The following is a 109,774-nucleotide window of genomic DNA, read 5'->3' as shown; positions in this document are numbered from 1 at the left end:
ATGAGCAAACGCTTCCGCTTCTTCTTTACGCCCGGCCTGTCCGTGTATGTAGAGATATAATTTATTTGAGCGGGAACCCCAGAGAATTGCTGGAATCCCATGAATTTGAAAGCATTTCTTTTCCATAACTCCTCTTGTGTTTGCTCTTTGAATTAGTCTTCATGCCGATTTGATTCTCGTTAAGACTTGAAGTCAGCGACGGAGCAACACCTGCCTTTTCGAGGAGTTCCATGACTCATACCACGCCTCATTCCGTAGTGATCATAGCAAGTCCTTCTCATCTTCCGCATCTGCCCCGGTTCAACCGATCTCCCTCAGGTCCTTTCGTATCTGCCGCCGCGTGTACCATTCCGCGAGCGTGCCCAGGGCATGGTAGACCGGGTTGACCGGCACATCCACAAAGTAGCGCCGTCCCTTCTGGAGCCACCCCTGGTCGGTCCAGTAGGCGTGGTCCGCAGGAGACCGTTCGCCCAGTTCATCGCAAGGGGCCCTCCCGATATGGAACGCCATCACGTCGAGCAGCCCTGGTTTTGAGCGCGTTCCCCTCCGGAGTGCGGCGAGAAAGGCCCCTGCCGCCGCCTGCAACTTCTCTTCGTTCTCCCGCACCTGGTAGGCAGGGAGAGGGGCCATGGTCGCGTGGGAGGTGATCCCCACCCGGGCGACAACCTCAAAGCCCCAGATGCGGGCCACGGCGTTGAGGTACTCCAGCACATCCTTGTTTCCCATCACGCCGGCGCTGGTGAGGAGAAGCGCTTTCTGCCGGAAGAAGCGGGGGCGGTGGAAGATGTAGGAATGGCGGTCGATGAAGACCTTCATCAATCCCGAGACCTGGAAACCGTATACCGGAGTGGCAAAGATTACCCCGTCCGCGTCGTGCATCTTCTGCTCGAGAAGGGCTGCGTCGTCCTTGATGGGGCAGTGCTCCTCCCCCCGTTCAAAACAGGTGTAGCAGCCGCGGCACTGTTCCAGGTCGACGTCCCGCAGCATGACATATTCCCAATCCACCGGTGCGTTCTCCTGGAGGATCTCGCGGATCCGTTCGGCTGCGTGGTAGGTATTTGCCTTGCGAGGGCTGCCCATAATGACCAGGATCTTTTGAGGCCGGTTTGCCATGGAAGATGAAAGGGATATCTCATACATAGATGTTCTTCTCCCGGACCGGACGCGGAGAATGGGTGGTGCGTGAAAATTGGAGGAAATTAACCGGAGTGAGTACGACGAATATTTCTGGAAGGGAATTTATGCATCACCGCAGGCGGGCGTTATGCGGATGCTGGATGTTGCCGCAACACGGCAGGATGTCATCGACAATCTCCAGGACTCTCTTGAGGGAGAGCCCGATATTGTTGACTGGTAATTGGAAGAGAAGTCATCACAAATCTCCCGGCCGGGAGGGGTTTGTCACTCCCTCCCGCCTATCCTGACGCGGGGGGTTCGGGGGGCGGCCAGCCCCCCGCCAGAGAGAACCACCAAGAAAATTTCTACAAAACCATTTTTGGAATTATTTTCTGAGAATAAAATATTCGGTCCAATCGATTTCGGTCCACTTTCGATCAGGTTTTGATCGGTTTCGATCACGTTTCGATCAAAAAATGTTCAGGGTCTGAACAACACCGGCACCCCTCCCTGGATGATCCCGAAGAGATCGACGCCGGTGAACAACCTATAGAGTACGATGATCGGTGAGAGGGCAAGCACGCTCACCACAATTACCGGTGATATTTTGTTCTGTGTGACCTTGCCTTTCTTCACTTTCGCGCCGGGGGCGCTGCCTCCGTCGAAGAGAACCATCATAATGATTTCCAAAGCCCAAGAATTGTTCGTGAAAAAATACCGCAGAGATGAAGATTGGGACGGAAGGCGGAGAGATTACTCTGGGGAGGGGGTTGCAGTCCACCGCCTATCTTGGCGCGGGGGTTCGGGGGCGGCCAGCCCCCCGCAGAGATGGGTATCCAGAGCATTTACCATGAAAAACTTTTCACGTAGTATGCTTGAGGCGTGCTTTCACTTCATGGCGATTCTACAGAGCCGAATGATCTAAAATGCCTTGATTTGGATTTAACGCTTCTTTCTTTTTCTATTTTTTTTGATATCTTCCCCGGTAAATGGGTTTACGTCTCCATCCATTAGTTTTTCAAATCCGGTTTTTCTTCTCCCATCTCCTGTTTCCATCTTTCGGATCATTCCTGTGAGAGTTTTAGGTCCTCTTTTTTGTGACATGGTTATCTGATTCAGATTCAACGTGGGATATAATAACGTTTGTTATTTTTGTTGATATTTGTATCGACAATTCAAGTATATGGGGGCACTTTGCTTATTTTATCGTCATGCGGAGATCATTTCGATTCTAATATATATCGTATCGCCCTATGGTTGCACATGCTTTTTGATTCTATAATCTACGGCCTGAGAAATCTTATTGTGGTGATTCTTCTCATATTTGTCCTATATAAGGTTGTTATGACTTTATTGCCTCTGATATGATCAAGTGGGAGTGATTTGATGTTTGATGATCTGTTTGGTGATACGATTGGAGCTATAAACCGTTGGACTCCTGAAAAGAATTATAGGAAAGAGGATGGTTACAGGGATGATTTAATACAATATTTACGGGAACGATTAAACCAGGAATCTCCCTTCTCAAATCGGAAGGTAACGATTCAACCTGAAAGCGGGAGATCGTTGTGTGACATTGTGGTGGACCGATCAATAGGTATCGAGTTGAAAAAAGATTTGAAAGAAAAAGCCAAGGTTGATCGAGCGCTGGGGCAGCTTCACAGATATTGGGGTCAGTATCATGACATTATCATTGTTCTTGTGGGCAATACTGATCCCAACAAATATGATGACTTGAGAGAGCAGATTTCTGACTTTGTTGATAGGAATGGCGATTATTCATTCAATCCGAAAAAAATACGCGTAATTGACAAAACCCCTAAAAATCGAAAAAAACGCACTAAAACATCTCAGAATCGCACCCAGATGGGATCTTCAAAAAAGAGAAGTAAGAGATAAGTTTTGATGGCGGCTCACAACTGAAATCGGATCGTCACCACTCTTGAAAAACACCCTCAACTACACCAACAACATCACAAAAGAAAGATGGGCCCGCTGAGATTCGAACTCAGGACCTCCGCCGTGTGAAGGCGACGTCATAACCGGCTAGACCACGAGCCCATGTCCTCGTATAGATAGGTGCAGGGCGGTAATAAACTTTCTTCCCGCCGCCGGGCCGCCTGCTATTTCTCTTCGTGCATGAACCCCGAACCGCGCCGGGCGTGCGTTCCACTGCCCGGAAAAAACTTTTCAAAAGCGATGCATCGACCGGGAATTGAACCCGGGCTATTGGCTTGGAAGGCCAAAGTCATGCCACTAGACCATCGATGCGCTGCATTCCGTATGGGAATACCGTACAATATTCGCGCCGTGAAGATAAAATGGTATTGCCCGAGGGGTTACCTCGGCATATACCTGACTTCTTCTTCGAGCGCCTCGAGCGCCTCCACCCGCTTCTCAAGCGTCGGGTGGGTGGAGAAGAGCTCCATCAGGGTGTTGCCCGAGAGGGCCGGGAGGATGAAGAAGGCATTTGCCCCCTCGACCTCTTGCCGCTTCTCGGCCGGCACCATGTCCATCCGCCCGCTGATCTTGTAGAGCGCGGAGACCAGCGCCTTCGGGTTCCTGGTGATGTAGGCGCTGCCGCGGTCTGCCGCGAACTCCCGGTACCGGGAGAGCGACCTGACCAGCAGCGTGGAGACGATCCAGACGACGATGGAGACGACCCATGCCGCCATCCATGCGCCGCCTTCCCGGCGGTCCGCGATGGAGAAGAGCCAGGCATTCTGCATGATGATCGCCGCCACCATCGCAAGGAAACTCGCAATGGTGAGGGTCATCACGTCCCGGTTCTTCACATGGGCGATCTCGTGGGCGAGCACCGCCTCGAGTTCTTCGCGGGTGAGCAGACGGAGGATCGAATCGGTCGCCGCGACCACCGCATGGCTCGGGCTCCGCCCCGTCGCAAAGGCGTTCGGGACCGGGGTGGGCATCACCGCGACCCGCGGCTTGGGGATCCCGGCCTCGGCGGCCAGTTTCTCCACCACGTCGTGGAGCACGGGATACTCCTCGGGCGACACCTCGCGGGCCCCGGTGCTCATCAGCACCAGTTTGTCCGAGAAGAAATACTGGGCGAACGCTATCACGAAGGCGATAGCGACAAGCGTCCACGGCCCGACACCGAACAGAGTTCCGAGGATCGTGAGGAAGACCAGATAGACCAGGAGCAGAAGTGCCCAGGTCATGATCTGCCTCATCGTGAGCCCCAGATCACGTTTCCATTTCATAGAATGATCAAATATTCACTGTACCCTCTCGCCCCATAATACCTCCGACCGTACTGATAATGGAGAATGGCTATTTGTAGAGGGATATCCAATCTGTTCTGCGAAGTGGAAGCGATGGAACTCGATGAAGTGACAATCAGCAGGGCGATCCTGGCCACCCAGATGGAGACGATGACCGAGTACCTCGAACTCGACGTCGCGGTCGTCGGCGGCGGACCATCCGGGATCACCTGCGCCGCACTCCTTGCAGAGAACGGCCTCAAGGTCGGGCTCATTGAGAAGAAACTCTCCATCGGCGGAGGCATGTGGGGCGGCGGGATGATGTTCCCCAGGATCGTCGTCCAGGACGGCGCAAAACGCCTCCTCGATCACTTCGGGATCGCCTCGACCGAGTTCGAACCCGGCTACCATGTCGCGAAGTCGGTGGAGGCCGTCTCCAAACTCACCGCCGCCGCCTGCACCGCCGGTGCCGAGTTCTTCAACCTCATCGCCGTTGAAGACGTCGTCGTCAAAGGCGACGGCCGCGTCTCCGGCCTGGTCGTCAACTGGAGCCCGGTCGAGATGGCCGGCCTCCACGTCGACCCCCTCACCATCAGGTGCCGGGCCGTCGTCGACGCCACCGGCCACGACGCCACCATCTCCCACATGGTCGCCCGCAAGGGTGCCGACCTCACCATCAAAGGCGAGGGGTATATGTGGGCCGAGCGGGCCGAGAGCAGGATCGTCGACCACACCAGAGAAGTCTTCCCCGGCCTCTGGGTCTGCGGCATGGCCGCCAACGCCGTCGCGGGCGAGTGCCGGATGGGCCCGATCTTCGGCGGCATGCTCCTCTCCGGCGAGCGGGCCGCCGCACTCGTGGCCGCCGCCCTCAGGTCCTGAGCCTCCCCCGCGATCCCGGGTGCGGGATCCGGATGACAACCTTTTTTCATCCCCTCTCCAAGGAATTAATCATGGACGAGGTCGATTCCGATACCCTTGCCGATGCCGCCTACGGCATCTTTGAGATCATGCTGAGCAAAGGGCTCGAAGCACGCGGCGCCCCGCTCTTCTCCCGCGTCGAGGCAGGGATCGACTTTTTCGATGACTTCAATGCGGTCTTTGCCGACTTCGCCAGGGACTATCCCCCCCTCGCCGACGCCCTTCTCGCCCGCTTCGGGAGCGTCGAAGCGGTCTACCGGACGGTCGTGGCCGGCGAGGGCGTCGTCCCCACCATGACCACGCAGATGTACTGGATCACCGCCGACAACCCCGCGGCCCGCGGCCTCAGCCCCACCGACGAACAGGCCGGAAAATGGCTCATCTTCTGCGACACTGCGGAGGTCGACGCCCTCTGGAAAAACGTCCGCGACGCCACCGTCGCCGGTGACCTTGGCATCTCTGCAAAAGTGAGCACCGCCAGGCCCAACCCCGACTCACGGGACGACCGCAAGGTGGTCTATGTCTACACCCGCGACTGGAGCGACGAAGCGGACGTGATGCGGGTGCGCGAACACCTGCGTGCCCTCGGGGTCGTCGACCGGATCGGGTACAAACGCAACCTCGAGACCTTTGCCGGCGAATACTCGGAGAAAGGAAAGAAAGTCACCTATTACAGTGCGTAAGCCATGCCCATGGCTCGGCACAACGAGCACACAAAAGAATGGTGAGGGCCTGCCGGCCCCCCGGCCGGTATGAAACTCCCTCTGTTCTTCCCGAGATCAGGCCTTGCGGTCCTTGTTCTTGGGGCGCAGGTGCTTGTAGCCGCACTTGCGACACTGTGTTGCCCTCACCGCGTTCCGTGCGTTGCAGCGCATGCAGATCTTGACATTGAGCAGCCGTGCTTCAGCTTCGGGGAACCGTGCCATATTTTATCTCACCACGTAATCAGTTCTAAGTACAATGCTGTCCGCCGACTTAAGGTTTATTGATCCTCGAGCCATGCCCTGAAGGCCGCGAGCGCGCGTGCCCGATGGGAGGTTTTGCTCTTCTCTTCGAGGGGGATCTCGGCGAACGTCCGTTCTCCGACGGCGAAGATCGGGTCGTACCCGAAGCCCTCCTCGCCCCGCGCCTCGCCGGTGACCTCGCCCTCGACCACGCCCGAGAAGACGTGGACCTCGCCTTCGTCGTCGGCGTAGGCGATCGCCGTCTCGAAGTGCGCCTGCCGGTCGGCGACGCCCTCCATCAACTTCAGGATCCCGTCGTTCCCGATCCGGTCCTGCACATAGGCCGCATACGGGCCCGGGAACCCCTTCAGGGCATCGACGGAGAAGGCCGTATCGTCCACGATAAGCGCCCGGCCGAGGTGGGCATAGGCATACCGTGCCTTCTCCCGCGCGATGACCCGCACGTCGTCGTCCCGGTACTCCGGGATCTCCATCCTGACATGCTCGACCTCGGCCACCCCCGCGAAGAACCCGGCCACCTCCTCGACCTTGTGGGGGTTGGAGGTGACCACCGCGATCCGTCTCAGAGGTACCGCCCCCGCAGTTCGACCTCGTGCTCGCGCTTCGCGGCCGCCGCCGCGCCCGGGAAGGCCGCGGCGTACCCCCGCATGAAATGCTCCTTCAACTCTGTGGGGTTCTCGGTCGTGCTCTCCAGGATCTGGAAGAGCACATGGAGGTCCACCCCCTGGTCCTCGACCTCCGCCGAGGCATGAGCCAGACCGAAGTCGATGAGCACGCACCGCCCGTCGCGCTCGATCATGTTGGAGGTGGTCAGGTCGCCGTGCACGATCCCCGCGCCGTGGAGACGGCCGACCGCGACGCCCGCGAGTTCCAGGTGCTCGGGCGTCGGTGCGTCCCTGAGCAGGGTGCCCTCCACCCGCTCCATCGTGATCGTGTCCTCCGAGACATCGAAGACGATCGGGGTCGCCACCCCGGCCTTCCGTGCGGCGGCGATGAGCCGCGCCTCGGCCCGCGTCCGCTCGGCGATCAGTCTGGTGTCGAGGGCCTCCGCCCGGTACGACTTGGAGACCCGGCTCTTCGTCACCGTCTCCTCGCCGATGGTGACGAGCGCCTCGGCCCCGCGGCGGGGGCCAGCCTCCGGCACCTCCCGCTCGTCGCCGTGCCGCCAGACCACCTCGACCTCGTCGGTCCGGTAGTGGGAGTTCGCCCTGGAGGCCTCGACCGGCAGGGTCGCCCCGGCCTCCAGCATGATCTTGCCGGTGTAGGCGATCATCGCCCCGTTGTCGCCGCAGAACTGCGGTTCAGGTACAAACAGTCGGGCCCCCCGCTCCTCGCACATCGTCCTGAGCATCTCGCGCAGCCGGGTGTTGGCGGCGACCCCGCCGACGAGCAGCACCTCGTCCTTGCCCGCCTGGGCCAGGGCCCGCTCGGTCACCTCGACGCACATGGCGAAGGCCGTCTCCTGGAGCGAGTGGCAGACGTCCTCGATCGGGGCCGTGCTCTCCTGGGCGGCGGAGATCAGACCGGAAAAGGCGAGGTCCATCCCCTTCACCGTGTAGGGGAGATCAATATAGTTCCCGCCCCGTGCGAGCGCTTCGATCTTCGGCCCCCCCGGATGAGGAAGACCCTTGCTCCGTGCGAACTTGTCGAGCCCGTTACCGAGCCCGATATCCAGCGTCTCGCCGAAGATCCGGTACCGCCCGTTCAGGTACCCGAACACCTGGGTGTTCGCTCCCGAGGTGTACAGCGTAATGGGGTCCACGCACCCCGTGGCCCACCGCCCGATCTCCACATGGGCGACACAATGGTTCACGCCGACCAGGGGCACGTCCAGCGCGAGGGCGAGCGCTCTCGCTGCCGTCGCCACCGTCCGTAAGCACGGCCCGAGCCCCGGGCCCTGCGAGAAGGCCACAGCCTCGATCTCGTCGGGTGCGGTGAGCACCCTTGCGATGACCTCCCGCATCTCGGAGGCATGGTGCTGGGCCGCCTCCCGCGGGTGAATCCCCCCACTTGCCGGCTGGTACGGCTTAGAGTAGAGGGAGATGAGGCCGTCACCAAAAACAGCGGCACTGAGGTTCCAGGCTGTCCCTTCGATCCCCAGTACCTTATCGCCCTTCCGCATTCCGCTTATTTGGTGAACTCAGTATAGCCGCACTTCCCACAGGCAAGGCGGTCCTTGTGCTGGGCCAGGAAGACGCCGGGGCCGCACCGCGGACAGTACTTCCGCTGCGGCACAGCCGTCTCGCCCTCGACCTTGAAGAATGCGCTCCGCTTGACCGCTGCCGCGGGGGCCGCTCCCTTCTTTGCCGCCATGGTTACTCAGCCTCCTCGGCTTTCACTTCGGCGCTGCGCTTGACCAGGTATTCGCGCTCGGTCTTTGCAAGGTCGTCCGCGGTGTCATAGATCCTGGCGACACCCTCGAGCTCCATCTTGCCAAACTGCTTCTTCGTCGAGTCGAGCACCATCAGTTCTCTCTTGGCGTCGAACATTGCGCCCAGCTTCCCGAGGATCTCGGCCCGGGAGGGGGTGGCACCCTCATATGAGAGGGTGAAGTAGAGTTCCCTCCGGCTCAGGAGTTCGTTCCGGTAGTCACGGGTGATCTTGAATTCCATCGATATCCCTCAAATATTGTCGACATGGTTATTTAAAACATGGTGCCTGGCTCTCGGGCCCGACCTATGCGTGGACGAAAAGAGAAAGGAGGTCTTTTGCGGCCTTTTTCAGATCGCCGCTCACCCTGCAGACAACGACCCCCTCGCCGGGCTGGCCGTAGAGAATGACCGAACCCTCCGGGGCGATGAGCGCGAGCGGGATCACCGCAAGGTCTTCCTCGCCCTCGACCATGATCAGGGTCGGCGGGTTCCTGACCGCCTCCTCCAGCGCCGCGGTGAGTTCGTCGGTCAGGGCGCCGGCCGGGTTTTTGACCTGCACCCGGTTGAAAAGAAGGAGAGGCGTTCTCCCACAGGGCGACCGCATCGTATACCCGTCGATCACCGCAACCGCCGGCGTCCCCCCGGCCGCCAGGAAGTTGTGCGTCACCACGTCTCCGACGGTGTAGACGGTCTTCCCCTCGATCGTCGGGAGGGCATCTACCAGTTCGGAGAAGAGTTCTCCGAAGGGCTCTTTGAAACGTTTTCGGTGCTCGTCGGGCAGGAGCAGCATCAGCGGACCTTCAGGGCGTATCTTCCGGGCATATCGATATTCATCCGCTTCGCAATCTCGGAACGTTCCGGGTTGATGATGACCAGATACCCTGCCCAGTCCTCGGTCAGGTTGCTGGACCCGCAGGTCACGCAGACATCGCCCTCCACCACCTTGTGGCAGTCCCTGCAGACCTTCAGCAGTTTCTTCTTCCGCGCCGTCGCCATTACTGCTCCCTCTTCTCCTGTTCGCGTTCCTCCTCCAGCCACTTCTCGGTGCCCAGGCCGGCCTGCCGCATCGTCAGCCCGATCTTGCTCTCCCTGGGCTCACGCTCGTTGAGACTGAGGGTGACCACCCGGCAGCGGATCGCGTCGCCCACCTGGATCGAGCGCCCGGACTCCTGGCAGTTGAGGGTGTTGTTCTTCTCGTCGTAGGTGATGAAGTCGTCCGAGATCTGGCTCACATGGAGCATGGCGTCGATGGGGCCGAGCGAGATGAATGCGCCAAAACCGGTCGTCTCGACCACCTCACCCTCGACCACTTCCTGAAGGGCGAGCCTGAGCACCAGTGCCTCGAAGGCCACGTCATAGTAGACCGCCCCGTCGCCCGGGACGATCTCGCCCTCGCCGACCTCGTCGATCGTGGTCACGGCGATGAAGATCCCGATCTCTTTGTCGATGCTCCCTTCGAGCTGCTTCTGGAGCTCGTCCAGGATCACAATCTCCAGGTCCTCGCCAAGGCGGTGCGGGGGCACCCTGACCTTGTCCTGGAGCGTCACACGATAATACATGCTAACTCCTTAGTAGTTCCAACTTCTTCTGTTTTCTCAGGGAGATGACAGGGACACCCGCGGCAAGCAGGTCTTCCCGCAGACGGCGGTCATTTGTCACCACCATGCACCCTTCGGTCCGTGCATATGCAGCCACTCGTTCGTCGACCGACGGGGCTGTACTCGTACCCTCCACGGTTCTGCAGCGTTCTGCAAAGAGGAGGCCGGCCCGTGCCGCGGCGGCATCGTTCCCTCCTCCTCGTGCCAGGCCGTCCAGTTCTCCGACGACATCCCTGAGCACCAGCGGCTCATACTTCCCCAGCAGGGATCTCAGTTCGTCGAAGAGATCGATCCTGAACTGCACCGGCATCATGAGGGCGTTGGTGTCGAGGAGCACCTTCACTCGGTGAGGGTGCCCATCCCGATCAGCCGCCATCTCCCTTCGACCTGCCGGCTGATGGCGATCCGTGCCCCGACCTCGGCGCAGACCGGACGCTTCAGGACGACCTCGGCCTGGTCCTTTTTGGTGTTGGTCACCACGCCGACGGTGACGGCCGTGCCCACCGAGAGCATCAGCGGTTCGCGGTGCTTCAGCGGGGCGATCTCAAGGTCGCTGCCCGAACCGACGACCCGGTCCATCAGTTTCACCTCGAAGACGAGGTGGTCCCTGACCGGCGGGAGTTCGCCGATATGGCCGGCGACCTGCCCGACCAGGGTGTCGCTCTTGGTGATCGCCGGGTCGAGTTTGCTCCCGAGAGCCATCAGCCCGCCGGGCGTCGCTTCAGCGACCTTGGTCTTGCCGGTGTGGATCGAGACGACCTTGGTCTGGATCGGTTCCCAGACCGTCCGGTTCTCCACCTCGGTCCTGATGCCGGGCCTGACCTCGATCTCGTCGCCGTCCTTGATGACGCCGCTGACCAGCGACCCTCCGATGACGCCGCCCCTCATATCACGCCAGTGCGAACCCGGTTTGTTGATGTCAAAGGACCGTGCGATGAGCATCTGGGCCTTTGCCTCGGGATCGCGTTCGGGCGAGGGGATGTATTCGTTGAGCGCCTCGATGAGGGCACCGATATTGATCCCTTTCTGTGCTGAGATCGGGATGATGGGTGCGTCCTCGGCGATGGTCCCCTTCACGAACTTTTTGATCTGCTGGTAATGTTTGACGGCGTCAGCCTGTGAGACGACGTCGATCTTGTTCTGGACGATGACGATATTCTTGATCCCCACCAGTTCCAGAGCCATCAGGTGTTCCTTCGTCTGTGGCTGCGGGCAGGGCTCGTTGGCGGCGATGACCAGCATCGCTCCGTCCATCAGGGCGGAACCCGAGAGCATCGTTGCCATCAGGGTCTCGTGACCCGGGGCGTCGACGAATGAGACCGTCCTGAACGGCTCGCCTTTTTCGCCGCAGATCGGACAGACCTCCTGCGCCGAGAATGCCTCGCTGCCCTCGTGGTTCTTGCACCGGTAAAAGGTGGCGTCGGCATAGCCGAGCCTGATGGAGATGCCGCGTTTCATCTCTTCGCTGTGTCTATCGGTCCAGACCCCCGTCATCCCTGAGACGAGCGTCGTCTTGCCATGGTCCACGTGACCGACGAGCCCGATATTGACGTTTGGTACCGTTACGTCATGCAAACTGCTTCAAACCTCCCTTCCCATATATATCGCAGTCTTTATAGATAAATCGGTGCCGGTGACGGATCTAAGATTTCCGGTTCATTCCAGGATCGGGCACACACGACGTATGTCCGTCGTCAGATGCGTGTACTGATTTATTGTTACCACAATCGGTATTCTTTATATTATCGTGCGTACTATACCATATCATGCAGCACGACAGCGAACTCTCCAGGATCGGGATCTCTCTTCCAAAGAACCTCCTCGACAAGTTCGATGCGATCATCGGTGCCAGGGGGTACTCGTCCCGCTCGGAGGGTATACGGGACGCGATCAGGAGTTACATTACCTACTATCAGTGGATGTCAGACGTCAAGGGCGAGCGGCAGGGTGTGATCACGATGGTCTACGATCACGACCAGCGCGGGCTTCTCCAGACGATCACCGACATCCAGCACGAATATATCCAGACCATCCAGGCCTCGATGCATGCCCACCTCAGCCATGACCAGTGCCTTGAGGTGATCCTCCTGCGCGGCGACGGTGCCGAACTGAAAAAGATCGCCGAACGGCTCATGTCGCAGAAAGGCGTGGAGTCGGTAAAACTGACGACGATCCCGATCGGGGACGAAGAAAAAGAGGATTAACCTCCGCCTTCGCAGGCGTTGTCGATGTTCTGCCAGGCATCGCTGATGTCTTTGCCGAACTCGGCTTCCTTCCTGACAAGGCTCTCGAGGTCCTCTTCCTTCTCGACATGATGACGGAGCGGGCGGGCGGCAGGCTCGAGGGTGTCGACACGGTACAGGAGGCCGGTGGAATCGAGGGCGGCAAAGGTATCGCCCTCGATCACCTCGATCCTGGCCACCGTCCCGGCTGTCCCGGTCCTGGGATAGCGGACCGCCATCCCCACAGCGACCTCAGTGGCGTCCATGGAGGATGGTGGAGCGTGAAGGTATAAAATAGAACCCCACCCAATCCTCTGTAATGACCCTCACCTTCACCCATATCGAAAAGCAGTTTTTCGACGGCACACATCGTACGAGGTCTCCGGAAGAGACGTTGGAGGTTATCGAGCCCCTCATGCAGGAGATCGGGGTGGTCTCGGTCGAGGAGATGACCGAATCGGACCGGCTCAGGATCCCGTGTTTCTCGGCGTACCGTCCCGGCGCCGCGATGGGTGCGTCGAAGTATCACGCGGGCAAGGGGAAGGGCCCGCTCCAGGCAAAGGTCTCGGCGATGATGGAGGCGGTCGAACGGTATTCGGGTGAGTATCATGGCGACCGTATGGAGTATGCGAGCTTCGAGGAACTCGGCCACCGCCGCGCCCTCGACCCGGAGGAACTCATTCTCCCACGGCCCCTTGAGAAGAACGAGAAGCTCCACTGGACGCCGGGCTGGGACCTGCTCAACGAGGAGGATCTCCTGGTCCCGAGCAATGCCGTCTTCCATCCGTACGACTGTCTGGGGATGACCGTCCCGCTCTTCATCTCCGATACCAACGGACTTGCCTCGGGCAACGTGATGGAGGAGGCGGTGCTCCATGCGCTCCTCGAGGTGATCGAGCGCGACTGTCTCTCGAGCGCCGAACGAAATCACCATATGGGCACCAGGCTCTCGGTCGGTGCGTCCGGGCCGGTGCGCGATCTCCTCGAGGTCTTCGAGGAGAACGGCATCGCGATCCATCTCTGGCTTCTCGACGGGAAGACCGGGATCCCGACGGTCGCCGCGGCCGCCGACGACACGGTCACGAAGGACCCCTCCCTCCTGGTGATGGGGGCGGGCACGCATCTTGACCCGGAGATCGCCGCGCTCAGGGCGCTCACCGAGGTGGCGCAGAGCCGCGCCAGCCAGCTCCAGGGCGGCCGGGTCAACCAGGGCAGGCAGGAGTTCCTGGAGCGGATCGGGTACGACCGGATGAAGCGGATCAACCGGGTGTGGTTCAAAGAGGCAGAGGCCATTCCTATCGAGTCTATCCCGAACCTTGCCACCGAGTATTTTGACGAGGATATCGGGGTGGCCCTCGGCGAGGTCGGGAAGGTGGTCGAACGCGTCTTGGTCTGCGATCTCACCAGGACCTCAGTCCCGGTGGTGCGGGTGATCGTGCCGGGGTTCGAGGTCTCTCACATGAACAAGGACCGGATCCCGACGAAGCGTCTGCAGTAGTGGCTGGGTAAACTTTTTCGCCTTTTTTTCTTCCGGGGTTGCACACGGATCGCGTGTCTTCGTGTTTGTTCACGCCCCTCGTGATCTTCACTCCGGCCTTCCCGGTTCTATCCTCGGGATCGCGACGGGGGACGGCATGTCGCGTGTTCCCTCCGAAAATGGATCAACTTTCTTCCGTCCAGGTTCTATCTTCGGGGTCATGCTGACAGGAAAGCGTACGGATCAGAATGTGCCGTCCCTTATCACTGGATCTTTCCTGCCGTTTCGCGAGAGGATAGGGTGAGGGACGGCACGGGGCGGGGTCCATGTCTGCTGTTCAGTTGGGATGAAAGCGGTGGGGCGCTCCTATCCCCGGGGTCATGACGACGGGGAAAGTGTGGTGATCAAAATATGCCGTCCCCTCATCACCGGATCTGTCCTGCCATCTCGCGCGAAGATAGGACGGGGGACGGCACGAGTGGGCATGACGATCATCCCGGCCGCTCCCCATAACCGAATCGGTTCTGCCGTCTCGCGCGAAGATAAGGCGAGGACGGCATGTCGCGTGTTCCCTCCGAAAATGGATCAACTCTCTCCCGTCCGGGCTCTATCTTCGGGGTCATGACGACGAGAAAGGCGTGATGATCAGAATGTGCCGTCCCTTATCACTGGATCTGTTCTGCCGTCTCGTGAGAGGATAGGACGGGGGACGGCACGACGCGTGTTCCCTCCGAAAAAAGATCAACTCTCTGCTGTCCAGGTTCTATCTTCGGGGTCATGACGGGGGAACGGCGTGATGATCCAAACATGCCGTCCCTGATCACTGAATCTTTTCTGTTCTTTCGCGAGAAGATAGGGCGGGGGACGGCACGACGCGTGATTCCTCCGAAAATAAGATCAACTCTCTCCGATCCGGTTCTATCTTCGGGGTCATGACGAGGGGGAGTGTGATGATCGAAACATGCCGTCCCCTCATCACCGGATCTTTTCTGCCGTCTCGCGAGAAGATAGGACAGGGGACGGCACGACGCGTGTTCCCTCCGAAAAAAGATCAACTCTCTCCGATCCGGTTCTATTGATAGGACGGGGGACGGCATGTCTCGTGATGATCCGATGCGCTCCACTCTCCCGAACGATCTTTGCAGGCCGTCAATAATAGATCAATCGCTTCAACTTCTCTGCGAGAAGCGTCGTCGACCTTCTCGGCGCCCCCTCCTCTTCAAGAGCGGGCTCCCGCCCTTTCAGGGCGGCAAAGATCGAAGCGACGGCCTTCCCGTGCGACGGGCCGTACCCGCCTTCCAGCACGAGGGCCAGCGGGAGGTCGAGGGAGAGGAGCGACGCGGTCAGGTGCCCGTAATCGGCGGGTGCAAGCCGCATCGACCCGTGCGGGTCGTCGGCGAGCCCGTCCTGCCCGGCCGAGACGATGAGCACGTCGGGGCGGTGTGCCCGGATCGCCGGGAGAAAGACCTCTGAGAAGATATGGAGATAGTCGGCGAGTTTGCACCCCGGTGCGATCGGGGCGTTGAGCGAGCAGCCCTTTCCCCGGCCGGCCCCGATCTCCTCGGGCCACCCGGTCCCGGGAAAACTCTCCTGTTGATGGACCGAGCAGAAGAGCGCCTTCTCTGAGGAATAAAAGATCTTTTGCGTCCCGTTGCCGTGATGGAGGTCCCAGTCGAGGATCGCCACCCGGTCGACCTCCTCTTCCAGAGCCTGTGCTGCGGCCACGGCCACGTTGTTGAAGATGCAGAAGCCCATCTGCCGGTCGGGTTCGGCATGATGACCGGGTGGTCGGAGAAGGGCGAACGTGTTCTCGCCGTCCAGGGCCCGCTCGACGGCGATGCAGGCGGCGCCCGCCGCCATCATCGCGGTCTGGACGCCTTGAGGAGAGATATAGGTATTTGCGTCCAGAAACCGCCCGCCTCGGGCCATCTCGACGACCCATCTGACATAGGCGGGGTCATGGACGCGTTCGATCGCCGCCTGGTCGGCGGCCACGGGGGGGCGGACCGGGACATCGGGAGGGAGGCCGGTGAGCACCTCCCGCAGGCGCGCCCCGGTCTCGGCATGGGGAGTGCCTGGATAGGCCTCCATGTCGTGCCTGGCAAACACCTTCCCGGTGACCGCAGCACACCTCATGCCCCGACGACCAACCCCTGCATCACGGCGTTCTCGGGGACGTCGACGGTCGTGCCGGTCCCGACGATCCGGTACGGACCGGTCGCCTTCACGTCGTACGGTGTTCCCGAGGTGGAGTACGGCACCACGAATTCGCCGTTCTCGCTCTCCTGCCGGTAGGTGAAGGTGCGGCCGGTGTTGGTGACGAGGTCCACTTCGATCGTTCCCTCACCCTTGATCCGTGCACCCTTGACGTACTCGAAGACCTTGACCTGTTTGATGTCGGGGCCGTTGCCCGTGTACATGCTCCTGCTCGACTCGAAGACCAGTCTGAAGTGGCGGAGGGCGGGCACCTCCTGTGGTGGGAGGTCGAGGCGGCCCTCGGTCCCGTAGACTGCGGCCTTCGTCCCGGGTTTTGCGTTGGCGTTGAAGGTTTTGGCCTTCTCCTCGGCCGCGGCGGCATCCATCATCTGAGCGTTGGTGATCGCCGGCAGGGTGTAGCCGGACGCCCCTGCTTCGGCATATTCGATGTAGATTGCCTGCGAAGGTTCGGTCATCGAGCCGTCGAAGTTGTGGAGCCTGGAGGTCATGGACTCGAAGTAGGCCTGGGTGTACAGCGCGGTCGTCTGGAGTGTACCCGGGTTTCTGGGATCCTGGACAAGGAAAGCCGGGATGAAAGGCACAGATTTATTCACGGGATCGTCCCAGGTCGCCATGGCATGGAACTTCCCGGTGTCCATCTGGTAGTCGGTCATGATGTACCTCGTGCCGTCGGCCTCCATGATCCTGACCGCCTCGTCCTCGTCTCCGGTCACGAAGAAGGCCGCAGAGCCGTTCGGACCGACAACCCCATGCTGGAAGGGGTTGTTGTTCGGGATCCGGTGAGCGATGGTGGTGATGAAGTGCCCGTAGTCCCACCAGGACATCACGCCGTACGACTCAGGCGGGTACTGGAAACCTTCCTTCTCATAGATCTGGTAATAATCGACGCCCGTCTCCGGCGTGTGCCCTTCCATCCAGAAGAGCGCCTCCTGCCACTGCTGTTCGTCGGGGTGGTTCATCCCGCCGTACCGCCCGACGCTCTCTGAGAGGGCGATGTCTGTCTGGAACGAGGTGACGATGAAGGCGACGGCGAGGATCCCGACCACGACCATGCCGAGGATCCGCACGGGGTCAGGCCCGGGCGCTTTCTTCTCCGGCTTTTTCGTGGTGGTCTTCTTCTTTCCTTTGCCGGTATTCGTCTCTTCTTGTTGTGGTTGAGCCTTCTTTCCAGAGTTTGCAAGCCCTTTCCATCCCCAGTCGAAGACCGTGCCGGCACAGAGACCGGCGAGGAGGGCGACGTTGGCGGCGAGGTAATACTCGTACCTGAGGTGCTGCCACGTCGAGACGAGGAGCAGGGCCGACCAGACGAGAACGAAGAGGTGTTCGGGCCGCCGCTTCGCAATCGCTTCATAACCCAGGACCGCGAACCCGCCGGCCATCAGGACCAGGCCGTACCCGAAGGCACTCCAGGCCTGCTGGAAGCTCCATCCCATTGCCTCCTCAACGGTGTTGGCCTCCGCGCTCTGACCGAAGAAGGCGAAGAAGTTGCCGACGAGGATGTCGAAGAGCGCGGGCACGGCAACTTTGAGCACGACGGCGACGACCATCCCGATCGCAGCAAGGACGAGGGGGTAGAAGTACTTCGGCCGCTCCTTTGTGGCCTGCGCGAGGAGGTGAAGGGCCCAGGTGCCGGCGATGATCGCGAGATACGCGACCACATGCCCGAGGGAGTATCGTGAGAGCCCGAAACCGTCCACCTTGAACCCGAAGATGAGGAGCCCGACGGTCGCCACCGCGAAGAGCACGGTGTTGATCACCAGGAGGTCGGTGCTCTCCCGGCCCTGCCAGGTGTCGAGGAGGTACTGGAAGAGCGTGTAAAGTGCCACGATCAGGGCGAAGAGGATCATCGTCGGCATCACGAAGAGGCCGAGGAGATAGGCGACGCCTGCGACCGCGCCGAGGACAGCGGGCCGCTTCAGCGTCTCGACGATCTTGAGGTCCACGCTCTGCTCGCGTCCCATTGAGAGTGCGACGATATAGGCGAGGGCGAAGATCGTGGAGAAGAGGGTCTCTGCGATATGGTGGTCGAGAAAACCGAAGAGCGAGCGGTAATAATACGAGCCCGCGACAAAGGCCATGAACGCAGCGGCAAAGAGCCCGGTCTTCCAGTCGGCGAGTCTCCTGCCGATGAGGAAGACGACCGGGACCATCGCCGCGCCCATAAACGCCGGGACCATCGAGGCGGCAACCGCCATCTCGGGCGTGGTCGACGCCCCGCTGATGATTGCGAAGACCGCTGCGATGGTGGTGAAGAGCGGTCCCCAGTAGATGATATCCCCGGTGGGATAGAGGGTCATCGGATCGAACCAGGCATAGGCCAACCCGTTCGCGACGAGCAATTCGACCTGCCTGAAGTTGTACCACGCGTCGTTGCCGAGGAGGTTCACCTCCCCTGATGCGGTAAGACCGGCCATCGGGATGAGTCTGACCCAGAGTGCAAGCACGCTGAAGAGGGCGACCAGGCCGATGACGATGATCTTGTTTCTGGTGTTCTGGTCAAAAGGCGGCATGTACATTCCTTAGTTTTCTGTTTCCATTCCTGTGGATTTATATATTGGCTTGTTTCACCGGGCGGCCCCGCCGCCGGCGAACGATACTCCGGTCAGATAAGAGATTCAAGAACGGCCTCCATCTCGGCGGCGCGCTTTTTCCAGCTGAACTGTTCTGCGTCGATGGTGAGCGTCCCCCGCTCCTGGATCCGTGCCCCTACGTTCTCGATGAATTCGGCCTCGTCGCGGTAGATGGAGAGGTGTTCTCCTCCGATCGCCTCCATGTCCGGGATGGGCCTGGAGAGGATGGGTTTTCCACAGGCCGAGTACTCGAAGAACTTGTTCGGGAGGGCGATGTTCGCCCACTGGGGCGGGGAGAGGGGGATGGTGCAGAGGTCCATGGCGGCGATGAGTTCTGGCAGCGCCGCATGCTCCACCGTACCGGTGAAGGTGACATGCTCCTCCATGCCGAGTTTCTTGACGAGGGCTTTGATCTCCTCGAGATAGTCGGTGAAGAGCGAACCCCCCACGATGAGCAGGTGCACTCCGCCGTACCGCGCCCTGAGTTCGGGAAGAACGCGGACCAGGTTGTCCACGGCGTACCACCGTTCTACAGACCCGGCAAACCCGATCACGTAGTCGTCTTCGGGGATGCCGAGTCTCCGGCGCGTGCCCGACCCGTCCATCGGCCTGAAGATCTCGGTGTTGACGCCGTTGGTGATCACCTCCGCCTCGAAGCCGTACTGCCCGAGTTGTCTGGCAAGGGAAGGGGAGACGGTGGTGATATGGTCGCTGTTGCGCAGGTTGTGGCTGGTGACCGCCCAGACGGTGTCGTGGACGAGTTTTTTCAGATATGGGTTCTTGTAATACGCGGCTGCAGAGTCTGGGAACCAATCTTTGAGGTCGAAGAGAACCGGGATCTCTGCTCGTTTCGCCGCCCGGATCGCCGCGGTGCCGGCAAGGACATGGGCGGCGACCACCACGTCGATCTCGTTCTCCCTGATGATCCGCTTCATCACCGCCGCGTGGTAGGGCGCGTTTGCGGTGTAGTGGAGGACCGGGCTTTTGAAAGGGAAGAGGGTCGCCTCGTGGACGTGGAGGCGGGTCGCCCGCTCGGGCCCGTCGCTCACATGGAAGTGCGGGACATGGACCTCATGCCTGGTGGCGAGTTCCTCGAAGATGTAGTGGTGGCGGGAGGGGACCGGGTGGTGGATGTAGTCCTGGGTGGAAACGAGCAGAATTTTCATATGTGTCACCTGAGGGAGTGGGTGTTTCTGTCGCCTCGCCCGATACCGCGGTACGCGAAACCCGCCTCGATCCAGGGGTCGGGTGCGACGAGGTTCCTTCCGTCGATGACGGCCGGGTGGTCGCACCCGCAGAGGGCCTTCACCCTTGCGGGGTCGAGGCTGCGGTATTCACGGTGGGCGGTGAAGAGCGCGACGGCGTCGGCGCCGGAGAGCACGGTATCGAGATCGTGGGAGATCGCCACGCCCTCCGCGTGCCCGACCCAGGGATCGTGGACCCTGACCTCTGCGCCGGCGGCGGTCGCCGCCTCGTAATAGGTCTCCGAAGGGCTCTCGCGGGCGTCGTCGGAGTCGGCGAGGAAGGCCCAGCCGAGGAGGGCGATTGTCGCGCCCTCCAGACTCTTGCCGGTCTGGTCAAGTGCCGATCCGGTCAGGGTGAGCATGTGGCCGGGCATGAAGTCGTTGATCCCCCGTGCGAGGGTGTACAGGGACTCCCGGCCTTCGGGAAAGTCGAGGGCCTCTGCCCCGATGGCCCTTACCCCCCGCTCGAGGTGGAAGGTGTCTTTGGTGAGACAGTGGCCGCCGACCCCGGCGCCGGGCCAGAGGATCGCCCTGGTGATCCCCTCGCCCTTGAGCGAGGCGATCCCGGTGCGGACCTCGTAAAAGTTGACGCCTATCGCCTCGCAGTACAGGGCGAGCTGATTGGCGGCGGCGATCTGGAGGTCGCGGAAGGTGTTCTCCGCGGTCTTCGTCACCTCGGCGGCGGTGGCGGTCATCGGGATGACATGACCGGTGGTGAGGAGGGGGGCGTAGAGCTCGACGGCGCGGGCGGTGCTCGCCTCGTCGATCCCGCCGACGCAGCGGTCGTGCTCCCTGAGGTTTCTGAGCAACCGTCCGACCATCACCCGCTCGGGCGCGTGCGCCAGGGCAAAGTCCTCGCCGGCGACGAGACCGGAGGCCTCTTCCAGCACCTCCCCGGCCATCCCGGCGGTGGTGCCCGGCGTGACCGTCGACTCGACGACGACGAGCGTCCCTTCCGTGAGGTGCTCGCCGACCGACCTGAGTGCGCTCCTGAGAGGGGAGAAGTCGGGGATAAGGTCTTTTTTGTTCCTGAACGGCGTCTGGACGGCGACGGTCACGGCGTCCAGGTCGGCGACCGGGGCATAGTCCCCGGTGGCCCTGAACGTCCCGGCCTCGACGACCTTTGTGATCAGGTCGGCAAGCCCGGGCTCTTCCCCTTTCAGCGGGCATTCGCCGCGGTTGAGGGTGGCGACCTTCTCCTCCGAGACGGGAGAACCGCGTTCGAACCCGATGACTTCTGTGATCTCTGGCAGGTCTGCGAAGAGGGCGGCGGCCGGGGTGCCGACATAGCCCATCCCGACGACCCCGATCTTTTTGATCGGCCCTCGTGTCCTGATCCGTTCGCTGAGTGTGTCTGTCATGGTATGTCTTCTCTCTCAGGCAAGGAGCCCTTTCTTGATCTCCTCGCAGACCCTGAGGTTTGCCAGCCCCTGTTCGGGCGTGACCGGGAAGGGCGTTCCGTCCCGTGCCGCCCGGACAAAGGTCTGGAGCTCGGTCTTGAGGGGTTCGACCTTGTTGACGAGTACCTTCTCGATGATGTTCTCCTGCCGGTAGTGCCCGTCTTCCAGGCCGTAGGCCCCTGGTTTGCGGTAGACATAGACCTCCTGGGTCATGAAGTCGCCCTCGATCGTCGCCTCCTCTTCCTCGACATAGATCGTCCGTACCTTCTTGGAGGCCTTGCGGGATGCCGAGAGGTAGACCGGCGTGGTACCGAAGGTGAAGAGCGCCGAGGCGATGTCCTGGGTGCCGGTGCTGGTCAGGGTGTGCGGCCCGGAGAAGAGGGCGTTGAGCACGACGTCGATGTCGTGGATCATCAGGTCCTCGACGACCGAGGAACCGGTGACCCTGGCAGAGGTCGGGTTGTGCCTGGAGACCTGGACGTAGAGCGGATGGGTGACCAGGCCCCTGATCTCCTCGACGATCGGGTTGAAACGTTCGATGTGCCCGACGCCGACGGTGATGTCGTCCGGGATCTCGCCGAGGAGCCGCTCACCCTCCTCGACGGTGAGGCAGATCGGTTTCTCGATGAGGGTGTTGACCCCGGCGTCGATGACCTGGTGAGCGGTCGAGAAGTGATACGGGGTCGGGACTGCGACAGAGACGCACTCGGCCTTTCTGAGCAGTTCGTCCATCGAGCGGCAGACCTCCGCGCCGGTCGTCGCCGCGACCGCTTCTGCGGCCGCAGTGTCGAGGTCGTAGATATAGGTGGTCCCGACCTCTTTGAGTTCTGAGTAGACCCTGACGTGGTTCCGGCCCATCGCCCCGGTGCCGATGACGCCTGCGTCCATCTCAGGCCACCTCGTTGATCGTGCCGGCGATATATGACCGTTCCTCGTCGGTGACGGCCGGGTGGACCGGGATGGAGAAGACCGATGCGGCAAGCCGTTCGGCGACCGGGCAGGCCGAGGCCCCTCTCTCGTAGAGCGGCTGTCTGTTGATGGGGACGGGATAGTGGACGGCCGTCCCGATCCCCTTCTTCTGCAGCCGTGCCATCAGGTCGTCGCGGCTCAGCGGGCACGCCGGGGTGACCCGCAGTACGTACTGGTGCCAGACATGAGTCCGGTCAGGGGTGACGACCGGGGTCAGCACTCCCTTGAGGTGAAGATGTCTGGTATAATAGGTGGCCGTCTCCCGGCGGCGGCGGTTGAATGCAGGGAGTTTTCCGAGCTGCACCCGCCCGACGGCGGCGGCGATGTCGGTCATCCGATAGTTGTAGCCGAGTTCGGTGTGGAGATATTTCTCTGCCTGGCCGTGGTTGATGACCCTCCTGAGATGGTCGGCGTACTCGTCGTTTCCGGTCGTGACCATCCCGCCTTCCCCGGTGGTTATGTTCTTCGTGGCATAGAACGAGAAACAGGCGAGGTCGCCGAGCGATCCGGTCTTCTTCCCATGATACTCTGCGCCATGGGCCTGGGCGGCGTCCTCGATGAAGATGAGATCCTGATCGGCACAGAGGTCGTTGACGGCCCCGGCATCGCAGGGCTGGCCGTACAGGTGGACGCCGATGACTGCCTTCGTCCTGGAGGTCACCAGCGTCGCGGCCGACTCGGGGTCGATGGTCGCCGTCGCCTCTTCGACGTCGGCAAAGACCGGGGTCGCCCCGCACATCGAGACTGCCGTCGCCGTGGCGATGAAGGAGAAGGCCGGGACGATCACCTCGTCGCCCGGTCCCACGCCTGCGGCGAGCAGGGCGGCATGGAGGGCGGTGGTCCCCGAACTCGTTGCCACGGCATGAGAGACCCCGCAGAACCCGGCAAACTCTTCTTCAAACTTTGCGGTCTGTTCGCCCGCGGCCACCATCCCAGAGGCCAGGACGGCGGCGACCGCGTCCGCTTCTTCGGTCCCCAGGAGGGGACGAGCGATCGGGATACCCATCTCAGTCACGCATCCCTTCAGGGAGGTCGACGAAGCGTGCCGGCGAACCGATCGCCATCATGTACGCGGGGACGTCGTGGGTGACAATGGAACCTGCGGCGACGAGCGCCCCTTCGCCGACGGTGATCCCCGGGAGGAGCACCGCACCGGCTCCGATGGAGACTTTATCCTTGATCACCGGTCCCTGGAGAGGAGGTTGCCCCCTGGGGGGGTAGCGGTCGTTGGTGAGGACGGCGTTCGGCCCGATGAAGACGTGGTCACCGATGAGCGTGTTGGTCGGGATGTAGACCATGCTCTGGAGAGAGACGTGGCTGCCGATGACGCAGTCTCCCTCGATCACCGTCGCCGTCCCGACGGCCACCCGGTCCCCGATCTTGGTCCGCTCCCTGATCATCACGTTGTGCCCGGTCGAGAACCCGTCGCCGATCTCGACGTCGCAGTAGATCACCGTGCCCGACCTGAGGACGGCGTCCCGGCCGATGACGGTCCCGGGATACTCCTCCTCCCCCATCCGATCTCTGGAGGGGAACCCGAGGGTGACCGGATCAAAGATCTGTGCACCCTCTCCTACGCTGTTCCTGCCATATTCGATCATTCGACGGTCACACTCTTAGCTAGGTTTCTAGGTTTATCGATATCCCGGTTTAAGGCTCTGGCGGTATGGTACGCCAGGAGCTGGAGGACCACCGAGACGGTGAGCACCTGGACGATCTGGTGGTCGTCGGGCACCGGGATGAAGACGTCGACGATACTCTCGGCCTCGGTGTCGCCCTCGACCCCGATCCCGATGACCGGGGCGCCGCGGGCCTTCATCTCCTTGATGTTGGAAAGTATCACCCCGTAGGTCGGCGAGGGGGTGCAGATCGCGACCACCGGCGTCTCCTCTGAGAGGAGGGCGAAGGGTCCGTGTTTCAGTTCGCCGGCCGCGTAGCCCTCGGCGTGGACGTACGAGATCTCCTTCATCTTCAGCGCCCCTTCGAGCGCCACCGGGTAAAAGACCCCGCGGCCGACATAGAACATCTCCGAGGCGTTCTTGATGATCGCGACGGCGTCTTCGAGTTCGTACGAGAGCACCCGCTCGACCGAGCAGTGGACGCGGCCAAGCGTCTCGGTGAACTTCCCATCGCACATCTCGTTGAGAATCGCCATGAAGACTGCCAGTTGCGCGGTGAAGGACTTGGTGGCGGCGACCGAGATCTCGGGCCCCGCACACATGAAAAGAGTCCAGTCGGCACTTCTGGTGATCGAACTCCCGAGGACGTTGGTGATCGCAAGCGTCGGACAGTTCCTGGCTTTTGCACGTTGGATCGCGGCAAGCGTGTCCGCCGTCTCTCCTGACTGGGTCACCGCGATGACCATGTCCCGGATCGGCGGGGTGTAATACTTGAACTCTGAGGCGAGTTCCACACTCACCCGTTTGCGGCTGTACTCCTCTGCCAGGTACCGGAAGATCAGCGCCGCATGGTACGACGTCCCGCAGGCGACCACCGTCACCTCGGCCGGGATCCTGAGCATGGCCAGGCGGCTGTCGTTCTCGATCGATTTGACGGTGTCAAAGAAGACCTGGGGCTGTTCGTAGATCTCCTTGAGCATGTAGTGTTCGAACCCACCTTTGCGGGCGTCGTCGATGCTCCAGGTGATATGGTCGACCAAGCGTTCGACCGGAACCCCGTCATGGTAGACATCGATGCGGGCCGGGGTGAGGGCGGCGATGTCGCCGTCCTCCAGATACACCGCACGCTGGGTGTGTTCGAGAAGAGGAGTGATGTCTGAGGCGCAGAGCACTTCGCCGTCTCCGACCCCGAGGACCAGCGGACTGCTTTTGCGGGCGGCGATGATCCTGGGATCGTTCTCCGCGATGGCCAGGACGGCGTACGACCCTTCGAGGTGGCGGAGCGTTTCGCTGACGGCGGAGAGGAGGTCGCCCTCATAATATTCCTCGATGAGGTGGGCGATCACCTCGGTGTCGGTCTCGCTTTTGAACCGGTGTCCCCGCTCGATGAGTTTTCTCTTGAGAAGGGCATAGTTCTCGATGATCCCGTTGTGGACCACGGCGATCCTGCCCGTACAGTCGGTGTGGGGGTGGGCGTTGGTATCGTTGGGCACGCCGTGGGTCGCCCAGCGCGTGTGGCCGATCCCGATCTGTCCGGTAAGGGCGGTGAGATCTGCTTCGTTCTCTGAGATCCTTCCGCTCCGTTTCACTACCCTGATCTGGCCGTTTTCTGTTGCGACTCCGAAGGAGTCATACCCTCGATACTCAAGCCTTTTCAGGCCTTCGATAACGAGAGGGGCAGCGTCTCTCCATCCTATGTAACCCACGATCCCGCACAAACCGCATCACTCTCTCTAGTCCTTCAGCCTATTTTTCAAGATTTTATATAATTCTTGCTCCGTCAGGGACTTCGCCATAGATCGTTTTTCCATCTTCCACCCCTGCACCATTGCCGATGATGCAGTTTTTGAGCACGCAGAATGGGGCGGTTTTGACATTGTCCCCGACGATGGCCCCGAACTTCGCCCTGATCAACTCGCCCTCGATGGAGAAGATGGTCTTGTACGGGACGGTGGTCATGTGATCGCCGAGGTGCGATCCCATCCCGACGACGGCGTCGGTGATCCGGGCGTGCGACCCGACTCTGACATCGTCGAGGATGAGGGAGTGTCCGATCATGGTGAAGGGTTCGATCTCGGCCCTGGCACCGATGCTGGTGTCAGGGAGCACAACGCAGTTGGGACCGATCGCGCAGTCCTCGCCGATCACCACCGGTCCGAGGATGGTGGTGTTCGGGCCGATGGTGGTCCCACGGCCGATGGAGACCGGACCCCTGATCACCACGTTCGACCCGATCGTCCCGGCGCGTTCCTGGGTGACGTCCCGGAGGAGGGCGGCGTTCAGTCTCAGGAGGTCCCAGGGGTAGATGGCATCCTGCCAGTCGGCGGCCCTGACCGCCTTGAGCGGTGTGCCGGCGGCGATCATGGCGTTGACGGCGTCCGGGATCTCGGTGGTCTCGAGATAGGCGAAGAAGCCGGGGTCGAGGGAGAAGATCCCGGTCGAGACGGTGAACCCGGGGGCTTCGTCCGGTTTCTCGATGACCCGCGTGACAAGGCCGTCTTTGATCATGAGCACCCCGAAGTTGGAGGGGTAGGGGTGTTCCCAGGTCAGGACGGCGTTCTTCTCCTGCATGATCCGTGCGATGGACGCCGTGTCGATGTAGTTGTCTCCGGGCAGGAGGAGGAAGTCCTCCGTGATGAGCGGGGCGGCGCACTGCAGGGCATGGGCGGTGCCAAGTTGTCGTTCCTGGACGACGACCCGCACCGGGAGGTCGAGGCTGTTGAGGTGCCTGATCACCCGCTCTTTCTGGTAGCCGACGACGACGATGATGTCCCTGATCCCGTTCTTCTCCAGTGCCCGCACGATGTACTCGAGGATCGGGCGGTTGGCCACCGGCACCATCGCTTTGGGCACCGTGTGGGTGAGAGGGCGGAGCCGTTTGCCCTCTCCTGCCGCAAGAATAACTGCCTGCATCTTCTTCACCTACCTGATGACGGTCCTGTCCTGCAGGGTCCCTTCGACGAGACTGTGCGGGCCGATAAGGGAATAACTCCCGATGACGCTGCCGACGTTCACCGAGCAGTTGATCCCGAAGAGGACGTGGTCGCCGATGATGGCCCCGAATTTCTTTCTCCCGGTCGAACGCCCATTGACCTTCACGATCCCGTGGTCGTGCCTGAGGTTTGCCACCTTTGTCCCGGCACCGAAGTTGCAGTGACTGCCGACGACCGAGTCGCCGAGGTAGTTGAAGTGCGGGACTTTGGTCTCGGCAAAGATGATCGAGTTTTTCACCTCGACCGAGTGGCCGATGTGACAGGAGTCACCGATGGTGGTCGAGCCCCGGAGATAGGCGTGCGGTCCCACGGTGCAGCCCTCGCCGATGATGCAGTCCCCCTCGATGTAGGTCCCGGCCTTGACGACCGAGTTTTTGCCCAGCACGAGTTTGCCGTGAACGACGACGCCTTCCTCGACGACGCCCTCGCGTACCTCTCCCATGCCGGCGAGCAGGGTGGCGTTGGCGTCGAGGAGGTCCCAGGGGGACCCGACGTCCATCCAGGTGCCGAGAGGATGGGCCCGAAGCCGGCCTTCCCTGATGTATCCCTCGAGGGCGTCGGTGAGTTCGTACTCGCCGCGCCCCGAGAGGGAGATGCCCTCGGTCCTGGCATAGATCTCCTGGTCGAAGAGGTAGACGCCGGCATTGATCCAGGTGCTCCTGGGGTGCTTCGACTTCTCCTCGAGCCCGGTGATCAGGTCGCCGTCCAGGGTGACGACGCCGTAGTCCTGCGGGTGGTCTGACTCGTGCACGCCCATGCAGGGGGCGTCCGTCCGGCAGAGGGTGGCAAGGTCGTCACTCTCGACGATCATGTCTCCGTTGAGCATCAGGAACCGCCCGGTGGTCAGGCCCTTCGTGGCCATCAGGGCGTCGCCGGTGCCGAGCTGGTGGCGCTGGGTGACATAGCGGATCGAGACGCCGAACCGGCTTCCGTCGCCGAACCACGCCCGCACTTCCCGCTCCCCGTACCCGACGACGAGCACGATGGCGGTGATCCCGGCATCCCTCACGGCGCAGACGAGGTGTTCGAGCATCGGGCGGTTGACGAGGGGAAGCATCACCTTCGGACGGTCGGCGGTGAGCGGACGCATCCGGGTGCCCTCGCCGGCGGCGAGGATGACACACTCCATCAGGCGTCCCTCCCCTGGCGTGCGGCCCGCAGCCGTTCTTTCCCGGTCTCCATCATCCGTTTTGCCGCGGCCGTGTCCCTGCCCTGGGCGGTGAACCGCACCTTCGGCTCGGTCCCGCTCGCCCTGACCAGACACCACCCGTCCTCCTCCTCGATCCTGACGCCGTCGGTCGGGACGGCGGCGCCCATCGCGGTCATCACCGCACGGGCGTCCTCGAGCCTGACCGAGTCGCGCAGGATCGGGTAACTGGGCATGGCGGCGATGGTCTCGGCGAGGTCCCACTCGCCGGCGATCTCGCAGAGGAGTGCGGCCGCGTAGATCCCGTCCGGGCAGAAGGAATTTTTCGGGAAGATCCATGCTCCTGACGCTTCTCCGCCGAAATCTCCCCATTTCAGGAGTTCTTCGGAGACGTAACTGTCCCCGACCGGGGTCCGCCGCACCTCGGCGATCTCTTCGATGGCCATCGAGGCGTCGGCGGTGGTGACGACTCGTTTTGCGCCGAGGTAATCGGCGAAGAGCATCATCAGGTGGTCGCCGCTGATGTACTGTCCTGCGCCGTCGAAGGCCATCATCCGGTCGGCGTCGCCGTCATGGATGATCCCACAGGCGGCGTGCTGGTTTCGGACCATGGCGGGCATGTACGGGAGGTGCTCTTCCAGGGGTTCGGAGGGCCTGACAAACCGACCTTCAGGGTTGGCGTTGAGGGCCAGGACGTGGACGCCCTCGTCGGCGAGGAGGCCGGGGGTGATCACGCTGCCCGCCCCGTTGCCGCAGTCGACGACGGCGTTCAACCCGTCGGGGATCCGCACGCTCTCGAGGATCGCTTTCTTGTGGACCGAGACGGCGTCGAGGGGGCGGACGTGCCCCTGCTCCTCCCACCCGGCCGGCCGGGCGGCTTCGACCGCGGCCTCGGTCTCCTGCTGCTGGACCGAGGTGAAGGCCGAGCCGTCGGGGTTGAGGAGTTTGATCCCGTTGTACTCCTCCGGGTTGTGGGAGGCGGTGACCATCACCCCGAGGGCGTGGTCGCGGGCGGCGCAGGCGACGGTCGGGGTGGGGGCGATCCCGCAGGCGTAGACGTCGGCGCCGGTCGAGAGTATCCCGGCGGTGACGGCGTCGGCGATGAGCGGTCCGGTGGACCTGGCATCCCTGCCGACGACTGCACTCTGACCGTTCTTTCCGACGGCAATCCCGACCCTGACGGCCAGTCCGGCGAATGCTCCTGAGTATCTTCTTCTGATCCCTGAAGAGCCGAAAAGCATGGGTGGTAATGGTCTGTCACAGGATATGAGGTTTCGGATCGGGCGCGCTGTCCGGGAGGAAAGGGGCTTTTGAAGGCCGGGTGGTGTCTCCCCCGGGTGCGGGAGGGTGGGAGAGATCCGGTGATCAGGGGACGGCACACTCTGATCATGACGCTTTCAGTTTTCATGACCCCGAAGATAGAACCTGGACGGGAGAGAGTACACCAACCTGTGCCGTCCCCGTCCTATCTTCTCGCGAAGTACCAGAAAAGACCTGTGACTGCGGGACGGCATGTTTGGATCGTCACGCCGTCCCGTTTTCGTGACCCCGAAGATAGAACTGGACAGGAGAGAGTACACCAACCTGTGCCGTCCCCCGCTCCATCTTCTCACGAGGCGGCGGGAGAGATCCGGTGATCAGGGACGGCACACTCTGATCACCACATCTTTCCCGCTGTCATGACCCCGAAGATAGAACCTGGACGGGAGAGCACCGATCCATTTTCTGAGGGGACACACCCCGTGCCGTCCCCTGCCCCATCCTCTCGCGAGACGGCGGGAGAGATCCGGTGATCAGGGGACGGCACACTCTGATCATGACGCTTTCAGTTTTCATGACCCCGAAGATAGAACCTGGACGGGAGAGAGTACACCAACCTGTGCCGTCCCCGTCCTATCTTCTCGCGAAGTACCAGAAAAGACCTGTGACTGCGGGACGGCATGTTTGGATCATCACGCCGTCCCGTTTTCGTGACCCTGAGGATAGACGTCGGACGGGAGCGGGCTGATCATTATTCCAGGGGATCAAGCGCCCTGCCGTCCCCCGTCCTATCTTCTCGCGAAAGAACAGAAAAGATCCGGTGATCGGGGACGGCACATTCTGATCGTCACGCCGTCCCGTTTTCGTGACCCCGAAGATAGAGCTGGACAGGAGAGAGTACACCAACCTGTGCCGTCCCCCGCTCCATCTTCTCACGAGGCGGCGGGAGAGATCCGGTGATCAGGGACGGCACACTCTGATCACCACATCTTTCCCGCTGTCATGACCCCGAAGATAGAACCTGGACGGGAGAGCACCGATCCATTTTCTGAGGGGACACGCCCCGTGCCGTCCCCCGCCCTATCTTCTCGCGAGACGGCAGGAAAGATCTGGTGACGAGGGGACGGCATGATCTGATCATGACGCCGTCACGTTGTCATGACCCCGAAGATAGATGTCGGACGGGAGCGGGCTGATTATTATTCCAGGGGATCAAGCACCCTGCCGTCCCCCGCCCTATCCTCACGCGAGAAGACAGAATGGTAGAGAAGATTCTTGGTGCGGAATTTGTTTAGCCCTATCCTCACGCGAGAAGACAGAATAGATTCGGTGATGAGGGGATGGCATGTTGTGACCTCCACACCCGCTCCCTCGTCGTGACCCCGAGGATAGAAGTGGGACGGAAGATGGCTGATCTTTTTTCGGAGGAATCACACTCCATGCCGTCCCCCGTCCTATCTTCTCGCGAGACAACAGGAAAGATCGTGCGATGGGAGACGGCACATTCTGATCGTCACACTGTCCCGCTGTCATGACCCCGAAGATAGATCCCGCACGGGAGAGGTGAAGATCATGAGGGCCCGGTGCCGCCCCTCGGCCATCTTCGTCGTAGGGTTTACCCCCGGCGCAGGAGTGCGGAAAAGAAAAGGAAAAAGAAAAAGTTCAGTTCCCGTACGGGCACCAGTGTTCGATCCCGAGGACCGTGGCCACCCCTGCGGTCGACGGGCCAAGAAAGATCATCGCTTTTGTTCCACGGGCCGCCTCGACCGTCGCCAGCCCCTCGTCTGAGATGATGCCAGGCCCGGTGACCAGGAGGACGTCGGCGTCCTCCGGTGTGACGGTGAGCGACGCTCCGAGCACTTCGGCGACCCCCTCTGCTTCGCCGACGAGATAGGCCTGTTTGCCTTCGAGCGTTGCGGCGAGTTCGGCGAGACATGGGGCATGGTGCGCCTGGTCGCAGGCGTTCATCTTTCGGTTGATGCAGAAGAACCCGGTGACGGCGTTGATGATCGCACAGGCCGCGGTCCGTTCGACCGGGCGCTTGAGCGGGGCCCCGTACATGAAGGAGATGCGGGTCGAGATCTCGAGGGGTTCGGTGGTGACGACGTGCCCGGTTCGGTCGCCGAAACGGGCCTCCACGCAGACTCCCCGTGGGTACTGGCAGAGCGGCCTGGTTGTGTTCCGGGCAAGGGCGACGATGCCGTCCTCGCACCCGGAGTCTTTGATCTGTTCTTTGAGTTCGGTAACAGCAGATGCGATCAGATTCATGTTCACCTCATGAGATGGGTTGGTCGGAGAGGATCACCCGTGCCGGCGACCCGTCGAGTCCTTTGAGCCTGAGTGGGAGTGCCGCCATATAATAGTCGCCTTCGGGCACGCCCGAGAGGTCGAGGAGTTCGATGATTGCCACTTCATTGCGCAGGAGCGTGCGGTGGACCGAACCGTCCCCGTCATAGGCTTCGATGGAGGGGGAGTCGATCCCGACGCAGGAGATCCCCTGTTCGACGAGGAAAGATGCCGCGTCCAGGGTAAGGTGGGGAAATTCTGGGTCGAACGCGGTTTCCCCTGAGAACCATGTCCTGAAAAGGAGGCGGTCGGCCTCCTCGACCTGTCCCTCCAGGTCGGCCCGTGTGATGGCGGTCTGCTCGCCGAGGTCGAGGACGCGGCACCGCCCGATCAGGCTGGCCGGATCGACCAGATCGATCGACTGGTCGTTTTTCAGATAATGGGAAGGGGCGTCGATGTGGGTGCCGGTGTGTGTCGAGAGGGAGAGGAGAGAGAGGAGATACTCCCCGTGATCTTCCTGCCTGAAGACCGGCGTCGGGTCGCCGCCAGGGAAGATGAGGATATCTTCGGTGAGGGCGCGGGTGACGTCATAGAACAAGGTCTCGCTCCTCCCATCCGTGTCTCCCGATGAGCGGGACAAAACAGACCGCCCCCCAGGACCGGTGGATGATCTCGTCGCCCTGCCGCGTGTATACGACCAGGAACTGGAGCTCGCGCCCGCCGACCGGGGCGACGAGTCGCCCGCCGTCGGCGAGTTGATCAAAGAGCGGTTGCGGGACCGAAGGCGTGCCGGCGGTGATGATGATGGCGTCGAAGGGGGCGTGGTCGGGGAGGCCCAGCGTCCCGTTCGCCGCGACCACATGGACGTTCTCGGCGCCGACCTTTGCCAGGTTCTGCCGCGCCATGACGGCGATCTCGGGGAGGCGTTCGATGCTCCAGACCTCGCGTGCCAGTTTCCCCAGGATGGCCGCCTGGTACCCGCTCCCGCTCCCGATCTCGAGCACCCTGTCCTCAGGCCCAACCTCAAGGAGTTCGGTCATCACGGCGACGATGTATGGCTGGGAGATCGTCTGTCCGCTTCCGATCGGGAGGGGGTGGTCGCCGTAGGCCGCCGCCCTCAGGCCGGGGGGAACGAAGAGATGGCGGGGAAGATCGCGCATGGCAGAGAGGACTCGGGTGTCCGATACCCCCCGCGCCCGGATCTGGCGTTCCACCATCTGGTGGCGTTCATGCGTGAACTCCTCGCTCATTTCTTCAGAACCCCGATTCTGCGGCGTCGATCGCGGCGTCGATCTGTTGCTGGAGCACCGGCGGCAGTCCTTCGATCCTGACGTCGAGGAAGCCGCGGATGATCGTCGCTGTCGCCTCTTCTTCGGAGAGACCGCGGGCCATCAGGTACTCGATCTCGTCCTTGGCGATCTTGCCGACCGCCGCCTCGTGGGTGAGTTCGGTGCCGGTGACCTGCCCCTCGATCTCGGGGATCGCGTGGATGGTTCCATCTTCCAGGATCAGCCCGCGGCACTCGATGTGCCCTTTCGTCTCCTCGGTCGTGCCCTGCACATGCCCGCGGGAGATGACCGTCCCGCCCTTGGTGATCGCGCGGGTGAGCAGTTCGGCACTGCTCCCCTTGCCCTGGAGGACGGCGCGCGAACCGAGGTCGAGGTGCGAGCCCGGGTGGGCGACGACGATGGACGAGAACCTGGCCGTGGCGTTTTCTGCAAGCCGCGCCTCCGGGTACATCTGGACCCGTGACACTGGCTGCATGCAGATGTAGTTGGAGAGGAAGACCCCGTTCTCTTCGACGACGGCGGCGCTCCGCGGGTAGACCGAGATGTGGGGGTTCCAGTTGTGGATCATCGTCGAGGTGATCTGGGCGTCTTTCCCGACATAGAACTCGGTGATGCCGAGGTGCGAACCACTTTTGGCCCCGGCGGCACTCGCGCACCCGGAGATGACATGGAGCTCCGCGCCCTCCTCGGCGATCATGATGTTGTGCACCGTCTGGACCGGTTGGGCCGAGAGATACAGGCAGGCCTGAATCGGGTAGACGGTCCGAGTTCCCTTGTGGGCAATGACAACAACGCCCCGGGGTTTTTCCTGTTTTGCCACGTACTTTGTGTACTTGTCCTTGTCCTTCTTGACGGCGTTCCAGTACCGCTCTTCCATCCAGTCGTAACGTTCGAGGGCGTCCTGGAGGGCGATGACCTCGACTCCTTCGCTGGAGCAGGTGGTCTGGACGATCTCCTGGTCCATCTGGAAGAAACTCCCGCACCGGTTCTCGAGTCCGACCTCAAGACCGGTCTCGGTGAGCCGTTCTCGCTCGGATTCGGGCAGTCTGAAAAACTCGTTCATATCTGCTGGCATGCGAGGCACTCCTTGTAGCCTTTCACCTTGATAACATTCAGGATCTCGCGCGGGTTCCCGTGGCACCTGATCTGGCCGTCGATCATCACATGGCCGAAGTCGGCCTCGACATAGTTGAGGATGTGGCCGGTGTGCGTGATGATCAGGCCGCTCTTCTGGCGGTTGACGATGTGCTGGTCTTTCTGGAGGAGCTGGGCGATCGAGTGGCCCATCAGCGAGATGTTCTCCAGGTCGACCCCGCTCTCGGGCTCGTCGATCATCACGAAGTCAGGCCGTTGTACCATCAACTGCAGGGCTTCGCTCCGCTTGATCTCCCCGCCTGAAAACCCTTTATTGATATCGCGTTCAAGGAACCCTTCCATATTCACCGCACGGGCAAAGGCCGGGATGTCGCCGGTCTTCCCCCCGGATACGGCCTGGAGAAGTTTACCGAGTTTCAGGCCCGAGATGGTGGGAGGGCGCTGGAATAACATGCCGATACCCAGTTTCGCCCGTTCGTGAATGGGTGTGTGGGTGATGTCCTTGCCGTTGTAGACGATCCGCCCGTCGGTGATCTCGTAGTTGCCAAACCCCATGATGGTCATGAGGAGGGTGCTCTTCCCGGAACCGTTCGGTCCCATCAGGACATGAGTTTCCCCGTCATTGATCTGAAGGTCGATCCCATGAAGGACCTCACGGTCCCCGACTTTGACCTTCAGGTTCTCGATTTTGAGCATGGGTATCTCTCCAGAGTATGTCAGGCGGCGGGGATAAATACAGTTATCGTGTCCTGGCAACACTTTCACCCCGCGCCCGGTCCAGGGTCATATACTTCCCCGTCGCCAGCATGAATATGGAAGACACGACTTTCTCTGCACTTGCACAGCGGGCAAAGGCATACCCGACGGTCCAGCGCAGGAACCAGATCTCCAGGGTCATCTGGAGGGCCCGGTCACAGGGCCATGAACCGGTCTATGCCGGGAGTGGGTGGTCGAGGAGCCACTGATAGGTGCCGGGCCGATCGTGGCGGTGCTCGACGATGTAGTTGTAGACTCCGGCGATCAGGTCGTACCGCTCCACGTCGCTCTGGTAGGCACTGAGGTTCTGGTTGTACGCCTTCACGTCCCTGTTGAACGGCATCACCTCTGCGTTGTAGCCTGCAGTGTCTCCGGTCTCGAGCAGGGCGGTGATCGAGGTCTTCTCTTCATGCAGTCTCTCTTCGAGGTTTCTGAGTGCCTCGGAACGGCGGGCGATCTCCTCATTGAGTGCTCCGACGATTTCTTTTGCCTCCTGTTCTCGTACGATAATGTAGGCGGTCTCGGCACTGCTGCGATATCTGGCGGTCCCGTTCCCGATCCCGATCACCTGGGGTTCCCCGGTGAGGGTCACCCCGCCGGCGAGGGAGATAGGGACGGCTCCGACGAAACTCCGGTCGGTCGTCTCGATATAGGCGTATCCGGTCTGCCCGAAGGTGTTGCTGTCGCTCGCCACGCCGACCGCCATGTGGCCGTCGTCCACGAAGTTGAAGAGGACAACGTCGTAGCCCGCCCTGGAGAGAAGGGCCGCGAGCAGGAGACTCTTATCGTCGCAGTCCCCTTTCCGTTCGGCGACGGTCTCGATCGGGAACTTTGGCGGGGTGTCGGGAGGATGGACCTGGTACGGGATCGCCTGCACGAACGCGGTGATCATCTCAAGGTACCGGTCAGAGTCGAGTTTCTTCTCGTCTCGCACATTTTCGAAGGCTCTGAGGAGTCCGACGTACAGGTCTTCCTGATGGGGGTCTTCAAGAAAGGCCTGATAGTATTCGGCCATCCAGACCTCGTCTGCGAGGTCTTCGTAGAGAACGGCGTTTTTCGACCCTTCCCGTGCGCCGCCGTACACCGCGGCGTCGACCGGCATCTTCAGGTGGTATTGCTCTTTTTCGAACGAAAAAACGAATTCTGCGGGATCGAGGTTGTCGTTTCCGGCAACCGGCGTGATGGACGGGTATACTGCCGCCGGTCTGAGGAAAGGCACCACTCCCGAGACAATGAGGACACTTGAACAGAGCAGGGCGATCACCACGATGCCTGCCCACTGTGGTATGGTACGCATGCTTCACGTCTCCCCCGGTATATGTATGGCGTGGGAGTTCTTGAAAACCAATATATATATCTATCTCACTCGTCCGGCCGGGATGATCTGATTATCGAGAGAGAACGGGATTTGATGGACAGGAAGATCCTGATGAGGCCTCGAAGCGGGTTCAAGGGACTGTTCGGCTAGAGTCTATTTATTTTCTGGTAATATTTATATCCGGTGCGAGATGTCTCTGGTGCACCGTCGGAAGGTGACGGTGCTGAGGTGTGAGCGATGGTTGAGATAAACCAGATCCCGGCGGAGGTCCGCTGGAGCCTTGCGACGCGGGCGATGACGGCAGTTCCGATCGCATATAGCCGGGCGGTGCGGAGACGGTTTGGGAACGGCTTTGAGGACCTGGACGAGGAGGTCTGGGAGGAGATCGGAAAAAGTCAGGCAGGCCTGGCGCGTGCCTTCAATTTTCCGCTCAGGGATGCTGGAGATGTTGCCCGTGCATTTGGAGCTCTTTCGACACTTCTTCTTGGGCCGGAACTCCAGGGTGAGATGAAGGTCGCTGCGGACCGGGATTGTGCAGCGTTGTATACGACGGCATGCCCGATGGTCTCCAGGGCCCGCGAGATCGGTGAGGAGACACCGTCGCTCTGTCCGGCCTGCCGGACATACACCGCGACGGCGGTGGCCGCGCTGAATCCAGAGTATGAGGTAACCTACCGGAGCGGGATCTGCGTCGGCGACCGGAGGTGTGAGATGAGGATCGAGCCGCGGCGCTGATCCGCCGGATCTCGGAGATGGTCTCTGTGGGGCGCGACCTGATCGAGGAGATCCCGCCCATGGCGCGATGGCGGATTGCAGCGCGTGCGGCCTCTCTCCTGCCGGCCCTGTACGCCCGTGCGCTCAGGGATGAGAGAGGGACTCCTGAAGAGCGGGAACAGATGGTCTGGTACGCCCTGGGACAGGAGGTGAAAGCGATCGCCGCGACCTTCGGTTTTCCGACCGGTACCGCCGAAGAGGTCTGCGAGGCCTTCAAGGCGGGTACGAACATGATATTCGGGCCTGACTTCAGGATCTCGGTCCTGGAAACATCTGATGAGACGGCGACTCTCATCATGAAAGGTTGTCCTCACCAGGGGACGTTGCGTGAGGCCGGTGCCAGTGGGGAGACCGGGTTCTCATGGTGCCTGCCCTTCGCTCTTGCGGCGGTCGAAGCCCTGAACCCGGCTTATAGCCTGCGTTTTGTCCGTGCCAGGTGTATGGGGGACAGCCAGTGCGAGATGACGGTCCGGAGAGAAGAGGAGAAGTGATCGATGTATCCAGGAATGTTTAGAGGGCACAAGGAGGCAGTGTCATGAAAAATCTGCTGGTCACCGGCGCGCCGGCGGCGGGGAAGACGACCCTGGTGCGGCGGGCAGTCAAGGGTCTTCCGGGAGTTGTGGGATTCTATACCGAGGAGATGCGGGAGCGGGGCGAGCGAACCGGGTTTGAACTGGTCGGTTTTGACGGCCGCAGGGTACTTTTTGCCCATATCCACTCGATCAGCCACCACCGTGTCGGGCAGTATGGCGTCGATCTCGAGGCGTTCGATGTCTTCCTCAAGAGGACGCCCTTCGACCGGCCTGATACCGGTCTGGTGGTGATCGACGAGATCGGAAGGATGGAGTGTCTCTCGGAGCGTTTCAGGGACCTGGTGACCGATCTCCTCGACGGCCCCGTCCCGGTGGTGGCGACGGTGGCGCTGCGCGGCGATCCGTTCATCGAGGAGGTGAAGGCCCGGCGTGACGTGGAAGTGACGGTGGTGACCAGGGAGAACCGCGACGCCCTGCTTCCCCGGTTAAGACAGTCGGTCGCAGTTCTTATGGAAGGACAAAAGCCCTGATATGCTCTGCGGGGTAAGGTCTGGTGGATGGAAGGTACGTCCGTCATTGCGGTGGATCTCGGGGCGACTCACTACCGTGCGGCCCTTGTCACCGCCGATGGCTGTGTGAGTGGTTTTGTACAGGGGGATACCCCGCGAGAGGGGGTGTCGGGCGAGGTGGTGACCCGGGCGGTCGGGGACGCGGTCGCCTCGGTCCTTGGCCAGTCCCGCGCTGCGGCGATCGGGGTGGCCTCGGCCGGTCCCCTCGACCTGGTCGGCGGCCGGGTCGTCTGCTCGCCGAACATGGCTTTTGATGAGGTGCCGCTGGTCGGTCCGCTCTCCGAACGGTTCGGCCTGCCGGTCAGGCTTCTCAACGACTGCCGGGCCGGGGCCCTGGGCGAGCGGTGGCGCGGAGCCGCACAGGGCGTGGACGACCTGGTCTACCTGACCCTCTCGACCGGGATCGGTGGGGGTGCGGTGGTCGGTGGGCGCCTTCTGTTGGGCAGGGACGGGAATGCCGGCGAGGTCGGTCATCTCTTTGTGGACGCCGGGTACGCCCTCCCCTGCGGGTGCGGGCATCGTGGGCACTGGGAAGCCTATGCGTCGGGTACCGGCATGCCCCGGTTTTTCGCGGCCTGGCTGGCAAAAAAAAATCTTCAAAATCCTTCCTTTGACACCTCGTCCAGTCGGGGGATCCTGGGGGCGGCGGCGCGGGGCGACCCGCTGGCCGGTGCGTTCATGGACGCCCTCGGCGAGATCAACGCGCGGGCCCTCTCAGACATCATCATCGCCTATTCGCCCGAGATGATCGTCCTGGACGGCCCGATCGCACAGGCCCACGGCGATCTTTTGATCCGGCATATCGTTCCACATCTCGATCGCTACCTCCCGACCCCTGCGATCATGGTCAGTCCTCTCGGTGGCCGCGCCCCGCTCCTGGGTGCGGCGGCCTATGCTCTTGGGCTCAGGTGAAGGGGCTCCTTCGCGGCACCATTCTTTGCGAGGATCTGGAGGTCATCCGCTTCCCGCAGGTCGGGCAGAGGGGCACGTCACCTCGTGCCGTCCCCCGCCCTATCTTCTCGCGAGACGGCAGAACAGATGCGGTGATGGGGGGACGGATGTTCTGATCATCACGCTGTCTCCTTTTCATGGCCCCGAAGATTGGAGCGGGACGGGAGAGGGTCGATAAATTCTCAGCGGGATCATCCTGCTCCGTGCCGTCCCCCCTCTCCTCTTGCGAAAAGGCAGAGCAGATCATCTGAAGGGGGACGGCATGTCTGGATCATCACGCTGTTCCATCGTCCCGACCCCGAAGATAGAACCCGGACAGGAAAGGCCTGATGATCTCAACGGGTTTTCTTCCCGAGATCCCGGTTGACGCGGGGCTCTCTCCGTATTCCTCACTCGAGATCCTCTTTCCCGAAGACGAAGACCTCTTCGATCGGCGCCTCGAGTTCGCGGGCGACCCGCCAGGCAAGGCGGAGAGAGGGGTTGTACTTCCCCTTCTCCAGGAAGACGATCGTCTCCCGCCGCACCCCGACCCTTCGAGCCAGTTCTTCCTGGGTGAGACTGAGGCGGGCCCGATATTCACGCATCCGTGTCTGCATCCGGCATCACGGGATGGTGGTCACGATCCGCTCTTTGTTCAGGAACCTCGTTGCCCAGGCGATAAAGGCAAGGAGGGCCGCGGCGACGGCGGTCAGGACACCGACCGTCCTCCACCCGACCCCCATGGACAGGTCCATGAGCCCGTTCACGAGTGAAAAGGAGAAGATCACCAGGAAGATGATGATGACATTGATGATCTGGTTCTCCTTCATCCCGAGAAGGAACTGGACAAAACCCAGGCCGCCCACCGCGGCGGCGATGAACGCCGGCACCACCACCAGGAGATGGACGACGATCGGGAGAGAGGGGAGAAGGGTCTTCCCGCCGAGGACGGAGGTCGCTCCCGTGATCAGCGCAGCACCGACAAGCGTGAGGGCGTAGGCCGGGACGACCGTCCCGATGACCTTCCCGGCCCAGAGGTTCCTGAGCGAGAGCGGGGTGCAGAGGAGGGTCTCGATGGTGCCTTCGGTCTTCTCGCGCAGGAAGACCAGGCCGGTGAAGATGTAACCCAGGAAGACCCCGACGATCACCGGGAGCGTAAAGAGCGCCTGGTCGATCGAGGCATTCCCGGCGGCGCCGAGGGTCAGGACCGCCGGGGCCATCGTCAACGAGAAGATGACGACGACCACGATCCCGGAGATGACTGTCTGTTTCGACGTGAGGATCGACCTCATCTCTTTCCTGGCCACGGTCATGACGCCGCTCATGCCGATCCCTCCGCCTGGTGCACGGCCGCAAGATAGATCTCTTCCAGGGACTGCTGTTCTTTTCTGACTTCTTCCACGGCACAGTCTGCCATGACCAGTGCCCTGACCGCCGCTGCCGCGCTCTCGCCGGTGAGAACGGCGGTGACGCTCTCACCCTCTTCTTCGACTTCTTTGATGCCCGGCATGCCCCGCAGGACCCCGGCGGCCCGTCCGACTGAGTCCGGGTCGCCGAGGACGACTTCGATATGGGTGCCTTCTTCTCCTTCTCGAAGTCTCTGGACGGTGTCGAATGCCCGGATACGCCCCTGGTGAAGGATGGCGACCGATGTGCAGACCCGCTGGACTTCGTCGAGGTTGTGCGAGTTGAGGAAGACGGTCATCCCCTCTTTCTTCGAGAGGTCGAGGATGAGATCGCGGACCATCCGTTGCGCTTCGGGGTCGAGGCCCGAAGAGGGTTCGTCCAGGAAGAGGACCTCGGGGTCGTGGAGGACAGCCCGCGCGATCCCGAGTTTCCGTTTCATGCCGGTCGAGAAGGTGCCGACCAGACCGTCCTTGCGCTCTTCGAGGCCGACGAACCCGAGCATCTCCGCAACTCTCTCGTCGGGGTTCTCCAGGTCGTAGAGCCTGGCAAAGTAGTCGAGGTTCTCCTGTGCGGTGAGTCGGTCCGAGAGTCCGTTGTTCTCGAGGAGCACGCCGATCCGCCGCCGCAGGGGATCGTCGGCCCCCAGGTCCCCGCCGAGGACCTGTGCGCTTCCTGCATCCGGACGGAGAAGTCCCAGGACGCAGCGGACCGTCGTGGTCTTCCCGGCACCGTTCGGCCCGAGGAATCCGAAGACCTCACCTTTTTCGACGGAGAATGAGATCCCCTGCAGGACCTCTCTCCCGTTGAAGAGCTTTTTCAGATTTTTGACTTCAATGATGCTCATAGAGTGCTCCTTTTCTGGTGGTGTGTTCTGATGGAAGAGAGGGCGATGGTCGCGAGGGATCTGGAGTTCTCAGTCATCGCTTCCGCCTCTCTGCCGGGATGAGATCCTGATCACGCCTTTTTCTGTCACCATAAAGATGAGAACCCCGGCGATCGCCGCGACCGGGAGGGAAAAGAGGGCATGCAGCTTTGGGTCGCCTGCCGTTGCCGCCCAGAGGACGATGAAGACGGCGATCGTCGCCGATCCCGCGGCAAACCCAACAGACCATGCTCTCCTGACGATGTCTGCCGGGAAAATGGCCATCTCGTCCAGGTATGTCTGTCGCAGGGCCGGGAGAAAGATCCCGATCATGCCGCCGAGGACCAGGGCCAGGGTGACCGGACTCATCTCGTCGACGACGTCGAGCCAGACGAGGGTGAGGCCGAGCCATGTCACAAGGAGGCCGGCGGCGCTGACGATGAACCTGCTTCGCGTGAGGGTCATTCCACATCGCCCTTCTCACTGTGCTTCCATCTGAAGAATGTCGCACTGATACCCATAGTATACAATATGGCCACAAGCACAGCTGTGGCCTGTAGTTCAATGATACCGGTGAAGTCAATGCAGAGGAGGATCAATGCGAGCCAGAATGTGATGATCCACGAGTCGGAAAACGTCGCCCTCTGGATTTTTCTGTCGCGCTCGTCCGGATCCTCTGCATCTTCTTTCCGCGATCTGAGATAGATCCCGGTCATACTCGTGACGATCAGGGCCACCCCCGCCACGATAATGAAGAGGGCAATCCGCGGCTGATCCGTAAAGACGGTCCCGGCGGGTATCGCCGCGGTGATGAGGAGAAGTCCTGCGACAAGGCCGATCCAGGGGTTTACTCTTCTTTTTTGCTTCATTCCATATCACCCCGTCTGGAGAGCCTCCAGTGGAAGGCGAGGGCCGTGCACCCCATGACGATGATGGCGCTCTGCAGGTCGAGAACCGGCGTAGTCGACGATGTCGACGGCCACGAGGAAGACGAAGGCGGCAAACCACGACCCGGTGATCCGCCGGGCCGGGATCGATCTGTTCCTCTCGTCGGGAGGTTCCTCCTCCTTGAAGATGACCCTGAGGGGGTGAGGAAGAGGATGAATATCCCGACGGTCAGGGTGATCCAGTCAAGGATCCCTGCATGCGGCCCTCTCTGTCACTGCCCTAGTGATGTTATGGATCTCTAACATCCTCTATTTGAGGATTGTGGTGGATTTCTAACAAAGGTGTTGAATCGGGCATGAACCCCGGGCTCAAGCATACGCGATTGACCATGATCGTGGGTCTCTGGAGTAGGCATGGATCCGTGCTCCCTCTTCGAAGCAAGAGATCAAAGAGGACCACTATCGAATTGCCGCCCCTGTCTATCCTCGTCGTATTCACACAATGGCCCTAATATGTCTCCTCTTCCTCCCAGACCGGTCTGCGCCGCCGCTTCTCCTTCTTCGGCGGTTTCAGGTACTCGGAGACCGGTGGACTTGCCATTATGCGCAGCCCGCCCGCGGTGGAGAGGTTGCGCATCTCCCGGCGCACCTCGGTGAGAAGTTCGTGGACGACGATCCGTTTCTTCTCCTCCCCCTCCTCCCTGACAAAGGAGAGGCGGTGGAGGGAGTAGAGGCCGATGAGGAAGGCGAAGAAGAAGAAAAAGTCCCAGTGCTGGAAGTCGAGGGGCCGGAGGATGAGGACGCCCGAGGGATCGCTGAAGGTGATGGTGAGGGCGACCTCACGTGAGGCGAAGAAGTCGACGAAGATCCCGCCGAGGGCCGGGGCGATCCCGGCGGCAAGATAGGTGGTGATGCTCGAGGCCATCAGGTATGCGGTGGCCTTCCCCTTGGGTGCGAGTTTGAGCCCGATGTAGTTGGTCGAGAGGGTGACGCCGGCGGTCGAGAGACCGGTGAGGATGTGGATGGCGATGAGGATGGGTACGGTGAGGATGTAGGGGTCGGGGAGGGTGGTGAAGGTCCAGCCGATGATGGCCAGGATGAAGATCGGGCCGCTGATCTGCAGGACCGACTTGTGGCTGAAGACATCGGCGACTTCCCCCCAGACCCTGAAGAAGATGATGGAGACGATCTGGCTCATCACGGCGAGGGCGATCACCCAGGAGATGTCGAGACCGATCCGCTGGAGCATGTAGACGGTGAAGAAGGGGGCGGCGAGGTTGATGGCGAAGTTCCAGGAGCCCAGGAATATGAGGAGGTTCTTGAAGTTTCTGTCCGCGAAGGGTTCCTTGAGCACCTCGCTGAAGTCGGGCTTCTGGTCTTCGCCAAGTTCCGGTTCCGGCGTTCTGGCAAGGAAGATGACGCCGATCAGTCCGGCGATGCATCCGCCGAAGAAGAGCAGGGCATAGGCCGTGACTTCGCCTCCCGGTTCGACCTTCCAGGCGTCGACGAAGAGAGCGGCGACAATTGAGAGCGGGACCGCGAGGGCGGTCGAGATCCCCATCCGGCGCGAGAAGAAGGCCCCGATCTTCTGCTGCGGGATGAGGTCGTGCATCCAGGAGTTCCAGGAGCAGTGGGAGATCGAGGAGATGGTCGAGTAAAGGAGCATTGCCCCGACAAGCACCCAGACGCCTGAGCCGGTGCCGAAGAGGAAGGGGATGGCGGCGATGAGCAGCCAGACCAGTCTGGCGGCGGTCGAGGCGGTGACGGTGATGAGTCGTCGGTTCCGCACTTTCCTGATAATATAGACCGCCGGGACCTGGAGGAGTTCGGCGAGTGGGGGGATGGCGGCGAGGAGACCGATGACGGTGTTGGAGGCGCCGAGCTCCAGGGCGAAGGCGACGAGAAACACCCCGCCGGTGAGGGTGACCATCGCCTGCGTGGCGAGGCCGTCCCAGATGACCATCGAGAGCCCCTGCTTCTTCTCGCTCTTGCTCAACGATGGTTTTGGTTTGAGGTCCGGGAACATCGGTGCCGCCCCCCGCGGCTTCCCGGTGAATAGGTGTGGTGCTATGAAAAGGTTGTGAATGGATCGATTCGTCCGTGTTCGCGGTGATCCGGGGTTCTGGGTTGGGGTCCGGTGACCGCGCCCCGGGCGCGAGGATCAGACGTGCCGCCCTCCATCATACGATCTTTCCTGCCGTCTCGCGAGAAGATAGCCGAGGGGCGGCGATTGAACAAGGTCTCCATCGACTCTCCAGTCTTGAAAAAGAGCGATCAAGCGACGATAAATTTTCATCTGGTGTGCTTGAGGTTTGCTTTAACTTTAGGGGAGATTTTAATATGGCCCTTTCTTGGCAGGCCGGATCAGAGGGGGTTTTGGTGATGCCGACACCCTGATATGTTGGGAATATCTAACTTGATGTTAGATATTTCAAACTTCAGAGGATCCGTATCATGGACAACAAACAGTTCAAGATTGTGAAATTCTTCATCGTCATCGCCATGGGCGCCGGGATCGGGGCGGCGGTGGCGGAAACGTCGCCGCTCATTGCGATCGCCGCCTGGTTTGCCGGTCTCTTTGCCATCCTCCTCCTTCGAAAACGGTATGTCCGCGGCGAGGTGGAGAAGGACGAGATGACCGGGATGATCGCGGGGAAGGCGGCGTACCTGACCGTCATGATCGCGGCGCCCGCGCTTGCGGTCGGTGGGATGGCGCTCATCGCGGCCCGTGAGGTCCTGCCCGCGTACGAGATGGCCGGATATGCGATGGCCTACACCTCGGTCGGGCTTCTCCTCCTCCAGGTCATCTTCGTGACGGTTTTTTACCGGAAGATGGCGGACTGAACCAGGGATGCTTCCCCTGGTTTCGGCCCTGTAGAATTTTTCATGAGGCGAACGCACGTCTCAGGCATACGGGATGAAAATATCATCTCAGAACGGGATCGATTCTTGACCCTCGTCCTTACGAACGAGGAGTGAATCGAAGTCGAGCATCATGCCGCCCCCCGGCTATCTTCGTCGTGGGGGTTCCGGGGGGCACGGCCCCCCGGCGCGAGATGGCAGGAAAATCTCGACGATTGGGGGCGGCTGATCCATCAGAAGAATTTTCTCTCCTCTGCGTATCAGCTTCAACGGGATCGAGTGAGTTCAAACTCTCATGAAAACCGAAAGAGAGGATCGTCTGGATCATTTTCATGGTAATTCAGCACGGGGCGAGAGAACGCCTCAAGCATGCGGGATGAAAATTTCTCGTCGCTTGATCTCTTTTTTCAAGACAGGAGAATTGGTGGAGGCACGTCTGAACGACGTGCCTTCCCCACCATATGCACCGGGAGCAGCGCCTCCGAACCCCCAGGATGTAGATTGGGCCGGGAAGGCAGAGAAAAAGATCCTGAAGGCGGTGTTGCCGCCCTTGACAGAACCGTCGATCCAGAACTCTTCTCCAGAGCCACGGTTTCATCGTTTCTTCGGATCTGAACGCCCTTTTTCCCCTGGGTTCAATGATTGTAGTTAACAATCCCGGCACGATCAGATGATATTTCGAAAACTATATGGGATGGTTCATGCATTGATCTGACAATATTCAGGGCTCTGATATTTCATTTATTGTTTTTTGATCCCTCGATCCGGATCAATCGTCCATATGCGATGATTTCGAGCCCGGTATGCCCCAAAATTCGTACTCCCGGATAAAATGTGACGTGAAAGACTATGATGTCGAACAGATTGAAATGCATCGCTGCGCTCCTGGCGGCCTTCATGCTCCTCGCACTCCCCGCGGGGGCATCGGATCTCGTTGAGAGCGGCGAAAATATCTCTTGTGATGACGGTGCCGGGAACGACACCCTCGCTCTGAGTGCCGAAGAAGACCCCGCCCCTGCCGGCGAGGTCGCCGCCGCACCGACCGATGTCAGCATCGAGGCGAACTTGGAGAAGGTTGTCAGGAGCAATGACTTCTGTGTGACCATCGGCGGTGCGTCCAAGAAGCAGTATTACCTCTTTGTCGAGGACGTTGGCATCAGTGACGCAGGGTATCCGCTGATCAGGATGGGCTGGCCTGGCGTTGACATCATTGGCGACGCCCCCTTCCCGGACGCGCCTGCTGCTGCCATTGCGAACGAGAGACGTGCCGGGGACGGTACCCACTTCCCCGACCGGACCGCTGCAATCGTGCAGACCGGTGACAGCGGCGCGATCTATGTCGGTTTCTCGACCACCCCCGACACCACGCCCCGTTCCTTCACCATCAGCGTCGTCGACCCTGAGGATGAGAACAAAAATGACGCCGTCGGGGTGACGATCGAGAAGGGAGAGGTCACCATCACCGCAGAGGGGGCGGGTACCTACTACCTCGGTGAGGAGATCAGACTCACGGGTACCAACACCGAAAACGACGAAGTCTTCCTCTTCATGACCGGGTGGGACCTCTGGAACCGCAACGGCGTCTCGCTTGAAGACATCGGGCTCAAGACCGATCTCGACATCGACGGTGCGGTCAGGTGCGATGTCGAGTCCGACGACACTTGGGAGTACCGCTGGGACACCGCTCCCCTCGGTGCCCTCCTGGACCAGGACACCTACACCATCTACGCGGCCAGCAAGAGAGAGAACGCCGACGGCCTCGTCAGCCAGACAAACCTGAAGGACGTGAAGTACCAGACCATCGGTGTCTACCTGAAAGAACCGAAGGTGACGCTTGATGACGGTGCGTCCATGGTTGCCGGCGGCGACGAATTCACCGTGAGCGGGTATGCCGATGGCGATCCTGACGAGGTTTTGATCTGGATCGTCGGGAGAGAGTGCCCGGCGTTCGGCGTGGTCGCACCGGTTCAGAGCGATGGTTCCTTCGAGTACACTCTCGGGGGCGACGTGACCAGGAACCTCCCTGACGGGCAGTACTTCGTCGTCGTCCAGCACCCGATGTATGACAGCGTCTTCAATGTGTGTCCCGAGCCAGCGAATGGGAAACCGTACCAGATCCGGGACGGAGAGGGAAAGCAGATCGACCTCGGCGGTTATCTTCCCTCTGAAGCCGTCGCCACCCTCCTTTCCGCCATCGAGGGACCGGGGTCTGACGACATCCATGCGGAGACCTCTTTCACCGTCGACGACGACGGGATGACGGTTGCCGTGGAGGGGACGGGCGTCTTCGTCCTGGGCGACGAAGTGACGATCTCGGGCATCAACACCGGGAGCGAGAAGGTGTATCTCTTTCTGACCGGCGGGGACCTCAGCGACGGTGTCGCGCCCGACGATCTCGGTGCCGCGGCGTCGGAGGGGAACTATGTCGTCTGTGAGGTGGCGGCCGACGACACCTGGGAGTATCGGTGGGACACCGCCGCCCTCCGCGGCGCTCTTGCTGCCGGCACCTACACTCTCTATGCCGCGGACCGCGACCATGACCTCGGCGGGCACGCGGTGGACCGCAGCCACCTCGACGGGGTACGGAATTCCACGGCGGCCCTGACTCTGAAGCCGCCCACTCTCTCCGCTTCCTTCAATAGGAGCACATATATCCTGAAGGGAGAGGGCCTCGAGGTCTCGGGGACGGCGACCGGCCACCCGGCAACCGTCCGCCTCTGGGCCCTCGGGGACGGCTCCAAGGTTCCGGGCGTCTCGGTGCCGGTCGCCGACGACGGCACCTACGAGTATGTGCTGGGGACCGGGGAGTCCGCCGCCCTTTCCGGGGATGTCAGGGTCCTTGTCCAGCACCCGATGATGGATGGCGTCTTCAACGTCTGCCCGGCTCCGGCGGATGGGAAGCCGTACCAGATCGAGGACGCCGCTGGGAACCTCATCGACCTCGGCCCTCTCTCCGCCTCTGAGGCAGAGGACATTCTTGTCGATGCGATGACGGCGTCGGGGTCTGACGATCTTTATAACGCTCTCTCCATCATGATCGGAGAGCACGGCGTCACCTCCGCCTTCGAAGGAGATGGGAACTACGCGATTGGCGACACGATCACCTTCTCCGGCACCGCCGCAGACACCGACACACTCTACCTCTTCGTGCACGGCCCGAACCTCGGTGATGGGTGCCCGCCCGACAATCTTGGTACCCCTGTGTCAGATGGAAACTACGTTGTCTGTGAGGTGGCGACCGACGGCACCTGGGAATATCAATGGGACACTTCCTCCACGGTCTGGCCGCCCGACCCCGGCACCTACACGTTCTATGCTGCAGCCATGGACCATGATCTCTACGGACATGCTATCGATGCCGCCCACCTGCACCGGGTGAGGCATGCCGCGGTAGACGTGTCCTTACACAGGCCCACTCTCACCGCCGCCCTTGACCACTCGAGTCTCAAGCAGGGCGACGTCCTGCTGATCTCGGGGGCGGCCACCGGGAGTCCCGAGACGCTCCAGTTCTGGATCTTCGGCGCGAACCGTCGGGTCGTCGGGGCACCGGTGCCGGTCGCCGACGACGGAACCTTCGCCTACACCCTCAAGGCCGACGAGACGAAGAAACTCTCAGGATCGTATTCGGTCATCGTCCAGCACCCGATGTCCGACGGCGTCTTCAATGTCAGGCCCTCCGCAGAAACGGGGAAGCAGTCCTGGCTGGTGACGGCAGAGGGGGAGACGATCGATCTCGGCGAACTCTCGGCCGAAGACGCCGTGGCCGCCCTGACCGATGCGCTGCACTCGCCCAACAGCGATGACAGCTACGAGAACCTCAGCTTCGTCGTCACAAAGGCCACCGCACCCTCGGGCGGCGGTGGAGGAGGCGGAGGCGGAGGCGGCGGTGCCGCACCCCGTCCCCCTGCTCAGCCTATCCCTCAGGTGGTCGAGCAGATCGGGAGCGCCTACCTTGAGGCCAGCGCGAACGGCACGGTCGAGACCGGAACCGTCGTCCTGACCGCTGAGAAGCGCGGCTCCCTCTCCCTCGACGCCGGCGTCACGGCACGGGACCTCTTCGGCAGGCCCCTGGAGAGGGTCAGCGTCAAACAGGTCTCTGCCGGGAGCCTCCCCGACACCGGCGACGACAACACCCTCAGGCAGGTCGGTCCCGGCCTGAAGTGCGGGCCCGACGGGGCGACATTCGAGCCCGCGGCGGAGATCGTTTTCACCCTCACCGAGGACGAGTGGGAGAGCCTCGGCACCGGCGAGGAGTTCGTGGTCAGGTGGTACAACGCGAAGACCGACGCCTGGGAACGGCTCAGCACGAAGATGAACCCGGCGAAGCGTCAGGTCATCGCCAGGGCGCCCCACTTCACCACCTTTGCCGTCTTCGCCGAACCGGCATCGGCACCGGTGGCCCCCGCTGAAACCACGTCTGTCGGGGCGACGAAGACGCTCTCTGCCGGTGCCCAGGTGGAGACATCGGACGGCGTACCGACAACCGAGGAACCGGTTTCGTCGGGTGGCGCCCCCTGGATGACGGTGGCCGGGGTCGGTGCGGCCCTGGTCCTTGCCGGCGTGATCTGCGCCTTCTGGAAGAGGAGATAAAAACAATCTTTTTTCCGGGGGGGTTCACACCCCTTCCATCTGCTCTGCCGGGCAGACATTGCAGATCGAGAAGGGGACGTCCTCCTCTTTGTCCCGGATCGGGCAGAGGTATTTCCCGCCCCGGCGCTCGACCGTGAACCCGCCCGGAAACGGGGTGCCGACCGGGTGGCCGGGGCCGTCCTCGACGAACATCGCATACCCGGTGACAAGATAGTAGAAGAAGGTGTTGAGCGGCCCGCCAAGACCGAACTCGGTCTCTCCCTGGTTCCGGAGGCAGCCGTCGGGGACGAGGGCGACGAACCGCTCGAAGCGCTCGCGGTCGGTGATCGCCCCGTCCATCTGCCTGAACTCCCCGCTCCGGTACGCCTTCATCGCCCGGTGGTAGGCGCCGAAGAGTTGCTCCTCGAAGTACGGGCGGGCGCGGCTCCGGTAGGGTTCGGGGAGGGGGTCGACCTCCTTCTTCATCCCGCCGCCGATGACCTGGAGGTCGAAGAGAGCGTATCGTTTCAGTTCCTCCGCGATCGCCTCGCCGAGTTCGCCTCTGGTCCGGCAGGCGGCGAGGCGGCGGACGGCGGTACGGATGCGGTCGGCGGCGTCTGGCATCATGGGTACGTTTGGTCCGGGAGGATATGAGGGGTGCGGGTCACGCCCTCTCTGCTCGCCGGTAGGTGCCCCTCACCCGTTCTGGGATGGTGACCGCCTGGAAGGTCTCGGCAAAGTAACGGTCGGTCATCCCGGCGATGAAGTCACGCACCTTCTCGCCGTCGCTTGCGTGGTCCAGATATGGCCGGGAGACCCAGGGGGCGTCGAGAAAGTCGGTGCAGATGGGGGAGTCCGCCTTCCCCCCCGCCAGGTCGGCGGCAAAGTGGTCGAAGAGAGTGACGAACATCGTTCTGATCTTCTCCTGCTGGGCGGTGAGTCTGGGATTCTGGTAGATGTGGTCGATGCTGAACTGCTGCATCCGCGTCACCGCCTCCGCCGCCTCGCGGGAGAAGGCGATCTCCGCTTCTTCGAAACTCTCGTTGACGAGGTCTTTGATGAGGGTGTCGATGACCGTCCAGTTGATCGTCTGGTAATTCTCGATGCCGAGGCTTTCACGGCAGATCGCCGCGAGGTCGTCGTCGTCCTCCTCGATCAGCCCGACCTCGATCGCGTCCTGGAGGTCGCGGCCCAGGTAGGCGATGACGTCCGCGGCCCTGACGACGCACCCCTCCATCGTGGACGGGAGGACCGGCGGGTCGTCTGCCCCCCGCCGGATCCGATCGCATTTGGCCGCGAGCGTCGCCGCGTCGAGGGGGCCGGTCGGGCGGAGGCGGCGGACGAACCGTTCGCCGTCATGGCAGAGGATGCCGTCCAGGGTCTGGAGGGTGAGGTCCAGGTCTTCGATGACGTCGAGGGACTGGATGCTCTGGAGGTTGTGTCTGAAGACGCCGATCCCCTCCCGCACGCAGATCTCGTTGAGAAACTCCTCGCCCTTGTGCCCGAAGGGCACATGCCCGATGTCGTGGCCGAGGGCGATCGCCTCGATCAGGTCTTCGTTGAGCCCGAGGGCCCGGCCGATGGTGCGGGCGATCTTGGAGACGAGCTGGACGTGGAGGACGCGGTGGGTGATGTGGTCGTTGTCGATGAGAAAGAAGACCTGGGTCTTGTCGATGTAGCGGGTGTAGGCCTTGGAGTGGAGGATCCGGTCGGCGTCGCGGTAGAAGGGCGGGCGGATGACGGGCTCTTCGGGTCTGAAGGGGTCGGTTTTTCTCCGGACGGCGTCGGCGTTCCGGGTCGCCCGGGGTGAGGCGAGTTCATCGATAGACGCCTGCCGCGCTCTGATTTTTTCAAGTATCCCGGGTTTTATGTTCATCTGAATGGCAGGATCTCATCGTCGGTACTATATAGTGGGTGCGGCCGGGTTGAAGAGAGCCGTGCGGTCTTTCGCGTCTGGATCTCTTTTTTAAGAATCATTTGCCGTTGAAAGAAGTTTCGGACTCTTCCAGATCTTCCATTCCCCGTGAACGTCATTTCATAATCTTTAAACCCTCTCCCGCCTCACCCCCCGCCATCCCATGATCTCCCCGTCGCCCCGGAACGGCGTCGTTTTCCTCGGTCTCTCGAACGGCCTTCTTCTCGGCGCCGCCGCCACCGCCTTCCTCTGGCTCGCGACAGCCTCGCTCCTCCTCGTGATCCTGAACGGGCTGGTGATCCTTCTCGGGGCCGGGACGCTCCTGATCTGGCGGTTTCTCGGCGGCCTTTCCGACGCGCTCGTCTTCCTGGAGATCGGGGGCATCACCGTCCTCGAGTTCGCGATCTGTATGGGGTGCGTGCTGGCGAGCGGGTGAGACGGGAGCGTTCTCGCCCCCAGACCCGTTCGAAATCGATGTAGCCGTTGTACGGGTCGGTGCGTATCAGGCGGACGCGGACATTTTTCCCGACGTAAAGCCCGAGTTCGCCCTGCATCACCCGCCCTTCGACCGGGGGTGCGAGGAGCCTGACGTACGTCCCTTTCTCCGAGGCGCCGGTGACGATGGCGTCGAAGACCTCGCCGGTCCGGTCCTGCAAGAGCACCGCGGCCGCGGCCTTTCGCATGAACCGCTCCACCTTCTCGGAGGCGATCTCGCGGTTGGTCAACCATGCGGCGAGGTCTTCGAGTTCATCGCGGGTGTACGGGCACCTCTCCCCGCGGAGGGCCGCCTTGATCAATCGCTGGATGACGACATCGACGTAGCGCCGGTTCGGGGCGGTGCCGTGGGTGTAGTCGGTGACCGCGAGGCCGAAGTGGCCGTACGGGGGTTCGCCATGTTCGAGGGGCAGATAGATCCCGTGCCCGATCAGTTTCACGATCGTCAGGGAGAGGTCGGGGAAGCGTTCGGGGTCGGCCTTCTTCCGCCTGGCAAGAAACTTCGAGAGGGCCTTCGCGCTGGGTCTCGCCGGGAGGTGCCAGCCATATCCGGCGGCGGTCTTCACGATCCCCTCCCAGTTCTTCGGCCGCAGCACGACCCGCTGGATCATCGGGACACCGGCCCCGTCCAGGAATGCCGTCATCGCCCGGTTGGCCCCGATCATGAACTCCTCGATGAGGCGGCGGGCTGCGTTCTGCCGCGGGACGACGAGGTCGGTCACCGTCTCCTCCTCCATCACGGCCCTGGCCTCGATGGTCTCGAGGTCAAGTGCCCCGTGCTCGGTTCGGTATCTTCGCAGGCGGCGGGCCGCTTCGTCCTGGAGGAGGAGTTGCTCTTTCAGGCCGGGGACATCGGCGAGAGCCGCGGGCGGGCCGCCGACGCCGTCCAGCCAGTCGCCGACCTCCTCGTAGACGAGTTTCGCCCGGTTGGAGACGACCGCCCGGTAGACCCGGCCCGGCCTGGTGCTCCCGTCCCTGCGGACGGTGTACTCCACGACGACCGCGAGGCGGCCCGGCCCGCCCGGGAGCAGCGAGGTGATCCCGTGCGAGAGGCGTTCGGGGAGCATGGAGAAGGTCTCGACGCCGGTGTAGACGGCGGTGCCGTTGTGGGCGGCGTGCCGGTCGGTCGCCGAGGCTTTCGGGACGGCGGCGTCCACGTCGGTGATCGCCACCCTGACCAGGATCCCGCCGCGGCGGGCGCGTTCGCAGTGCTCGATCTGGTCGAGGTCAAGGGAGTCGATGTTGTCGATGGACGACCAGAGGAGGGACCGGAGGTCGGCGACGTCCTCGGGTACGGCCGGCGCCTCGATCGCACCGACCTCCCGCTCGACGGCCCGGGAAAATCCGGGATAGAACCCGTAGGTCTGCATGGTGCTCCGTGCGATCGCCTTCAGGTCGATGGGTGCGTGCTCGTTCATCGCCGGTCGAGGGGAGATCCGTCCCGGAGCATAATTATCTTCTGGCATGCGGCGGTCGGAGTCGCCGGAAAATAGGTGGTTGGAGGGAGCGAGGCGTCGGCGATCTGAATGTCGCGGGGAATGCCGGGCCCCCTTTTTTGTCGTTTCACCCGGTCGAAATGATCGGCGTGCCGCTCCTCTTCAGGCGGTGATTTGCACTTTTGCAATGGTTTTCACTCTTTTGCTCCCGGTTTGCGCCGCGAACGCCACAGCCTGTGTCGGCAGATCCGGGAATGGCGGGGCGAACGCCTGAATCTTCCCCGCCGTTTGCACCCGTCACGGTTTCACGGCCGGAGACACCCGGCCACCGTGATCAGGTATGCCGTGTGCTCCCGGAAACGTGTGCAAATTTACCGGGGTACCTGTACACACTTCTCTCTCTGTACTCTGTACGTAGATCCGGGTCATGAACGGCTTTCCTCTGCGGCCGTTACGTTTTCACCCGGCGGGTGGAAACCGGGTGCAAAAGTGGAAACGTCGGGATCGTCGTCGATCCAGACGTCCGCCTTCGCCGTCCACTCGCGGTAGATCCGATAATCGAATGAGAAATAATGTTCCCGGCGTCTCATCTCGACCCCGTACCGCTCCTCGGCCACCGTGGCGTCGATGGGGCTTACCGCCGGGCACTTGTCCAGGATGCCGGTGTAGGTCGCCTTGCTGTTGCAGTAGCCGTGGAGCAGACGGTAGGTCTTGTTATAGGAAAGCCCGAGGGCATCCTGGAGTTGCCTGATCGTGAAGATCTCCAGGCCCATCGCCGCGATCGTCTCCAGCGCCGCCGCCTCGTTCCTGGTCTGTTTCGTTTCCTGTCCGCCGGCGTCGCGGTTGATCGCAAGGAACACCCGGCGGGCGGTGTCGAAGTCTTCGCGGGTGGCGATGAGGCTCCCGTCCTCGTCCTGCTCGCGCTGGTAGGACTTGAGGAGGGCGGAGGCCTTGATGAGGTCGAAGAGCATGGCCGGGTTGCGGCGGTTCCTGGCCGACTGGAAAGAGATCCGCGTCGCGAAGGGGATGCGGACGTAGACGGTCCGCTCCTTGAGGATCTCCCAGATGGCCCGGCAGACGTGCACGTCCTCGTCCTGCTCCCGGTCGCGCCGGCGCTGTGCCTCGGCCTCTTTCATGTGGCCGAGCACCTCCAGATCCTGATGATTCGAGTCGTCGATCCAGACGGTGAGCATGCGGTTCATCACCTGGTCGTCGCCGACGCTCTTGACCTTCGCAAGCCACCAGACGCACCGCTCCGGGATGGTGCAGATCCGGAGGCGGCGGTCGGAGGTGAGGGTCCGGTGCTCGATGGGTTCTCTGAACCGGGTGGTGGCGTTTTTCAGGAGTTCCTGCATATCGTCGGAGAGGGAGACGTCGTCGAAGAGAAAGACGCTGCCCGGCCTGAGGTCGTCGTGGTAGTAGAGCGCTTTGTCCGAGACCGTGCCCGTGATCTGGAAGGCTTTTGGGATGAGGTCGAGCATGGTCTCGCAGGTGTGGGTCTTGCCTTTCCCTGAGATGCCGGAGATGGCGACGTGGAGGCCGTGCGTGTTCTCGACCGACTGGGAGGCGATGGAAAGGACGAGGCACTCCGCGACGGTGTGGTCGCCGACGTGCTCCCGGTGGAAGGTGTCGAGGATGAAGGCGAGAGGGTCGCCGCGGGTGAGGACCTCCATCGCCCGCTCCCTGAACGCGTCGGGTTCGGGTGCAGGCGCGGGGGGTGTCCTCTTCTGTGGTTTATTTCCGATCTTCTGCTCGTGCATGCCTCGCAACTCAGGCCACCGCTGCGCCCCGCCGCCGCAGCTTGTGTGGTGGCACCCGGCATAGATGGCGCCGCTCGGGAACTGGATCGCAAACGCCCCGTCGCGGTGGGCGTCGCTGAACGGGCAGTCCTCCAGGACGTAGAGCGTCCCGCCCTGCCAGGGCCTGGTGCTCCGCACGCCGATCCCGTGCGCTGAGAGCCATGCCCCGAGGTCGACGGGCGCCTTCTTCCCCTTCGGCGGGGCCGGTGCATCGACGGGGAGGGGGGTGGCGATCGCCCTGAGCAGGTCGGCGGTGACGATCTCCGCGTGCTCGGGCACCGCGAGGATCTTCGCTCTTCGGTGCGGGCGGTCCGGGGTGTGATCGCCTTTGCGCGAGAGCGTGCCATAGAGTTCCCAGATGCGGGCGGCGTTGAAGTTCGCCGTATCGACGACGACGGAGTCGTTGGAGAAGACAAGGTCCAGGGTGGCGAGCACGCCCTTCACCAGGGCGGTCGCCTCGTCGTCGTTGGGCAGGTCGATTGCATAGAGCAGATGGGCGCCGTTCCCGGAGTCGGCCTTTACGGGATCGGGGAAGCCCTGCTCGGAGAGCCAGCGGGCGATCGCGTCGGCCCGCTCGATCGCCGCGGCGTGCTCCTCATCCGTCGACGACACCCCGCTCGGCCGCACCGGGTCGAGGTCGATGGGCAACCACCGGCGTCTGTTGATGTCGGCGTCGGCGGTGGTGGGATCGGAGCGGGTCAACCGCATCTTCACGCGGTTCGCCCGCCTCGCGAGGAGCGCCGGGTCGACGACGTTGAGCGTGACATAGATCCCTTTCACCTCGGGATCGGCGTCGAGCGCCTCGGCGGCGGCCGTGAGTTTTGCAAAGTCGTCGAAGTACCCGGAGTGGGTGAAGCGGTCGGCAAGTGCCCTGAGTTCCACGACGCCGCCCTTGGGGAAGAGGGCGTCGAGGGCGTCGGCGATCGGGTTCATCGTCCGGCGGGTCGACGGGTTGTCGGCAGTCCTCCTTGAACCGGTGTTGGCGCACGTTTCAATCCGGGGGCTGCCGGTTGTTTTTTTCTTTCGGTGCATGGGGGAGAATGGGTGAGCGGGGTCTTAAGGTTGCCTTATGGGAGGGTCGGGGGCTCGCCGGGATGGTTGGTGGGAAGGCATGAGATCGATGGGTGCAAGGACAAGGGTCACTGATGATCATACATGCCACCCTCATTGCAGGATCTTCACCTCCATCTCACGCGGGGGTGGCGATTGAGCGGTGTTCGTGCGGTATGCTCGAAGCGTGCTTTCGCTTCATGCCTGATTCTTAAGAGCCTGAAATTATCGTCTTGAAGAGTGCGGGTGGTGAGGAGAGCGGGGGTGCTGGCGGGGCAGGGGACGGATCATGTGAGGTCTTTGAGTTCTTCTCTTTTGATCCCTGCCTGTCGGAGAATTTCAAGAAGAGTACCCGTGGGTAGATCCTTTGCATGGGCCGGGACCGTCACGCGCCGTCCTGTCTCTGGGTGACGGTAAAGGTGGTGGCTGCCCCGTGTTCGTACCAGGACAAACCCTTTCCTCTCAAGGATTTTGATGACTTTTTGCGGGGAGAGGACAGGGATTTTAGGCATGTGCTTCGACGGTCAGCGTATATTCAAGGGTATCTTCCTCGGTCGGGATCTCTTCTCCTCTTTCGGTCAGGTCTTCCAGGTACAGTTCGATCGCTTCTTTTGCCATGGCGATCGCCTCCTCGATCGTGCCACCGAAGGTGACGCAGCCCGGGAGTGTCGGTACCGTGACGGTGTAGCCTCCTTCCGGTTCTTTCCGCAGAAGAATGCGATAATTGACGCGGCGCATGTCTCTTTCCTCTCGTGTTGGATCGATCTGTTGTGGAGGGGTTATGGCTGAAATAGATTTTGTGATGAGTGAAACCTCTCTCTTCTCATGATTATTCTCTAAGGATCGACTCGATCCGGCTCCGGAAAACCGGGAGGTCGGTGCGTGCCGTCTCCCAGACGATCCTCATGTCGACGCCGAAGTAATGATGGATGAGTTTGTCCCGCATCCCGGCGACGGCACGCCACTCCACCTCGGGGTGCGCCTCCTTGAAATCGGTCGGGAGATTTTTCACCGCTTCCCCGATGATTTCGAGGTTTCTGATCACGGCGTCCTGTGTTTTCGTATCCTGGAAAAAGTTCTCAAAAGTAAGGGTGGCCGTATAGCGTTCGATACGGTCGATGGCTTCGAGGATGTCGTGACAGGAGAGAACTGGGTCGGGCTCAGACATAGGCCGTTTCCGCCGCGATCCTCTCCTTCATGATCGGTTTGATGGCGTCGGGGGTCACCAGGTCGACCGGCGCTGCAAGCCGTTCCGAGAGGAATTGCTCCAGTTCCATGAAGGTGAAAAAACCGACCGGCCGGGAGAACTCGACCAGGATGTCGATGTCGCTCTCCGGCGTCTGTTCGCCGCGGGAGACCGACCCGAAGACTCCGATTCTCGCGACATGGAATCGGGTCGAGAGTTCGTCTTTGAGGCTTGCAAGGGTGGCAAGCACCTCCTCCCGGGACTGCATGAGGGGAGATCTGGAGGGGATGGGGATAAAGGTTGTGACGGGTGGGATTTGTGAAGGGTTTGAGGTGGTAGGACGATTTTTTCTTTCATCGGTGGGGAGATCTGACATCTCTGACCGTATAGAGATCAGGCTCTTCGTTCAGGAACGTGGAGAGCGACTGCTCTGAGAGTTTCATCATCGCCGCCGCCTCTCTTTCATGAAGGAGTTTGTCGATCGTTTCAGTAAGCATCCTGACGCTCTCCTTGATCTCTTTAACGTCTGCTTCGATGCCGGTCATGGTCTGTCCTCCTCGATTATGCACTCCATCGAGGGAGTGGCCAATCAATCTTTGCGTCCGGCATATCATTGCCGTTGCGGCGTGAGGTCTGCCGGCGTTCCGGGCAGAAAGATGTCGCTCGGCAGAATAAAATATATAGTATTTTCATCTGAATTTTCTTCTCATGAAGCAATCTGCTCTGGTGATTCTCATATCACTCCTGATCGCGGCGGTCCTCCTCGCGTCGGGCTGCACCGGGGTGCAGCAATCCGAAACGCCCCCGACCCCCACCCCGACGGAGACGATCGTTCCCGCGACCACGACCGCACCCGCAACACCGGCGGTGACGCCGTCGCACACCGAAGACGAGATGGTGGCCTTTGTCAAAGAGGCGGTGGCCTTCGCGAACGAAGAGGGGAAGGCCGCGGCTCTTGCGGAGTTCTCCGACCCCAACGGCTCGTTCACGCGGGGCGACCTCTACATCTATGCCTACGACTTCAACGGGACGACCATTGCCCACCCGATTAACCCTGAGATGATCGGCGTGAACCGCCTGGACGAGGCCGACGTCAGCGGCGACCTGTATATCAAGGAACTTCGGGACGTTGCCCTGAACGGCAGCGGGTTTGTGTATTTCCATTATGTCGACCCGGCGCAGAACATGACCGTCCGGCCGAAACTGGGTTATGTCGAGAAGGTGGACGAAACGTGGTGGCTGGGATCGGGGATCTATGGGGTCGAAGAGGCGGGGAGGGACTGAACTTTTTTTTTTGTTTTTTTTTTTTGGTGTGGAGGGGTGGCGACACGCGTGAATGTTCCGGGTTCGATACTCTTATGTTCCACTGCTGGTGATCATTCTCCTTGATGACTGCCGCGGCACAGATCACCATCTCGGAGGAGACGCTGGCCCTGCTGAGGGAGATGGGATGTGAAGGTGAGAGCGACGATCAGATTATCAGGCGGTTGATCGAGGAGCGGGCGATCGTCTCGCTGGACCGGCGCTGGAATCACATCCTGGAGGAGGATGAATTTTACCCGGTGGAAGAACTCTGATGTACAAGATCCTGATCTCCCGGACGTTTCAGAAGCAGTTTCGTAGACTGCCGGCCGGGACGCAGGAGAGGATACGGCTCTCTCTTTCTGGACTGGAGGAAGATCCCTTCAACCCTCGTCCGGGTACCGATGTCAAACCTCTTCGCCACACCTCGCCGCAGAAATATCGCCTCAGGGTCGGGGGTTATCGTGTCATCTATACTGTTGAGGGCGATACGGTCCGAGTCGTTGATGTGATGACGCGGGGGCGGGAGTATTCGGGGGTTTGTGAAGAGTTTGTGCCGTTAGCGTGGATAGGTTCGATCCAGTGATGGATCTTTTATCAGGGCTGTGTTGAGATCTTGATCGTGCTTCTCACAAGAGGGGGGTGGGCAGAAATCGAGCATCTTGCCGCCCCTCGGCTATCTTCATACGTGGGGGGTCCGGGGGGTCTCCCCCCGGTGTAAGAAGGCAGTGAAGATTCTATGATGTGGGCGGTCGGTCTGATCAACGTTTCTTCCCAAACGCTTGCGCCGGGAGCACGGCCCCCGGAACCCCTGGATTGCGATTGAACCGGGAAGGCGGATGAGAAGATCATGAAGAGATAATTTCCCCCGCTGATCCCATCGGTGCGTCAACGACCCGGAGATTCCTCTCCGCCATTCGCACGCCGAACAAAAATACTCCAGATCAGAAAAAAAAGAAAGTTATCCCAAAATCTCCGCCCGCACCGTCACAAACACCGGCCCGCGAAGATCGATCTTCTTATTATTATCAGTCAGGTACCGCATCGCGTGCCCCGCGATCCTGAGATTCACATCGGACGGCACCTTCGCCATCTTCACCTGCACGCTCGTCTCCTCGCCGCAGCGGACGGCCTCCTCGATCCTCGCCGCCGCCAGCGCCGCGATCGTCTGGATGTACGAGAGATGCGCCGGGGTGCCCTTCTTCCTCACCTTCCCGAACTGCGGGGTGTCGGGGACGCCGAGCACCTTGCCGTCCTGGACATAGATCTCGTTGAAGGTCGCCGGACCGCAGAGCTTCGAGTCTTCTTCGTCCTCGACGACCGAGACTTTGACCTGGCGGCCGAAGAGGTCGCCCTCCCACGCGACGAAGGCGCAGGGCGACGGTTCGGCCGCGTGTTCGGTCGCCGTCGCGACGACGGCCTCGGCGATCTCCCGTCCGAGTGCGGTCTGCGGTTCCTCACGCGGTCTGACCGCCCGTGCGATGTCCAGGTCGGTGAGGTGCTGCGGGAAGAACTGCGGGTACGTGAGCGCCCTGATGTCGTCGGCCTGATACTCGATCATCGCCAGACGCTCGACGCCCAGGCCCAGGTTCATCACCGGCACGCCGACGCCGTACTGCGCCAGGGCCGCCGGTGAGTACATCCCGAAGGTGGCGACCTCGACCCACCCGAGCTCCGGGTGCTTCGCGTAGACCTCGGTCTGGGTGTCCGGGATATAATATTTGGAGCGCTTCTCGTCGGGACGGAACTCGAAGTCGGTAAAGCCGAAGGCCGAGAGGAGCGCTTCGGAGACCGCCTTGCCGTCCTCGATCGTCACGTCCTCCCCGGCCACGATGCAGGAGGCCGAGTGATAGGTCATCAGCCTGGTCGGCCCCTCCTCCTGCTCGCGGCGGAAACAGCGGTCAATCGAGAACATCCTGACCGGCAGGGCCGCCTTCTCCCACATCGCCCCCAGGGTGAGGAACCATCCTGAGGTCATGTGCGAGCGCAGCGTCGTCCTCGAGGACTCGGGCGCGAGTTCCCTGAACTCGGGGAAGACCTCGTCCATGATCCTGACCACCAGGGCGTCGTCGCAGGAGAGGACCGCCGCGAGTTCGTGGGTCAGTTCGTCCCCGTCGACCGTTCCCTTCTTGTAGCCGTGGAGCGTCTCGCGGAGTTTTTCTTCCTCCTCGTCCGTGACCTCGCGGCCCAGGATCGTTCCGATCTCCTCCAGGCGCTTCTTGCCGATCCCCACGTTCGGACGCGGCAGACCGCCCAGGTAGAAGACCCGGTCCAGGACGGCGCTGGCCTCAGGCCCGAACTGCTTGTACACGTCCTGCTCCTCGATGAAGAGCGGGACCCGCGCCTCCGCAAAGCCCATCTCCAGGTACACCTCACGGAGCCGCTGGATCGTCTCCGCGATCGGGTGTGGGCGCGCCCGCGGGTAAAACTTCCGCGGGTACGTCCCGGCTATCCCTGGCTGGTCCAGGACCTGCGGTCCCTCGTGCCACGCCGCCTCGAAATCTTTGCGTGCACGTTCCTTCCATTCTTCCGGATCAAACCTCATTCTCCTCTCTCCATCAAGACGACCCGCGAAATCGGGGACTCGTCGGTGATCTCGTATTCGCAATGTTCGGCGACCGCCTCGGCAAACCGGCGGACCTCGGCGTGCTCGGGCATGTTCTCCCGTGACAGACGGTTACGACTGTATCCAAGATACATATATCCCTTGATCTCGATATACTTCGGCCTCGCCGCGTCGTACATCGCCGCATACCCGGCCGGGTCGAAATCGTTCATCCCCTTGACGATCGTCGTGCGGACCGCCGACCGCCTGGACGCAAGCAGCCCCAGGCTCTCCTGGATTTTGTCCCAGAAGTCCTCGATGGGGTTGCAGAGCTCGAGATAGGTCTCGCGGTCGGGAGCGTCCAGGGAGATATAGGTCTGGTACGGGTGGCACCGTTCGATCATCTCCGGGTGCGTGCCGTTCGAGACCAGGAAGGTGGTGTAGCCGTCGTCGTTGAGGAGGTCGATCAGTTCGGGCAGACGCGAGTAGCAGGTCGGCTCGCCCGAGAGTGAGATCGCCACCATGTCGGGCTCGAGCGCCTCCTTGAACCGCTCCTGCGTCACGTACGGCGAGACCTTGTAGCCCGAGAGCGCCCGCTTCTGGAGCCTCCTGAGGTTCGCAAAGATCTCTTCGGGCGGACACTCCTCCGCCTTCTCCACCTCGTACTCGAACGACCGCCAGCAGAAAAGACAGCGCTGGTTGCACGTGAGCGTCGGGGTCATCTGCACGCACCGGTGGCTGGTGATCCCGTAGAACTGGTGCTTGTAACACATCTCGCCCCCCTTCAGGGAGCGCTTGTTCCACATGCACGGCTTGACCGCCGCCGTGGACTCGGGGGAAAAAAACTGATAGCCCTGCTTTTGCAGGGCCCCTCGTGGGCTTTCGTCCTCACATCGTCGTGATCGCATCGATACCAAGCGTCTCCAGGGCTTCCTTGAGGGTGTTCTGCGCCGCCTTCACAAGGGTAAGCCTGCTCTGCCTGGTCACCCCCTCGCTCTTCAGCACCGGGACGTACCGGTAGAAGGAGTTGAAAAGGTCGGCGAGGTCGCGGGCGTACGCCGCCAGCAGGTGCGGGCGGAGATCGCGGACCACCTGGTCGATGACCGCCGGGAACCGGGCGATCTCTTTGGCCAGGGCCACCTCGTGCTCCTCGGTGAAGACATAGGCCGGTTCAAACTCCCCGGCCTTCTCCAGGATCGAACAGGCGCGTGCATGCGAGTACTGGACGTACGGGCCGCTCTGCCGCTCGAAGTCGAGGGCCTGCTCCCAGTCGAAGACCGTGGACTTCTCAGGCGAGATCTTGACGATATCGTACCTGACCGCCGCGAGGGCGACCGACCGCGCGATCCGCTCGCGGTCGCACTCGGGAAGTTCGGGCCGGCGTTCCGAGACCTCGAGGAAGGCCTTGTTCGTCACCTCGGCGATGAGTTCGTCGGCCGAGATGAACTTCCCGGCCCGCGTCGACATCGAACCCTCGGGCAGGGAGACGAACTCGAAGTTGACGATCTCGGGCGCCTTCTCGCCGAGGAGCTTCAGGGTGCACTGGAGCTGCGCCCCGATGAGCTTGTGGTCCGCGCCCAGCACGTCGATGATCCGGTCGAAGTTCCGACCCTTCCAGGTATGGTAGGCAAGGTCGCGGGCCGCGTAGACCGACGTCCCGTCCGACCGCCTGATCACGTAGTCCTTCTCGAACCCACACTCGGTCAGGTCGAGGGCAAGCGTGTCCTCGTGCTTCGCCTGGGGCATCCGGTCGATCCGCTCGATGATCCGGTCCATGTCGCCATTGCGGACAAAGTCGGACTCCCAGACAAACCGGTCGTGCACGACATTGAGCCTCCTCATCGTCGTCTTGAACCCGTCGAGACAGTGGGAGACGACCTCCCTGAACATCCTCTCGGTCTCGGGGTCGCCCTCTTCGATGAGTTTCATCCGGCGGTCGATCTCCGCCTTGATCTCGGGCTTCGCCTCGATCGCCCGGTTGGCGGCCACATAGACCCTGGCGATGTGGTGGTCTTCCTTCTCCTCCTCGTCAGCCGGGATATCGAGGTTGTCGAACCCCCACGAGACGATGGCGATCTGGCGACCCATGTCGTTCACATAATACTGGACCTCAAGGGGGTAGCCCGCCTTCCTGAAGACCCGCGCCAGGGTGTCGCCCAGGATCGAGTTCCTGATATGCCCGACATGGAGCGGACCGTTGGGGTTGGCGCTCGTGTGTTCGAGGAGCACCCGCTCGGGGTGTGCCGGGAGTTTCCCGAACCCGGGCTCCAGCGCGGCCTTCAACGCCTCCTGGACGTACGTCCCACCCACCGTGAAGTTGATGTACGGTCCCTTCGACTCGACATCGACCCCGGCCGGCGCAAGCCGCTCTTTCAGTTCGGCAGCCAGTTCGCCTGCAATGACCACCGGCGACTTGCGCCGCGTCTTTGCCAGGGCAAAAGCGATCGTCGTTGCAAAGTCGGCGTGTTCCCCCCCATCGACGACGTCGACCTCTTCTTCTCCGGTGCATGCCCGGAGCGCTTCCTCAATCTGCTTGCGTGTTTCGAGGAACATCAGTATCCCGTCCTGTATCTGAGAATCGCTGCGATCCCGCCGAAGGCGGAGAAGAGCATCGACCCCTCTTCAAATTCGTCTGATATGATCTCGACGTTCGTCCCGCTCTGGTCGGCCAGAGCCGTCAGTTCGTCGATGATGTCGGTCTCCTCCTCGATCTGGAGCGGTGCGCTGCACTTCGGGCAGATCCCGAGGTCGAGGTTCCTGACCGTCTTGCCTGGCTCGTTCCTGATCGTCTCTTCTCTCGAGTGGCCGCAGTTGCCGCAGGTGATCTTCAGGCGGGTCTCCCGCAGGCGTTCGGAAAGAATGAGGGTATCGACCGACCCCATCTCCAGGTTGCGCCGCACGCTCTCCTCGCCGTAGGCGGCGGCCCCGTCGTCCTTGACGAGTTCTTTCAGGAAGCGGTCCATCACCTGCTTCTCCTGCACGACCTCCATGCCCTTGAGGGCGTCCTGGGCGCTGTCGACCAGTTCGGAGAGGCCGCTCTCGTTGGTGTAGGCCACATCGAAGAGCCCGAGCACCCGTTTCTGGACCTCGTGGTGAAGGTACCCCCCCTCGTTGAACTCCTCCTTCGTCGGGGACGGACCGCCGATGAGCAGGCCCTTGAACCGCTCGAAGAAGTCCTTCTCGGCCATGAAAATCTCGCTCGAATGGTCGCCGACCTTCTTGTAGAACTCGTTGATGGCGATGAGCCGCAGTCGCTGGAAACGAGCCGAAGACTGACCGCCCTTTCGCTGCTTGCCCGGGACCGTCGAGGTCGCTCCGCCGATCGGTTCGATCCGGTTGCCCCGCAGGAAGCCCCAGTAGGCCTCTCGCCGGTCGATGACCAGGAGCCCGTAGACATACTTCTCCTCGAGCATCTCCTTGAGAGGCTCGAGTTCGAAGGAGGACGAGCACCGGTACATATAGAGGTTCAGCGGCTCGGGCGGTTGGACGATATCGCACTGGAGATCGGTCCGGTCGCCGACCGTGCTGACCGTCCCGCAGAAGATGGCCATGCCGTTTTCCGGCGGGGTCTTGAAGTACTTGAGCCTGGAGAGGATGGAAGAGATGGCGCTCTGAACGTTGGTTCTGGTCTGCTTGCTCTTGATGTTCGAGCACTGCCCGAACTCGTCTCGCAGCTGGGCCGTCACGTCATAGATCTGTTTGTCGGGCGGGATATAGAGCGAGATCAGTTCGGTCCCGCTTCCCTGCTTTGCTTCCAGTCGCTCGAGCATCTTTTTGAACTCGTAGCGCTGCCTCGCACTGTCCATCTCCACATTCTCGGTCATCTCTTCGCTCACCAATCTTCAAAGCTACTATGTATTCTCTTCAATGTCAGATAAATTACGCGCGTTTCCGGCGTCCGGGCCCTCATCTGAGGCACCGGCAGATGATCGCGATCGTCTTGGCGTCGGCGATCCGGCCGTCCCGGCACATCGCCTTCACCTCGGCGAGCGGCACCCGGACCACCTCGATCATCTCGTCGTCGTCGGGCTCGTACTCGTGCGACGGCGTCAGCCCCCGAGCCTCGAAGAGGTAGATCTGCTCGTCCGAGAACCCCGGCGTGGTATAGATGAACCCGTGGGGGATCATCTCCGCCGCCGCAAGTCCGCACTCCTCGATCAACTCCCGGTGCGCTGTCTCGACCGGTTCTTCGCCGGGATCGAGGGTGCCGGCCGGGGCCTCGTAGATGTATTCCCCGATCGCAAACCGGTACTGCCGGATCAGATAGCAGTGGTCATCCTCGATCGGGAGCATCACCGCGGCGTTCCCCGGCCTCACCACGACCCGCTCCTTCTCCCGTCCGTCCGGTAGGGTGAACCGGTTCAACTCGACTTTCAGACGTTTTCCTGAATAGATCTCTGTCATGCTCTCTCCCTGTATGGTATCGGGTCCTCGATCCCCAGGGCCCTGAAGGCTTCGAGCCTGAAGTGACAGGACTCGCAGACCCCGCAGGCGGCGTCCGAACTCTGGTAGCAGGACCAGGTGTGCTCGTACGGCACGCCGAGGGCCACGCCCTTCCTCAGGATCTCGGTCTTGTTCATCCTGACGAAGGGCGTCATCAGGGTGATCGGCTTTTCCCGGGCGGTCCCCAGGTCCACCGCACGCTGGAACGCCTCGATGAACTCGGGCCTGCAGTCCGGGTACCCGGAGTAGTCGGAGGACTGGACCCCGATAAAGACGGCGTCGGCGTCCCGCGACTCGGCATAACTGACCGCCATCGCGAGAAGGTTCCCGTTCCTGAACGGGACATAGGTCCTGGGGACACCCTCTTCCTCCTCGTCCCTGAAGTCCTTGACAGGGATCGAGGGGTCAACCAGGGCGCTCGCCCCGAACTGGCTGAAGTATCCCACGTCCACCTCGCAGAACTCCTCGGCACCGAGAAGCCCGGCGATCTTTTTTGCACAGGCCCGTTCCTTCTCCTCGGTCAACTGGCCGTAGGTGAGGTGGAGGGCCAGGATCTCGTAGCCCATATCGGCTGCGACATAGCTGAGGGTGGTCGAGTCCATCCCGCCTGACAGCAGGCATACCGCTCGCATTGTTATCTCATCTCCAGGTGTTTGTGGAGCTGGATCTGGAACCGCACCGGCAGGCCCGACTCGAGCACCCAGGCGGCGATCCCCCGCTCGTCCGACCCGTAGACCGGCGAGACGAAGATCTCGCCGCGGACCGGGCAGCGGGTGATGACCTGCTCGGCATACTCCAGGTCGCGGGCATCGCCGACGACGAACTTCACCGAGTCGGACGGCCTGATATGCTGGAGAAGAGCGATGTCGCTCTTCTCCCCTGACGACGGACACTTCACGTCCATGCAGACCGACGCAAACGGCTGCACCGGCCTGAAGTCGACGGTCCCGTTCGTCTCGATCTCGACGGTGTAGTCCATCCGGTGAAGGCGGCGGCACATCTCGGCCACCTCCTCGACCTGGAGCAGGGGTTCGCCGCCCGTGATGCAGACGTGCCGCCGACGCATCCGCCAGACCTGGTCGAGGACGACGTCGACACTCGCCTCCTCACCGTGGCGCGGGTCCTGTGCCCCCGGCGTGTCGCACCACCGGCACCGCAGGTTGCACCCGGCAAGACGGACGAAGGTGGTGGGACGGCCCTGGTGCCTCCCCTCCCCCTGGAGAGAACCGAAGATCTCACAGACCCGCATACTCGATCTCCGCGTAACAGGTCTCGGCCTCCCAGACCCTGATCTTGGTCACCTTCGCATCGCTCCCCTCGTCGGCACACGCCTCGTTGATGAGGGCGGCGATGACCTCCGCGAGCACCTCGCTCGTCGGGTCGCCTCTCGTGGTCACGACCTCCTGGAAATGCCCCAGGCACTCGACCATGGGGTCGTCCTCATTGAGGACGACCTGGTGGTCGAAGCGGTCCACCACATCCTTCATGGTATTGAAGTCGATGAGGATCCCGGTCTGCGGGTCGGGCGTCCCCTTCACCCAGACCTCCACCTGCCAGCGGTGGCCGTGGAGCCGGTTGCATTTGCCCTGATAATGGAGCAAACGGTGGCTCGCGTCAAAGTGCGTGACCTTGTAGATACAGGTGACCATTACGTATCATTCGACGGGTAGGGATATAAGATTATTATAGAGTACGTCCCATGAATACTACCAGATTTCAGGATGATGGACAATACATAAATTCAATCCGCGCTTTGGTATATACCACAGTGAGGAGTATCCACATCCAGGAATTCGACTCCAGAGAGGGTATTCAATGGGAAAGGGAAAATTTGCAGCCAGAAAGCTGAAGCGTGAGGCCAACAAGACTCGTTGGAACGACGTGAACTACGCACGTCGTGAATTAATGCTCGACATCAAGTCCGACCCGCTCGAGGGCGCCCCGCAGGCCCGCGGCATCGTGCTCGAGAAGATCGGTGTCGAAGCAAAACAGCCGAACTCCGCGATCAGGAAGTGCGTGCGCGTACAACTGATCAAGAACGGTCGTCAGGTCACGGCATTCGCCGTCGGCGACGGTGCGATCAACTTCATCGACGAGCACGACGAAGTGACGATCGAGGGTATCGGCGGCCGTCTCGGCCGTTCCAAGGGTGATATCCCTGGTGTCCGTTTTGCAGTGACCAAGGTCAACGACGTCTCGCTCCCTGAGATGGTTCTTGGCCGTAAGGAGAAGCCGCGCAGGTGATTGTGATGACTGATGTAGAAGTTCCTGTCCAGGCAGAAGAGCAGCCGCAGGAAAGCGGCGTGAAGAGGCTCCTCTTCAACAAGTGGGACCTCTCTGAGGTGCAGATCAACGACCCCGGTCTTGTCAGGTACGTCAACCTCACCTCCATGATCGTGCCGCACTCCTGCGGGAAGCTCTCGCAGCAGCAGTTCGCAAAGAGCGAGATGCTCATCGTCGAGCGGCTGATCAACAAGATCATGCAGACCGAACACAACACCGGCAAGAAGCAGCTGGCCATCGGGATCGTCGAGCAGGCCTTCGAGCGGATCTACCAGAAGACGAAGAAGAACCCGGTCCAGGTGCTCGTCGATGCCGTCGGCAATGCGGGCCCCCGCGAGGAGACCGTCCGGCTGAAATACGGTGGTATCAACGTCCCCAAGTCGGTCGACACCGCCCCGCAGCGCCGGGTGGACGCCGCGATCGGGTTCATCGCCACCGCGACCTACAACGGCTCGCACAAGAGCAAGCGCTCGGCCTCCGACGTCCTTGCCGACGAGTTGATTGCCGCGGCCAAGGCCGACGCCAAGTGTTTCTCGGTCTCCAAGAAAGAGGAACGCGAGCGTGTTGCCAAGGCTGCACGGTAAATACTTTTTTTTGAGTTCTGAGGCACTCCCATGACTAGAAGAAAAAAGATGGTAGAGCGGGTCACCGAGCTGATGGACAAGCCGGAGCGGATCCGTAACATTGGTATCGTAGCACACATCGACCACGGAAAGACCACCCTCTCTGACAACCTGCTTGCAGGTGCCGGCATGATCTCCGAGGAACTCGCCGGTCGTCAGCTCTTCATGGACTCCGACGAGGAGGAGCAGGCCCGTGGGATCACCATCGACTCCTCCAACGTCTCGATGGTCCACGAGTACTCCGGCGACGAGTATCTCATCAACATGATCGACACCCCCGGTCACGTCGACTTCGGCGGCGACGTCACCCGTGCGATGCGTGCGGTGGACGGTGCGGTCGTCGTCGTGGACGCCGTCGAGGGTACCATGCCCCAGACCGAGACGGTGCTGCGGCAGGCCCTCAAGGAGGGTGTCAAGCCGGTTCTCTTCATCAACAAGGTCGACCGCCTGATCAACGAGCTCCAGGTCGATGCCACTGAGATGCAGATCCGTCTCGGCCGCGTCATCGACAAGGTGAACAAGCTCATCAAGGGCATGAACGAGAAGATGTACAACGACGGCTGGAAGCTCGACGCTGCACTCGGCACCGTCGCCTTCGGTTCGGCGCTGTACAACTGGGCCGTCTCGGTCCCGTTCATGAAGAAGTCGGGCGTGAACTTCGGCGAGGTCTTTGACCGCTGCCGCGCCGAGGACATGAAGACCCTCGCGAAGAAGAGCCCGCTCGCGGAAGTCCTTCTCGATATGGTGGTCAAGCACCTGCCCAACCCGATCGAGGCACAGGACCGCCGTGTCCATATCATCTGGCACGGCGACTACGAATCCCCGGTCGGCAAGGCCATGATCGACTGCGACCCGAAGGGCCCGATCGCCATGATGGTCACCGACATCTCCTTCGACCCCCACGCGGGCGAGGTCGCGACCGGTCGTCTCTTCTCCGGCACCCTCAAGCGCGGTGACGAGGTCTTCATCTCAGGCACCGCCGGCAAGGCGAACCGTCTCCAGCAGGTCGGTATCTTCATGGGCCCCGAGAGGATCGAGGTCGAGACCCTCTGTGCCGGCAACATCGCCGCCGTCACCGGTCTCAAGGACGCCATCGTCGGTTCCACCGTCACCTCGATGATGGACATGACCCCGTTCGAGTCTCTCCAGCACTACTCCGAGCCGGTCATGACCGTCGCCGTCGAGGCGAAGAACATGAAGGACCTCCCGAAGCTCGTCACCGTGCTCAGGCAGGTCGCCAAGGAAGACCCGACCGTCAAGGTCACCATCAACGAGGAGACCGGCGAGCACCTCATCTCAGGGATGGGCGAGCTCCACCTCGAGATCATCACCGGGAGGATCGCGAGGGACAAGGGTGTCGAGATCGTCACCTCCCCGCCGATCGTCGTCTACCGTGAGACCGCTTCCCAGAAGGCCGGTCCGGTGGAGGGCAAGTCCCCGAACCGCCACAACAGGTTCTACATCGAACTCGAACCGATGGCCCCTGAGGTCGTCGAGCTGATCAAGAGCGGCGATCTCTCGATGAACCTGCCCGAACTGGAGCGGCGTGAGCTCCTGATGAACGCAGGCATCGACAAGGACGAGGCCAAGAACATCAAGGCCATCCAGGGCACGAACGCCTTCTTCGACATGACCAAGGGTATCCAGTACCTCAACGAGACGATGGAACTGGTGCTCGAGGGCTGGCGCGAGGCACTCGCCGGCGGTCCGCTCGCCGAGGAAGAGGTTCAGAACCTCAAGATCCGCCTCATGGATGTGAAACTCCACGAGGACGCCATCCACCGTGGTCCGGCCCAGGTCATCCCTGCGGTCAGGTCGGCGGTCAAGGCCGGTATCCTCATGGCAGGCGACACGCTCCTTGAGCCGATGCAGAAGATCCAGGTCACCGTTCCGATGGAACAGATGGGTGCCGCAACGGGCCAGATCCAGGGCCGGCGCGGGCAGGTCTTCGACATGCAGAGCATCGGCGACACGATCACCGTCGTCGGTAAGGCGCCGGTGGCCGAACTCTTCGGGTTCGCGGGCGACATCAGGTCGGCGACCGAGGGTCGTGCGATGTGGTCCACCGAGTTCGCCGGGTTCGAGACGGTGCCTGCCGGCCTCCTCAACGAGGTCGTGATGAGCATCAGGAAGCGTAAGGGTCTGAAGGAACAGATCCCGAAGCCTGACGACTATCTGGCGTGAATTCCCTCTCTCCAGAATAATTTTTTTCGATGTGGACAGTGGCGGAGTCCCTTCTGTCTCTCCTGGCTGCAGGCAGGAGGGGCGTCGCTGACTCTGTGCCGTGCTGTTTTTGAAGAGGATGCCGGGCGACGGCGTGTATTTTCCGGGTGGTTTTTTTCTTCGGTGTGAGCAGGCACGAGGCGTGATCTGATCAGGTGTGCCGTCCCTGATCGTGGAATCGTTCCGCCGTCTCGCGTGAGGGGCGGTGCGGGTGCGCGTTCCCTCTGAAAATAGTTCTGACTCTCTTCTGTCTGTGTTCTATCTTCGTGGTCGCGAGGGCGGGACAGCGTGACGATCGGGCCGGCCGTCCCCATCAGGAGAGATTTTTCTGCCGTGCCCCCCGGACCCCCCGCGATGAGGTAAGGTGGGTGCGGCGTCGTGCGTCTCCTCGTTTGACGTCGATCGGTTTTGTCTTGAGTCCTGTTCTCGGATCATGATTTTTCTGTTCTGATGGGGGGACAAGCAACGCTCAAAATTTCGAACCCCTCCCGTCTTCATCCCCGCCCCGAGGAGCCGCCGGGGGTACCCCCGGCGCGGATGACGGGAACGGGTGAAGCGAGGTCTGAGATCTGCTCGTACTCGACCCGCAGATCCCATCCGATCCCGAGGTCACGATACCGACGATCATACCACGGGGACGTGGGATCGACGAATCTTCCCTGAGCCCAGAGGCGTGTTAGAGAGCATATCCCAAAAGTGATCCCATAGTCACATTGCTGAATTATAAATCACATGTGATTAAAACTCCATATCGTGGCATTCAGCGAGATCGATGATAACCTCTGGTCAATCATCAGCGATTACCTTCCCCCTCAGAAGCCTCACACTGGACGACCGCGTTCTGATCTTCGTCTTTTAATGAATGGAATTCTCTTTGTTCTTACTACTGGATGTACATGGAGCGATGTTCCCGAAAAATATGGAACAAAATCGACGGTACATCGATTTCATCAATATCTCTGCGAGAACAGGGCCTATCAGGGCATATTTTTTGATCTTCTTCAGCGAGGATACGATCTCAAAATCGTTGATCTTTCCCATTGTTCGATTGATACGAAGTCTATTCCCGCAAAAAAAGGGGTATCATCGGATTTGATGGCCATAAGAGAATAAAAGGGAATAAACTAAGCGTATTGGTCGATCGAAACGGTAGACCACTTTCTTGTGTTATATCCCCTGCAAATATCCACGATTCAACACTTTATATGCAAACCCTTGAAGGATTCACGTCTTTTGGGAATAAATTCAAACCAACATTCATATCCGCAGATCCAGCGTACGATTCAATAAAAATAAGAGCATACAATGACCAAAACAGAATAAAGAGCAATATTCCAATAAATACAAGAAACACGAAAGATCCAAAGAAAAAAAGAACCGTAACCTTTGATCCAGAACTTTACAAGAAAAGAGGGGCCATCGAACGATTTTTTAGTTGGATTGAAGCATTTAAGAAGATTGCTCCAAGGCATGAAAGAAAAGAAGAATCATTCCTCGGATTGATCACGTTCGCATGTGGAATCATGATCTGGAGAGTTTTGGGATGACCTCAGACAGTATTCGCCGGCGGCATCAGAGATGTGTGTCACCATCGAGCTTCTGAAATTCCATCTCTGTTCTGTTTTTTTCGCTTCAGGGGAGGTGATGGACAGATCCCATCGTGCCGTTCTGGTGACCGGATCGCTGTTGTCCTCGATGTAGACGGACAGGAGATTTTCCAGTCCGACCCGCGTTCCGAGAGGTTCGTGGTCATGTAACGAGGGATGAAGGGTGGGGGCGGCATATGACCAGTTGTTCCAGCATCGGCCTGATTCACCTGCCCATTTGCTCCAGGAATCCTCTCTCCATCTATGGAATCCTGGGTCCATCGAGAATGTTTGTTGTACGGCGTACCATTCGTGATCGGGATCGGCTTCGACGGTATGGTAATAGAGTTCGAAATTGTTCTCGACAGCCCCGTACGGCCTGGCTTCATAATAATAGTCGCCTTCAGAGAGGGTGATCCACCCGTCCGGGACATCCGGGAATGAAAGAGGGTCGGGCTCGTTTCTGATCTCTTCGAGCCATTGACCGGCTTTCTCGTGGACGGCCTCGATGTCGCTCTCGTCATCGACGACGCCCATCATCTGGTGGGTCGTACCCTCTTCATCGATGGAAAACCCGTAGGCCACGATCGTCCCGTTCTCCGGGATCATCGGATATGCGGAGGCGAAGATCGGTTGGTTCCCGGTGCCCGGACCGATGTGGCGGCTCAGGTTTGCGGTGAGGTTCTCTTGGAGATCCATGATCTCGGCTTCTGTCATCGGGTTGTCCAGGTCACGGAGTTCATAGACGTACGGCCGATCCGTCTGCATCGCATCGACACCCATTACTCCCGTGATGCTCAGAAGCACGAGTGAGAAGAGTATGAGATGATTATTTCCTCTCAAATTCCTGAATTTCATATGGCCTCGCCTTTCCGGTTCGAGAACATCGACACCGTCGCCACGGATTGCGACGGCGCGTCTGACCAGGAGATTCGTCCGTCGATATATAAAGTTATTAATCCGGGTCTATGCATCTCCCGATGGAACAGCGTGTCTCTCGGACCCCCGCGCGATCGATGGGCGTGGGACGGCAATATCCTCTTCATGTTCATTGACTTCGCCTTCCCGGCCCTATCTTCATCCCGGGGGTCCGGGGGCAGCGCCCCCGGTACGGTGGTGCGGGAAGGCGTATGATCGAAATGTGCCGTCCCTTTCTTGTCGAATCTATTCTGTCGTCTCCCACCGGGGGGTTGCACCCCCCCGGACCCCCCACGACGAAGATTGGCGGGGGACAGCATGAAGTGGTGTGCTCCTCCGCTATTCTGTCATGAGAGGAAGGATCGGTTTTTCTGTCCTGGCCGTCCTGCTCCTCTCTTCAGGGTTTTGGATCGGGGACGGCGTGACGATCAGGAACGCACCGTCTTCCTTCACCTGGTCTATTCTGCTGTCTTGCGTGAGGATCGTCGGTGTGTCCTGCCCCTCTCAGAGGACGAGCGTCCCTCCGCCGATGATCGTCTCAAACTCCTCCTCGGCGAGCACGACCGGCACGTACTCGATCCCCGATTGTCCGAGGTTTCTCACGAATGCCCGGAGATGGTTCTCCGAACCCTGCATCAGCGAGGTGTACACCTGCGTGATATCGGCGTTGTCCGTGCGACCCAGCGCCTCCTGCAGGTCGACGATGTCGGTCTCCTCGATCGTTGCGGCGATCCTGAGGGCCGCGGTCTCCGAGGCCGCCCCCTCGGTCGTCAGTGTATCGTACATCTCCTGGAGGCTCTCGTTGGTGAATCGTCCCGCCTCCGCCTGTGCCGGATCGTCGAGGCCATAGCGGTCGATGAGGGTTTTGAAGGCGTCCATATGCGTCTGTTCGGATTGTGCGATGTTTTCAAAGATCTGCATGCCGAAGAGGTCGTAGAAAGAGGTGTAGGCATCGCGGGCCAGTTTTTCTTCTTCCCTGAGATAGAGGATGTCGGCCTCTTCGGTGGCGTTCAGGCCGCCGGAGATCCCCGCGGTGATCTGCGGGCCGTCTCCCGGACCGTTCCCCTGCCGCTCGCCTCCTCCTCCGGTGCACCCGGCTGAAAAGAGGGCTGCTATGATGAGGAGCGCGATGAGGATCGTCTTCCTGTCCATGGCGGGGGGATCGTCGGAGGTATGATAGTTGTATGGGTGCCGGGGAGGTGAACGGCGCCGCTGTCTCTACCTCAGCAGCACCTTCACGTACGGCCTGGGGCAGAGGACGCAGGCGCAGAAGGCTTTGCGTTCGCCGACGGCGACGACTTCAGTCTTCAGGTTCTTGATAGTTGCCGTGAACCCCGGTTCCCTGCTCTCCATGTACTGGAGGAAACGGCGGAGTTCGAGGAAGGGGCGGGCCGGTTCGGCGACGAACTCGAAGGCCTCCAGGTCTGCCTCGATGGAGGAGGAGCGGGCGAGGTCTTCGTCGAAGTAGACCCAGACCTCGATATCGTCGGTCTCTTTCATCGCCCTGAGGGCGGCGAGGTCGACGGTGTCGCCCGGTGTGAGGTCGGGTTCTGCGATTTGTGCGGTTGAATTCCGTCGAAGAGACATGAGATGAGATCGTTTTGATCCGTGATGAACGATCCGGTGCTCGGTGATCCCCACCGGCGGTATCATGTCAGCACCACATGCTTCACCGCATGCCAGGCCAGCGTGAAGGTGACCAGCGTGAAGAGGCAGAGCGCACCGAAGGCGAGGAGGATGTCGCCCGAGGTGTAGCAGTACTCGTGCCCGAATGCAAAGAAGTGGTCGCCGATGGCGAAGGACCGGATCCCGGTGACGAGGTAGGTGAGGGGGTTGACGACCGCGATGGCCTTGAGCACGGTCGGGAAGTTCTCGACCGGATAGAGGGCATTGGACGTGAAGAAGAGCGGCATCGAGAGCAGCGTGATGATCCCCTGCATCCCCTCGTGGCTCTCCTGCTTGAGCGCGATGGCCGAGGAGAGGAAGAGGAAACCCAGCGAGAAGACGCCGACGAAGACGAGGATGCCCATGACTGAGACGAGCGCCTCGGGGAGCGACTGATCCTGAAAGAAACTGACCCCGATGAGGAGGCCGAACGCCATGATGATCACCGACTGGATGCAGGCCTTCGTGACGCCGGAGAGGCCGATCCCTGCAAGCAGGTGACTCCGCGGCATCGGACTCGCGAGCATCTCCCGCATGAGCCCGAAGGTCTTGTCGAAGATCAGACTCATCCCGCCGGAGAGACTGGTGAACATCGAGGTCATGGCGATCACTCCGGCCGCCATGAAGGTCAGGTACCCGACCGCGGTGACCCCCGGGGGAGGAGGGGCGAACGAGCCGAACCGGTTGAAGTTGCTCGACATCGCGATCCCGAAGAGCGCCATCCAGATCGCGGGCTGGAGGAGGGATGAGATGAGGAGCGACCTGAAGCGGACGAACCTGAGCATGTCGCGCCAGAAGACGGTTGAAAACTCCCATGCCATCCGCCTCACCTCCGTCTCCTCTGGTGAGGATGGACTTTGCCGGTGTCCTCCTCGCGGATCGCCCTGCCGGTGTAGTGGATGAAGACGTCGTCCATCGAGGGTTTCTTGAGGTTGACCGCGGCGAGTCCGATCCCGTCGGTCGAGAGGGTGTCGAAGATCTTCGGGAGACACCTGGTCCCGTCCTCGTTCGTGACGGCGGTGATGCCGTTCCCGACCGTCCGGATCGAATGAATGTTCTCGACACCGCCGAGCAGAGCGGCGGCACGGTCATTGTTGTCGGTCTCCATGTAGATCATATCGTTTCCGAGGGTGTTCTTCAGCTCGTCGGGCGTCCCGCCGGCGATGATCCGGCCGTGGTCGATGATGCCGATCCGGTCGCTCAGGCGGTCGGCTTCGTCCATGTAGTGGGTCGTGAGAAAGATGGTCGTCCCCTCTTCGTTCACGCGCCTGATATACTCCCAGATCCGGATCCTGGTCTGGGGATCGAGCCCGATGGTGGGTTCGTCCAGGAAGAGGACATCCGGCCGTGTCATGAGGCCCCTGGCGATCTCAAGCCGCCGGCGCATGCCGCCGGAGAGATATTTCGTCCTGACGTCGCGTTTCTCGGTCAGATCGACGACGTCCATCAGTTCCTCGATTCTGGCTGTCCTCTCTTCACGGGGCATGGCGTACAGACGTCCGTGAAACTCGAGGGTTTCCCGGACGGTGAGGTCGCGGTCGAGCACCTCGTTCTGGAAGACGATGCCGATCGATCGCCTGACGGCCGCCTGGTCGGAGGCGACGTTATGTCCGGCAACCCTGACCCTCCCATCCTGGAGGGGGAGGAGGGTGGTGAGGACGTTGATCGTGGTGCTCTTGCCCGCGCCGTTCGGGCCGAGGAGGGAGAAGATCTCGCCGCGCCTGACCGAGAAGGTGATCCTGTCGACGGCCGTGAAGGTGTTGAACCGATGGGAAAAGGCTTCCACTTCGATGATGTCCGGGATTGTTGCCTCCATTGTAATATGAATTCATAATATCTTGTACAAGATACATATTCTGATTTTGATCGTGGTTTCTGTATCGTGAAGGTATGATAATCGTATGTCGCTATTATTGGCCATTATATGGATCTCAGACGGAATTAATCTGATTATTCCAGGCCTCTCCCCGGTGCCCGCCGCGAAACTCCTCGGGGTATGCGGGCCGACGGTCTCATAGTGGGTCGATACATGATATTATTAAAAAAAATTGGGTTCTTTTTTCATAACACCAATTATGAAAAGTTTATTACGATGCGGACAAGACGTTTCTCCGAATGAGTTGCCATGCACGGAGGAACATCCTCCCCTTCACTGCGATCATCGGCCAGGAAGAGATGAAAAAGGCCCTTCTTCTCAATGCGATCAATCCCAGGATCGGAGGGGTTCTGATCCGAGGAGAGAAAGGGACCGCAAAGTCCACTGCCGTCAGGGCGCTTGCAGAACTCCTTCCTCAAATCGAGGTCTCGGAGGGGTGCCCGTTCAATTGCAACCCGGCCTCTCTGCAGGAGATGTGCGAGGCCTGTGCGGAAAAAATGCAGAACGGCGGGATCACTGCAGAGAAGAGACAGGTCAGGGTCGTCGACCTCCCGCTGGGGGTGACCGAAGACCGGCTCTGTGGGACGATCGATATCGAGCGGGCGATCAAGGAGGGGGTCAAGGCGATCGAACCGGGGATCCTCGCGGGGGTGAACCGCGGGGTCCTGTACATCGACGAGGTCAATCTCCTCGACGATCATGTAGCCGACGTCCTCCTCGACGCCGCCGCGATGGGAGTGAATGTCGTCGAACGCGAGGGGATCTCCCTCTCGCACCCGGCGCGCTTCATCCTCATCGGGACGATGAACCCCGAGGAAGGGGAGCTCCGCCCCCAACTCCTCGACCGCTTCGGGCTTCAGGTGAGCGTCGAGGGGATCGAGGACGTTGCGGAGCGGATGACAATCGTGAAGGTCGCCGAGGCATTCGAGGCAGACCCCCGGGAGTTTCGTAGATCCTGCGAGCGTGATCTGGAGGATCTCAGGGAGCGGGTTCTCGAAGCGCAGCGGCTGCTGCCTTCGGTCACAATCTCGGACGATATCCTCGAGCTCGTGGTGGGCACCTGCGTCCAGATGGGGGTGAGGACACACCGCGCCGAGATCACCGTCGTCAGGACGGCCAGGACGATCGCCGCCTTCGACGGACGCACCGAGGTCGATGCCGAAGATGTCAGGGAAGCGATGGAACTGGCCCTCCCCCACAGGATGCGGAGAAAACCCTTCGAAGAACCGAAACTTGACCAGGACCGTCTCGACGAGGCGATGGAGCACGCCGAGCAGCAGCGCGAGGAGCGGTCCCAGGACCGGGGGGAGGCGGACGAGAGGCCGCCCGAGCAGGAGGAGGACGGCGACGGTGAGAGGGGGGAGATGCCCGACACCCCTCCTCCGCAGGGCGGCGAGGTCGAAGAGCAGGTCTATGATATCGGTACTCCGATCGATCCGTCCAGGGTGGAGATGTCGAGGCGGCGCGACCGGGTGAGGCGGCGGAACCTGAGGGGGAGACGGGTGGAGACCCTCTCCGCGACCCGCGCGGGCACGGTGCTCTCCTCGCGGTACCCGACCGGCACGAGGGACATCGCCCTCGACGCCACCCTCAGGGCGGCGGCCCCCTACCAGCGCCGCCGGGACCGCAACGGGCTTGCCGTCGCGATCCGGGAGGACGATCTCAGAGAGCGGGTCAGGGTCGGCCGGGTATCCACGTCGTGTCTTTTCGTCGTCGATGCGAGCGGTTCCATGGGTGCCGAGAAGAGGATGGAAGCGGCGAAAGGGGCGGTCCTCTCGATGCTCCTCGATTCATACCAGCACCGGGACCGGATCGGGCTGGTGGCCTTCAGGGGGACGGAGGCCGACCTCCTCCTCCCTCTCTGCTCGAGCGTCGACCTCGCACGCAAACGGCTCGAAGACCTGCCGACCGGGGGCAGAACCCCGCTCCAGGCCGGGCTCTCCAGGGGGCTTGAGGCCCTCCTCAACGAACGGAGAAAGAACGGGGAGATGATCCCGATGATGGTGCTCATCTCGGACGGTCGGGCAAACAGTCCGGCGGGAAGCGAGGTTCGGGAGGAGGTTCTCGGTCTCGCCGGGGAGATCAGGGCGAACGGGATCCACACCGTCGTCATCGACACCGAGACGACTGGAAAGACGCCCTTCGGGATCAGGCTCGGTTACTGCCGGGAGATCGCCGAGCAGGCGGGGGGACGGTACTACCGCATCGGCGACCTCACCCCCGAGGGCCTCAGGGAGATCGCCGCCCGTGAGCAGACGGCGGTGTCTTCGGTGTCAAGGATGGGGTGAAAGAAGAGAGGTGAATTTCTTCACTGCCGCCCTCGCGCCCGGGGAGCGTGATCCCGCTGAATAGGATCGCCTCTCCCCCCTCCCGGTTCTATCTTCGGGGTCATGACGATGGGGTGTGTGTGGTGATCGGGTGTGCCGTCCCGCAGTCACAGGACTTTTCTGGTACTTCGCGAGAAGATAGGACGGGGGACGGCACAGGTTGGTGTACTCTCTCCTGTCCAGTTCCATCTTCGGGGTCATGACGACAGGAAAAGTGTGATGATCGGATGTGCCGTCCCCCATCATTGGATCTGTTCTGCCGTCTCGCGAGAAGATGGGACGAGGGACGGCACGGAGCGTGTGCTCCCGCTGAAAATTGATCGCCCTCTTCCGTTCCGGGTTCTATCTTCGGGGTCATGACGACGGGACGGCGTGACGATCAGAACTCGCCGTCCCGCCATCACCGAACCTGTTCCGCCGTCTCGCGAGAAGATAGGGCGGGGGACGGCAAGGGGCGGTGTGCCCCCGCTGAAGAAAGATCAATTATCTCCCGTCCCGCTTCAATCGTCGGGGTCATGCCGACAGGAAGGCGTGATGATCAGACCATGCCGTCCCCGATCCCTGAGTCTTTTCTGTTCTTTCGCGAGAAGATAGAGCGGGGGACGGCAAGGGGTGGTGTGCCCCCGCTGAAAACAGATCGACCTTATCTCGTCCCGCCTTAATCCTCGGGGTCACGGCGACAGGAAAGGGATGATGATCAACCGCGCCGTCCCCTCATCATCGAATTATTTTCTGCCATCTCGCGAAAAGATAGGACGGGGGACGGCACGTCGCGAGATCCCTCCGAAATACAGATCAGCCCCGTCCTTCCTGGTTCAATCCTCGGAGTCGCGACGACGGGGGAGGTGTGGTGATCAGTCCGGCCCCCCCCCTTCATCACCGAATCTTTCCCCCCGCCTCGAGCCGGGAGGGAGATCCCCCTGCTGTTTTGGGATCCTCTCACGACGTGGCGACGGTCACGCACTCTGCGAGGGTGCCGATCCTTGCCACCGCCCCGCACATCGTCGGGACATACGCGAGGGCCTTGCCGGAGTTGACCATGATCCGGTCGTAGCGGTCGAGGGCCGGGGAGACGACGACGCAGGTGTCGGCATAGACCTTCGCCCCGCTCCGCTCGATCGCGGTGACCGCCTGCGGGTGGTCGGCGATGACGCCGCGGGCCGCGAAGACGAAGAAGGGTTTTGTCACCGTCTTGCCGGTGAGGAGCGTGGCGAGCGTTTCGAGTTCCTCGGGGGAGAGGTGCGGGCACCCGACGGCGACGGCGTCGACGTCCATCGCGGAGAAGACCTCGCGCACCTCGGCCATGCTCACCTCGATCGTCTCGGGGACGTCCTTTTTGAAGGTCGGGAAGCGGGTCTCGGGCGTGATGGTGTCCACATGGAAGAGGGCCACCGCGCCGCTTGCCGCCATCGCTGCGCCCATCGCCTTGAGCTGGTCGCGGTTGGGCCTGATACCGGTGAAGAACGGGATCCTGTTCCCGATGCTCTTCCCGGCCACGTACCCGAGCGCCCCGAAATCCGCGGCGTCCTTCAGTTCAGAAGGCTCGTCGATGACGACCCCGACGTCGGGCAGACGGTTTTTGAAGATGTGCAGCCCGTAGAAGGGGGTCTTCCCGATGATCGCCGCGGCCAGGGCCGCCGGTCCGCCCTCGCGGTTGGTCCGCGCCCCGATGACCGAGTTGGCATAACAGACCGCCGAAGACTCGGCCCATGCCAGGTGCTCGCCGAACTGCGTGATGGAGAGATAGTACGGCGTGCAGGTGCACTCGAGTTCGATCCCGAGTCGTTCGTAGGCCTCGACCACCTCTTTCTGCTTTGCCGCAAAGTCCTCAGGGATCCCCATTTCCTTCCAGCGCAGACGGTCCATTCCGATCGGGTTGAGGACCGTCGGGACCACGACCTTTGCGTCCATCTTGCGCAGCCACTCGAGCCCCCACTTCCCGATGGTCTTGTATGAGGCCCCGCTCACCTGGGCGCTCGTGATCGGGATGAGTTCGTCGGCCCCGAAGACCTTCCCGAGGCCGACCAGGAGCTCCATCATCTTCTGACGGGTCTCGCCATATTCACCATTCAGAATCTGTTCATCTTCTGGTTCCAGTTGCATCATTCATCCCATCCGGCACGTACAAATTTCTCTTCTTCTCCCAGGGTCATCGTGGCGTCGACCCCGATCTTCACGTTCGTCCCGTCGCCCTCGCGGCAGGGGTCGAGGGAGGAGCCCCGCACCCCGGTGACCACCATCAGGTCGCGGTCGCCCCGCACCCTGGTGGCGATGGCGTACTCCACGTCCTCGGGATCGAAGGGGTCGATGTCCTCGTCCACGACCACCACATGCTTGAGGGAGGTGTGCGCCGCGAAGGCCGCCATGATCGCGTTCTTCCCGTCGCCCTGCGTGTTCTTGCGGACCTGCACGATCCCGTGGAGGTAGCCGCACCCGCCGGTGGTGAGGACGACGTTCCTCACCGTCGTCACTCCCGCCACCGCCCGGTAGATCTTGGGCTCGTACGGGACTCCCATCAGGAGACGGTGCTCGCTCCCGCCGGGAAGGATGGAGTGGTAGACCGGGTTCTCCTTCGTCCACATCCCGGTGAACTCGATGACCGGCTGAATCCGTTCGAAGTCGTAGGTGCCGGTGATGTCGACGAATGGGCCTTCCTCGGCGGTCTCGTTCCCGATATAGCCTTCGAGGACGATCTCCGCCTCAGGGACCAGGACGCCGTTGGGGCACTCCCAGACCGGGAGCTCGCCGCCGAGGAGTTCTGCGGCAAACTGGAGTTCCCGGCCTTCGGGCACGCGGGTGCAGCTCGCAAACGTCACCGCCGGGTGCGCCCCGATCACCATCGCGATCGGCAGGCGCTCGCCCCGCGCCAGGGCCTCCCGGTGCATCACGTAGGTGTGCCGGCCTTCCACCAGGCGTGCGGCCACCCGGTCCTTGCCGGTGACCATCATCCGGTGGATGGAGGCGTTCTCCACGCCGTCGAGGCGGGAGAAGACGATCCCCGCGGTGATGTACGGGCCGCCGTCCTTCGGGTAAAAGGTCATCACCGGGAGCTCAGAGAAGTCGGCCGGGCGCATCTCGAGTTTGCCCATCGGTTTGAGGTTTCCGTCGTAGTTCGCCGCGGCCAGCCGCCGGATCAGCCCCTTCTCGTCGGCGCCGAGGGCCGCGGCCAGGGCCCTGCGGTCGGCGGTGAGGTTCATCACCGCCTCTTTCCCGTCGCAGTCGTGGAAGTAGAGGACCCGGTCGGTCTTCACCGCCATCTGCGCCGCCTCGAACCTGGTCGAGACCGGCCGCTCGATCTCGTCGACCAGTCCCTGCTCTCGCATCTCGTCGATAAACTTACGCATCATCATACCCGCTCCATCGTGTTCCGATATCGTGTTCGACGCCCAGGTGGTCGAGGATCCGCGCCACCACCATGTCCACCAGGTCGTCGATCGTCTCTGGTCTCCCATAGAATGGGGGGCTTGCCACCATCACCGTTGCGCCGGCCTCGTCGACGGCGAGCATGTTCTTGAGGTGGACCCTGGAGAGCGGCATCTCGCGCATGACCAGGATGCACCGTCGCCGCTCCTTGAGACAGACGTCGGCGGCCCGGGCGATGAGGGTGCTCGAGAGCCCGGCGCTGACCGAGGCCAGGGTCTTCATCGAGCACGGGACGACGACCATCCCGTCGTACCTGAACGACCCACTGGCGATCTCGGCGGCGAGGTTGTGGTTGTCCTCCCTGATCACCGGGAGGTCGGTGAGGTCGATCCCTTCGTGGCGTGCGATCTCCTCGGCGATCTCGGAGACCACCAGGTAGACCGTCGCCTGCTCGCTGAGCACTTCGAGGAGGCGGCGGGCATAGACGATCCCGCTTGCCCCGGTCACCCCGACAACATATTTCTTCTTCATTGCTCTTCTTCTCCTCAGATCGGCAGCCGGTCCTGCTGGGTCGGCCGCTTGATATGGAGCACCTCGGTCGCCGCCTGCTCCACCGCCTCCCGCTGGTCCGGCACGGTGTAGACCCCGAGCCGCCACTGCTGCCGGCGCGTCTCGTTGAGGGTGGTGAGCAGGGGCGAGACCTCCTCGAGTCCAACCAGGGCGTGGTGGTCGCGCACCCGCACCCCCATCGACATGTCGGTCGGGAAGGAGGGGATGTCGACGAGCACCGTCCAGGGCTCGACCCCGGCGCTCTCCGCGATCGCCCTCGCGATCTGCCGGCTGTCTCTCATCGAGGTCCGGCCCTGCACGGCCGCGGCGTTCACCCGGTCCCGTCCCACATAGGCCGCCCGCTTATAGAGCCTCCTCGTATACAGTCGCGCCGCAAGGTCGGCGGCGACGGCGTCCGGCGAACCGAGGAGACGGGTGAAGAGAGCGGCGTCGTCCATCCGCATCAGGGCGCCCACGTCCTCGCCGGTCCCCTCCAGGTGGGAGAGGAGGGCGAGGTGGAACATGCTGGTGGCGATCCTGGAGACATGGTGATAGTAGACGACCGGGCGCATCAGGGTCCTGGCGATGAGCAGCGACTCGGCGGCGTTGATCCCGCTGAAGTCGAGGCCCACGCCGTTCTCGGTGAGCACCGTCGAGCGGACGAGCCGTCCCGCGTCGACGAGCCCGTATGGGACGCCGGTATAGTGGGCGTCCCGCAGCAGATAGTCCATCCGGTCCACGTCCAGGTCGCCGTGGATCAGTCCCGCGTACCGGTGACGGCCGTTGATGACCGCCGCCACCTCGGCCGGGTCGAGCCCGCAGGTGTCGAGGAGCGCGGCGGTCGCCCCGGTTGCCAGGAGCCGCTCCACCTCCTCGTGGCCCCACCCGAGCAGTTCGACCATGAAGGCCTCGCTCACATGGGAGAAGGGACCGTGCCCGATATCGTGCAGGAGTGCGGCGGCGGTGACGAGATCGGTCTCGTCAGGCGCGAGGTCGAGGTGGCGCGAGAGGGTGGCCGCCAGGTGCATCGTCCCGAGCGAGTGCTCGAAGCGCGTGTGGTTGGCGCCGGGATAGACGAGGTGGGCGAAGCCGAGTTGCCTGATGTGGCGGAGACGCTGGAGCACCGGCGAGTCCAGGAGGGTGAGCGCGGTCTCTCCCACTTCCACGTCTCCATGCACCGGGTCTTTGACGATCTTCATCAGGCGTTCTGTTAAAAATCTTCATGTATGGACAATTAAACTATTCTCTATGATTACCTTCCTTTCAGGCGGGACCGGCACCCCGAAACTCCTGCGCGGGATGCGCAATCTCGTCAACGACGATCAGATTGCGGTCATCGTCAACACGGCGGAGGACATGTGGGTCTCTGGCAACCACATGTCCCCTGACATCGACACCGTGCTCTACCTCTTTGCCGGACTCCTGAACACCGATACCTGGTGGGGGATCAGGGGCGACACTTTCTCGACCCACAAGTTCCTGGAGCAGTTCACCGATGCCGAGTTCATCGGGATCGGCGACAAAGACCGGGCGGTCCATATAGCGAGGGCCCGGATGCTCTGGGACGGCGCCACGCTCACCGAGGCGACGGAGGGCCTGGCCCGGGCCCTGGGGGTGCAGGCCCGCGTCCTTCCGATGACCGATGCCGAGGTGACGACCTATGTGGAGACACCCGAGGGGCCGATGCATTTCCAGCAGTACTGGGTGGGGCACCGCGGCGAGGTGCCGATCCAGGGCGTGGTCAGGAAGGGAGAAGCCGCGCCAAAGGCGACGCCCGAGGCCCTGACCGCGATCCGCGAGGCCGACGCCGTGATCCTCGGACCGTCCAACCCGGTGACGAGCATCTCGCCGATCCTGGAGTGTGCGGGGATCAGGGAGGTGCTCAGGGACCAGTTCGTCATCGCGGTCTCCCCGTTCATCGGGGACCGCCCGGTCTCGGGCCCGGCCGCCGCCCTGATGGAGGCATGGGGGATGGAACCCTCGTCGGCAGGGACGTACGAACTCTACAAAGACTTCGTGGACGTCTTTGTCCAGGATAGGCGGGACGAGACCGAGGTGCCGGGTGCGATGCGTCTCGACACTCTGATGTCCAACGAGGGGAAGGCCGAGGCCCTTGCCTGGGAACTGATGGCGGTGGTCAGGAGCGCCGCTCAAAAGAGAGCCTGAGCCCGACGCCGGTCTCGCGGACCTTCGCCACCCCGGCGAGGGCGAGGGTCGCGGCGAGGCCGGTGCAGTGGCAGGGATGGATCCGGTCGGCGCCGAGGTTTTTGAAAAACCGGCAGGTTCCCTCGATCTGATCGGGCGGTGCGTCGAGGAGGTGGAATCCCCCGATGACGTCCGCCACCTTTTTTTCGCCTGAGACCTCTTTTGCGTACTCGACCGTCGAGCAGATTCCGGCATGGGCGCACCCCGTAACGATCACCAGTCCTTCATCGGTCCGGCAGGCGAGGGCGGTGTCGTCGGGAACCAGGTCGGGCGCGCCCTCCGACGTCCCGATGGCGGTCTTCCCTTCGAAGTCGAAGCACCGCGGAATCTCGCCGAGGAAGATGATGTCCTCGGTGATCTCGACGGGTGCCTGCGAGAGGCGCACCTCCCCGTACCGGGCAAGCCCCTCTGCGGTGGTGTTCATCCCGATCTCGGCGCCGTCGAACCGCACGCTCCTGAAGAGTGCGGGGTGGCCGAGGAACTCAGGGCTCTTTTTGTTCCCTCCGGTGACATGGTGGCGGAGGAGGGGGCCAAGCCCCCAGGTGTGGTCGAGGTGGCAGTGGGAGAAGACGACATGGTCGGCGTCGCAGGGGGCGATCCCCATCGCCAGGGCGTTCCTGAGGAAGACGTCGGAATACCCGAGGTCGAAGAGCACCTCGGTGTCCCGGTCCCTGATGTGGATGGAGAGGCCGGGCTCGCCGAGGTAATAATGGTCGGTGAGGACGGTGTTGTCGCAGAGGGGGGTGATGTCCATGGGGATGGTGGGGAAGGCGGTTTGATAAAGGTGTGGTGATCAGGGGTGCCGTCCCCCATAGCGAGGTCTTTCCTGCCGTCTCGCGTGAGGATAGGACGTGGGACGGCATGAACCGGAGATCCCACTGAGAATTGATCAGCACTCTCCCGTCTGAGTTCTATCTTTGGGGTCATGTCGGTGGGATGGCGTGATGATCCAAACGTGCCGTCCCCTCATCACTGAATTTGTTCTGGTATTTCGCGAGAAGATGAGGGCGGGGGCGGCGAGCAGGCGTGCCCTTCCCCCGTTCTGGTTTTATCTTCGGGGTCATGACAACGGGGCTGGTGTGGCGGGCAGAACATGCCGTCCCTTCATCGCAGGACTTTTCCGCCGTCTCGCGAGAAGATAGTGCGGGGGACGGCACGTGGTGGTGTGCTCCTGCTGAATAATGGCCGTCCTCTTCCCGTCCGGATTCTCTCTCTGGGGTCATGAAGGGGGGGCGGTGTGAGACCACCCGGACCCCCCGGGATGAAGATAGGGGTGGGGCGGCACTCACCTCTTCATCAATATCGCTCTGCCTTCCCGGCCCTATCGCCATCCCGGGGGTCCGGGGGCAGAGCCCCCGGCTTGAGAGCATGGGGGAAGGCGTGATGATCAACTCCCCCCTCTTCGCAGAACCTTCACCGTCGTCTCGCACCGGGGACAGGTTCATACCCCCGGCGGCCCACACACCCCACATGCCACTCAGGAAGGGCGGCGAGCGGGCGGCCCTGAAGGTCGCCGTCGTCCTCACCCTGGTGTATATGGTGGTCGAGGCGGTGGCCGGGGTGCTCTCGGGATCGCTTGCCCTCATCGGGGATGCGGGGCATATGTTCAGGGACGTCCTCGCCCTCCTCCTCTCCCTGGGTGCAGTGGTCATCGCCGAGCGCCTTCCCACCAGGACGCGGACCTGGGGGTATCACCGGGTGGAGGTCTTCGTCGCCTTCGTCAACGGACTGCTCCTCATCGTCCTTGCGGGCACGGTCGTCTGGGAGGCGTTCAGGCGTCTCGCCGATCCGGTGCCGGTCGCCGGGCCCCTGATGGCCGCGGTGGGGGTGATCGGGCTTGTCGTGAACCTCTATGTCGCCTGGAGACTGCACGGGAGCGAAGACCTCAATGTCCGTAGCGCCTATCTCCACGTCGTCGGCGACACCCTCTCCTCGGTGGCGGTCGTCGTCGCCGCGGCCTGGATCGCCGTCACCGGCCAGACCGTCGTCGACCCTCTCCTCAGCATCGGGATCGCCCTCCTGATCCTCGTCGGGTCGGTCTCGCTTCTCCGGGAGACGGTCGGGATCCTCCTCCAGTTCGTGCCCTCAGGGATTGATTTCGACGAGGTGGTGACCGCAATGGAGGCCGTCGAAGGGGTGGAGGAGGTGCATAACATCCACCTCTGGGCCCTCTGCTCGCATATCAACGTCCTCGACGCCCATGTCGTCGCCTGCACCGATGACATCGTGAAAATCGAGGAGATAAAGAGGGAGATCAGAAGAAGACTCAGGCGGTATGATGTCCAGTACAGCATCCTCGAGTTCGAACCCGAGCCCTGTCCCGAGTCCGCGCTGCTCAGGAGGTTGAAGGGGAAGGGGGAGTGAGGAGTGGTGATGGAGGCGGGAAGACGCGGGATCAGAGTGCCGCCCCCATTGCAGGATCTTTACTGTCGTCTCCCGCCGGGGGGTTGCACCCCCCAGACCCCCGCGCGAAGAGAGGCGGTGGACGGCAACATGTTCTTCAGGATTGTTTGTTCTGGGATCCGCGTGCCGCCACCTCTGCCGGCGCACCAGTTCACCCAAACCGGCCGTCGATCCATTTGATGATGTCGTCTCTCACCCGCCTGAACCCCTGGAGCACCTCCCCCTCGCTCCCGGAGATGGCCCGCGGGTCGGGGAACTCCTCGTGGATGACGGTCTTTGCCCAGGGGAACATCGGGCAGATCCCGCCCTCGCAGACAGTCACGACGGTGTCCATCTCCTGCTGAAAATAGACCGAGAGGGCCTTCGTCTCCTGACCGGCGAGGTCCACCCCGATCTCGGCCATCACCGCCACTGCCCTCGGGTCGATCTCGACGGCGGGGGCGGTGCCGGCAGAATAGACCTCGTACCGCTCGCCGTAGCGCGCCCTCATATACCCCTCGGCCATCTGGGAACGGGCGGCATTGTGGGTGCAGATGAAGAGCACTTTCTCTTTCATGCACCCTCCTTGTCGCGGTCTGTTATAATGGTCGCGCTCTCCTGCGAGAAAAGAGAGATGAACGGCTGCGGCCCTTCTCAGACCGCCTCTCGCAGCGCTGCAACGACCCGTGCGATCTCGTCGTACCGCACCTCTGCCATGCTGTTCTTGACGACCCCGAGATCGGTCGCCACGATATGGACGTCAGGCACGGTCCCGAGACCTTCGAGTTTCTTTCGTCCGCAGGCGTCGGTGCAACCGTCGAGGACGATCACCTGACCGCCCGCAGGGACCGCACCCGGTGCCAGGTCTCTGGCCTGGACGACATCGTCGAGGGCCGAAGGGTGGCGCTGTCTGAAGGTCGCCGCTGCCTGCGTCGTCAACGTCCCGGTGTTTGAGACGCCCGAACAGGTCACCAGCACCACGCCGTCCATGGAGGTTCACTCATCGTTACAGCCGCATCCGCATCCGCCGCCACAGCCACAGTTTTCCTGCTGCCCTGGCTTTCCTTTCCCTTCCCAGGCCGCGGAGACGACGCACTCGATCTCCTCGTCCGAGATGGTGAGGTCAGAGGACTTGGCGACCCCCTGTTCGGTGACGACGATCACTTGGTCAGGTGCGATCCCCTGGGCCGCCGCGATCTTCGAGGCACAGGCGGTCGGGCACCCGTCGAGGACGACGACCTCGTCGGCCTCGCCGCACTTTTTCATCACCGGCCCCACGCCGGTGGCGAGCTGCGCCGTGCAGGCCGGACTGCCGAAGCCCTCCACCCTGAGCTGGATCGCGGCGAGGTTGGTGATCTGCCCGACATTGGCGGCACCGGCGCAGGGGAAGATGATCCGCTTCGGCCCCTCGCCCTCGCCGCCGCCGCACCCACAGCCACACTCCGCCATCAGGCCACCTCCGAGAGGATCTCCTTGACCTCGTCGACGGTCGGGACGCGGCCCTCGACCTTCATCTCGCCGTCGACCGCGAGGGCCGGGGTGAGGAAGACGCCGCGGTCGGTGATCGCATTGATCTCCTCGACCTTGACGACCTCTGCCTCGATCCCCATCTCGGCCACCGCTTTCTCAACATTCTTTGCCGTCCGCTTGCACTTTGCACAGCCTGTGCCAAACACTTCAATTGTGACCATGGTTGTTCACCTCTTTTTGATAGATTTTGAGGAGCGCTTCGCCGTATATCGTCTCCGCGCTCTTCGGGATATAGTTGTAGATCTTTGTTCGCTTCACCAGTTCTTCGGTCAGTCCAGACTCCGAGGTGATCTCGAGCGCTTCGACGTCTGCGATCACCTTATCGAGCATCGAAAGCCCGACGACGATGCCCCCGACGTCCACCTGTCTGATACGTCTGAGGGCCTCTGCTGCACAGCATGGCTTGTCTTCTTTCATGGTCTGTTCACCCCATGATGGTCCCGTACACCAACCCGGCCAGCGCCGAGAAGAGGATGACGAGCACGGCGTACACCGCCGTCTTCTTCGCTCCCATCACCCGGTAGATGACCATCAGCGAGGGCAGGCTCACGCTCGGGCCGGCAAGGAGGAGCGCGAGCGCGGGACCGCCGGCCATCACGCCCGAGGTGTAGCCGAAGGTCGTGCCGATGATCGGCACCTCCAGGAGGGTGGGCATGTACAGGATCCCGCCGACCACTGCCGCCAGCAGGGTCGACTCGATCGAAGTCTCCCCGAAGTACGGGGCAAAGGTCTCGGGCGGGAGGAAGGAGGCGAGCATCCCCAGGGCAAAGGTGCCGATCAGCAGGATGGGAAAGATCTTCTTTGCCAGGTCCCAGGTCTCGTAGCCCCAGTCGGTCACCTCATCCCGCTCGAAGAAGTAGATGAGCAGGACGGCGACGGCGAGGGTGAGGATATACACGACCGGGAACTTGATCGTCCAGGGGAGTTGCGAGGCCCCGACGATGAGGATGCCGACGAGTGCGGCGAAGAACCCGAGGGTCGCCCAGCGCGGCCGCTCGTCCTCGCCGTTCCCGTAGGTCCGTGCCGGTGCGGTTGCCCGGAGAGCCTCGTCGTGCTTCCTGAAGACCGCCGCCATGATGAGGCCGATGACGATGGCAAGGAGCACGGCCGAGACGGCCCTGGCAAGGCCGAGATCGAAGCCGAGCACTTTTGCGGTGTAGATGATCGCCAGCACGTTGATCGCCGGGCCGGCGTACAGGAAGGTGACCGCCGGGCCGATGCCGCTCCCTTTCTTATAGATCCCGGCGAACATCGGGAGGATCGTACACGAGCAGACGGCGAGCACCGTCCCCGAGATGGATGCGATCCCGTAACTGACGCTTTTCTTCGCGTCAGGGCTGAAATACTTCAGGATCGCGTCCTTCTTGACGAAGGCGGCGATCGCCCCCGCGATGAAGAAGGCCGGGACCAGACAGGTGAGGACGTGCTCTGCAAGATAACTGATGAGTGTGTCGGCGCCGGCAAGGAGGGCGCCGGTGATGGGATCTGTCATGATGGCTCACCGAGTGTTTCAAGATTTGTTGAAATAATGTCCTGGCCCGAACCTATATAGAGTTACCCATTTCATATCGTTTTGAAATAGATCATGGCAATTCCCGGACCTCTTGAAGATGACCTTGCAAAGATCGGTGGTATCGAGGGACTCAAAGATCTGATCCCGGACGATGGCGCGCTCGAAACACTCTCCGCTCGGTTCAAGGCCCTTGCAGATCCGATGCGCCTGAAGATCCTCCTCCTCCTCGCTCCCGGACCGTTCTGTGTCTGCGTGATCAGGGAAGTGCTCGGGATCGCCGACTCGCGCCTCTCCTATCACCTCAACGTCCTCAAAAAAGCCGGCCTGATCGCCGGCGAACAGCAGGGCACCTGGATCATCTACTCGCTCACCGATGAGGGGGAGGAGTTCGCCGCCCGCCTCGCCGGTGCCGGTCATGGCAGGGCATAGGCCGCCGCAAACCCGAGAACGACGTACTCGATAAAGATCGCTCGTGATACCGGGAGCAGGGGGACACTGCCGGTATGCATGCGGCGCGCGGTGACGAAGGCATCAGCGGCGCTGCAGAGCCAGGCCCCGCCGGCGATGAGGCCACCGATAACCGTTGCTTCCTTCAGCCCGAAGGCACAGAGGACACAGACGAGAAACCCTTTTCCCAGCTGACCGTTTGTGACCTGACCGAATCCCGGGAGTCCCGCCGAACAGAGAGCGGCGACGAACGGATTCAACTCTTCTTCTCCGGCAATCAGGCGCGTGCCGACGGCCGGGACGATCAGGAGGGCAAGGATCCCGGCGGCAGTCCAGAGCAGGGTCTGCTCCTGGGGAGTGCGGGAGGCCGCGATGGCGATGAAAGGTGCAAGGACCAGAAGAGCAAGGGGGAGAAGAAGGGCGCGTGTCGAGACCGGGGTCTTTGCCATAATATCTTCTTATTATATCAGTTATGCGAATTAGTGTTTTCATCTAAATTGACATAATTTAAGTATTTTATTGGAATATATCTGTGTATTCGATACTCGAAGAACAATTCGGGGATAATTGCATATGGATCGCCAGGACATGCTCTCGGTACTTATTGGGGTCGTCATCGTTCTCGTCGTCGCCCTTGTCGTGAAACCCGCTCTTTACGGTGGGTCAGGGGGCGGTGCCGATACGCCCTGCGCTATTCAGACGCCGATCCCTGCCCCGGAGATCTCACGTCCCACCCTGGCGCCTGCCCCCTCCCATGACGGAGGGGAAGACCTCGTCAGAGAGTTCAGGTGGACCGCCATCGACGGCGGCGTCCATACCGCCACCCTGAAAATACCCTTGTCGCTCTTTGAGAGGGAACGGCAGACCCCGCGGATCCAGGATCCCTCCGCCTGGGGACGATACGCTCTCTCGGAGGACGATAGTCCATATGTCAGGGAACTTGCCGAAAAAATCGCCTCCTCTCCCTTCAACGTCCCGGAAAACGACTATTATCAGGTGATGGACATCATCTTCTTTGTCCAGCAACTCCCCTACGCCCTCGACAACGCCACCGAGAGTTACACCGAGGGCAGGGTTCCACCCACCGGCACATATGCCGGGGAGGAGGTTGAGTACCCGAAGTACCCGGTGGAGACGCTCGTCGACGGGAAAGGAGACTGCGAAGACTCGTCCATCCTCACCGCCGCCCTCCTCAACCAGATGGACTATGATGTGGTCCTGCTCCACTACTCAGATCACCTGGCGGTGGGGGTGCAGATACAAAACTTCGATCCGTACTATGTCAACTACACCCCGAAATATTATGATTACCGGGGGAAACGCTACTACTACGTCGAGACGACGGGTTATAAGCCGATCCCGAATCCAATATCCGGTCAATATGACGGCGGACGCTGGGGAAAACCGTTCCCCGTCGGCGACGCGCAAGAAACCGGAATCGGGAGCGTGGGATCAGAGAAACCCCGGATCATCCCGCTCCACTATCTCGTCGTCCCCGCGCACCATACGATCCGTCCGGCACACCCGGTCCCCGGGGGTGAGGGATGATGGTGGACCTGAAACTGCCTGACCTGGACCTCTCGAAACTGAACCTCTCCGACCTGAAGGTTCCCTCACTCTCGGGGAACCTGAAAAAGATCTTGATGGCTCTCTGTGTCGTCATCGGGTTGCTCGGCCTTGGTCTCGTCGGGTGGACGCTGTATCATTCTCAGGAAGAGCAGCACGAGATCGGGGCTCTCAGAGATGCCATCGCCTCATCAGAGACCGATCTCGCCGGCCTTGATAGAGAGGTCTCCGCTCTCATTGCGTCTGTCGGAAAATATCCGTCTCTCAAGGAGTCGGATGCCTATATGGCTACATTCCGCTCACTGGCCGGGCGAGGCATCGATATCACAGAGCGGCACCGGAAGACGATCGAGGCGATTGCCGTTCCAGAAACCTATGAACGTGTCAGAACAGGGTATCTGCAGGCTCTGGACCACCTGAACCGCGCCTACACCCTCTGGTCCGCCTCGGCGGAAGCCTATGGCCGCGGCAGTTATCGGGATGCGGAAGAACGTATTGACGAGGCCGACAGTGAGTGGCAGGCCTATGATGCGGCCATCGCCGCATATAATCAGGAAATCGTCCTGATGCAGCAAAAAGGAGAGATGCCCTGATCTACACCAGGTATTTTTTCGGCACCTGGACCACGACCGAGAAGGATCTGAGGTACTCGGGATAGATCACGAAGTAATACTCCCTGAACCCTTCACGCAGGGCCAGTGAGCCTGAACAGGACGTATCTGTTTTTGTACTATTCGTTCCTTTACTGAAGTCGGCCCGGTCGAGCGAGACCTCGCCGACAAACCTGTTCGGGTCGTTTGGATCCCTGATCTCTATCTTGAAGCGTGCATATTCTGGGTTGGAAGCGGCGACCGTGTAGTTGAGTTCCCAGTACGGGGTGGGGACACGATAGATCTCGGTGGCCATCACGCCGGTGGAGTTCTCAGAGGAGATCGTGGCGTAGTTCATCATCGCCCGGGTATCGATATGCAGGTCGTCCGGTTGCTTCATCGTGGGGATCGGCGTATCGGTGGGGGTGATGTGATAGGTGGCCGGGTCGACGAGTTTCACTTCGTAGGGTTCTTTCCCATCCCATTGGCCGGGCGGAGTCGGGACCGGCTGGAGGGGTTTGTTCCCTGTCTGAGAGGAGGATGCGGGGGTGAGAGCCGGTGCGTGGGTTGTGTCGGACTGTGTGCCGTCATCTCCCGGCAGTGTACACCCGCAGGCAAGAAGCGACACGAGCAGGACGAAACAGACGAGAAGGTCTCTTCTCTGCATACGCATCTATCATCTCCGCTTTTATTAAGCCGTTTCCTGATGGCCGCCGGCATCATAAAGACCATATCCCCCCTGACCCAATAAATACTGGATTAGACATGCGCGTCCCAATCAGCGAGGTAACACCAGAAACCGAGCGTGCAGAGGTCATGGGCTGGGTCCACGAGATCCGTGACCTCGGCGGCCTCACCTTCTTCCTCATCCGCGACAGGACCGGGATCGTTCAGACGACGGTCGTCAAGAAGAAGGCATCCGAAGCGGTTCTCCAGGCCGCAAAGGACGTCTCCAGAGAATCGGTGGTCCGGGTCGCCGGACCGGTCAAAGCCATCGCCAAGGCACCGGGCGGCAGAGAGATCACCCCCGAGACCTTCGAGATCGTCTCGCCCTGTGCCACCCCCCTCCCCCTCGACGTCGTGGAGAAGGTGCCGGCCGACCTGGACACCAGGCTCGACGCCAGGTTCCTCGACGTGAGAAAGCCGCGGGTCGCCGCGATCTTCAAGATCCGCAGCACTGTCACCACCGCCACCTACGAATTCCTCAGCCAGCGCGGGTTCTACAACATCGCCACCCCCAAGGTCGTCGCCGCTGCGACCGAGGGCGGGACCGAACTCTTTCCGATCGCCTACTTCGAGAAGGAGGCCTTCCTCAACCAGAGCCCTCAGCTCTACAAGCAGATGATGATGGCCGGCGGGTTCGAGAAGGTCTTCGAGGTCGGGCCGATCTTCCGTGCCGAGGAGCACAACACGGTTCGGCACCTCAACGAGGCCACCTCCATCGACGTCGAGGTCTCGTTCGCCGACGACAGGGACGTGATGGTTCTTCTCGAAGACCTGGTCGCCCACATGTACGCCACCGTCGCCGACCGGTGCGCCGACGCCCTCACCGACCTCGGCGTCGAACTTGAAGTCCCGAAGACTCCGTTCCCGAGGCTCCCGTACGCCGAGGCGATCGAGATCGCCGCCGCCAGGATCGATGAGCCGATCAAGTACGGCGACGACCTCTCGACCGCGGCCGAGAAGGCGATCGGCGAAGAGATGGGTCAGCACTACTTCATCACCGACTGGCCGACAGCCATCAAGCCGTACTATGCCATGCCGTACGAGGACGACCCATCCATCTGCAAGGCCTTCGACATGATGCACCCGAGAATGGAACTCTCCTCCGGTGCCCAACGTATCCACCAGCACGATCTCCTCGTCGAGCAGATCAAAGCGAAGGGGTTAAGCCCGGAGAGCTTCGAGTTCTACCTTAGACCCTTCAAGTACGGGATGCCCCCGCACGCGGGCTGGGGTATGGGTATGGAGCGGCTGATCATGACGATGCTCGGTCTCAAGAACATCAGGGAGGCCGTGCTCTTCCCGCGTGACCGACACAGAGTAGTGCCATGAACTTTATCACCAAGGTCCTGCCGACGACCGTCGTCGGGAGTTACCCGGTCGTCAGGGCCGGGGGGCTGCGCTCGCTTCTCGACCCGCTCAGGGGGGCGGTCGAGACAGCGGTCGCCGACCAGGTCAGGGCCGGGGTGGACATCATCTCCGACGGGCAGGTGCGGGGCGACATGATCACCGCCTTCGTCTCCCGTCTGCCTGGTATCAAGGGGCAGAGCGTCGTGGGGCGGGTCCAGCCCCCAGCCAATCCCCTCACCGTTGCCGATACGAAATATGCACTCTCCCAGCACTCCAGGGTGAAGGGGATCATCACCGGCCCCTCCACCCTTGCGCATGGCCTGCGGATCGAGACCCCGAACTACCGCGGCCGGGAGGAACTGGTCCTCGACCTGGCCCAGGCCCTGGCAACCGAGGCGAGAGCCCTGGAAGCCGCCGGAGTGACGATGGTCCAGATCGACGAACCGATCCTCTCGACCGGCGCTGCGGACCTTGCGGTCGGCCGGCAGGCCGTCGACCTCATCGCCTCGGTGCTCAGGATCCCCTCCTGTCTCCATGTCTGCGGGAACCTCGGCGAGGTCGTCGACGAGGTGCTCAAGATCCAGGTCTCCGTCTTCGACTTCGAGTTTTCTGAGAACCAGGAGAACCTTGAGGTTCTCTCGGGAAAGGATCTCAGAGGGCGTCCGATCGGCTACGGGTGCATCGCCTCGGCCGATCCCGGTGTGGAGAGCGTGGAGACCGTCGAGAAGCGTCTCCAGAAGGGGATCGACCTCTTCGGTGCGGAGAACATGCTCGTCGACCCCGACTGTGGGCTGCGTATGCTCGAGCGCGAGGTGGCCTTCCAGAAACTTTCCACCATGACGAAGGCGGCCGATCGGCTCAGGCCTGAATATTGAGCATAAGGGGTCTGGTGGACCTTCATATTTTTTTGTCAGAGTGTTCCTCTGATCATCTCCCTCTCCTCGTGCCCGGGGACTGCTGCCCCCTGTTCCTCCCGCAGAAGATAGGAAGGAGGACGTTAACTCCCTCTTCAGAGCATCAAAAATGCCATCCCTGCCCCTATCTTCGTCCCGGGGGTCAGGGGGCAGCGCCCCCGCCGCAAGGGTGTGGGAAGGCGTGATGATCGGATCTGCCGCCCCCAATCGTCGAGATTTCCCTGCTGTCTCGCGCGGGGGGAAACCCCTCGGACCCCCCACGACGAAGATAGCCGGGGGGCGGCACGATGCTCGAATTCGATTCGCTCCTCGAACGCACGGATGAGGGTCAAGAACCGATCCAGATCTGATCTGATATTTTCATCGCGTATGCTTGAGGTGGGGCGGTCGCCTCATGCTGAATTCTACAAGGCCCAAAAAATAGAACCCTCCGGCCTCAGACCACCCGCTTGGTGGTGGAGAGTTCGAGGCCGTCGGCCAGAATATTGTATGGCACGAGCTGGTTGGGAAGGTCAAGGCCATGCATTTTGAAGATGCCAAGCATCCGCTCAACTTCCGAACCGGTGATCCGCTGGAGAAGTTCGATATATCCGTCGGCCGCTCTCGTTAGCCTGATCTCTTCCTCTCTGGTGTGGATTCCCTTATAGAGGAGGAGGATAACGTTTGAGTCCTCTGCTTGCGTCTTCTTTTTCAGTTCCCGGATCAGGTCGAGAGCGGCATCGATGCCGTCCCTGAGGATGATGGTCGAGAGCGAGTCGAGGACGACCCTCTCGCCTAGGACGAGTGAGGGGAGGTTCTGGTTCGTGACCGCTCGTGCATCGTACATCTTTTCCGACGGTTCGTCGTCGATCATCAGGTACGACCCGTTCGGCTCGCTCTCTTCTTCTTCTTCACCCCGCCAGAACTGGGCGCCGAAGAGGTCGAGGCCGTCGGTCGGGGTGCCCGCGACGATGATGACCGTTCCTCTAGGAATGCCCCCGCCGAGGGCGAGATCAAGCCCTACAAGCCCGGTGGACCGTAAATTGTCCTTTTCCACGCTTTCCTCCGCACTACACATAACGATGTGCAGCAATAAACCTTACCAGTTATTTTGCACGCCTCTTTTTGAACCCTTCTGAACGATCCGGGTGGGGCCCTCCAGCCCCCCTTAAAAATGAGATTATTCTGTCGGGTTTGCGGTATGCTCTTCTCGAAGCGTCCGCCTGAGCAGTTTCCATCCGCTTACCCTGGGGAGGTGGTCGAGGACGACCATGCTGCGGGGCACCTTGTATCCGGCGAGCCGCTCCCTGCAGTACCGGTTCAGTTCGTCCATGGTGATCGACTGCCCCGCGTTCATCACCACGGCCGCCACCGGCACCTCGCCCCGGCGTTCGTCGGGACAGGCGAAGATCGCGACGTCCGCAATGGCGGGGTGGTCGATGATCACGTTCTCGACCTCGGTCGGATAGATCTTCCACCCGGACATGATGATCATGTCCTTCTTCCGGTCGGTGACGAAGAGCACGCCGTCCTCGTCCAGGTACCCGAGGTCACCGGTCAGGAACCAGCCGTCGGGACGGAAGGCCGCCTCGGTCGCCTCGGGCATCCCCCAGTAGCCCAGTGCCACGGACGGGCCACGCAGCGCGATCTCGCCCACCTCGCCGGGCGGGAGTTCGCGGTCGGGGTCGTCTTCGGCGACCACCTTCGCCTCGGCGTACCCGACCGGCGCCCCGACCGAACGGTAGCCCTTGTGGAGATCGTAGGTGTCGGGCCTGGTCGCGGTCCCTGAACCGATGACGATCGTCTCGGAGAGCCCGTATGAGTTTACGATCGGAACCCCGAACCGGCGGTCGAACTCTTCCCAGATCACCGGGAGGAGCGGCCCGCCCCCTGATATGACCGACCTCGCACTCTTCAGGGCATCTTCGGTCTCGGGCCCGGCCCGGATCAGGGAGTGGATCACTGGCGGCATCGCCGCGAGCACGGTGGCCCTGTATTCCCGGGCGAGACCGAGATACATATCCAGGTCGAAACGGTCCATACAGACCCAGGTGCCCCCGGCCTTCAGGGTCGCCAGGCCCCATGAGAGACCGACATGCCCCATCGGATAGATCCCGAGGTAGACGTCGTCTCCGCTGAGACCGAGCACCTCCTCCTGCGTGGCGAGGGCGTTCATCCAGTTGCCCTGCGTGAGCATCGCACCCTTCGGCCGCCCGGTGGTCCCCGAGGTATACTGGAGCTGACAGAGGTCGTCGGGCCGGCACCCGGCCGCCTGCCCGAGGGGGGAGGCGTTCAGGAGATCGTCCCATGCGGTCTCTCCCTCCGCGGCGACCCCGACAACACAGGTATGTCTGAGGGCCGGACATCTCTCCTGCACCGCCCTGACCGTGGGGACGTGCGCCTCGTCGGTGATCACCGCCACCGCCCCTGAATCGTTGAGGGCATATGCCACCTCGTCTTCGTGGTAGACGGCGTTGGTCGGGACCGCGACCGCCCCGATCCGCCAGATCCCCAGGTACGAGAGGAGGTATTCGGGGGAGGTGTCGAGATAGATACAGATCCGGTCGCCTCTGGTCACGCCGCGGGCCGTAAGACCTCCGGCGATCGCGGCTGCGGCGTCCCGCAGGTCTGCATAGGTATAAGCCCTCCCGTCTTTTGCGAAGACGAACGCCGCACCATCGCAGGTCCTGGCGTTGACGTCGAGGAAGGTAGTGATGTTTTGCATGGACGACTCCTGATAGCCAGATATTATCTTCAATGGATATGTATGTACATCATGTTATATACTGTACCCCTTCGGGTGCAGGATGGAAGAAGAGGGGGCGGGGGGTTCCCGGTTCACTGATATTCCGGCGGCTGGACCTGTTCGGGCAGACCGCCCTTGAAGTGCTCCCGCACCCGGCCGTAGTAGTCTTTGATCCGCTCGTTCATCGTCGGATGTACCCTCTTGGCCGCCAGTTCAAGCTGTTCCTTCGTGACGACGGGTTGTTTCTCCCGCATGGCAAGCATCCCGGCCTCGCGGCAGAGGGCCTCCAGGTCTGAACCGACATAGCCCTCGGTCATCTTGGCGATCGCCCAGACGATCTCGTCACGCACCGGGTCGGCGAGCGGCGTGCCGCGGGCGGCGAGCTGGTCGGTGAGGAGCCTCCGCCGCGCCCAGGCCGAGAGGGGCTCGCCCGCTCCTTTCTCGACTCCCGCGACGGCGTCCCTGAGATTTGCAATGGTGGGCGATCCCTCGGTCGGCAGAGCGGCGACGCTCTCCTCGATCGCCGAGGTGTCGAGCCCGTCGGTCATCGCCACCGCTTCGTTCATCGTGGAGCCCTCGAGTGGCATGTGGCGCGTGTGGATCCCGAGGATCTTGGCCCGGCCTTTCCGGTCAGGCGCCCCGATATAGACGAGCCGGTCGAAGCGGCCCGGCCTGAGCAGGGCGGGGTCGACGATGTCGGGCCGGTTCGTCGCTCCCATCACCACCACGTCGCCTCTCTCGGTGAGCCCGTCCATCTCGGTCAGGATCTGGTTGAGCACGCTCTCGACCACATGGCTCTCCGCCCCTGCTCCCCTGGCCGGGGCGAGGGCATCGAGTTCGTCGAAGAAGATGATGGACGGCGCCACCTGCCTGGCCTTCTTGAAGACCTCGCGCACCGCCCGTTCGGACTCGCCGACCCACTTGGAGAGGAGCTGCGGCCCCCTCACCGGGATGAAGTTCGCCCCGCTCTCCGAGGCGACGGCCTTCGCGATGAGCGTCTTGCCGGTACCGGGCGGGCCGTACAGGAGCACGCCCCGCGGCGGTTCGATCCCCAGGTCTTCGAAACGCGTCCGGTCGGTGAGTGGGTACTCGACGGCCTCGCGCACCTCCTCCTTCTCGGACTCCAGGCCGCCGACGTCTTCCCAGGTCACATGAGAAACCTCGAGCAGCACCTCGCGCATGGCACTGGGCGAGACGTCGCGGAGCGACTCGCGGAAGTCGCCGGCCTGCACCTCCATCGTCTCCAGGACCTCGGGCGGGATCTCGTCCTCTTCGAGATCGATCTGGGGCATGTACCGGCGCAGCGCCCTTATCGCTCCCTCACGCGCCAGTGCCGCAAGGTCGGCGCCGACAAAGCCGTGGGTCTGTCTGGCCATCTCCTCGAGGCTGACGTCCTCGGCAAGGGGCATCCCGCGGGTGTGGATCTTGAGCACCTCGGTCCGGTCGCGTTCGTTCGGGACCGCGATCTCGATCTCCCGGTCGAAACGTCCCGGCCGCCTGAGCGCCGCATCGATGGCGTCGAGACGGTTCGTCGCCCCGATCACGACGACCTGCCCCCGCTCCTCGAGCCCGTCCATCATGGTGAGGAGCTGGGCGACCACCCGCCGTTCGACCTCGCCGGTGACCTCCTCGCGCTTCGGGGCGATGGAGTCGAGTTCGTCGATGAAGACGATCGAGGGTGCGTTCTGTCGGGCGTCGTCGAAGACCTCGCGCAGCCGCTGTTCTGACTCGCCGTAATACTTGGAGATCACCTCGGGGCCCGCGATGGAGATGAAGTGCGCCCCGCTCTCGGAGGCGACGGCCTTGGCGATGAGCGTCTTGCCGGTGCCCGGCGGCCCGTACAGGAGCACGCCCTTCGGCGGGTCGATCCCGAGTTTTCTAAAAAGTTCGGGGTGACGCATCGGCAGTTCGATCGTCTCCCGCACCCGCTGCAGTTCGTCTTTGAGCCCGCCGATGTCCTCGTACGAGAGTTTTTTGCCGCCTTCGAACCCGGCCGCCGGTTTCTCTGAGAACTCGACCTTGGTGTTCTTGGTGATGATGATCGCATCTTCGGGCTCGACGACGACCGCCTTGAAGGCCACGATCTGGGGCTGCATGAAGGGAAGCCCGGCCTGGATCGGGACGGAGTCGTTCTTGGCGATCGGGAAGTCGATGAGGTGGTTGACGACGCTCTGGTAGTTGATCGGGACCTGGCGGGGCAGATCTTCGGGCGGTGCGAGGACGACCCGTTCTGCCTCGACCTCGGTCTCGGCCTTCCGCACGAGTACTTTGTCCCCGACCGCGACCTCCGCGTTCTCCCGCGTGAACTTGTCAACCCGCATCTTTCCCTGCTGCCAGTCGGAGACCATCGCCCGCCAGACCTTGGCGATGGTCCGACGTTTCCCGACGACCTCGACGAGGTCGCCGGGCGAGAGTCGCAGCTGGAGCATGGTGTCAGGATCCAGGCGTGCCTTCCCCCCGCCCTGGTCCTCCGGATATGCCCTGTCGACTTTCAGATACATTTCAGGCATTCGTTACAATCATATACGCCCTGATTTATAAGTACTGCCACAGTATGCGAATTCTTCTCTTTGATCCCTTTCACGGTGCGGCGGGCGACATGACCATCGGGGCGCTCCTTGCCGTCGGTGCGGACGAGACGGTTGTCAGGAGGGCGATGGCCTCGGTGGTGGCCGACCCGCTCTTCTCCCGCGTGAAAAGGTGTGGGATCTCGGCGGTGCGGGTGGAGACCAGGGCCGGCCCGGCCCACCGGCACCTCCACCAGGTGCTTGAGATCGTGGAGGGTGCCGACGCGCCGCGGCCGGCGATCGAACGGGCAAAGAGGGTTTTTCAGAGGATCGCGGAGGCCGAGGAGAGCATCCACGGCGAACATGCCCACTTCCACGAGGTCGGGGCCGACGATGCGATCGCCGACGTGCTCGGGGCGTGCACGGCCCTGGAGAGTCTTGCGGTCGACGGCGTCGCGGTGATGCCGATCGCCCTGGGGTCAGGGAAGGTCAGGGCGGCCCACGGCCTGATCCCGGTCCCGGCCCCGGCGACCCTGGCGGTCCTGGCGGCGTCGACGCTGGAGACCAGGTTCGGCGTCGGGGACGGCGAACTCTGCACCCCGACGGGTGCGGCGCTCCTGGCCGAGTTCGCAACGCTCCGGCCCGCCGACCTCGGGCCGGCGAGCGTGACGGGGATCGGGTACGGTGCCGGGACTCGTGACCCCGAGGAGACGCCCAATGTGCTCAGGGCCGTCCTCCTGAATGTGGCGCCGCCGGCCCTCGCGGACGAGGTGGACGTGCTCGAGACCAACGTGGACGACGTGACCGGCGAGGTGCTCGGCCACTGCATGGACCTCCTCTTCGCGGCCGGGGCGCGGGACGTCTCGGTGCTCCCGGCGGTGATGAAGAAGGGGCGGGCCGGTCATCTGGTCAGGGTGGTCTGCCGTCCGGCCGACGGCCCGGCACTCACCGGGATCCTTGCCCGCGAACTCGGTACTCTCGGGGTGCGGTGCATCCCCTCGGTCCACCGGAGCGTGCTGGAGCGCCGGGAGGTGCCGGTCGAGGTCGAGGTCGGGGGCGAGCGGCGGACGGTGCATGTGAAGGTCGGGTATCTTGCCGGGGCGGTCTCCTCGGTGAAGGCCGAGTCCGACGAGGTGCGGGCCTGGGCCTCGTCCCTGGGCATCCCGGTGAGGACGGTCGCCCGTCTCGTCGAGGAGGCGGCCTGGAAGCGGTTTGAAGGGAGCGATGCATGAGGGCCGCGAAGATGAGCACCGGTTCGATACCCCTCGACGACCTTCTCGGCGGCGGGCTGGAACGCCGGACGATCACCCAGGTCTACGGTGAACCCGGTTCGGGCAAGTCGACCATTGCGGTGATGGCCGCGGTCGCCTGTCTGCGGGGCGGGGAGGCGGTGGTCTACATCGACACCGAGGGCTTCTCGGCCGACCGTTTCGAGCAGATCGCCGGCGGCGAGGCGGAGGCCCTGGCCGACCGGCTGTACCTCTATGAACCGGTCGATTTTGTCCAGGAAGGCGTGATGATCAACGAGTGCGAGGCCCTCCTGCGGGCGCGGAAGGTGGGGCTGATCGTGATGGACTCCGCCACCGCCCTGTATCGTTCAGAGCTCGGGACAAAGAAGGACGGCCTCAGGACGCTTTCCCGGCATATGGTGCTTCTCCTTGGCTACGCAAAGCGCTACGAGGTGCCGGTGCTGATCACCAATCAGGTCTACCAGGACATCGACACCGATGTCTACTTCGGGCTGGGCGGGACGGCGCTGGGCCATCTCTCCAAGGCGATCCTGCGCATCGAGAAGCGGAAGGACGGAGTCAGGCGGGTGGTGCTCGAGAAGCACCGCTCACGTCCTGCCGACATCTGTTTCGACTACGTGATCACCGACGAGGGGATCCGGAAGGTCGAGCGGTAGACGCCAACCTTTTCTCGGTTATCTCTCTGCCCTCTCCACTCAATCCTGGTGAGGGGGTCCGGGGGTCGCAAACCCCGGCGCGATTGATGGGGGAAGGCATGAGATCGATCGGCAAAAGGATAAGGGCGACTTGGTATCGGGGGCCGCCCCATTGCAGGATCTTCATTGTCGTCTCGCGCCGGGGGGTTGCACCCTCCGGGCCCCCTCACGACGAGGATAGGCGGGGGCGGCAAGGGGTGCCGTTCCTGTCTGCGCTTCTGTCGTGAAGGCGCGACCGGGGATATCTACTGGTTCACCATCTGAGTGATGACGAACCGCTCCGGGGAAATCTGCCGCGCCGAAAAAAAAGAGGGGTTTTTGGATCCCTTCACCCTTCGATGACGCCCGAGAAGACCGTGGTCGCCGGGCCGGTCATGGTGGTCTTCTCGCCGCACCCGATCACCAGGGGGCCGCCGCGGGTCTCGACCCTCACCTCGGGGCCGACAAGCCCCAGGTGGTGGGCGACGGCGGCCGATGCGGTGGCACCGGTGCCGCAGGACTCGGTCTCGCCCTCGACGCCCCGCTCGAAGGTCCTGATCCTGAGCGATTCCCCGCCGTTGAGCTGCACGAAGTTGACGTTCGCGCCCTTCGGGAAGGTGGGGTGCCGGCGGATGGAGGGTGCGACGGCCATGATCTCGACTGCTTCGAGGTCGTCGACGAAGACCACGGCGTGGGGGACGCCGGTATTTGCGGCGTGGACGGTGAACCCGCCGATCTCCTCGGTGTACTCGCCCTCCCCGAGTGCCGGGATGGTGGAACGCTCGAAGGCCGGGTCGACCATCTCGATCGTTGCCCAGAACTCGCCTTCCTCGTCGTAGCCCATCTCCACCGGCATGACGCCGGCGAGGGTCTCGACGGTGCAGGTGTCCCGGGCATATCCCGCGTCATGGGCGTACTTTGCCAGGCACCGGATCCCGTTCCCGCACATCTCGGCCTCGCTCTCGTCAGGCTGGAAGAGGCGCATCTTCACGTCTGCGGTCTCGGAGGGTGAGATGAAGAGAACCCCGTCGCCGCCGATCCCGAAGCGGCGGTCGCAGTACAGGGCGGCGAAGGGGGCCTTCATCTCGTCGGGGATGACCGGCCCGTTCATTTCGTCGATGAGGATGAAGTCGTTGCCGTTGCCGTGGAGTTTGGTGAACGTGATCTCCATAGAATATACTGGGGTGCGGGGGGATTTGTCTGTAACCATTCGGGTAGGGCGAGGAAAAAAGAGAGTATAACGATCGATCTTCATCAGGGCATTGCCATGAAAAATGTCTCTGATGGCTCTGTTGATCCCCGAACTTTTTCCGGATGCGAGCGTGATGATCAGGCGTGTCGCCCTCATCGCAGACTCTTTCCCTTCGTCTCGCGCCGGGGGGGAACACCCCGGACCCCCTACGACGAGGATAGGCGGGGGCGGCACAATGCTTGATTTCTGTTCGCTCATCGAACGCAAGAAGAAGGATCAAGGATCGATCCATCCTCACACGGAGGGGCCACAAGCATGTTCATCGCGTATGCTTGCGCCCGGGGTCCATGCCTGATTCTACAAAGCCCCTCTGATATTTCTCCATAGTCTCCCTGAACCTTCGGTTCACGAGCGGTTCGTCACGGGGTCTGGAGCGTGACCGGTATGTTGATCTCTGGAGTGCGGTCAGATGTGACCACGATTTTCACTGGGATGTCTTTGATCCCCCGCTTTTCACCGTAGAGTTTGAGGATCCGATACCAGACCCCGGTCTCGTTCTCGCTGGCGGTGTAGTTTTCGCGGACCATGACCTTGACATAACCCTGGACGTCGTACCCCAGGCTGAGTATCGGGCCGTCCGGGTAGAGGTACGGCATCATCTCCTTTTTCTGGACCGTTGTATAGGCCTGGAGACGACTGATCCAGGCCCGCCGGTGCGTCTCGTCGGTGAGGTCGGGGAGGGTGCCGTAGGTGCAGACGACCTCCTCTCGCTCCTGGATCTTTTCGACCACATCGTACCATGTCTCGTCACTGAGGGTGTCGGTCTTGCCGGTCCTGATCTGGTGTGAACTCCTGATATCCTGGCCGACAAGGATCAGGCCGACCGAGACCGCCAGGAAACATGAGACCAGCAAGAGGGCGACATATTCTTTTTTCATAGCATTCTGCCTCGTGGGTGCGGATGTGGATTTTCTGAACAGGGATCGGTGGGGGAGTCAGACATATCCCAGACCTCTTCTTCACGGTGATGGGATTTATCTTTTCGGGTCTGATTTTGTGTTTTTTTGGATCACTATTCTTGATTTTGAAGATGGGTCGTCATTTTTTCCTCTCTGGAGTCAGGTGAACGGCCCCGGTCGCAAAGTACTGGCCCCAGCTCTCCTGCCTGATCCCGTGCCGTGCCAGTTCCTCGCCGCTCAACTCTTCGGGGTTGGGGAGGGGGTCGATGGTCATGTTCCATCTCTGCATGATCTCCTCACCATGGATCATATCTACTGCGTCGGTGACGGTGCTCTGGCAGGAACGATCCGGCGGGAGGCGGAGATCCCATATAGCATAATGAGATATTGTGGAGGTGGTGGCGCCGAGTTTTGTGAAGGCCCACTCCCATGCCACGCACCTGTAGTATTCATCGGCTGTCTCCCTGATCACCATCCCGCGCTCAGGGTCTGAGCGGCCTCCGAAGTACTTTGGATTCTTTAGATGGGGGAAGATGATGAAATCTATCTCGGGGGTATCGACCCTGACCTCTGTGTGCTGTCCGGTGATGGCCCGGTACTTCTGGCGGTCCGGGGATGCAGAGGTTGCGACACTGTATATTCCGCACGTATGTCGCCACTCGCCGGACATCCATATCGATCCCCAGTTGAAGGTGCTGTTCAGGGAGACGGTGACGTCAGGTTCCGCCGCCGGCGTCCATTCGACCTGATAACTCGCCCCATCTTCGACGATTCCTGCCGGCGGATCGCCGCTCTCGACCGGTGCTCCGGTGGTGAGACTTATGCCGAATGAGAGGATGCAGAGGGCGAAGAGTGCCGCGATGAGTCCGAGGATCTTTACGGGCTGCGGGATGTCGTCCATCATTGTGTGTCTTCCATGTTGGGTATGCGGTTCCGTCCGGTCGGTCCTCTTCTTTCCCGAGACCTGCGTGCCTTCACCTTCTCCTGACCAGAGCGATCAACGATGCCCCGAGGAGTGCGAAGATGCCGGTCAGGAGATCAAATCCCGGCGTTGTTCGACGCTGTGGCTCCAGTTCGAGGTCGAGTTCGTCTGTCAGGTTTTCAAAGATGATATCGCGCTGGAGGGGGAGATAGCCCTCCTTCCTGACGGTGATATTCTGCCGATACCCGATCGCGTCTTCGATCAGGTAGTGCCCGTCATCGTCTGTCGTGGTCGTCACCGAGAGCGGATCATTATCGAGCGAAAATTCCGACTCAAATCTCACCGATGCGCCGGCGATCGGGGTGCCGCCGGGATCGCTCACCCTGCCCGAGACGGTGATCGCCGGAGGCGGGGGCAGACCGATATGGACAGTCACGTTCAGGCTTTTCTCGGCCTGGTTCCCGAGCGTGTCGACGGCGATGACGGTGAGGGTGTTCTCACCGGTCGCGACCGGCACCGAGCATGCGAACTCCGTTCCGTTCCCGCACGAGACTTCCCCCACTCCACTCCTGACACGCACGGACTGTATGCCGGAAGGGGCGTCGACCTCGCCGACGACGGCAACGTGGGGCGGAACGACATCGATCCAGCCCTCCGCCCCGTCATGGGGGGAGGTTATGGTGATGGTTACCTGCTCTTCTGACAGGAGGGCCGAGCATGATGCGGGGAGCGCGATCAGTGCGAGGAGGATGGTGAGAGAGATGGATATTGAGAGTCCTCTTTTGGGAGGAAGGTTAGGACAAACCTCATGAGGGGTTTCAGGTCTGATCAAATATTTCGTCATTGTTATGCTCCGGGTAGGTGGAGGCACTCCGGGACAGAATCGGTCTCCACAGGTCAGACTATATTCTTTATTTTATATTTGGGTTCTGTGTGGGTTCTCTGCATTTCAGGTGCTGTTCGGGTGATCTTTTTTCATCAGCGGCCGAGAAGATCATCATTTCCGGAGGAGGCACACGCTCTCCCTCATGGCAATTCAAGAACATAAGTAGCGGGGCGGCGATGGCCAGGTGATCCTCCTGCTGCCCTATTGTGATGGGAGTGAGTGGGATCTCCAGTGTTGCCTTCCCGACCCAATCGCAATCCTGGGGGTCCGGGGGCAACGCCCCCGGCGAGAGGTTGCGGGAAGGCACGTCGATGAGGCGTGCCGCCCTCATCGTAGAATATTCCCCGCCGTCTCGCGCCGGGGGGAGACCCCCCGGACCCCCACGATGACGATAGCCGAGGGGCGGCGAGATATTGTGTTCCCCCTGTTGTTCTGTCGCAAGGGAGTGATAAAGAACTCTTCCACACTTGGCAAGATCGCCTGTGAACAATTTTCAGCCCGTATGCTTGAGCCCGGGGTTCATGCCTGATTCAACAGAGCCAGAATTTCAGTTTTAGTCCGGGGCACTACCCAGAACGCGGGGTTCATGCTCAGCACTCTCTGTTCCCGTGCGAGGGTGTCAGGGCAGGTACCCCACCACAGCGTCGAGGAACCGCTCGACCATATCCTCCGAGTACGGCCCCTTCTCATAACCCGTGACGATCGTCATGGACTCGCGGAAGGTGGAGAGGGAGATGAGAAACCCGTACGGCCAGCAGACACAGGGGAGGAAGCAGAGGTTCCGAAGGTCGAGGGGATGACCATCCTTCCCGTCCACCGGGAGAAACTCTGCGGCGTCGAGGACGCCGATGTTGGAGAAGACCGGGTTTTTGAGGCCGGTCTCCTCGTACCGCCGGATCATCTCGTCGAAGAACGCCCTCACCCCCGGCATGCCGCCGGCATAGATCTCGTCGTAGAAGAGGATGCACCCGATGCCGAGGCCGTCTGCCTTGCGCCGTTTCGTCACCGCGGTGACCTGGTCGATGATGTCCTCCAGGCCGGTGCCTTCTCCGGCGGTGAGGGTGACCTCGTAGGCGACCGAGAGGTTCATGGGCGGGCACGCTTCCGGGTGGTCGAGGTGGCGGCGGAGGTCTGCCGAGGTGAGGATGGAACGGGGTGCGCCGAGGTCTGAGGGGTCGTCTCTGATTTTCAGGTGAGCGAGGAAGAAGGCGGCGATCATGATGTCGTTGACGGTGGCGCCGTGCCGCCTGCCAAACTCCTTTGCCTGCCTGAGCCGATCGGGAGAAAGCGTCCGGTGTGCGATCCTGGGTGTGCCTCGTCCCTGCCTCACGATCGGGAAGCGCCACCGGTCGACGAAGGGCTCTTCCTCGTCGCGGGCCTGTTTGATCTCCTCCGCGGTGAACTGCGCCAGAACTCTCTCTGTCCCCCGGTCGTACCACCCGAGAGGTGCGGGCCTGAAGTCGGGGTCTTCTTTGATCTCCCGGTAGACCTCGAAGAGGCGGCGTGCAAGGTCGATGATCCCTTTCGCGTCGCAGAAGCCGTGATGACAGGTGACGACGATCCGGTCGCCGTCCTCCTGCCGGGCGAGGCTCACCCGCACCTGCGGTCCCCGGCGGACGTCGAGGGGGGCCGGCGGTCTGAGGTGTTCTCCGGGTGGGAGGATCACAAAGGCCCGCTCCCACTCCTCCTCTGCGATCTCTTCCCAGCAGGGCATGCCCTCCTCTTCCTCTGCGAACCTCGACCTGAGGTAGGGGTTGGAGCCGAGGAGACGGAGAGTGGCCTTCTTCAGCACCGCTTCGTCGACCTCCCCGTCGAAGGCGAGGAGGAGGTGCATCGTCGGGTCGTAGAGGCGTTCGAAGTAGACGTTGAAGAGGTCGAAGGCGGGTGCCGGCTGAGAGGACATAGGGTGTAATCTCTCCGGTGGGGGATATGTGCTTTCCCACCTTCATCACAGGATCTTCACTGTTGCCTCGCGCCGGGGGGCGAGTGCCCCCCGGAACCCCCTACGACGAGGATAGGTGGGGGCGACGATTGAACAAGGTTTCCACCGATTCTCCAGTCTTGAAAAGAGAGATCAAGCGACGAGAAATTTTCATCCTGTATGCTTGAACCAAGGGTTCATGCCCGATTCAACAAAGCCGAAAAAAGTATCGGCCATCGGGGTGATGGCCGGGCGTCAGGGATCATTCACGCTGTTTCCATGTCGGGTTGGATCTGCGGGGCACGGACGAAGAGCACCGGGGTGTTGCCGGTCCCTGTTGCATTGGCGTGTGATTCGATGATCTGATAGATCTCGTCGATGGTCTCCCGGTCCGCCGACGCATTTTCGTCGAGAAATATCATGATGCAACCCAGATAATTGATACCATAGCCGAAGACCGGACCGTCAGGATAGAAGAAGTGTTGA

116 protein-coding genes and 2 tRNA genes (2 of these 118 cut by a window edge) are annotated in these 109,774 nt (G+C 61.7%); 32 read left to right on the top strand and 86 right to left on the bottom strand.

The genetic code is table 11. The annotated features are described in order from the left end of the window. Positions 1-126, bottom strand: partial view of an alpha/beta hydrolase gene (locus E2N92_RS07380; protein WP_220680566.1) — the 5' end (the start) only. Its footprint begins 576 nt before the window's first position; only the first 126 of its 702 coding nucleotides appear in the window; it begins with the start codon at positions 124-126; its stop codon lies off the left edge, out of view. 174 nt (positions 127-300) lie between these two features. Beyond that, positions 301-1,113, bottom strand: coding sequence for a flavodoxin family protein (locus E2N92_RS07375; RefSeq protein WP_220680565.1), 813 nt, complete (start codon positions 1,111-1,113; stop codon positions 301-303). A 76-nt stretch (positions 1,114-1,189) separates the two neighbouring features. On the opposite strand from E2N92_RS07375, the gene E2N92_RS07370 reads away from it, so the two are divergent. Beyond that, on the top strand, positions 1,190-1,357 hold the full coding sequence (locus E2N92_RS07370) for a hypothetical protein (RefSeq protein WP_220680564.1): 168 nt from the start codon (positions 1,190-1,192) through the stop codon (positions 1,355-1,357). Between the two features lie 239 nt (positions 1,358-1,596). On the opposite strand, the gene E2N92_RS07365 is transcribed toward E2N92_RS07370, so the two are convergent. Both E2N92_RS07365 and E2N92_RS07360 read right to left on the bottom strand, forming a co-directional pair. Further along, on the bottom strand, positions 1,597-1,791 hold the full coding sequence (locus E2N92_RS07365; protein ID WP_220680563.1) for a hypothetical protein: 195 nt from the start codon (positions 1,789-1,791) through the stop codon (positions 1,597-1,599). Between the two features lie 267 nt (positions 1,792-2,058). After that, a complete protein-coding gene (locus E2N92_RS07360; protein WP_220680562.1) occupies positions 2,059-2,220 on the bottom strand; it encodes a hypothetical protein in 162 nt (53 codons plus the stop codon). A 282-nt stretch (positions 2,221-2,502) separates the two neighbouring features. On the opposite strand from E2N92_RS07360, the gene E2N92_RS07355 reads away from it, so the two are divergent. Then, positions 2,503-3,015: a hypothetical protein gene (locus E2N92_RS07355; RefSeq protein ID WP_220680561.1), complete on the top strand. Its 513-nt coding sequence runs from the start codon at positions 2,503-2,505 to the stop codon at positions 3,013-3,015. An 88-nt stretch (positions 3,016-3,103) separates the two neighbouring features. Here the strand turns inward: E2N92_RS07355 and E2N92_RS07350 are convergent. The 3 genes from E2N92_RS07350 to htpX form a co-directional block, all read right to left on the bottom strand. Next, a tRNA-Val gene (locus E2N92_RS07350) sits at positions 3,104-3,177 on the bottom strand. A 139-nt stretch (positions 3,178-3,316) separates the two neighbouring features. Beyond that, positions 3,317-3,387, bottom strand: a tRNA-Gly gene (locus E2N92_RS07345). A gap of 68 nt (positions 3,388-3,455) precedes the next feature. Next, positions 3,456-4,340: a zinc metalloprotease HtpX gene (gene htpX, locus E2N92_RS07340; RefSeq protein WP_220680560.1), complete on the bottom strand. Its 885-nt coding sequence runs from the start codon at positions 4,338-4,340 to the stop codon at positions 3,456-3,458. A gap of 114 nt (positions 4,341-4,454) precedes the next feature. Here htpX and E2N92_RS07335 point away from each other — a divergent pair, with 114 nt between their 5' ends. Together E2N92_RS07335 and E2N92_RS07330 are read left to right on the top strand one after the other, a co-directional pair. Continuing rightward, the gene (locus E2N92_RS07335; protein WP_220680559.1) at positions 4,455-5,219 is read left to right on the top strand and encodes a sulfide-dependent adenosine diphosphate thiazole synthase; all 765 of its coding nucleotides are present in this window, start codon (positions 4,455-4,457) and stop codon (positions 5,217-5,219) included. A 71-nt stretch (positions 5,220-5,290) separates the two neighbouring features. After that, positions 5,291-5,941 carry a putative phosphothreonine lyase domain-containing protein gene (locus E2N92_RS07330; RefSeq protein ID WP_220680558.1) on the top strand — a complete coding sequence of 217 codons (651 nt, stop codon included), beginning with the start codon at positions 5,291-5,293 and terminating at the stop codon, positions 5,939-5,941. 96 nt (positions 5,942-6,037) lie between these two features. Here E2N92_RS07330 and E2N92_RS07325 read toward each other — a convergent pair whose 3' ends face one another. The 10 genes from E2N92_RS07325 to E2N92_RS07280 all read right to left on the bottom strand — a co-directional run bounded on the left by E2N92_RS07325 (position 6,038) and on the right by E2N92_RS07280 (position 11,768). Further along, on the bottom strand, positions 6,038-6,184 hold the full coding sequence (locus E2N92_RS07325; RefSeq protein WP_220680557.1) for a 50S ribosomal protein L40e: 147 nt from the start codon (positions 6,182-6,184) through the stop codon (positions 6,038-6,040). 56 nt (positions 6,185-6,240) lie between these two features. Further along, entirely contained in the window at positions 6,241-6,774 is a 534-nt protein-coding gene (rdgB, locus tag E2N92_RS07320) for an RdgB/HAM1 family non-canonical purine NTP pyrophosphatase (RefSeq protein WP_246589142.1), read from the bottom strand. An 11-nt stretch (positions 6,775-6,785) separates the two neighbouring features. Continuing rightward, the gene (locus tag E2N92_RS07315; protein WP_220680556.1) at positions 6,786-8,345 is read right to left on the bottom strand and encodes a bifunctional N(6)-L-threonylcarbamoyladenine synthase/serine/threonine protein kinase; all 1,560 of its coding nucleotides are present in this window, start codon (positions 8,343-8,345) and stop codon (positions 6,786-6,788) included. A gap of 5 nt (positions 8,346-8,350) precedes the next feature. Next, the gene (locus tag E2N92_RS07310) at positions 8,351-8,536 is read right to left on the bottom strand and encodes a 30S ribosomal protein S27ae (protein WP_220680555.1); all 186 of its coding nucleotides are present in this window, start codon (positions 8,534-8,536) and stop codon (positions 8,351-8,353) included. Between the two features lie 2 nt (positions 8,537-8,538). After that, complete coding sequence (locus E2N92_RS07305) at positions 8,539-8,835, bottom strand: 30S ribosomal protein S24e (protein ID WP_220680554.1); 297 nt, start codon at positions 8,833-8,835, stop codon at positions 8,539-8,541. A 64-nt stretch (positions 8,836-8,899) separates the two neighbouring features. Continuing rightward, the gene (locus E2N92_RS07300; protein WP_220680553.1) at positions 8,900-9,385 is read right to left on the bottom strand and encodes a GTP-dependent dephospho-CoA kinase family protein; all 486 of its coding nucleotides are present in this window, start codon (positions 9,383-9,385) and stop codon (positions 8,900-8,902) included. Next, on the bottom strand, positions 9,385-9,591 hold the full coding sequence (gene spt4, locus E2N92_RS07295; RefSeq protein WP_220680552.1) for a transcription elongation factor subunit Spt4: 207 nt from the start codon (positions 9,589-9,591) through the stop codon (positions 9,385-9,387). The genes E2N92_RS07300 and spt4 overlap by 1 nt, the downstream gene beginning before the upstream one ends. Continuing rightward, a complete protein-coding gene (locus tag E2N92_RS07290; RefSeq protein WP_220680551.1) occupies positions 9,591-10,154 on the bottom strand; it encodes a DNA-directed RNA polymerase in 564 nt (187 codons plus the stop codon). Before E2N92_RS07290 ends, spt4 begins: the two co-directional genes overlap by 1 nt. A gap of 1 nt (position 10,155) precedes the next feature. Continuing rightward, positions 10,156-10,536: a type II toxin-antitoxin system VapC family toxin gene (locus E2N92_RS07285; RefSeq protein WP_246589141.1), complete on the bottom strand. Its 381-nt coding sequence runs from the start codon at positions 10,534-10,536 to the stop codon at positions 10,156-10,158. Next, the gene (locus tag E2N92_RS07280) at positions 10,533-11,768 is read right to left on the bottom strand and encodes a translation initiation factor IF-2 subunit gamma (protein ID WP_220680549.1); all 1,236 of its coding nucleotides are present in this window, start codon (positions 11,766-11,768) and stop codon (positions 10,533-10,535) included. The genes E2N92_RS07285 and E2N92_RS07280 overlap by 4 nt, the downstream gene beginning before the upstream one ends. Before the next feature lie 191 nt (positions 11,769-11,959). On the opposite strand from E2N92_RS07280, the gene nikR reads away from it, so the two are divergent. Continuing rightward, the gene (gene nikR / locus E2N92_RS07275) at positions 11,960-12,397 is read left to right on the top strand and encodes a nickel-responsive transcriptional regulator NikR (protein ID WP_220680548.1); all 438 of its coding nucleotides are present in this window, start codon (positions 11,960-11,962) and stop codon (positions 12,395-12,397) included. Here the strand turns inward: nikR and E2N92_RS07270 are convergent. Beyond that, positions 12,394-12,681 (bottom strand): DUF2098 domain-containing protein, encoded by a 288-nt coding sequence (locus E2N92_RS07270; RefSeq protein WP_220680547.1) that lies wholly within the window; start codon positions 12,679-12,681, stop codon positions 12,394-12,396. The two genes, nikR and E2N92_RS07270, sit on opposite strands and share 4 nt — an antisense overlap. A gap of 53 nt (positions 12,682-12,734) precedes the next feature. On the opposite strand from E2N92_RS07270, the gene E2N92_RS07265 reads away from it, so the two are divergent. Then, positions 12,735-13,913: a YcaO-related McrA-glycine thioamidation protein gene (locus E2N92_RS07265; RefSeq protein ID WP_220680546.1), complete on the top strand. Its 1,179-nt coding sequence runs from the start codon at positions 12,735-12,737 to the stop codon at positions 13,911-13,913. Positions 13,914-15,041: 1,128 nt separating this feature from the next. Here E2N92_RS07265 and E2N92_RS07260 read toward each other — a convergent pair. The 18 genes from E2N92_RS07260 to E2N92_RS07175 form a co-directional block, all read right to left on the bottom strand. Beyond that, complete coding sequence (locus E2N92_RS07260; protein WP_220680545.1) at positions 15,042-16,028, bottom strand: histone deacetylase family protein; 987 nt, start codon at positions 16,026-16,028, stop codon at positions 15,042-15,044. After that, the gene (locus E2N92_RS07255) at positions 16,025-18,619 is read right to left on the bottom strand and encodes an oligosaccharyl transferase, archaeosortase A system-associated (protein ID WP_220680544.1); all 2,595 of its coding nucleotides are present in this window, start codon (positions 18,617-18,619) and stop codon (positions 16,025-16,027) included. Before E2N92_RS07255 ends, E2N92_RS07260 begins: the two co-directional genes overlap by 4 nt. Positions 18,620-18,711: 92 nt before the next feature. Then, on the bottom strand, positions 18,712-19,845 hold the full coding sequence (locus tag E2N92_RS07250; protein ID WP_220680543.1) for a glycosyltransferase family 4 protein: 1,134 nt from the start codon (positions 19,843-19,845) through the stop codon (positions 18,712-18,714). Between the two features lie 5 nt (positions 19,846-19,850). After that, complete coding sequence (locus tag E2N92_RS07245; protein WP_220680542.1) at positions 19,851-21,284, bottom strand: nucleotide sugar dehydrogenase; 1,434 nt, start codon at positions 21,282-21,284, stop codon at positions 19,851-19,853. A gap of 15 nt (positions 21,285-21,299) precedes the next feature. Next, positions 21,300-22,211, bottom strand: coding sequence for a Gfo/Idh/MocA family protein (locus tag E2N92_RS07240; protein WP_220680541.1), 912 nt, complete (start codon positions 22,209-22,211; stop codon positions 21,300-21,302). A gap of 1 nt (position 22,212) precedes the next feature. Further along, positions 22,213-23,298, bottom strand: coding sequence for a DegT/DnrJ/EryC1/StrS family aminotransferase (locus tag E2N92_RS07235; RefSeq protein WP_220682969.1), 1,086 nt, complete (start codon positions 23,296-23,298; stop codon positions 22,213-22,215). 1 nt (position 23,299) lies between these two features. Next, the gene (locus tag E2N92_RS07230; RefSeq protein ID WP_220680540.1) at positions 23,300-23,893 is read right to left on the bottom strand and encodes an acyltransferase; all 594 of its coding nucleotides are present in this window, start codon (positions 23,891-23,893) and stop codon (positions 23,300-23,302) included. Further along, entirely contained in the window at positions 23,890-25,629 is a 1,740-nt protein-coding gene (gene glmS / locus E2N92_RS07225) for a glutamine--fructose-6-phosphate transaminase (isomerizing) (RefSeq protein ID WP_220680539.1), read from the bottom strand. The genes E2N92_RS07230 and glmS overlap by 4 nt, the downstream gene beginning before the upstream one ends. A 43-nt stretch (positions 25,630-25,672) precedes the next feature. Further along, positions 25,673-26,824: a bifunctional sugar-1-phosphate nucleotidylyltransferase/acetyltransferase gene (glmU, locus tag E2N92_RS07220; protein ID WP_220680538.1), complete on the bottom strand. Its 1,152-nt coding sequence runs from the start codon at positions 26,822-26,824 to the stop codon at positions 25,673-25,675. 9 nt (positions 26,825-26,833) lie between these two features. Next, positions 26,834-28,033, bottom strand: coding sequence for a bifunctional sugar-1-phosphate nucleotidylyltransferase/acetyltransferase (gene glmU / locus E2N92_RS07215; RefSeq protein WP_220680537.1), 1,200 nt, complete (start codon positions 28,031-28,033; stop codon positions 26,834-26,836). Then, the gene (locus E2N92_RS07210) at positions 28,033-29,292 is read right to left on the bottom strand and encodes a phosphopentomutase/phosphoglucosamine mutase (RefSeq protein WP_220680536.1); all 1,260 of its coding nucleotides are present in this window, start codon (positions 29,290-29,292) and stop codon (positions 28,033-28,035) included. The genes glmU (E2N92_RS07215) and E2N92_RS07210 overlap by 1 nt, the downstream gene beginning before the upstream one ends. 1,681 nt (positions 29,293-30,973) lie before the next feature. Beyond that, entirely contained in the window at positions 30,974-31,579 is a 606-nt protein-coding gene (locus E2N92_RS07205; RefSeq protein WP_220680535.1) for a hypothetical protein, read from the bottom strand. 7 nt (positions 31,580-31,586) lie between these two features. After that, positions 31,587-32,195 carry a cyclase family protein gene (locus E2N92_RS07200; protein ID WP_220680534.1) on the bottom strand — a complete coding sequence of 203 codons (609 nt, stop codon included), beginning with the start codon at positions 32,193-32,195 and terminating at the stop codon, positions 31,587-31,589. Then, on the bottom strand, positions 32,185-32,847 hold the full coding sequence (locus E2N92_RS07195; RefSeq protein WP_220680533.1) for a protein-L-isoaspartate(D-aspartate) O-methyltransferase: 663 nt from the start codon (positions 32,845-32,847) through the stop codon (positions 32,185-32,187). The genes E2N92_RS07200 and E2N92_RS07195 overlap by 11 nt, the downstream gene beginning before the upstream one ends. A 4-nt stretch (positions 32,848-32,851) precedes the next feature. Then, complete coding sequence (locus E2N92_RS07190) at positions 32,852-33,961, bottom strand: SufD family Fe-S cluster assembly protein (RefSeq protein ID WP_220680532.1); 1,110 nt, start codon at positions 33,959-33,961, stop codon at positions 32,852-32,854. Beyond that, positions 33,946-34,677 carry an ABC transporter ATP-binding protein gene (locus E2N92_RS07185; RefSeq protein WP_220680531.1) on the bottom strand — a complete coding sequence of 244 codons (732 nt, stop codon included), beginning with the start codon at positions 34,675-34,677 and terminating at the stop codon, positions 33,946-33,948. The genes E2N92_RS07190 and E2N92_RS07185 overlap by 16 nt, the downstream gene beginning before the upstream one ends. 43 nt (positions 34,678-34,720) lie before the next feature. Beyond that, entirely contained in the window at positions 34,721-34,879 is a 159-nt protein-coding gene (locus E2N92_RS07180; protein WP_220680530.1) for a hypothetical protein, read from the bottom strand. A gap of 33 nt (positions 34,880-34,912) precedes the next feature. Next, on the bottom strand, positions 34,913-36,034 hold the full coding sequence (locus tag E2N92_RS07175) for a hypothetical protein (RefSeq protein WP_220680529.1): 1,122 nt from the start codon (positions 36,032-36,034) through the stop codon (positions 34,913-34,915). Positions 36,035-36,292: 258 nt separating this feature from the next. Here E2N92_RS07175 and E2N92_RS07170 point away from each other — a divergent pair, with 258 nt between their 5' ends. The 4 genes from E2N92_RS07170 to E2N92_RS07155 are packed head-to-tail and all read left to right on the top strand — an operon-like array spanning position 36,293 to position 38,843. Further along, the gene (locus E2N92_RS07170; RefSeq protein WP_220680528.1) at positions 36,293-36,790 is read left to right on the top strand and encodes a hypothetical protein; all 498 of its coding nucleotides are present in this window, start codon (positions 36,293-36,295) and stop codon (positions 36,788-36,790) included. A gap of 59 nt (positions 36,791-36,849) precedes the next feature. Next, on the top strand, positions 36,850-37,320 hold the full coding sequence (locus E2N92_RS07165; RefSeq protein WP_220680527.1) for an L-2-amino-thiazoline-4-carboxylic acid hydrolase: 471 nt from the start codon (positions 36,850-36,852) through the stop codon (positions 37,318-37,320). 44 nt (positions 37,321-37,364) lie between these two features. Next, positions 37,365-37,892 (top strand): nucleoside-triphosphatase, encoded by a 528-nt coding sequence (locus E2N92_RS07160; protein ID WP_220680526.1) that lies wholly within the window; start codon positions 37,365-37,367, stop codon positions 37,890-37,892. 27 nt (positions 37,893-37,919) lie between these two features. Then, complete coding sequence (locus tag E2N92_RS07155; protein ID WP_220680525.1) at positions 37,920-38,843, top strand: ROK family protein; 924 nt, start codon at positions 37,920-37,922, stop codon at positions 38,841-38,843. A 428-nt stretch (positions 38,844-39,271) separates the two neighbouring features. Here E2N92_RS07155 and E2N92_RS07150 read toward each other — a convergent pair whose 3' ends face one another. The 5 genes from E2N92_RS07150 to E2N92_RS07130 form a co-directional block, all read right to left on the bottom strand. After that, positions 39,272-39,478 carry a helix-turn-helix transcriptional regulator gene (locus tag E2N92_RS07150; protein ID WP_220680524.1) on the bottom strand — a complete coding sequence of 69 codons (207 nt, stop codon included), beginning with the start codon at positions 39,476-39,478 and terminating at the stop codon, positions 39,272-39,274. 6 nt (positions 39,479-39,484) lie between these two features. After that, positions 39,485-40,186: an ABC transporter permease subunit gene (locus tag E2N92_RS07145; RefSeq protein ID WP_220680523.1), complete on the bottom strand. Its 702-nt coding sequence runs from the start codon at positions 40,184-40,186 to the stop codon at positions 39,485-39,487. Continuing rightward, positions 40,183-41,112 carry an ABC transporter ATP-binding protein gene (locus tag E2N92_RS07140; RefSeq protein ID WP_220680522.1) on the bottom strand — a complete coding sequence of 310 codons (930 nt, stop codon included), beginning with the start codon at positions 41,110-41,112 and terminating at the stop codon, positions 40,183-40,185. The genes E2N92_RS07145 and E2N92_RS07140 overlap by 4 nt, the downstream gene beginning before the upstream one ends. Before the next feature lie 69 nt (positions 41,113-41,181). After that, positions 41,182-41,595, bottom strand: coding sequence for a hypothetical protein (locus E2N92_RS07135; RefSeq protein ID WP_220680521.1), 414 nt, complete (start codon positions 41,593-41,595; stop codon positions 41,182-41,184). After that, entirely contained in the window at positions 41,592-41,999 is a 408-nt protein-coding gene (locus E2N92_RS07130) for a hypothetical protein (protein ID WP_220680520.1), read from the bottom strand. Before E2N92_RS07130 ends, E2N92_RS07135 begins: the two co-directional genes overlap by 4 nt. 54 nt (positions 42,000-42,053) lie before the next feature. Here E2N92_RS07130 and E2N92_RS07125 point away from each other — a divergent pair, with 54 nt between their 5' ends. Then, entirely contained in the window at positions 42,054-42,320 is a 267-nt protein-coding gene (locus E2N92_RS07125; protein WP_220680519.1) for a hypothetical protein, read from the top strand. A 205-nt stretch (positions 42,321-42,525) separates the two neighbouring features. Here E2N92_RS07125 and E2N92_RS07120 read toward each other — a convergent pair whose 3' ends face one another. Then, positions 42,526-44,043, bottom strand: coding sequence for an MFS transporter (locus E2N92_RS07120; protein ID WP_220680518.1), 1,518 nt, complete (start codon positions 44,041-44,043; stop codon positions 42,526-42,528). 428 nt (positions 44,044-44,471) lie between these two features. Between E2N92_RS07120 and E2N92_RS07115 the strand changes: the two genes are divergently transcribed. Next, positions 44,472-44,861, top strand: coding sequence for a DUF2178 domain-containing protein (locus tag E2N92_RS07115; protein ID WP_220680517.1), 390 nt, complete (start codon positions 44,472-44,474; stop codon positions 44,859-44,861). 882 nt (positions 44,862-45,743) lie between these two features. After that, complete coding sequence (locus tag E2N92_RS07110; RefSeq protein ID WP_220680516.1) at positions 45,744-49,469, top strand: hypothetical protein; 3,726 nt, start codon at positions 45,744-45,746, stop codon at positions 49,467-49,469. A 24-nt stretch (positions 49,470-49,493) separates the two neighbouring features. Here E2N92_RS07110 and E2N92_RS07105 read toward each other — a convergent pair whose 3' ends face one another. Together E2N92_RS07105 and E2N92_RS07100 are read right to left on the bottom strand one after the other, a co-directional pair. Continuing rightward, on the bottom strand, positions 49,494-50,075 hold the full coding sequence (locus E2N92_RS07105) for a DUF2115 domain-containing protein (RefSeq protein ID WP_220680515.1): 582 nt from the start codon (positions 50,073-50,075) through the stop codon (positions 49,494-49,496). A 37-nt stretch (positions 50,076-50,112) separates the two neighbouring features. Further along, complete coding sequence (locus E2N92_RS07100) at positions 50,113-51,324, bottom strand: deoxyguanosinetriphosphate triphosphohydrolase family protein (RefSeq protein WP_220680514.1); 1,212 nt, start codon at positions 51,322-51,324, stop codon at positions 50,113-50,115. Between the two features lie 202 nt (positions 51,325-51,526). Between E2N92_RS07100 and E2N92_RS07095 the strand changes: the two genes are divergently transcribed. Beyond that, positions 51,527-51,799 (top strand): hypothetical protein, encoded by a 273-nt coding sequence (locus E2N92_RS07095; RefSeq protein WP_220680513.1) that lies wholly within the window; start codon positions 51,527-51,529, stop codon positions 51,797-51,799. Here E2N92_RS07095 and E2N92_RS07090 read toward each other — a convergent pair. The 7 genes from E2N92_RS07090 to E2N92_RS07060 form a co-directional block, all read right to left on the bottom strand. Continuing rightward, on the bottom strand, positions 51,747-53,276 hold the full coding sequence (locus E2N92_RS07090) for an RNB domain-containing ribonuclease (protein WP_220682968.1): 1,530 nt from the start codon (positions 53,274-53,276) through the stop codon (positions 51,747-51,749). The genes E2N92_RS07095 and E2N92_RS07090 overlap by 53 nt on opposite strands. Positions 53,277-53,719: 443 nt before the next feature. Continuing rightward, positions 53,720-56,026, bottom strand: coding sequence for a hypothetical protein (locus E2N92_RS07085; RefSeq protein WP_425515767.1), 2,307 nt, complete (start codon positions 56,024-56,026; stop codon positions 53,720-53,722). A gap of 404 nt (positions 56,027-56,430) precedes the next feature. Beyond that, a complete protein-coding gene (locus E2N92_RS07080) occupies positions 56,431-56,655 on the bottom strand; it encodes a type II toxin-antitoxin system HicA family toxin (protein ID WP_220680511.1) in 225 nt (74 codons plus the stop codon). Continuing rightward, positions 56,648-56,881, bottom strand: coding sequence for a type II toxin-antitoxin system HicB family antitoxin (locus E2N92_RS07075; RefSeq protein ID WP_220680510.1), 234 nt, complete (start codon positions 56,879-56,881; stop codon positions 56,648-56,650). Before E2N92_RS07075 ends, E2N92_RS07080 begins: the two co-directional genes overlap by 8 nt. 91 nt (positions 56,882-56,972) lie before the next feature. After that, positions 56,973-57,311, bottom strand: a complete 339-nt coding sequence (locus E2N92_RS07070; protein WP_220680509.1) for a HepT-like ribonuclease domain-containing protein — start codon at positions 57,309-57,311, stop codon at positions 56,973-56,975. Next, a complete protein-coding gene (locus E2N92_RS07065) occupies positions 57,304-57,597 on the bottom strand; it encodes a nucleotidyltransferase family protein (RefSeq protein WP_220680508.1) in 294 nt (97 codons plus the stop codon). Before E2N92_RS07065 ends, E2N92_RS07070 begins: the two co-directional genes overlap by 8 nt. An 85-nt stretch (positions 57,598-57,682) precedes the next feature. After that, positions 57,683-57,874: a hypothetical protein gene (locus E2N92_RS07060; protein ID WP_220680507.1), complete on the bottom strand. Its 192-nt coding sequence runs from the start codon at positions 57,872-57,874 to the stop codon at positions 57,683-57,685. A gap of 163 nt (positions 57,875-58,037) precedes the next feature. Between E2N92_RS07060 and E2N92_RS07055 the strand changes: the two genes are divergently transcribed. The 3 genes from E2N92_RS07055 (at position 58,038) to E2N92_RS07045 (ending at position 59,217) form a co-directional block, all read left to right on the top strand. Next, complete coding sequence (locus tag E2N92_RS07055) at positions 58,038-58,613, top strand: cache domain-containing protein (protein WP_220680506.1); 576 nt, start codon at positions 58,038-58,040, stop codon at positions 58,611-58,613. Between the two features lie 104 nt (positions 58,614-58,717). Next, a complete protein-coding gene (locus tag E2N92_RS07050) occupies positions 58,718-58,906 on the top strand; it encodes a hypothetical protein (protein WP_220680505.1) in 189 nt (62 codons plus the stop codon). Next, the gene (locus E2N92_RS07045; protein ID WP_220680504.1) at positions 58,906-59,217 is read left to right on the top strand and encodes a type II toxin-antitoxin system RelE family toxin; all 312 of its coding nucleotides are present in this window, start codon (positions 58,906-58,908) and stop codon (positions 59,215-59,217) included. The genes E2N92_RS07050 and E2N92_RS07045 overlap by 1 nt, the downstream gene beginning before the upstream one ends. A 375-nt stretch (positions 59,218-59,592) precedes the next feature. On the opposite strand, the gene sepS is transcribed toward E2N92_RS07045, so the two are convergent. The 8 genes from sepS to E2N92_RS07005 all read right to left on the bottom strand — a co-directional run bounded on the left by sepS (position 59,593) and on the right by E2N92_RS07005 (position 67,268). Next, positions 59,593-61,176, bottom strand: a complete 1,584-nt coding sequence (sepS, locus tag E2N92_RS07040; RefSeq protein ID WP_220680503.1) for an O-phosphoserine--tRNA ligase — start codon at positions 61,174-61,176, stop codon at positions 59,593-59,595. After that, positions 61,173-62,084 carry a 4-demethylwyosine synthase TYW1 gene (twy1, locus tag E2N92_RS07035; protein ID WP_220680502.1) on the bottom strand — a complete coding sequence of 304 codons (912 nt, stop codon included), beginning with the start codon at positions 62,082-62,084 and terminating at the stop codon, positions 61,173-61,175. The genes sepS and twy1 overlap by 4 nt, the downstream gene beginning before the upstream one ends. Continuing rightward, positions 62,065-63,729 carry an arginine--tRNA ligase gene (gene argS / locus E2N92_RS07030; RefSeq protein ID WP_220680501.1) on the bottom strand — a complete coding sequence of 555 codons (1,665 nt, stop codon included), beginning with the start codon at positions 63,727-63,729 and terminating at the stop codon, positions 62,065-62,067. The genes twy1 and argS overlap by 20 nt, the downstream gene beginning before the upstream one ends. Next, a complete protein-coding gene (gene prf1 / locus E2N92_RS07025; protein WP_220682967.1) occupies positions 63,729-65,000 on the bottom strand; it encodes a peptide chain release factor aRF-1 in 1,272 nt (423 codons plus the stop codon). Before prf1 ends, argS begins: the two co-directional genes overlap by 1 nt. 82 nt (positions 65,001-65,082) lie before the next feature. Continuing rightward, on the bottom strand, positions 65,083-65,580 hold the full coding sequence (locus tag E2N92_RS07020) for an NUDIX hydrolase (RefSeq protein WP_220680500.1): 498 nt from the start codon (positions 65,578-65,580) through the stop codon (positions 65,083-65,085). Then, positions 65,577-66,251 carry a 7-cyano-7-deazaguanine synthase QueC gene (queC, locus tag E2N92_RS07015; RefSeq protein ID WP_220680499.1) on the bottom strand — a complete coding sequence of 225 codons (675 nt, stop codon included), beginning with the start codon at positions 66,249-66,251 and terminating at the stop codon, positions 65,577-65,579. The genes E2N92_RS07020 and queC overlap by 4 nt, the downstream gene beginning before the upstream one ends. A 2-nt stretch (positions 66,252-66,253) precedes the next feature. Beyond that, on the bottom strand, positions 66,254-66,868 hold the full coding sequence (locus tag E2N92_RS07010; protein ID WP_220680498.1) for a 7-carboxy-7-deazaguanine synthase QueE: 615 nt from the start codon (positions 66,866-66,868) through the stop codon (positions 66,254-66,256). Beyond that, the gene (locus E2N92_RS07005; RefSeq protein ID WP_220680497.1) at positions 66,855-67,268 is read right to left on the bottom strand and encodes a 6-carboxytetrahydropterin synthase; all 414 of its coding nucleotides are present in this window, start codon (positions 67,266-67,268) and stop codon (positions 66,855-66,857) included. Before E2N92_RS07005 ends, E2N92_RS07010 begins: the two co-directional genes overlap by 14 nt. Before the next feature lie 166 nt (positions 67,269-67,434). Here E2N92_RS07005 and E2N92_RS07000 point away from each other — a divergent pair, with 166 nt between their 5' ends. From E2N92_RS07000 to E2N92_RS06980, 5 genes are all read left to right on the top strand, one after another. Further along, on the top strand, positions 67,435-67,863 hold the full coding sequence (locus E2N92_RS07000; protein ID WP_220680496.1) for a 30S ribosomal protein S12: 429 nt from the start codon (positions 67,435-67,437) through the stop codon (positions 67,861-67,863). 5 nt (positions 67,864-67,868) lie between these two features. Beyond that, positions 67,869-68,486, top strand: coding sequence for a 30S ribosomal protein S7 (locus tag E2N92_RS06995; protein WP_220680495.1), 618 nt, complete (start codon positions 67,869-67,871; stop codon positions 68,484-68,486). Between the two features lie 30 nt (positions 68,487-68,516). After that, on the top strand, positions 68,517-70,709 hold the full coding sequence (locus E2N92_RS06990; RefSeq protein WP_220680494.1) for an elongation factor EF-2: 2,193 nt from the start codon (positions 68,517-68,519) through the stop codon (positions 70,707-70,709). Positions 70,710-71,501: 792 nt separating this feature from the next. After that, positions 71,502-71,861: a transposase gene (locus E2N92_RS06985; RefSeq protein ID WP_220680493.1), complete on the top strand. Its 360-nt coding sequence runs from the start codon at positions 71,502-71,504 to the stop codon at positions 71,859-71,861. 20 nt (positions 71,862-71,881) lie between these two features. After that, positions 71,882-72,295 carry a transposase gene (locus tag E2N92_RS06980; protein ID WP_246589139.1) on the top strand — a complete coding sequence of 138 codons (414 nt, stop codon included), beginning with the start codon at positions 71,882-71,884 and terminating at the stop codon, positions 72,293-72,295. On the opposite strand, the gene E2N92_RS06975 is transcribed toward E2N92_RS06980, so the two are convergent. The 5 genes from E2N92_RS06975 to E2N92_RS06955 all read right to left on the bottom strand — a co-directional run bounded on the left by E2N92_RS06975 (position 72,236) and on the right by E2N92_RS06955 (position 76,733). Further along, a complete protein-coding gene (locus E2N92_RS06975; protein ID WP_220680492.1) occupies positions 72,236-73,102 on the bottom strand; it encodes a hypothetical protein in 867 nt (288 codons plus the stop codon). The two genes, E2N92_RS06980 and E2N92_RS06975, sit on opposite strands and share 60 nt — an antisense overlap. A gap of 654 nt (positions 73,103-73,756) precedes the next feature. Then, positions 73,757-74,404, bottom strand: a complete 648-nt coding sequence (locus E2N92_RS06970) for a DUF2202 domain-containing protein (protein WP_220680491.1) — start codon at positions 74,402-74,404, stop codon at positions 73,757-73,759. A gap of 66 nt (positions 74,405-74,470) precedes the next feature. Next, positions 74,471-74,839 carry a hypothetical protein gene (locus tag E2N92_RS06965; RefSeq protein ID WP_220680490.1) on the bottom strand — a complete coding sequence of 123 codons (369 nt, stop codon included), beginning with the start codon at positions 74,837-74,839 and terminating at the stop codon, positions 74,471-74,473. Between the two features lie 62 nt (positions 74,840-74,901). Further along, a complete protein-coding gene (locus E2N92_RS06960; protein ID WP_220680489.1) occupies positions 74,902-75,738 on the bottom strand; it encodes an ABC transporter permease in 837 nt (278 codons plus the stop codon). Positions 75,739-75,743: 5 nt separating this feature from the next. Continuing rightward, complete coding sequence (locus E2N92_RS06955; protein WP_220680488.1) at positions 75,744-76,733, bottom strand: ATP-binding cassette domain-containing protein; 990 nt, start codon at positions 76,731-76,733, stop codon at positions 75,744-75,746. 299 nt (positions 76,734-77,032) lie between these two features. Between E2N92_RS06955 and E2N92_RS06950 the strand changes: the two genes are divergently transcribed. Continuing rightward, entirely contained in the window at positions 77,033-79,081 is a 2,049-nt protein-coding gene (locus tag E2N92_RS06950; protein WP_220680487.1) for a putative cobaltochelatase, read from the top strand. Between the two features lie 978 nt (positions 79,082-80,059). On the opposite strand, the gene E2N92_RS06945 is transcribed toward E2N92_RS06950, so the two are convergent. Genes E2N92_RS06945 through E2N92_RS06930 form a run of 4 tightly spaced genes read right to left on the bottom strand, consistent with a single transcriptional unit; the run spans position 80,060 to position 84,231 of the window. After that, entirely contained in the window at positions 80,060-81,223 is a 1,164-nt protein-coding gene (locus E2N92_RS06945; RefSeq protein ID WP_220680486.1) for an aconitase X, read from the bottom strand. Beyond that, the gene (locus E2N92_RS06940) at positions 81,223-82,464 is read right to left on the bottom strand and encodes a UbiD family decarboxylase (protein WP_220682965.1); all 1,242 of its coding nucleotides are present in this window, start codon (positions 82,462-82,464) and stop codon (positions 81,223-81,225) included. Before E2N92_RS06940 ends, E2N92_RS06945 begins: the two co-directional genes overlap by 1 nt. Next, positions 82,457-83,014 carry a UbiX family flavin prenyltransferase gene (locus E2N92_RS06935; RefSeq protein WP_220680485.1) on the bottom strand — a complete coding sequence of 186 codons (558 nt, stop codon included), beginning with the start codon at positions 83,012-83,014 and terminating at the stop codon, positions 82,457-82,459. Before E2N92_RS06935 ends, E2N92_RS06940 begins: the two co-directional genes overlap by 8 nt. 14 nt (positions 83,015-83,028) lie before the next feature. After that, the gene (locus E2N92_RS06930) at positions 83,029-84,231 is read right to left on the bottom strand and encodes an HD domain-containing protein (RefSeq protein WP_220680484.1); all 1,203 of its coding nucleotides are present in this window, start codon (positions 84,229-84,231) and stop codon (positions 83,029-83,031) included. Positions 84,232-84,280: 49 nt separating this feature from the next. On the opposite strand from E2N92_RS06930, the gene cofD reads away from it, so the two are divergent. Then, positions 84,281-85,198 (top strand): 2-phospho-L-lactate transferase, encoded by a 918-nt coding sequence (gene cofD, locus E2N92_RS06925; RefSeq protein WP_220680483.1) that lies wholly within the window; start codon positions 84,281-84,283, stop codon positions 85,196-85,198. On the opposite strand, the gene E2N92_RS06920 is transcribed toward cofD, so the two are convergent. Beyond that, complete coding sequence (locus tag E2N92_RS06920; protein WP_220680482.1) at positions 85,170-85,991, bottom strand: MBL fold metallo-hydrolase; 822 nt, start codon at positions 85,989-85,991, stop codon at positions 85,170-85,172. The genes cofD and E2N92_RS06920 overlap by 29 nt on opposite strands. A 716-nt stretch (positions 85,992-86,707) precedes the next feature. On the opposite strand from E2N92_RS06920, the gene E2N92_RS06915 reads away from it, so the two are divergent. Continuing rightward, the gene (locus E2N92_RS06915) at positions 86,708-87,601 is read left to right on the top strand and encodes a cation diffusion facilitator family transporter (RefSeq protein WP_220680481.1); all 894 of its coding nucleotides are present in this window, start codon (positions 86,708-86,710) and stop codon (positions 87,599-87,601) included. 190 nt (positions 87,602-87,791) lie between these two features. On the opposite strand, the gene E2N92_RS06910 is transcribed toward E2N92_RS06915, so the two are convergent. The 6 genes from E2N92_RS06910 to E2N92_RS06885 all read right to left on the bottom strand — a co-directional run bounded on the left by E2N92_RS06910 (position 87,792) and on the right by E2N92_RS06885 (position 90,641). Then, a complete protein-coding gene (locus E2N92_RS06910) occupies positions 87,792-88,196 on the bottom strand; it encodes an arsenate reductase ArsC (protein WP_220680480.1) in 405 nt (134 codons plus the stop codon). A gap of 77 nt (positions 88,197-88,273) precedes the next feature. Beyond that, complete coding sequence (locus E2N92_RS06905; protein WP_220680479.1) at positions 88,274-88,609, bottom strand: putative zinc-binding protein; 336 nt, start codon at positions 88,607-88,609, stop codon at positions 88,274-88,276. Between the two features lie 6 nt (positions 88,610-88,615). Beyond that, positions 88,616-89,068 carry a putative zinc-binding protein gene (locus E2N92_RS06900; RefSeq protein ID WP_220680478.1) on the bottom strand — a complete coding sequence of 151 codons (453 nt, stop codon included), beginning with the start codon at positions 89,066-89,068 and terminating at the stop codon, positions 88,616-88,618. Beyond that, the gene (locus E2N92_RS06895; RefSeq protein ID WP_220680477.1) at positions 89,068-89,310 is read right to left on the bottom strand and encodes a thioredoxin family protein; all 243 of its coding nucleotides are present in this window, start codon (positions 89,308-89,310) and stop codon (positions 89,068-89,070) included. Before E2N92_RS06895 ends, E2N92_RS06900 begins: the two co-directional genes overlap by 1 nt. Then, complete coding sequence (locus tag E2N92_RS06890; protein WP_220680476.1) at positions 89,297-89,566, bottom strand: hypothetical protein; 270 nt, start codon at positions 89,564-89,566, stop codon at positions 89,297-89,299. Before E2N92_RS06890 ends, E2N92_RS06895 begins: the two co-directional genes overlap by 14 nt. Positions 89,567-89,573: 7 nt before the next feature. Further along, positions 89,574-90,641 carry a permease gene (locus E2N92_RS06885; RefSeq protein WP_220680475.1) on the bottom strand — a complete coding sequence of 356 codons (1,068 nt, stop codon included), beginning with the start codon at positions 90,639-90,641 and terminating at the stop codon, positions 89,574-89,576. 93 nt (positions 90,642-90,734) lie between these two features. Between E2N92_RS06885 and E2N92_RS06880 the strand changes: the two genes are divergently transcribed. After that, positions 90,735-91,091, top strand: a complete 357-nt coding sequence (locus E2N92_RS06880) for an ArsR/SmtB family transcription factor (RefSeq protein WP_220680474.1) — start codon at positions 90,735-90,737, stop codon at positions 91,089-91,091. Here the strand turns inward: E2N92_RS06880 and E2N92_RS06875 are convergent. Next, the gene (locus E2N92_RS06875) at positions 91,076-91,558 is read right to left on the bottom strand and encodes a DUF5683 domain-containing protein (RefSeq protein WP_220680473.1); all 483 of its coding nucleotides are present in this window, start codon (positions 91,556-91,558) and stop codon (positions 91,076-91,078) included. The two genes, E2N92_RS06880 and E2N92_RS06875, sit on opposite strands and share 16 nt — an antisense overlap. Positions 91,559-91,682: 124 nt before the next feature. Between E2N92_RS06875 and E2N92_RS06870 the strand changes: the two genes are divergently transcribed. Beyond that, on the top strand, positions 91,683-92,657 hold the full coding sequence (locus E2N92_RS06870) for a transglutaminase-like domain-containing protein (RefSeq protein ID WP_220680472.1): 975 nt from the start codon (positions 91,683-91,685) through the stop codon (positions 92,655-92,657). After that, entirely contained in the window at positions 92,657-93,268 is a 612-nt protein-coding gene (locus E2N92_RS06865; RefSeq protein ID WP_220680471.1) for a hypothetical protein, read from the top strand. The genes E2N92_RS06870 and E2N92_RS06865 overlap by 1 nt, the downstream gene beginning before the upstream one ends. Position 93,269: 1 nt before the next feature. On the opposite strand, the gene E2N92_RS06860 is transcribed toward E2N92_RS06865, so the two are convergent. After that, positions 93,270-93,938: a hypothetical protein gene (locus tag E2N92_RS06860; protein WP_220680470.1), complete on the bottom strand. Its 669-nt coding sequence runs from the start codon at positions 93,936-93,938 to the stop codon at positions 93,270-93,272. Positions 93,939-94,030: 92 nt separating this feature from the next. Between E2N92_RS06860 and aspS the strand changes: the two genes are divergently transcribed. Both aspS and E2N92_RS06850 read left to right on the top strand, forming a co-directional pair. Next, positions 94,031-95,320 carry an aspartate--tRNA(Asn) ligase gene (gene aspS, locus E2N92_RS06855; protein ID WP_220680469.1) on the top strand — a complete coding sequence of 430 codons (1,290 nt, stop codon included), beginning with the start codon at positions 94,031-94,033 and terminating at the stop codon, positions 95,318-95,320. After that, complete coding sequence (locus E2N92_RS06850) at positions 95,317-96,213, top strand: methionine synthase (RefSeq protein WP_220680468.1); 897 nt, start codon at positions 95,317-95,319, stop codon at positions 96,211-96,213. Before aspS ends, E2N92_RS06850 begins: the two co-directional genes overlap by 4 nt. Positions 96,214-96,688: 475 nt before the next feature. Here E2N92_RS06850 and E2N92_RS06845 read toward each other — a convergent pair whose 3' ends face one another. From E2N92_RS06845 to E2N92_RS06835, 3 genes are all read right to left on the bottom strand, one after another. Next, positions 96,689-97,288 (bottom strand): RAD55 family ATPase, encoded by a 600-nt coding sequence (locus E2N92_RS06845; protein ID WP_246589138.1) that lies wholly within the window; start codon positions 97,286-97,288, stop codon positions 96,689-96,691. Positions 97,289-97,411: 123 nt separating this feature from the next. Continuing rightward, positions 97,412-98,956, bottom strand: coding sequence for a class I adenylate-forming enzyme family protein (locus E2N92_RS06840; RefSeq protein ID WP_220680466.1), 1,545 nt, complete (start codon positions 98,954-98,956; stop codon positions 97,412-97,414). A 113-nt stretch (positions 98,957-99,069) separates the two neighbouring features. Further along, positions 99,070-101,487, bottom strand: a complete 2,418-nt coding sequence (locus tag E2N92_RS06835) for a CDC48 family AAA ATPase (RefSeq protein ID WP_220680465.1) — start codon at positions 101,485-101,487, stop codon at positions 99,070-99,072. A gap of 44 nt (positions 101,488-101,531) precedes the next feature. Between E2N92_RS06835 and larC the strand changes: the two genes are divergently transcribed. Together larC and radB are read left to right on the top strand one after the other, a co-directional pair. After that, positions 101,532-102,716 carry a nickel pincer cofactor biosynthesis protein LarC gene (gene larC / locus E2N92_RS06830; RefSeq protein WP_220680464.1) on the top strand — a complete coding sequence of 395 codons (1,185 nt, stop codon included), beginning with the start codon at positions 101,532-101,534 and terminating at the stop codon, positions 102,714-102,716. Further along, positions 102,713-103,390, top strand: a complete 678-nt coding sequence (radB, locus tag E2N92_RS06825) for a DNA repair and recombination protein RadB (RefSeq protein ID WP_220680463.1) — start codon at positions 102,713-102,715, stop codon at positions 103,388-103,390. The genes larC and radB overlap by 4 nt, the downstream gene beginning before the upstream one ends. Positions 103,391-103,757: 367 nt before the next feature. On the opposite strand, the gene dapF is transcribed toward radB, so the two are convergent. From dapF to E2N92_RS06795, 6 genes are all read right to left on the bottom strand, one after another. Beyond that, positions 103,758-104,579, bottom strand: coding sequence for a diaminopimelate epimerase (gene dapF, locus E2N92_RS06820; protein WP_220680462.1), 822 nt, complete (start codon positions 104,577-104,579; stop codon positions 103,758-103,760). A 440-nt stretch (positions 104,580-105,019) separates the two neighbouring features. Continuing rightward, the gene (locus E2N92_RS06815; RefSeq protein WP_220680461.1) at positions 105,020-105,538 is read right to left on the bottom strand and encodes a hypothetical protein; all 519 of its coding nucleotides are present in this window, start codon (positions 105,536-105,538) and stop codon (positions 105,020-105,022) included. Positions 105,539-105,698: 160 nt separating this feature from the next. Further along, positions 105,699-106,460: a hypothetical protein gene (locus E2N92_RS06810; RefSeq protein WP_220680460.1), complete on the bottom strand. Its 762-nt coding sequence runs from the start codon at positions 106,458-106,460 to the stop codon at positions 105,699-105,701. A gap of 73 nt (positions 106,461-106,533) precedes the next feature. Then, on the bottom strand, positions 106,534-107,325 hold the full coding sequence (locus E2N92_RS06805; RefSeq protein WP_220680459.1) for a carboxypeptidase regulatory-like domain-containing protein: 792 nt from the start codon (positions 107,323-107,325) through the stop codon (positions 106,534-106,536). A 661-nt stretch (positions 107,326-107,986) separates the two neighbouring features. Continuing rightward, complete coding sequence (locus E2N92_RS06800; protein WP_220680458.1) at positions 107,987-109,270, bottom strand: condensation protein; 1,284 nt, start codon at positions 109,268-109,270, stop codon at positions 107,987-107,989. 284 nt (positions 109,271-109,554) lie between these two features. Continuing rightward, on the bottom strand, positions 109,555-109,774 hold the final stretch of the coding sequence (locus E2N92_RS06795; protein ID WP_220680457.1) for a hypothetical protein. 272 nt of this gene lie beyond the right edge of the window; only the last 220 of its 492 coding nucleotides appear in the window; the start codon falls outside the window, past its right edge; it ends in the stop codon at positions 109,555-109,557.

It is taken from the genome of Methanofollis formosanus, from assembly GCF_019633745.1.
GTDB lineage: Archaea > Halobacteriota > Methanomicrobia > Methanomicrobiales > Methanofollaceae > Methanofollis > Methanofollis formosanus.
The sequence above is the reverse complement of the archived record's forward strand: the minus strand, read 5'-3'. Positions and strand labels throughout refer to the sequence as shown.

Bases quoted from the DNA above. Each gene is read 5' to 3' on its own strand.
- E2N92_RS07375 (WP_220680565.1), bottom strand. From the start codon at position 1,113: ATGGCAAACCGGCCTCAAAAGATCCTGGTCATTATGGGCAGCCCTCGC.
- E2N92_RS07365 (WP_220680563.1), bottom strand. From the start codon at position 1,791: ATGGTTCTCTTCGACGGAGGCAGCGCCCCCGGCGCGAAAGTGAAGAAA.
- E2N92_RS07360 (WP_220680562.1), bottom strand. From the start codon at position 2,220: ATGTCACAAAAAAGAGGACCTAAAACTCTCACAGGAATGATCCGAAAG.
- E2N92_RS07355 (WP_220680561.1), top strand. From the start codon at position 2,503: ATGTTTGATGATCTGTTTGGTGATACGATTGGAGCTATAAACCGTTGG.
- htpX (WP_220680560.1), bottom strand. From the start codon at position 4,340: ATGAAATGGAAACGTGATCTGGGGCTCACGATGAGGCAGATCATGACC.
- E2N92_RS07335 (WP_220680559.1), top strand. From the start codon at position 4,455: ATGGAACTCGATGAAGTGACAATCAGCAGGGCGATCCTGGCCACCCAG.
- E2N92_RS07330 (WP_220680558.1), top strand. From the start codon at position 5,291: ATGGACGAGGTCGATTCCGATACCCTTGCCGATGCCGCCTACGGCATC.
- E2N92_RS07325 (WP_220680557.1), bottom strand. From the start codon at position 6,184: ATGGCACGGTTCCCCGAAGCTGAAGCACGGCTGCTCAATGTCAAGATC.
- E2N92_RS07315 (WP_220680556.1), bottom strand. From the start codon at position 8,345: ATGCGGAAGGGCGATAAGGTACTGGGGATCGAAGGGACAGCCTGGAAC.
- E2N92_RS07310 (WP_220680555.1), bottom strand. From the start codon at position 8,536: ATGGCGGCAAAGAAGGGAGCGGCCCCCGCGGCAGCGGTCAAGCGGAGC.
- E2N92_RS07305 (WP_220680554.1), bottom strand. From the start codon at position 8,835: ATGGAATTCAAGATCACCCGTGACTACCGGAACGAACTCCTGAGCCGG.
- E2N92_RS07300 (WP_220680553.1), bottom strand. From the start codon at position 9,385: ATGCTGCTCCTGCCCGACGAGCACCGAAAACGTTTCAAAGAGCCCTTC.
- spt4 (WP_220680552.1), bottom strand. From the start codon at position 9,591: ATGGCGACGGCGCGGAAGAAGAAACTGCTGAAGGTCTGCAGGGACTGC.
- E2N92_RS07290 (WP_220680551.1), bottom strand. From the start codon at position 10,154: ATGTATTATCGTGTGACGCTCCAGGACAAGGTCAGGGTGCCCCCGCAC.
- nikR (WP_220680548.1), top strand. From the start codon at position 11,960: ATGCAGCACGACAGCGAACTCTCCAGGATCGGGATCTCTCTTCCAAAG.
- E2N92_RS07270 (WP_220680547.1), bottom strand. From the start codon at position 12,681: ATGGACGCCACTGAGGTCGCTGTGGGGATGGCGGTCCGCTATCCCAGG.
- E2N92_RS07265 (WP_220680546.1), top strand. From the start codon at position 12,735: ATGACCCTCACCTTCACCCATATCGAAAAGCAGTTTTTCGACGGCACA.
- E2N92_RS07260 (WP_220680545.1), bottom strand. From the start codon at position 16,028: ATGAGGTGTGCTGCGGTCACCGGGAAGGTGTTTGCCAGGCACGACATG.
- E2N92_RS07255 (WP_220680544.1), bottom strand. From the start codon at position 18,619: ATGCCGCCTTTTGACCAGAACACCAGAAACAAGATCATCGTCATCGGC.
- E2N92_RS07250 (WP_220680543.1), bottom strand. From the start codon at position 19,845: ATGAAAATTCTGCTCGTTTCCACCCAGGACTACATCCACCACCCGGTC.
- E2N92_RS07245 (WP_220680542.1), bottom strand. From the start codon at position 21,284: ATGACAGACACACTCAGCGAACGGATCAGGACACGAGGGCCGATCAAA.
- E2N92_RS07240 (WP_220680541.1), bottom strand. From the start codon at position 22,211: ATGGACGCAGGCGTCATCGGCACCGGGGCGATGGGCCGGAACCACGTC.
- E2N92_RS07235 (WP_220682969.1), bottom strand. From the start codon at position 23,298: ATGGGTATCCCGATCGCTCGTCCCCTCCTGGGGACCGAAGAAGCGGAC.
- E2N92_RS07230 (WP_220680540.1), bottom strand. From the start codon at position 23,893: ATGATCGAATATGGCAGGAACAGCGTAGGAGAGGGTGCACAGATCTTT.
- glmU (WP_220680538.1), bottom strand. From the start codon at position 26,824: ATGCAGGCAGTTATTCTTGCGGCAGGAGAGGGCAAACGGCTCCGCCCT.
- glmU (WP_220680537.1), bottom strand. From the start codon at position 28,033: ATGGAGTGTGTCATCCTCGCCGCCGGCGAGGGCACCCGGATGCGTCCG.
- E2N92_RS07210 (WP_220680536.1), bottom strand. From the start codon at position 29,292: ATGCTTTTCGGCTCTTCAGGGATCAGAAGAAGATACTCAGGAGCATTC.
- E2N92_RS07205 (WP_220680535.1), bottom strand. From the start codon at position 31,579: ATGAATCTGATCGCATCTGCTGTTACCGAACTCAAAGAACAGATCAAA.
- E2N92_RS07195 (WP_220680533.1), bottom strand. From the start codon at position 32,847: ATGAGCGAGGAGTTCACGCATGAACGCCACCAGATGGTGGAACGCCAG.
- E2N92_RS07190 (WP_220680532.1), bottom strand. From the start codon at position 33,961: ATGCCAGCAGATATGAACGAGTTTTTCAGACTGCCCGAATCCGAGCGA.
- E2N92_RS07185 (WP_220680531.1), bottom strand. From the start codon at position 34,677: ATGCTCAAAATCGAGAACCTGAAGGTCAAAGTCGGGGACCGTGAGGTC.
- E2N92_RS07180 (WP_220680530.1), bottom strand. From the start codon at position 34,879: ATGACCCTGGAGATCTGGTTCCTGCGCTGGACCGTCGGGTATGCCTTT.
- E2N92_RS07175 (WP_220680529.1), bottom strand. From the start codon at position 36,034: ATGCGTACCATACCACAGTGGGCAGGCATCGTGGTGATCGCCCTGCTC.
- E2N92_RS07170 (WP_220680528.1), top strand. From the start codon at position 36,293: ATGGTTGAGATAAACCAGATCCCGGCGGAGGTCCGCTGGAGCCTTGCG.
- E2N92_RS07165 (WP_220680527.1), top strand. From the start codon at position 36,850: ATGGCGCGATGGCGGATTGCAGCGCGTGCGGCCTCTCTCCTGCCGGCC.
- E2N92_RS07160 (WP_220680526.1), top strand. From the start codon at position 37,365: ATGAAAAATCTGCTGGTCACCGGCGCGCCGGCGGCGGGGAAGACGACC.
- E2N92_RS07155 (WP_220680525.1), top strand. From the start codon at position 37,920: ATGGAAGGTACGTCCGTCATTGCGGTGGATCTCGGGGCGACTCACTAC.
- E2N92_RS07150 (WP_220680524.1), bottom strand. From the start codon at position 39,478: ATGCAGACACGGATGCGTGAATATCGGGCCCGCCTCAGTCTCACCCAG.
- E2N92_RS07145 (WP_220680523.1), bottom strand. From the start codon at position 40,186: ATGAGCGGCGTCATGACCGTGGCCAGGAAAGAGATGAGGTCGATCCTC.
- E2N92_RS07140 (WP_220680522.1), bottom strand. From the start codon at position 41,112: ATGAGCATCATTGAAGTCAAAAATCTGAAAAAGCTCTTCAACGGGAGA.
- E2N92_RS07135 (WP_220680521.1), bottom strand. From the start codon at position 41,595: ATGACCCTCACGCGAAGCAGGTTCATCGTCAGCGCCGCCGGCCTCCTT.
- E2N92_RS07130 (WP_220680520.1), bottom strand. From the start codon at position 41,999: ATGAAGCAAAAAAGAAGAGTAAACCCCTGGATCGGCCTTGTCGCAGGA.
- E2N92_RS07125 (WP_220680519.1), top strand. From the start codon at position 42,054: ATGACGATGATGGCGCTCTGCAGGTCGAGAACCGGCGTAGTCGACGAT.
- E2N92_RS07120 (WP_220680518.1), bottom strand. From the start codon at position 44,043: ATGTTCCCGGACCTCAAACCAAAACCATCGTTGAGCAAGAGCGAGAAG.
- E2N92_RS07115 (WP_220680517.1), top strand. From the start codon at position 44,472: ATGGACAACAAACAGTTCAAGATTGTGAAATTCTTCATCGTCATCGCC.
- E2N92_RS07105 (WP_220680515.1), bottom strand. From the start codon at position 50,075: ATGATGCCAGACGCCGCCGACCGCATCCGTACCGCCGTCCGCCGCCTC.
- E2N92_RS07100 (WP_220680514.1), bottom strand. From the start codon at position 51,324: ATGAACATAAAACCCGGGATACTTGAAAAAATCAGAGCGCGGCAGGCG.
- E2N92_RS07095 (WP_220680513.1), top strand. From the start codon at position 51,527: ATGATCTCCCCGTCGCCCCGGAACGGCGTCGTTTTCCTCGGTCTCTCG.
- E2N92_RS07090 (WP_220682968.1), bottom strand. From the start codon at position 53,276: ATGAACGAGCACGCACCCATCGACCTGAAGGCGATCGCACGGAGCACC.
- E2N92_RS07085 (WP_425515767.1), bottom strand. From the start codon at position 56,026: ATGAACCCGATCGCCGACGCCCTCGACGCCCTCTTCCCCAAGGGCGGC.
- E2N92_RS07080 (WP_220680511.1), bottom strand. From the start codon at position 56,655: ATGCCTAAAATCCCTGTCCTCTCCCCGCAAAAAGTCATCAAAATCCTT.
- E2N92_RS07075 (WP_220680510.1), bottom strand. From the start codon at position 56,881: ATGCGCCGCGTCAATTATCGCATTCTTCTGCGGAAAGAACCGGAAGGA.
- E2N92_RS07070 (WP_220680509.1), bottom strand. From the start codon at position 57,311: ATGTCTGAGCCCGACCCAGTTCTCTCCTGTCACGACATCCTCGAAGCC.
- E2N92_RS07065 (WP_220680508.1), bottom strand. From the start codon at position 57,597: ATGCAGTCCCGGGAGGAGGTGCTTGCCACCCTTGCAAGCCTCAAAGAC.
- E2N92_RS07060 (WP_220680507.1), bottom strand. From the start codon at position 57,874: ATGACCGGCATCGAAGCAGACGTTAAAGAGATCAAGGAGAGCGTCAGG.
- E2N92_RS07055 (WP_220680506.1), top strand. From the start codon at position 58,038: ATGAAGCAATCTGCTCTGGTGATTCTCATATCACTCCTGATCGCGGCG.
- E2N92_RS07050 (WP_220680505.1), top strand. From the start codon at position 58,718: ATGACTGCCGCGGCACAGATCACCATCTCGGAGGAGACGCTGGCCCTG.
- E2N92_RS07045 (WP_220680504.1), top strand. From the start codon at position 58,906: ATGTACAAGATCCTGATCTCCCGGACGTTTCAGAAGCAGTTTCGTAGA.
- sepS (WP_220680503.1), bottom strand. From the start codon at position 61,176: ATGAGGTTTGATCCGGAAGAATGGAAGGAACGTGCACGCAAAGATTTC.
- twy1 (WP_220680502.1), bottom strand. From the start codon at position 62,084: ATGCGATCACGACGATGTGAGGACGAAAGCCCACGAGGGGCCCTGCAA.
- argS (WP_220680501.1), bottom strand. From the start codon at position 63,729: ATGTTCCTCGAAACACGCAAGCAGATTGAGGAAGCGCTCCGGGCATGC.
- prf1 (WP_220682967.1), bottom strand. From the start codon at position 65,000: ATGACCGAGAATGTGGAGATGGACAGTGCGAGGCAGCGCTACGAGTTC.
- E2N92_RS07020 (WP_220680500.1), bottom strand. From the start codon at position 65,580: ATGACAGAGATCTATTCAGGAAAACGTCTGAAAGTCGAGTTGAACCGG.
- queC (WP_220680499.1), bottom strand. From the start codon at position 66,251: ATGCGAGCGGTATGCCTGCTGTCAGGCGGGATGGACTCGACCACCCTC.
- E2N92_RS07010 (WP_220680498.1), bottom strand. From the start codon at position 66,868: ATGCGGGTCTGTGAGATCTTCGGTTCTCTCCAGGGGGAGGGGAGGCAC.
- E2N92_RS07005 (WP_220680497.1), bottom strand. From the start codon at position 67,268: ATGGTCACCTGTATCTACAAGGTCACGCACTTTGACGCGAGCCACCGT.
- E2N92_RS07000 (WP_220680496.1), top strand. From the start codon at position 67,435: ATGGGAAAGGGAAAATTTGCAGCCAGAAAGCTGAAGCGTGAGGCCAAC.
- E2N92_RS06995 (WP_220680495.1), top strand. From the start codon at position 67,869: ATGACTGATGTAGAAGTTCCTGTCCAGGCAGAAGAGCAGCCGCAGGAA.
- E2N92_RS06990 (WP_220680494.1), top strand. From the start codon at position 68,517: ATGACTAGAAGAAAAAAGATGGTAGAGCGGGTCACCGAGCTGATGGAC.
- E2N92_RS06975 (WP_220680492.1), bottom strand. From the start codon at position 73,102: ATGCAGACGGATCGGCCGTACGTCTATGAACTCCGTGACCTGGACAAC.
- E2N92_RS06970 (WP_220680491.1), bottom strand. From the start codon at position 74,404: ATGGACAGGAAGACGATCCTCATCGCGCTCCTCATCATAGCAGCCCTC.
- E2N92_RS06965 (WP_220680490.1), bottom strand. From the start codon at position 74,839: ATGTCTCTTCGACGGAATTCAACCGCACAAATCGCAGAACCCGACCTC.
- E2N92_RS06960 (WP_220680489.1), bottom strand. From the start codon at position 75,738: ATGGCATGGGAGTTTTCAACCGTCTTCTGGCGCGACATGCTCAGGTTC.
- E2N92_RS06955 (WP_220680488.1), bottom strand. From the start codon at position 76,733: ATGGAGGCAACAATCCCGGACATCATCGAAGTGGAAGCCTTTTCCCAT.
- E2N92_RS06950 (WP_220680487.1), top strand. From the start codon at position 77,033: ATGAGTTGCCATGCACGGAGGAACATCCTCCCCTTCACTGCGATCATC.
- E2N92_RS06945 (WP_220680486.1), bottom strand. From the start codon at position 81,223: ATGCAACTGGAACCAGAAGATGAACAGATTCTGAATGGTGAATATGGC.
- E2N92_RS06940 (WP_220682965.1), bottom strand. From the start codon at position 82,464: ATGCGTAAGTTTATCGACGAGATGCGAGAGCAGGGACTGGTCGACGAG.
- E2N92_RS06935 (WP_220680485.1), bottom strand. From the start codon at position 83,014: ATGAAGAAGAAATATGTTGTCGGGGTGACCGGGGCAAGCGGGATCGTC.
- E2N92_RS06930 (WP_220680484.1), bottom strand. From the start codon at position 84,231: ATGAAGATCGTCAAAGACCCGGTGCATGGAGACGTGGAAGTGGGAGAG.
- cofD (WP_220680483.1), top strand. From the start codon at position 84,281: ATGATTACCTTCCTTTCAGGCGGGACCGGCACCCCGAAACTCCTGCGC.
- E2N92_RS06920 (WP_220680482.1), bottom strand. From the start codon at position 85,991: ATGGACATCACCCCCCTCTGCGACAACACCGTCCTCACCGACCATTAT.
- E2N92_RS06915 (WP_220680481.1), top strand. From the start codon at position 86,708: ATGCCACTCAGGAAGGGCGGCGAGCGGGCGGCCCTGAAGGTCGCCGTC.
- E2N92_RS06910 (WP_220680480.1), bottom strand. From the start codon at position 88,196: ATGAAAGAGAAAGTGCTCTTCATCTGCACCCACAATGCCGCCCGTTCC.
- E2N92_RS06905 (WP_220680479.1), bottom strand. From the start codon at position 88,609: ATGGACGGCGTGGTGCTGGTGACCTGTTCGGGCGTCTCAAACACCGGG.
- E2N92_RS06900 (WP_220680478.1), bottom strand. From the start codon at position 89,068: ATGGCGGAGTGTGGCTGTGGGTGCGGCGGCGGCGAGGGCGAGGGGCCG.
- E2N92_RS06895 (WP_220680477.1), bottom strand. From the start codon at position 89,310: ATGGTCACAATTGAAGTGTTTGGCACAGGCTGTGCAAAGTGCAAGCGG.
- E2N92_RS06890 (WP_220680476.1), bottom strand. From the start codon at position 89,566: ATGAAAGAAGACAAGCCATGCTGTGCAGCAGAGGCCCTCAGACGTATC.
- E2N92_RS06885 (WP_220680475.1), bottom strand. From the start codon at position 90,641: ATGACAGATCCCATCACCGGCGCCCTCCTTGCCGGCGCCGACACACTC.
- E2N92_RS06880 (WP_220680474.1), top strand. From the start codon at position 90,735: ATGGCAATTCCCGGACCTCTTGAAGATGACCTTGCAAAGATCGGTGGT.
- E2N92_RS06875 (WP_220680473.1), bottom strand. From the start codon at position 91,558: ATGGCAAAGACCCCGGTCTCGACACGCGCCCTTCTTCTCCCCCTTGCT.
- E2N92_RS06870 (WP_220680472.1), top strand. From the start codon at position 91,683: ATGGATCGCCAGGACATGCTCTCGGTACTTATTGGGGTCGTCATCGTT.
- E2N92_RS06865 (WP_220680471.1), top strand. From the start codon at position 92,657: ATGGTGGACCTGAAACTGCCTGACCTGGACCTCTCGAAACTGAACCTC.
- E2N92_RS06860 (WP_220680470.1), bottom strand. From the start codon at position 93,938: ATGCGTATGCAGAGAAGAGACCTTCTCGTCTGTTTCGTCCTGCTCGTG.
- aspS (WP_220680469.1), top strand. From the start codon at position 94,031: ATGCGCGTCCCAATCAGCGAGGTAACACCAGAAACCGAGCGTGCAGAG.
- E2N92_RS06850 (WP_220680468.1), top strand. From the start codon at position 95,317: ATGAACTTTATCACCAAGGTCCTGCCGACGACCGTCGTCGGGAGTTAC.
- E2N92_RS06840 (WP_220680466.1), bottom strand. From the start codon at position 98,956: ATGCAAAACATCACTACCTTCCTCGACGTCAACGCCAGGACCTGCGAT.
- E2N92_RS06835 (WP_220680465.1), bottom strand. From the start codon at position 101,487: ATGCCTGAAATGTATCTGAAAGTCGACAGGGCATATCCGGAGGACCAG.
- larC (WP_220680464.1), top strand. From the start codon at position 101,532: ATGCGAATTCTTCTCTTTGATCCCTTTCACGGTGCGGCGGGCGACATG.
- radB (WP_220680463.1), top strand. From the start codon at position 102,713: ATGAGGGCCGCGAAGATGAGCACCGGTTCGATACCCCTCGACGACCTT.
- dapF (WP_220680462.1), bottom strand. From the start codon at position 104,579: ATGGAGATCACGTTCACCAAACTCCACGGCAACGGCAACGACTTCATC.
- E2N92_RS06815 (WP_220680461.1), bottom strand. From the start codon at position 105,538: ATGAAAAAAGAATATGTCGCCCTCTTGCTGGTCTCATGTTTCCTGGCG.
- E2N92_RS06810 (WP_220680460.1), bottom strand. From the start codon at position 106,460: ATGGACGACATCCCGCAGCCCGTAAAGATCCTCGGACTCATCGCGGCA.
- E2N92_RS06805 (WP_220680459.1), bottom strand. From the start codon at position 107,325: ATGACGAAATATTTGATCAGACCTGAAACCCCTCATGAGGTTTGTCCT.
- E2N92_RS06800 (WP_220680458.1), bottom strand. From the start codon at position 109,270: ATGTCCTCTCAGCCGGCACCCGCCTTCGACCTCTTCAACGTCTACTTC.